Source organism: Xanthomonas sp. PPL134 (assembly GCF_040595915.1).
In the GTDB taxonomy this organism is placed as follows: domain Bacteria; phylum Pseudomonadota; class Gammaproteobacteria; order Xanthomonadales; family Xanthomonadaceae; genus Xanthomonas_A; species Xanthomonas_A indica.
Map to the genome: position 1 here is coordinate 172,886 of NZ_JAMDLL010000004.1, position 114,314 is coordinate 287,199.

98 protein-coding genes, 1 other RNA gene and 1 pseudogene (2 of these 100 running past the window's edge) are annotated in these 114,314 nt (G+C 69.9%); 65 read left to right on the forward strand and 35 right to left on the reverse strand.

The window, feature by feature from the left end; genetic code table 11:
• The 14 genes from M3U25_RS10630 to M3U25_RS10695 form a co-directional block, all read left to right on the forward strand.
• Nucleotides 1-137 carry the final stretch of a rod shape-determining protein gene (locus M3U25_RS10630; RefSeq protein ID WP_010343692.1) on the forward strand. The gene continues 910 nt to the left of window position 1, outside the view, so only the last 137 of its 1,047 coding nucleotides appear in the window; its start codon lies beyond the left edge, outside the window; it ends in the stop codon at nt 135-137.
• 170 nt (nt 138-307) lie between these two features.
• Nucleotides 308-1,414 (forward strand): rod shape-determining protein MreC, encoded by a 1,107-nt coding sequence (gene mreC, locus M3U25_RS10635; protein ID WP_355498953.1) that lies wholly within the window; start codon nt 308-310, stop codon nt 1,412-1,414.
• A complete protein-coding gene (gene mreD, locus M3U25_RS10640) occupies nt 1,411-1,896 on the forward strand; it encodes a rod shape-determining protein MreD (RefSeq protein WP_010343694.1) in 486 nt (161 codons plus the stop codon). The genes mreC and mreD overlap by 4 nt, the downstream gene beginning before the upstream one ends.
• A gap of 1 nt (nt 1,897) precedes the next feature.
• A complete protein-coding gene (mrdA, locus tag M3U25_RS10645; RefSeq protein WP_355498949.1) occupies nt 1,898-3,958 on the forward strand; it encodes a penicillin-binding protein 2 in 2,061 nt (686 codons plus the stop codon).
• Entirely contained in the window at nt 3,955-5,061 is a 1,107-nt protein-coding gene (gene rodA / locus M3U25_RS10650; RefSeq protein WP_160945449.1) for a rod shape-determining protein RodA, read from the forward strand. Before mrdA ends, rodA begins: the two co-directional genes overlap by 4 nt.
• A gap of 325 nt (nt 5,062-5,386) precedes the next feature.
• The gene (locus M3U25_RS10655) at nt 5,387-6,727 is read left to right on the forward strand and encodes an AcvB/VirJ family lysyl-phosphatidylglycerol hydrolase (RefSeq protein WP_355498945.1); all 1,341 of its coding nucleotides are present in this window, start codon (nt 5,387-5,389) and stop codon (nt 6,725-6,727) included.
• Complete coding sequence (locus tag M3U25_RS10660; protein WP_355498942.1) at nt 6,724-8,154, forward strand: glycosyl hydrolase family 28 protein; 1,431 nt, start codon at nt 6,724-6,726, stop codon at nt 8,152-8,154. Before M3U25_RS10655 ends, M3U25_RS10660 begins: the two co-directional genes overlap by 4 nt.
• Nucleotides 8,155-8,429: 275 nt before the next feature.
• Entirely contained in the window at nt 8,430-9,569 is a 1,140-nt protein-coding gene (locus tag M3U25_RS10665) for an NAD(P) transhydrogenase subunit alpha (protein WP_355498939.1), read from the forward strand.
• Between the two features lie 3 nt (nt 9,570-9,572).
• Nucleotides 9,573-9,887 carry an NAD(P) transhydrogenase subunit alpha gene (locus tag M3U25_RS10670; protein WP_017909700.1) on the forward strand — a complete coding sequence of 105 codons (315 nt, stop codon included), beginning with the start codon at nt 9,573-9,575 and terminating at the stop codon, nt 9,885-9,887.
• A gap of 4 nt (nt 9,888-9,891) precedes the next feature.
• Nucleotides 9,892-11,298, forward strand: coding sequence for an NAD(P)(+) transhydrogenase (Re/Si-specific) subunit beta (locus M3U25_RS10675; RefSeq protein WP_355498936.1), 1,407 nt, complete (start codon nt 9,892-9,894; stop codon nt 11,296-11,298).
• A gap of 65 nt (nt 11,299-11,363) precedes the next feature.
• The gene (locus M3U25_RS10680) at nt 11,364-12,755 is read left to right on the forward strand and encodes an NAD-dependent succinate-semialdehyde dehydrogenase (RefSeq protein ID WP_242160875.1); all 1,392 of its coding nucleotides are present in this window, start codon (nt 11,364-11,366) and stop codon (nt 12,753-12,755) included.
• Between the two features lie 197 nt (nt 12,756-12,952).
• Nucleotides 12,953-14,086, forward strand: a complete 1,134-nt coding sequence (gene mltB, locus M3U25_RS10685; RefSeq protein WP_355498933.1) for a lytic murein transglycosylase B — start codon at nt 12,953-12,955, stop codon at nt 14,084-14,086.
• Nucleotides 14,083-15,552 carry a septal ring lytic transglycosylase RlpA family protein gene (locus tag M3U25_RS10690; RefSeq protein ID WP_355498930.1) on the forward strand — a complete coding sequence of 490 codons (1,470 nt, stop codon included), beginning with the start codon at nt 14,083-14,085 and terminating at the stop codon, nt 15,550-15,552. Before mltB ends, M3U25_RS10690 begins: the two co-directional genes overlap by 4 nt.
• A gap of 150 nt (nt 15,553-15,702) precedes the next feature.
• Nucleotides 15,703-16,914: a D-alanyl-D-alanine carboxypeptidase family protein gene (locus M3U25_RS10695; protein WP_048491032.1), complete on the forward strand. Its 1,212-nt coding sequence runs from the start codon at nt 15,703-15,705 to the stop codon at nt 16,912-16,914.
• A 220-nt stretch (nt 16,915-17,134) separates the two neighbouring features.
• On the opposite strand, the gene M3U25_RS10700 is transcribed toward M3U25_RS10695, so the two are convergent.
• Nucleotides 17,135-18,190: a lipid A deacylase LpxR family protein gene (locus tag M3U25_RS10700; RefSeq protein WP_355498927.1), complete on the reverse strand. Its 1,056-nt coding sequence runs from the start codon at nt 18,188-18,190 to the stop codon at nt 17,135-17,137.
• A 338-nt stretch (nt 18,191-18,528) separates the two neighbouring features.
• Here M3U25_RS10700 and M3U25_RS10705 point away from each other — a divergent pair, with 338 nt between their 5' ends.
• The 4 genes from M3U25_RS10705 (at nt 18,529) to M3U25_RS10720 (ending at nt 22,941) form a co-directional block, all read left to right on the forward strand.
• Nucleotides 18,529-18,807 carry a YbeD family protein gene (locus M3U25_RS10705; RefSeq protein WP_160945443.1) on the forward strand — a complete coding sequence of 93 codons (279 nt, stop codon included), beginning with the start codon at nt 18,529-18,531 and terminating at the stop codon, nt 18,805-18,807.
• A complete protein-coding gene (gene lipB, locus M3U25_RS10710) occupies nt 18,795-19,502 on the forward strand; it encodes a lipoyl(octanoyl) transferase LipB (protein WP_242160879.1) in 708 nt (235 codons plus the stop codon). The genes M3U25_RS10705 and lipB overlap by 13 nt, the downstream gene beginning before the upstream one ends.
• Nucleotides 19,503-19,524: 22 nt before the next feature.
• Nucleotides 19,525-20,535 (forward strand): lipoyl synthase, encoded by a 1,011-nt coding sequence (gene lipA, locus M3U25_RS10715; RefSeq protein WP_242081998.1) that lies wholly within the window; start codon nt 19,525-19,527, stop codon nt 20,533-20,535.
• A gap of 228 nt (nt 20,536-20,763) precedes the next feature.
• A complete protein-coding gene (locus M3U25_RS10720; RefSeq protein WP_355498922.1) occupies nt 20,764-22,941 on the forward strand; it encodes a carboxy terminal-processing peptidase in 2,178 nt (725 codons plus the stop codon).
• A gap of 340 nt (nt 22,942-23,281) precedes the next feature.
• Here the strand turns inward: M3U25_RS10720 and M3U25_RS10725 are convergent, their stop codons facing one another.
• Entirely contained in the window at nt 23,282-24,025 is a 744-nt protein-coding gene (locus M3U25_RS10725; protein WP_355498919.1) for a sulfite exporter TauE/SafE family protein, read from the reverse strand.
• Between the two features lie 86 nt (nt 24,026-24,111).
• Between M3U25_RS10725 and M3U25_RS10730 the strand changes: the two genes are divergently transcribed.
• Nucleotides 24,112-25,011: a LysR substrate-binding domain-containing protein gene (locus tag M3U25_RS10730; protein WP_355498916.1), complete on the forward strand. Its 900-nt coding sequence runs from the start codon at nt 24,112-24,114 to the stop codon at nt 25,009-25,011.
• Nucleotides 25,012-25,583: 572 nt separating this feature from the next.
• Here the strand turns inward: M3U25_RS10730 and M3U25_RS10735 are convergent.
• Nucleotides 25,584-26,465, reverse strand: a complete 882-nt coding sequence (locus M3U25_RS10735) for an endonuclease/exonuclease/phosphatase family protein (RefSeq protein ID WP_355498913.1) — start codon at nt 26,463-26,465, stop codon at nt 25,584-25,586.
• Nucleotides 26,466-26,551: 86 nt separating this feature from the next.
• Nucleotides 26,552-27,550 (reverse strand): glycosyl hydrolase 53 family protein, encoded by a 999-nt coding sequence (locus tag M3U25_RS10740; protein WP_355498910.1) that lies wholly within the window; start codon nt 27,548-27,550, stop codon nt 26,552-26,554.
• A 285-nt stretch (nt 27,551-27,835) separates the two neighbouring features.
• On the opposite strand from M3U25_RS10740, the gene M3U25_RS10745 reads away from it, so the two are divergent.
• From M3U25_RS10745 to M3U25_RS10770, 6 genes are all read left to right on the forward strand, one after another.
• Nucleotides 27,836-28,891 (forward strand): bifunctional nicotinamide-nucleotide adenylyltransferase/Nudix hydroxylase, encoded by a 1,056-nt coding sequence (locus M3U25_RS10745; protein ID WP_010343124.1) that lies wholly within the window; start codon nt 27,836-27,838, stop codon nt 28,889-28,891.
• Between the two features lie 60 nt (nt 28,892-28,951).
• Nucleotides 28,952-30,376 carry a nicotinate phosphoribosyltransferase gene (locus tag M3U25_RS10750; protein WP_355498906.1) on the forward strand — a complete coding sequence of 475 codons (1,425 nt, stop codon included), beginning with the start codon at nt 28,952-28,954 and terminating at the stop codon, nt 30,374-30,376.
• A gap of 9 nt (nt 30,377-30,385) precedes the next feature.
• On the forward strand, nt 30,386-31,492 hold the full coding sequence (locus M3U25_RS10755; protein ID WP_355498903.1) for a hypothetical protein: 1,107 nt from the start codon (nt 30,386-30,388) through the stop codon (nt 31,490-31,492).
• Nucleotides 31,485-32,534 carry a DNA methyltransferase gene (locus tag M3U25_RS10760; protein WP_355498900.1) on the forward strand — a complete coding sequence of 350 codons (1,050 nt, stop codon included), beginning with the start codon at nt 31,485-31,487 and terminating at the stop codon, nt 32,532-32,534. Before M3U25_RS10755 ends, M3U25_RS10760 begins: the two co-directional genes overlap by 8 nt.
• 124 nt (nt 32,535-32,658) lie before the next feature.
• Nucleotides 32,659-33,405 (forward strand): DUF2242 domain-containing protein, encoded by a 747-nt coding sequence (locus M3U25_RS10765; RefSeq protein ID WP_355498897.1) that lies wholly within the window; start codon nt 32,659-32,661, stop codon nt 33,403-33,405.
• Nucleotides 33,406-33,536: 131 nt separating this feature from the next.
• Complete coding sequence (locus M3U25_RS10770) at nt 33,537-33,905, forward strand: glycine zipper 2TM domain-containing protein (protein WP_160945432.1); 369 nt, start codon at nt 33,537-33,539, stop codon at nt 33,903-33,905.
• 142 nt (nt 33,906-34,047) lie between these two features.
• Here M3U25_RS10770 and M3U25_RS10775 read toward each other — a convergent pair whose 3' ends face one another.
• Nucleotides 34,048-34,938 (reverse strand): TIGR01777 family oxidoreductase, encoded by an 891-nt coding sequence (locus M3U25_RS10775; RefSeq protein WP_242082007.1) that lies wholly within the window; start codon nt 34,936-34,938, stop codon nt 34,048-34,050.
• A 184-nt stretch (nt 34,939-35,122) separates the two neighbouring features.
• Between M3U25_RS10775 and M3U25_RS10780 the strand changes: the two genes are divergently transcribed.
• Nucleotides 35,123-36,424, forward strand: a complete 1,302-nt coding sequence (locus M3U25_RS10780) for a hypothetical protein (RefSeq protein WP_355498893.1) — start codon at nt 35,123-35,125, stop codon at nt 36,422-36,424.
• 69 nt (nt 36,425-36,493) lie between these two features.
• Nucleotides 36,494-37,438 (forward strand): phosphogluconate dehydrogenase (NAD(+)-dependent, decarboxylating), encoded by a 945-nt coding sequence (gene gnd / locus M3U25_RS10785; RefSeq protein ID WP_355498890.1) that lies wholly within the window; start codon nt 36,494-36,496, stop codon nt 37,436-37,438.
• 10 nt (nt 37,439-37,448) lie between these two features.
• Here the strand turns inward: gnd and M3U25_RS10790 are convergent, their stop codons facing one another.
• Nucleotides 37,449-38,489, reverse strand: coding sequence for an oxidoreductase (locus M3U25_RS10790; protein ID WP_242160892.1), 1,041 nt, complete (start codon nt 38,487-38,489; stop codon nt 37,449-37,451).
• A gap of 144 nt (nt 38,490-38,633) precedes the next feature.
• On the opposite strand from M3U25_RS10790, the gene M3U25_RS10795 reads away from it, so the two are divergent.
• From M3U25_RS10795 to M3U25_RS10815, 5 genes are all read left to right on the forward strand, one after another.
• Nucleotides 38,634-39,050, forward strand: coding sequence for a BON domain-containing protein (locus M3U25_RS10795; protein WP_355498886.1), 417 nt, complete (start codon nt 38,634-38,636; stop codon nt 39,048-39,050).
• A 188-nt stretch (nt 39,051-39,238) separates the two neighbouring features.
• Nucleotides 39,239-39,583: a hypothetical protein gene (locus M3U25_RS10800; protein WP_242160894.1), complete on the forward strand. Its 345-nt coding sequence runs from the start codon at nt 39,239-39,241 to the stop codon at nt 39,581-39,583.
• Nucleotides 39,584-39,788: 205 nt separating this feature from the next.
• On the forward strand, nt 39,789-41,600 hold the full coding sequence (locus M3U25_RS10805) for an ATP-binding protein (protein WP_355498883.1): 1,812 nt from the start codon (nt 39,789-39,791) through the stop codon (nt 41,598-41,600).
• Nucleotides 41,597-42,037 carry a response regulator gene (locus tag M3U25_RS10810; protein WP_019797077.1) on the forward strand — a complete coding sequence of 147 codons (441 nt, stop codon included), beginning with the start codon at nt 41,597-41,599 and terminating at the stop codon, nt 42,035-42,037. Before M3U25_RS10805 ends, M3U25_RS10810 begins: the two co-directional genes overlap by 4 nt.
• A 6-nt stretch (nt 42,038-42,043) precedes the next feature.
• On the forward strand, nt 42,044-43,558 hold the full coding sequence (locus tag M3U25_RS10815; protein ID WP_355498879.1) for a response regulator: 1,515 nt from the start codon (nt 42,044-42,046) through the stop codon (nt 43,556-43,558).
• 328 nt (nt 43,559-43,886) lie between these two features.
• On the opposite strand, the gene M3U25_RS10820 is transcribed toward M3U25_RS10815, so the two are convergent.
• Nucleotides 43,887-44,726, reverse strand: a complete 840-nt coding sequence (locus tag M3U25_RS10820; RefSeq protein WP_242160898.1) for a 20S proteasome subunit A/B — start codon at nt 44,724-44,726, stop codon at nt 43,887-43,889.
• 96 nt (nt 44,727-44,822) lie between these two features.
• Between M3U25_RS10820 and folK the strand changes: the two genes are divergently transcribed.
• Nucleotides 44,823-45,347, forward strand: coding sequence for a 2-amino-4-hydroxy-6-hydroxymethyldihydropteridine diphosphokinase (folK, locus tag M3U25_RS10825; protein ID WP_355498876.1), 525 nt, complete (start codon nt 44,823-44,825; stop codon nt 45,345-45,347).
• Between the two features lie 117 nt (nt 45,348-45,464).
• On the opposite strand, the gene M3U25_RS10830 is transcribed toward folK, so the two are convergent.
• Nucleotides 45,465-46,199 carry a pteridine reductase gene (locus M3U25_RS10830; protein WP_355498873.1) on the reverse strand — a complete coding sequence of 245 codons (735 nt, stop codon included), beginning with the start codon at nt 46,197-46,199 and terminating at the stop codon, nt 45,465-45,467.
• 54 nt (nt 46,200-46,253) lie between these two features.
• On the opposite strand from M3U25_RS10830, the gene M3U25_RS10835 reads away from it, so the two are divergent.
• From M3U25_RS10835 to M3U25_RS10845, 3 genes and pseudogenes are all read left to right on the forward strand, one after another.
• Entirely contained in the window at nt 46,254-47,438 is a 1,185-nt protein-coding gene (locus M3U25_RS10835) for an SAM-dependent methyltransferase (protein WP_160945422.1), read from the forward strand.
• Nucleotides 47,426-47,839, forward strand: coding sequence for a VanZ family protein (locus M3U25_RS10840; RefSeq protein WP_355499258.1), 414 nt, complete (start codon nt 47,426-47,428; stop codon nt 47,837-47,839). Before M3U25_RS10835 ends, M3U25_RS10840 begins: the two co-directional genes overlap by 13 nt.
• A gap of 263 nt (nt 47,840-48,102) precedes the next feature.
• Nucleotides 48,103-48,708: pseudogene (locus tag M3U25_RS10845) on the forward strand (expansin EXLX1 family cellulose-binding protein); the annotation flags it as partial.
• A 103-nt stretch (nt 48,709-48,811) separates the two neighbouring features.
• On the opposite strand, the gene M3U25_RS10850 reads toward M3U25_RS10845, so the two are convergent.
• Nucleotides 48,812-51,445 (reverse strand): TonB-dependent receptor, encoded by a 2,634-nt coding sequence (locus M3U25_RS10850; protein WP_355498870.1) that lies wholly within the window; start codon nt 51,443-51,445, stop codon nt 48,812-48,814.
• Nucleotides 51,446-52,606: 1,161 nt separating this feature from the next.
• On the opposite strand from M3U25_RS10850, the gene M3U25_RS10855 reads away from it, so the two are divergent.
• The 11 genes from M3U25_RS10855 to M3U25_RS10905 all read left to right on the forward strand — a co-directional run bounded on the left by M3U25_RS10855 (nt 52,607) and on the right by M3U25_RS10905 (nt 70,115).
• Entirely contained in the window at nt 52,607-55,306 is a 2,700-nt protein-coding gene (locus tag M3U25_RS10855) for a TonB-dependent receptor (RefSeq protein ID WP_355498868.1), read from the forward strand.
• An 85-nt stretch (nt 55,307-55,391) separates the two neighbouring features.
• Nucleotides 55,392-58,274 (forward strand): beta-galactosidase GalA, encoded by a 2,883-nt coding sequence (gene galA / locus M3U25_RS10860; protein ID WP_355498866.1) that lies wholly within the window; start codon nt 55,392-55,394, stop codon nt 58,272-58,274.
• A 151-nt stretch (nt 58,275-58,425) separates the two neighbouring features.
• A complete protein-coding gene (locus M3U25_RS10865; RefSeq protein ID WP_355499255.1) occupies nt 58,426-60,636 on the forward strand; it encodes an alpha-N-acetylglucosaminidase in 2,211 nt (736 codons plus the stop codon).
• A complete protein-coding gene (locus M3U25_RS10870) occupies nt 60,633-61,787 on the forward strand; it encodes a heparan-alpha-glucosaminide N-acetyltransferase domain-containing protein (RefSeq protein WP_355498864.1) in 1,155 nt (384 codons plus the stop codon). Before M3U25_RS10865 ends, M3U25_RS10870 begins: the two co-directional genes overlap by 4 nt.
• A gap of 71 nt (nt 61,788-61,858) precedes the next feature.
• On the forward strand, nt 61,859-62,614 hold the full coding sequence (locus M3U25_RS10875; protein WP_019796176.1) for a GntR family transcriptional regulator: 756 nt from the start codon (nt 61,859-61,861) through the stop codon (nt 62,612-62,614).
• Nucleotides 62,615-62,651: 37 nt separating this feature from the next.
• A complete protein-coding gene (locus M3U25_RS10880) occupies nt 62,652-63,917 on the forward strand; it encodes a sugar MFS transporter (protein WP_355498860.1) in 1,266 nt (421 codons plus the stop codon).
• Between the two features lie 39 nt (nt 63,918-63,956).
• Nucleotides 63,957-65,024 carry a LacI family DNA-binding transcriptional regulator gene (locus M3U25_RS10885; protein WP_010343153.1) on the forward strand — a complete coding sequence of 356 codons (1,068 nt, stop codon included), beginning with the start codon at nt 63,957-63,959 and terminating at the stop codon, nt 65,022-65,024.
• 8 nt (nt 65,025-65,032) lie between these two features.
• Nucleotides 65,033-66,061 (forward strand): SIS domain-containing protein, encoded by a 1,029-nt coding sequence (locus M3U25_RS10890; RefSeq protein WP_355499252.1) that lies wholly within the window; start codon nt 65,033-65,035, stop codon nt 66,059-66,061.
• On the forward strand, nt 66,061-67,206 hold the full coding sequence (nagA, locus tag M3U25_RS10895) for an N-acetylglucosamine-6-phosphate deacetylase (RefSeq protein ID WP_355498856.1): 1,146 nt from the start codon (nt 66,061-66,063) through the stop codon (nt 67,204-67,206). Before M3U25_RS10890 ends, nagA begins: the two co-directional genes overlap by 1 nt.
• 42 nt (nt 67,207-67,248) lie before the next feature.
• On the forward strand, nt 67,249-67,788 hold the full coding sequence (locus M3U25_RS10900; RefSeq protein WP_355498853.1) for a hypothetical protein: 540 nt from the start codon (nt 67,249-67,251) through the stop codon (nt 67,786-67,788).
• Between the two features lie 290 nt (nt 67,789-68,078).
• Complete coding sequence (locus M3U25_RS10905) at nt 68,079-70,115, forward strand: hypothetical protein (RefSeq protein ID WP_355498850.1); 2,037 nt, start codon at nt 68,079-68,081, stop codon at nt 70,113-70,115.
• Between the two features lie 297 nt (nt 70,116-70,412).
• On the opposite strand, the gene M3U25_RS10910 is transcribed toward M3U25_RS10905, so the two are convergent.
• Nucleotides 70,413-71,657, reverse strand: a complete 1,245-nt coding sequence (locus tag M3U25_RS10910) for a multifunctional CCA addition/repair protein (protein WP_355498847.1) — start codon at nt 71,655-71,657, stop codon at nt 70,413-70,415.
• A gap of 137 nt (nt 71,658-71,794) precedes the next feature.
• Nucleotides 71,795-73,762 (reverse strand): transglycosylase SLT domain-containing protein, encoded by a 1,968-nt coding sequence (locus M3U25_RS10915; protein WP_355498844.1) that lies wholly within the window; start codon nt 73,760-73,762, stop codon nt 71,795-71,797.
• 692 nt (nt 73,763-74,454) lie between these two features.
• Between M3U25_RS10915 and M3U25_RS10920 the strand changes: the two genes are divergently transcribed.
• Nucleotides 74,455-77,343, forward strand: coding sequence for a TonB-dependent receptor (locus tag M3U25_RS10920; RefSeq protein WP_355498841.1), 2,889 nt, complete (start codon nt 74,455-74,457; stop codon nt 77,341-77,343).
• Between the two features lie 126 nt (nt 77,344-77,469).
• On the opposite strand, the gene M3U25_RS10925 is transcribed toward M3U25_RS10920, so the two are convergent.
• From M3U25_RS10925 to M3U25_RS10940, 4 genes are all read right to left on the reverse strand, one after another.
• Nucleotides 77,470-78,237 carry an endonuclease/exonuclease/phosphatase family protein gene (locus tag M3U25_RS10925; protein WP_152237554.1) on the reverse strand — a complete coding sequence of 256 codons (768 nt, stop codon included), beginning with the start codon at nt 78,235-78,237 and terminating at the stop codon, nt 77,470-77,472.
• A 25-nt stretch (nt 78,238-78,262) separates the two neighbouring features.
• On the reverse strand, nt 78,263-79,114 hold the full coding sequence (locus M3U25_RS10930) for a thiol:disulfide interchange protein DsbA/DsbL (RefSeq protein WP_355498837.1): 852 nt from the start codon (nt 79,112-79,114) through the stop codon (nt 78,263-78,265).
• Nucleotides 79,115-79,219: 105 nt separating this feature from the next.
• The gene (locus tag M3U25_RS10935) at nt 79,220-79,861 is read right to left on the reverse strand and encodes a thiol:disulfide interchange protein DsbA/DsbL (RefSeq protein ID WP_355498834.1); all 642 of its coding nucleotides are present in this window, start codon (nt 79,859-79,861) and stop codon (nt 79,220-79,222) included.
• 85 nt (nt 79,862-79,946) lie between these two features.
• Nucleotides 79,947-80,768 carry a c-type cytochrome gene (locus tag M3U25_RS10940; RefSeq protein WP_242160918.1) on the reverse strand — a complete coding sequence of 274 codons (822 nt, stop codon included), beginning with the start codon at nt 80,766-80,768 and terminating at the stop codon, nt 79,947-79,949.
• A gap of 129 nt (nt 80,769-80,897) precedes the next feature.
• Here M3U25_RS10940 and yihA point away from each other — a divergent pair, with 129 nt between their 5' ends.
• Complete coding sequence (gene yihA, locus M3U25_RS10945; protein ID WP_242160919.1) at nt 80,898-81,518, forward strand: ribosome biogenesis GTP-binding protein YihA/YsxC; 621 nt, start codon at nt 80,898-80,900, stop codon at nt 81,516-81,518.
• A 417-nt stretch (nt 81,519-81,935) separates the two neighbouring features.
• Here yihA and M3U25_RS10950 read toward each other — a convergent pair whose 3' ends face one another.
• The 5 genes from M3U25_RS10950 to M3U25_RS10970 all read right to left on the reverse strand — a co-directional run bounded on the left by M3U25_RS10950 (nt 81,936) and on the right by M3U25_RS10970 (nt 85,536).
• Nucleotides 81,936-82,928 (reverse strand): MBL fold metallo-hydrolase, encoded by a 993-nt coding sequence (locus M3U25_RS10950; protein WP_355498829.1) that lies wholly within the window; start codon nt 82,926-82,928, stop codon nt 81,936-81,938.
• A gap of 106 nt (nt 82,929-83,034) precedes the next feature.
• Nucleotides 83,035-83,865: a helix-turn-helix domain-containing protein gene (locus M3U25_RS10955; RefSeq protein WP_355498826.1), complete on the reverse strand. Its 831-nt coding sequence runs from the start codon at nt 83,863-83,865 to the stop codon at nt 83,035-83,037.
• Between the two features lie 273 nt (nt 83,866-84,138).
• Nucleotides 84,139-84,211: non-coding RNA, sX9 sRNA (locus M3U25_RS10960), on the reverse strand.
• Between the two features lie 61 nt (nt 84,212-84,272).
• Nucleotides 84,273-84,695: a VOC family protein gene (locus tag M3U25_RS10965; protein ID WP_242160922.1), complete on the reverse strand. Its 423-nt coding sequence runs from the start codon at nt 84,693-84,695 to the stop codon at nt 84,273-84,275.
• A 145-nt stretch (nt 84,696-84,840) separates the two neighbouring features.
• Complete coding sequence (locus M3U25_RS10970; protein WP_355498823.1) at nt 84,841-85,536, reverse strand: VIT family protein; 696 nt, start codon at nt 85,534-85,536, stop codon at nt 84,841-84,843.
• A 223-nt stretch (nt 85,537-85,759) separates the two neighbouring features.
• Here M3U25_RS10970 and M3U25_RS10975 point away from each other — a divergent pair, with 223 nt between their 5' ends.
• The 6 genes from M3U25_RS10975 to M3U25_RS11000 all read left to right on the forward strand — a co-directional run bounded on the left by M3U25_RS10975 (nt 85,760) and on the right by M3U25_RS11000 (nt 90,113).
• A complete protein-coding gene (locus tag M3U25_RS10975) occupies nt 85,760-87,124 on the forward strand; it encodes a glutamate--cysteine ligase (RefSeq protein ID WP_355498820.1) in 1,365 nt (454 codons plus the stop codon).
• Between the two features lie 34 nt (nt 87,125-87,158).
• Nucleotides 87,159-87,548 carry a hypothetical protein gene (locus tag M3U25_RS10980; RefSeq protein ID WP_355498818.1) on the forward strand — a complete coding sequence of 130 codons (390 nt, stop codon included), beginning with the start codon at nt 87,159-87,161 and terminating at the stop codon, nt 87,546-87,548.
• A 348-nt stretch (nt 87,549-87,896) separates the two neighbouring features.
• On the forward strand, nt 87,897-88,433 hold the full coding sequence (locus M3U25_RS10985; protein WP_355588593.1) for a DUF2199 domain-containing protein: 537 nt from the start codon (nt 87,897-87,899) through the stop codon (nt 88,431-88,433).
• A 45-nt stretch (nt 88,434-88,478) separates the two neighbouring features.
• Entirely contained in the window at nt 88,479-88,718 is a 240-nt protein-coding gene (locus tag M3U25_RS10990; RefSeq protein ID WP_355498815.1) for a hypothetical protein, read from the forward strand.
• A 116-nt stretch (nt 88,719-88,834) separates the two neighbouring features.
• Entirely contained in the window at nt 88,835-89,416 is a 582-nt protein-coding gene (locus M3U25_RS10995) for a hypothetical protein (protein ID WP_355498812.1), read from the forward strand.
• 313 nt (nt 89,417-89,729) lie between these two features.
• On the forward strand, nt 89,730-90,113 hold the full coding sequence (locus tag M3U25_RS11000; RefSeq protein ID WP_242160927.1) for a YbjQ family protein: 384 nt from the start codon (nt 89,730-89,732) through the stop codon (nt 90,111-90,113).
• Between the two features lie 89 nt (nt 90,114-90,202).
• On the opposite strand, the gene M3U25_RS11005 is transcribed toward M3U25_RS11000, so the two are convergent.
• The 3 genes from M3U25_RS11005 to M3U25_RS11015 form a co-directional block, all read right to left on the reverse strand.
• On the reverse strand, nt 90,203-91,123 hold the full coding sequence (locus M3U25_RS11005) for a type II CAAX endopeptidase family protein (RefSeq protein ID WP_355498808.1): 921 nt from the start codon (nt 91,121-91,123) through the stop codon (nt 90,203-90,205).
• Nucleotides 91,124-91,290: 167 nt separating this feature from the next.
• On the reverse strand, nt 91,291-92,802 hold the full coding sequence (locus M3U25_RS11010) for an ATP-binding protein (protein WP_355498805.1): 1,512 nt from the start codon (nt 92,800-92,802) through the stop codon (nt 91,291-91,293).
• Nucleotides 92,799-93,515, reverse strand: coding sequence for a response regulator transcription factor (locus M3U25_RS11015; protein WP_026143454.1), 717 nt, complete (start codon nt 93,513-93,515; stop codon nt 92,799-92,801). Before M3U25_RS11015 ends, M3U25_RS11010 begins: the two co-directional genes overlap by 4 nt.
• Before the next feature lie 319 nt (nt 93,516-93,834).
• On the opposite strand from M3U25_RS11015, the gene M3U25_RS11020 reads away from it, so the two are divergent.
• The 5 genes from M3U25_RS11020 to M3U25_RS11040 all read left to right on the forward strand — a co-directional run bounded on the left by M3U25_RS11020 (nt 93,835) and on the right by M3U25_RS11040 (nt 97,306).
• Nucleotides 93,835-94,110 (forward strand): metal/formaldehyde-sensitive transcriptional repressor, encoded by a 276-nt coding sequence (locus M3U25_RS11020; RefSeq protein WP_048490915.1) that lies wholly within the window; start codon nt 93,835-93,837, stop codon nt 94,108-94,110.
• Between the two features lie 40 nt (nt 94,111-94,150).
• The gene (locus tag M3U25_RS11025) at nt 94,151-95,260 is read left to right on the forward strand and encodes an S-(hydroxymethyl)glutathione dehydrogenase/class III alcohol dehydrogenase (protein ID WP_048490914.1); all 1,110 of its coding nucleotides are present in this window, start codon (nt 94,151-94,153) and stop codon (nt 95,258-95,260) included.
• Nucleotides 95,261-95,331: 71 nt separating this feature from the next.
• Nucleotides 95,332-95,904 carry an S-(hydroxymethyl)glutathione synthase gene (gene gfa, locus M3U25_RS11030; RefSeq protein ID WP_355498800.1) on the forward strand — a complete coding sequence of 191 codons (573 nt, stop codon included), beginning with the start codon at nt 95,332-95,334 and terminating at the stop codon, nt 95,902-95,904.
• Nucleotides 95,905-95,994: 90 nt separating this feature from the next.
• Nucleotides 95,995-96,825, forward strand: a complete 831-nt coding sequence (fghA, locus tag M3U25_RS11035; protein WP_242160930.1) for an S-formylglutathione hydrolase — start codon at nt 95,995-95,997, stop codon at nt 96,823-96,825.
• A 352-nt stretch (nt 96,826-97,177) separates the two neighbouring features.
• The gene (locus tag M3U25_RS11040; RefSeq protein WP_355498796.1) at nt 97,178-97,306 is read left to right on the forward strand and encodes a hypothetical protein; all 129 of its coding nucleotides are present in this window, start codon (nt 97,178-97,180) and stop codon (nt 97,304-97,306) included.
• Between the two features lie 226 nt (nt 97,307-97,532).
• On the opposite strand, the gene M3U25_RS11045 is transcribed toward M3U25_RS11040, so the two are convergent.
• Nucleotides 97,533-98,945, reverse strand: coding sequence for a PLP-dependent aminotransferase family protein (locus M3U25_RS11045; protein ID WP_355498793.1), 1,413 nt, complete (start codon nt 98,943-98,945; stop codon nt 97,533-97,535).
• A 107-nt stretch (nt 98,946-99,052) separates the two neighbouring features.
• Between M3U25_RS11045 and M3U25_RS11050 the strand changes: the two genes are divergently transcribed.
• Nucleotides 99,053-99,844, forward strand: coding sequence for a PhzF family phenazine biosynthesis protein (locus tag M3U25_RS11050; RefSeq protein ID WP_355498790.1), 792 nt, complete (start codon nt 99,053-99,055; stop codon nt 99,842-99,844).
• Nucleotides 99,841-100,752 carry a DMT family transporter gene (locus M3U25_RS11055; protein WP_355498787.1) on the forward strand — a complete coding sequence of 304 codons (912 nt, stop codon included), beginning with the start codon at nt 99,841-99,843 and terminating at the stop codon, nt 100,750-100,752. The genes M3U25_RS11050 and M3U25_RS11055 overlap by 4 nt, the downstream gene beginning before the upstream one ends.
• A gap of 61 nt (nt 100,753-100,813) precedes the next feature.
• Here M3U25_RS11055 and M3U25_RS11060 read toward each other — a convergent pair whose 3' ends face one another.
• The 3 genes from M3U25_RS11060 to M3U25_RS11070 all read right to left on the reverse strand — a co-directional run bounded on the left by M3U25_RS11060 (nt 100,814) and on the right by M3U25_RS11070 (nt 102,853).
• Nucleotides 100,814-101,152, reverse strand: coding sequence for a hypothetical protein (locus tag M3U25_RS11060; protein ID WP_242160934.1), 339 nt, complete (start codon nt 101,150-101,152; stop codon nt 100,814-100,816).
• An 82-nt stretch (nt 101,153-101,234) separates the two neighbouring features.
• The gene (locus M3U25_RS11065; protein ID WP_355498782.1) at nt 101,235-102,176 is read right to left on the reverse strand and encodes a DegV family protein; all 942 of its coding nucleotides are present in this window, start codon (nt 102,174-102,176) and stop codon (nt 101,235-101,237) included.
• A gap of 47 nt (nt 102,177-102,223) precedes the next feature.
• Nucleotides 102,224-102,853, reverse strand: a complete 630-nt coding sequence (locus M3U25_RS11070; protein ID WP_242160936.1) for a DsbA family protein — start codon at nt 102,851-102,853, stop codon at nt 102,224-102,226.
• A 315-nt stretch (nt 102,854-103,168) separates the two neighbouring features.
• Here M3U25_RS11070 and M3U25_RS11075 point away from each other — a divergent pair, with 315 nt between their 5' ends.
• Complete coding sequence (locus M3U25_RS11075; RefSeq protein ID WP_242160937.1) at nt 103,169-104,002, forward strand: cellulase; 834 nt, start codon at nt 103,169-103,171, stop codon at nt 104,000-104,002.
• 209 nt (nt 104,003-104,211) lie between these two features.
• Here the strand turns inward: M3U25_RS11075 and M3U25_RS11080 are convergent, their stop codons facing one another.
• The 3 genes from M3U25_RS11080 to M3U25_RS11090 all read right to left on the reverse strand — a co-directional run bounded on the left by M3U25_RS11080 (nt 104,212) and on the right by M3U25_RS11090 (nt 108,680).
• The gene (locus M3U25_RS11080; protein WP_355498777.1) at nt 104,212-105,816 is read right to left on the reverse strand and encodes a rhamnogalacturonan lyase B N-terminal domain-containing protein; all 1,605 of its coding nucleotides are present in this window, start codon (nt 105,814-105,816) and stop codon (nt 104,212-104,214) included.
• 177 nt (nt 105,817-105,993) lie between these two features.
• Nucleotides 105,994-107,283: an amidohydrolase family protein gene (locus M3U25_RS11085; protein WP_355498774.1), complete on the reverse strand. Its 1,290-nt coding sequence runs from the start codon at nt 107,281-107,283 to the stop codon at nt 105,994-105,996.
• Nucleotides 107,280-108,680, reverse strand: a complete 1,401-nt coding sequence (locus M3U25_RS11090) for an amidohydrolase (protein ID WP_242160940.1) — start codon at nt 108,678-108,680, stop codon at nt 107,280-107,282. Before M3U25_RS11090 ends, M3U25_RS11085 begins: the two co-directional genes overlap by 4 nt.
• Nucleotides 108,681-108,843: 163 nt before the next feature.
• Here M3U25_RS11090 and M3U25_RS11095 point away from each other — a divergent pair, with 163 nt between their 5' ends.
• Nucleotides 108,844-109,389 (forward strand): DUF924 family protein, encoded by a 546-nt coding sequence (locus M3U25_RS11095; RefSeq protein ID WP_242160941.1) that lies wholly within the window; start codon nt 108,844-108,846, stop codon nt 109,387-109,389.
• 491 nt (nt 109,390-109,880) lie between these two features.
• Here the strand turns inward: M3U25_RS11095 and grxD are convergent, their stop codons facing one another.
• Entirely contained in the window at nt 109,881-110,807 is a 927-nt protein-coding gene (grxD, locus tag M3U25_RS11100; RefSeq protein WP_355498770.1) for a Grx4 family monothiol glutaredoxin, read from the reverse strand.
• Nucleotides 110,808-110,849: 42 nt separating this feature from the next.
• Between grxD and M3U25_RS11105 the strand changes: the two genes are divergently transcribed.
• Nucleotides 110,850-111,641, forward strand: coding sequence for a polysaccharide deacetylase family protein (locus M3U25_RS11105; protein WP_355498767.1), 792 nt, complete (start codon nt 110,850-110,852; stop codon nt 111,639-111,641).
• Between the two features lie 76 nt (nt 111,642-111,717).
• Here M3U25_RS11105 and M3U25_RS11110 read toward each other — a convergent pair whose 3' ends face one another.
• The 4 genes from M3U25_RS11110 to M3U25_RS11125 all read right to left on the reverse strand — a co-directional run.
• Nucleotides 111,718-112,056 (reverse strand): hypothetical protein, encoded by a 339-nt coding sequence (locus M3U25_RS11110; RefSeq protein ID WP_355498765.1) that lies wholly within the window; start codon nt 112,054-112,056, stop codon nt 111,718-111,720.
• A 67-nt stretch (nt 112,057-112,123) separates the two neighbouring features.
• Complete coding sequence (locus M3U25_RS11115) at nt 112,124-112,795, reverse strand: methyltransferase domain-containing protein (RefSeq protein ID WP_017910897.1); 672 nt, start codon at nt 112,793-112,795, stop codon at nt 112,124-112,126.
• A gap of 57 nt (nt 112,796-112,852) precedes the next feature.
• Nucleotides 112,853-113,494, reverse strand: a complete 642-nt coding sequence (locus M3U25_RS11120; protein WP_242160945.1) for an SGNH/GDSL hydrolase family protein — start codon at nt 113,492-113,494, stop codon at nt 112,853-112,855.
• Nucleotides 113,495-113,589: 95 nt separating this feature from the next.
• A protein-coding gene (locus M3U25_RS11125) for a pyridoxal phosphate-dependent aminotransferase (protein ID WP_209246148.1) crosses the window boundary here: on the reverse strand, nt 113,590-114,314 show its 3' portion. It continues 553 nt past the right edge of the window; only the last 725 of its 1,278 coding nucleotides appear in the window; its start codon lies off the right edge, out of view; its stop codon occupies nt 113,590-113,592.

Sequence of the window (114,314 nt, forward strand, 5' to 3'; positions counted from 1 at the left end):
TGGACCGGCTGATCTCCGAGGAAACCGGCCTGCACGTGCAGGTCGCCGACGATCCGCTGACCTGCGTGGCCCGCGGCGGCGGCCGTGCGCTGGAGCTGGTGGACATGCACGGCAACGAGTTCTTCGCACCGGAGTAAATGTGAGGCCGGGAATGGGCAGTGGGGAATGGGGAATAGAATGGCCCCTCCGACGCTGCCCTGACGGCGCCGTCTCCACTCGCCTGCCTGCGCCCCGGCCTGATCGCGCCGGGAGCGCGCCATTGCGTTCCGATTCCCCACTCCCGATTCCCCATTCCCGGCTTTAGCCCGTGCCTCCTTACGCCGGTCCTCCCGTCACCGCCCGCCCCGGCGAATCCGCCAGCACGCCGCGCCTGCTGGTCTACCTGGCGCTGGCGCTGGTGCTGATCGTGCTCGACGCGCAGGCCGACTGGCTGGCCCGCCTGCGCAGCCAGGCCACGGTGCTGGTGCAGCCGATCTGGGCGCTGGCCGGCCTGCCCGGGCGGTTGGGCACCCAGGTGCAGGAGAACGCGGCCAGCCACGCGCAACTGGTCAAGGAAAACCGCGCGTTGCGCAACGAACTGCTGATCGCCAAGGCGCGCCTGACCCGGCTGCAGACCGCGGCGCTGGACAATGCGCAGCTGCGCGAACTGCTGGGCGTGGCCGAGCGCCGCGGCCTGGACGTGCAACTGGCGCCGATCCTGGACATCGACCTGGACCCGACCCGGCAGCGGCTGGTGCTCGATGCCGGCAGCCGCGACGGTGTGCACGTCGGCCAGGCGGTGATCGACGCCGGCGGCCTGATGGGCCAGGTGATCGCGGTGACCCCGCTGCATTCCACCGTGCTGCTGCTGACCGATCCCGACCACGCGGTGCCGGTGACGGTGGCGCGCAACGGCGTGCGCCTGATCGTCTACGGCCGCGGCGGCAGCCTGGAACTGCGCGACATCCCGCTCAGCGCCGGGGTCGAGGTGGGCGACGAGATCGTCACCTCCGGCCTGGGCGGCCGCTTCCCGGCCGGCTTCCCGGTCGGCACCATCTCCGCCCTGCGCCCGGACGACACCCACGCCTTCCTGGTCGGCGAACTGAAGCCGGCGGCGAAGCTGGACCGGGGGCGGGATGTGTTGTTGCTGAAGAGCCGGGAATGGGGAATCGGGAATCGGGAATTGTCGAAGCCGGCGTCTGCGGCAGCGGAAGGAGCCTCGCCCGTGGCTGGAGCAGCACACAGCGGTGACGCCAAGCCAGCGCAGGGCGTGACCCAAGCCTCCGCAACCGGAACTGCCGCCTCGACATCGCCAAATGTGCACCCGTCCGGCATCGCGACCACCCCGCCGCCGACCAAGCCGGCACGCGCGGCATCCGATTCCCGACTCCCCATTCCCGATTCCCGCCCGGCTCCAAAGGAGACGGGCCAATGAGCCGCCTGCGCAGCAAAGGCTGGGTGCTCCCGGTCAGCGTGATCGTGGCGCTGTTGCTGGGCTTGATGCCGTTGCCGCTGGTGGTGCAGCCGCTGCGGCCGTACTGGCTGGCGCTGGTGGTGGCGTACTGGGTGATCGAGACGCCGGACAAGGTCGGGCTGGGCTTCGCCTTCGCGGTCGGGGTGCTGGCCGATCTGCTGTACGGCGGGGTGCTGGGCGAGCAGGCGCTGCGGCTGGTGATCCTGAGCTTCATCCTGCAGCGCTTCCGCGCGCGCATCCGCTTCTTTCCGATGTCGCAGCAGGCGCTGGCGATCGGCGGCCTGCTGGTCAACGACCGCATCGTCGCCGCGGCGGTGCACCTGGCGGTCGGCGAGCCGACGCTGCCGTGGAACTACTGGTGGGCGCCGCTGCTGGGCATGGCGCTGTGGCCGCCGCTGTTCGTGCTGCTGGACGCGCTGCGGCTGGGCCGGCGGAGCAAGTAGCATGGCCCTGCACCCGCGCCGCGCGCAGAAGAACCCGCACGCCGAGGCCGAGCAGTTCCGGCGCCGCGCGGCGCTGGGCTTTCTCGGCGTGCTGGTGGCGTTGCTCGGCCTGGGCGGCTGGTACTTCAAGCTGCAGGTGCTGGACCACGACGTCTACGCCACCCGCTCCGACGCCAACCGCATCAAGCCGCGGCCGGTGGTGCCCGGGCGCGGCATGATCTACGACCGCAACGGCCGCCTGCTGGCCGAGAACGTCCCCGCGTTCCGGCTCGACGTGACCCCGGACAAGGTCGCCGACATGGACGCGCTGCTGGCCGAGCTGGGCAAGGTCATCGCGCTGTCGCCGGAAGACATCGAGCGTTTCCAGGCCGCGCGCAAGGCCAGCCGCAGCTTCCGCCCGATCACCCTGAAGCTGCGCGTCAGCGAGGAGGAGCGGGCGCGCTTCGCGGTGGACCGCTGGCGCTTCCCGGGCGTGGAGCTGGAGCCCTACCTGACCCGGCACTACCCCTACGGCGACCTGTTCGCGCACGTCATCGGCTATGTCGGCCGCATCGACGAGAAGGATCTGGAGGCGCTGGGCGAGGGCAACGCCGCGCTCACCCACATCGGCAAGTCCGGGCTGGAGCGCTATTACGAGGAGGAGCTGCGCGGCAAGGTCGGCTACGAGCAGGTCGAGACCAACGTGCAGGGCCGCGCGATCCGCACCGTCGGCCGGGTACCGGCGCAGTCCGGCGCCGACCTGCGCCTGTCCATCGACGCCGACCTGCAGCGCGCCATGGTCGCCGCGTTCGGCGACTACCAGGGCTCGGCCATCGCCATCGATCCGCGCACCGGCGAGATCCTGGCCATGGTCAGCCTGCCGTCCTACGACCCCAACCTGTTCGTCAACGGCATCTCCCATGCCGATTTCCAGGCGCTCAACAGCGACCCGTCGCGGCCGCAGTTCAACCGCCTGGTGCTGGGCGGCGTGGCGCCTGGCTCCACCATCAAGCCGTTCATGGGCCTGGCCGGCCTGGACAGCGGCACCCGCCGTCCGGAGGACAAGATCCTCTCCACCGGCATGTTCTACCTGCCCGGGGTCAGCCGCGGCTGGGGCGACTCGCACCGCGGCGGCCATGGCTGGACCGACCTGCGCAAGTCCATCGCGCAATCGGTGAACACCTACTACTACAAGCTGGCCATCGACATGGGCATCACCAAGGTCGACCAGTACATGACCCGCTACGGCTTCGGCGTGCCCACCGGCATCGACCTGGTCGGCGAGACCGGCGGCATCGTGCCGTCGCCGGCGTACAAGGCCAAGAGCCGCAAGGAGGCCTGGTACCCCGGCGACACGGTCAACATCGCCATCGGCCAGGGCGACTGGAAGGTGACGCCGCTGCAACTGGTGCGCGGGGTCGCCGGCATCGCCGATGGGCAGTTGCGCACGCCGCACCTGGTGATGGCCACGCGCCAGGCCTTCGACCAGCCGTGGGCGCCGGTGCAGCCGGGCACGAGCAAGCCGATCAGCGACAACCCCAGCAATCTGCAGGCGGTGCGCGAAGGCATGATGGACACCATGCGCCCGGGCGGCAGCGGCTATTCCATCACCGTCGGCGCGCCGTACCAGATGGCGGGCAAGACCGGCACCGCGCAGGTGGTCAGCCGCAAGGGCATCGCCGCGGTCGATCCGCGCAGCCTGCCGATGCACCTGCGCCACCGCTCGCTGTTCGAGGGCTTCGCGCCCGCCGACAAGCCCACCATCGCCCTGGCGATCGCGGTGGAAGGCGGCGGCTACGGCGCCAGTACCGCCGCGCCGATCGCGCGCAAGATCTTCGACGCCTGGCTGCTCGGCCGGCTGCCGCCCGGGGTCGAGCCGCTGGACAGCCTGCGCGGCGCCACCGCGTTCGGCAGCCATCTGTACTACGCCGAGGATCCGGGTTCGCGCAGCGCAGCCGATGCGGCCGCACTGGCCGCCGGTGAGCGCCCGGTGCTGATCGGCCAGGCCGAGGTGGACGCCGCAGCGGTGCCGCTGCCGGCCGCGCCGCCGCCGATCCCCGACGAGATTCCGGACGAGCGATGAAGGATTTCCTGCGCTGGCTGGTCGAGATCGGCGGCCGCTTCACCCGTACCCTGGACTGGCCGCTGTGCCTGGCCCTGGGCGCGCTGATGGCAATGGGCCTGGCGGTGCTCAAGAGCGCCGGCGGCATGCACCTGGTGATGGCGCAGGGCGCGCGCTTCGCCATCGGTGCGGCGGCGATGTGGAGCCTGTCGCGGGTGTCGGCGCTGCGCCTGCGCGCCTGGACCCCGCTGATCTACGCGCTGTCGATGCTGCCGCTGCTGGCGGTGTTCGTGCTCGGCACCGGCAAGTACGGGCGGCAGTGGCTGGACCTGAAGGTGTTCTACCTGCAGCCGGCCGAGTTGCTGAAGATCAGCATGCCGATGATGGTGGCCTGGTACCTGCACCGCATGCCGCTGCCGCCGCGCATCCCCACGGTGCTGGTCAGCGCGGTCATCATCGGCATTCCCACCGCCTTGATCATGCTGCAGCCGGACTTCGGCACCGGCGTGCTGATCGCCGCCAGCGGCGGCTTCGTGCTGCTGCTGGCCGGTTTGCCGTGGTGGTGGGTGGGCATCGCCGTCGGCGGCGTCGCCGCGGCCGCGCCGGTGGCCTGGCTGTGGCTGCTGCGGCCCTACCAGAAGGACCGCATCATGATGTTCCTCAACCCGGAGAACGATGCGCTCGGCGCCGGCTGGAACATCATCCAGTCCAAGATCGCGATCGGCTCCGGCGGCCTGCACGGCAAGGGCTGGGGCCTGGGCTCGCAGTCGCACCTGAACTTCATTCCCGAGCAGACCACCGACTTCGCCTTCTCCGTGCTCAGCGAGGAGTTCGGCTGGATCGGCGTGGCCACGGTGCTGACCCTGTACCTGATTGTGATCGGGCGTTGCCTGTGGATCGCCTCGCAGGCGCGCGACACCTTCTCGCGGCTGCTGGCCGGCGCCACCGGCCTGGCCTTCTTCGTCTACGTGCTGGTCAACGGCGGCATGATCTCCGGGCTGCTGCCGGTGGTCGGCGTGCCGATGCCGCTGATGAGCTACGGCGGCACCTCGGCGGTGTCGCTGCTGGCCGGGCTGGGCCTGGTGATGGCGGTGAAGGCGCATCGTCCGGTGCACGGGTACTGAGCCAGCGGTACGGCGGCCGGCGCTCGCTGGCTTAACCGCGCCCGCGAGACAGGTTGCCGCATGATTGCGGCGCGTGTCGCGCTTGCGCACAATGCGCGCCGATGCCACGTGACGCGCGCCGCTCCCCCCGGCCCACACGCGTGCAGGAACTTCTGGGCAGGCAGGTGCGACCCCGCGCATCCATCCCAGCCCACATCGCCGAGGCACCCCACGCAGCGCATCCGCCGATCCGGGCCCTGGCCCGTCCGTCCGCGTCGTCCGCCGCTCCCTCGCCGTTCCCGTGGTTGTCCCGATGCTCGGCGCTGGCCGAGATGGATGCGTGTCGATGAAATTCCTGCGCGTGTTGCTGTTGACGAGCGTGGTGCTGGGCCTGAGCGGCTACGCGCTGCTGCGCTATTACTTTCCGCCGGGGGCGCTGCACGCCCGCGGCTACGGCCGCGCCACCCTGGTGCATCCGCAGGGCGCGCCGCAGGGCCTGGTGATCCTGCTGGCCAGCGGCAGCCCGGCGCAGCGGCAGGACGCTGCGCAGCGCATCGCCGCCAGCGGCGCGCTGGTGGCGGTGGTCGACGGCCAGCGCTATCTCAAGCACCTGCGCCGTGGCGGCCACGGGTGCGACAAGGCCTGGCACGATGCCGAGCAGTTGAGCCGGCGGCTGCAGCGGCAGTTGCACGGCGACAACTACTACCTGCCGGTGCTGGCCGGCACCGGGACTGCCGCCACGCTGGCCGAGCGCATCGTCGGGGCCGCGCCCACCGCGACCCTGGGCGGCGCCATCGGCGTGGCGCCCGCGCCGACCGAGGTCTGCGCCGGCACTGCCGCCGCCACCCCGGCGCAGGGCTTCGTCGACACCGTGGCGGCGCCGGCCGACGGCGGCGTGGATGCCGCGTTGGCGGCACGGGTCGCCGCGCACCTGCATGCGCGCGGCCGCGGCGGCGCGCTGGACGACCTGCCGCTGACCGAACTGCCGTCGACCATCCCGGGCGCGCCGCTGGCCATCGTGCTGTCCGGCGACGGCGGCTGGCGCGACATCGACAAGGGCATGGCCGAGGCCTTGCAGCGCCGCGGCATCGCCGTGGTCGGCTGGGACAGCCTGCGCTACTTCTGGCGGGCCAAGCCGCCGGCGCGGGCCAGCGCCGACCTGAGCCGGGTCATCGCCTATTACCAGCAGCGCTGGCGGCCGCAGAAGATCCTGCTGGTCGGCTATTCCTTCGGCGCCACCGCGCTGCCGTTCATGGTCAACCGGCTGCCGCCGGCGCAGCGCGAGCAGGTCGGCCTGGTCGCATTGCTGGGCCTGGAGCACAAGGCCGATTTCCAGATCCGCGTGCGCGGCTGGTTCAATCTCGGCGACGCCGACGACGCGCTGCCGGTGCTGCCGGAGCTGGCGCGCATCGCCCCGGCGCAATTGCTGTGCGTGTACGGCGACAAGGAAACCGATACGCTCTGCCCGCAACTGCGCGCGCGCGGCGCGGAGGTGGTGGTGTTGCACGGCGGTCACCATTTCGACCAACACCCGGCAGGGTTGGCGACGATCGTCGACGACCGTTGGCAGCAGCTGTCCGCCGGCGCGCAGCCCATCGCCGAATTGCGAACGCAGCCGCACCCCGCGCCGGCCGCGGCGGCGCCCTCGGCCACGCCGCAGCCAGCGCAGGGCGCACTCCGGCAATGACCTCACCCATGCGCGCGGCGCTGCTGCTCGGCGGCCTGCTCGCCACCGCTGCGTTCGGCAGTAGCGCGGCGACCGGCGATTCCCGCCGTGTCGTCGAACCGCAGCTGCCGTCGCTGTGCACCACGCTCGACGCTAGCTTGCAGGCGCAGCAACGCCGCTTCGCCGACGCGCAGGAACGCAACCCGCCGGACACCGCGCGCATCCAGGCCGCGCTCGACCGCTGCGCCGACGGCGCGCACGGCATGGTGCTGCTGCGCGCCGGCCGCGGCACGGCCTTCCTCAGCGGGCCGTTGACGATGCGCAGCAACACCACGCTGGCGATCGACAGCGGCGTGACCCTGTTCGCCTCGCGCCAGCCCGCCGACTACCAGGTGCCCGGCCGCAGCGCCTGCGGCCAGGCGGCGACGCGCAGCGGCAGCTGCCGCGCGCTGATCACCCTGCAGGGGCGTGCCCTGGGCGTGATGGGCGTGCGCGACGCCGCCGGCCACCAGGGCAGCATCGACGGCCGCGGCGACCTGCCGATGCTCGTCGGCAGCGACAGCTGGTGGCAGTTCGCGCGCAGCGCCAAGGCCGCCGGCCTGACCCAGAACGCCCCCGACCTGATCCGCGCCCAGGACGTCGCCGATCTGCAGCTCTACCACCTCAACCTGCTCGACGCGCCGTACTTCCACCTGTTCGTGCACGGCGGCGACGGGGTCACCGTGTGGGGCGTGCGGGTCAGGGCGCCAGCCAACAGCCCCAATACCGACGGCCTGGATCTGGACAGCGTGCGCAACGCGACCCTGGCCGACAACGACGTGATGGCCGGCGACGACGGCGTCGCGATCAAGACCAGCGCGGCGCGCTCGGCCGACATCACCGTGCGCGACTCGCGCTTCTACGGCACCCACGGCATCTCCATCGGCAGCGAGGTGATGTACGGCGTCGGCAACGTGCTGGTGGACGGCAACAGCGTGGTCGGCCACGACGCCGACGGCATCGTGGCCACCGACAACAACGGCCTGCGCATCAAGACCGGCCTGGCCAAGGGCGGTCCGGTGCGCGACGTGCTCTACCGCAACACCTGCCTGTTCGGCGTGGCCAGGCCGCTGGTGATCACGCCGCTGTACGGCCACGACCGCGGTGGCAGCCGCAGCGGCAGCGTGCCCAGCTTCACCGGCATCGTGGTCGATGGCCTGCGCGCGCAGGACACGCCGGCGGGCAAGGGCAGCACGGTGCAGGGCTACAGCGCCGCGACGCCGCTGGACCTGGTGCTGGCGCACGTGGCCGCCGACGTCACCGCCCTGCAGGCCAGCAACGCACGCATCGGCGTGGACCAGTCCGACCTGCACTTGAGCGAGGACAGCAGCGCGGCCTCGACCTATGCGACCACGCTCGCCGGGTCGGTCCCTGCCTGCAGCAGCGCGCCGGTGTTCCCGGCCCTGTAGCCCGCACGCGCAACGCCGGCGGCCATTCGGCGCGCGCCCGCGTGGCGGGAGCGGTTGGTGTCTGCGCCTTGCGGCTTTGATGGCGTGCGCCGCCACGCACTGCAATCGTTCGCACGTGATGCCAGCGTCCTGTCACACCGCAGCGTTCCGCCGCCTTGCTGCGCTCAGCGCGCGCGTTCTTTATGCGCGTGATGCGGCAGCGCGCTTGATCCGGATCAATGCCCGCGCGTCGGCCGGCGCGCACAGTGCACGCGTCCTCCAAGCGAGCCGCGATCATGGCGTTCACTGTTGCAGTCCTGAGGGAAGAACAGGCCGAGGAGCGCCGCGTGGCGATGGTGCCCGCGGTGCTGCCGAAGCTGGCCAGGCTGGGCGCACAGCTGCGCCTGCAGGCCGGTGCCGGCAGCGGTTCGCGATTGCCGGATGCTGCCTATGCCGGCGCCACCGTGCTCGACGATGCGCAAGAGGTGGTGGCCGGTGCGGACCTGCTGCTGGCCGTGCAGGCGCCATCGCTGCGCACGGTGGCGGCGATGCGCCCGGGCAGCATGCTGATCGCGATGCTGTACCCGGCCAAGCTGCCCGGCCTGCTGGAGCTGCTGTGCGAACGCCGCATCACCGCCTTCGCGATGGAGACCGTGCCGCGCATCAGCCGCGCGCAGGCGCTGGATGTGCTGTCCAGCCAGGCCGCGTTGGCCGGCTATTACGCGCCGCTGCTCGGCGCCGTGCATCTGCCGCGCATCCTGCCGATGATGACCACCGCGGTCGGTTCGCTGCGCGCCGCGCGCGTGCTGGTGATGGGCCTGGGCGTGGCCGGCCTGCAGGCGCTGGCCACCGCGCACCGGCTTGGCGCGATCACCGAAGGCTACGACGTGCGTCCGGAGACCCGCGAGCAGGCGCAGTCGGTCGGCGCGCGCTTCGTCGACACCGGCATCGACGCGCGCGGCGAGGGCGGCTATGCGCGCGAACTCAGCGCCGAGGAGCGGGCCAAGGCCGCATCGGTGCTGACCCAGCACATCCAGCAGGCCGATCTGATCATCACCACCGCCAATGTGCCCGGGCGCACCGCGCCGATCCTGATCGACCGCGAGCAGATCGCCGGCATGAAGCCCGGCGCGGTGATCGTGGATCTCGCCGCCGACAGCGGCGGCAACTGCGAAGGCAGCGTGCCGGGGCAGACCGTGGACGTCGGACCGGTCACCCTCGTCGCCCCCCGCAACGTGCCTTCGGCGTTGGCCCAGCACGCCAGCGAGCTGTACGCCAAGAACCTGCTGGGGCTGCTCGACCTGCTGGTGCGCGACGGCGCACTGGCGCCGGACTTCGACGATGCGGTGGTCGCCGGCACCGCGCTCACCCATGACGGCCGCCTCTGCCACCCACCGGTGCCGGCCGCCGCGCCCGTTCCCACCAAGGAGTCCTGAGTCATGTCCCTCGATCTGTCGATGAGCTGGCTGATCGCGTTGTACGTGTTCATGCTGGCCGCGTTCACCGGCTACGAAGTGATCGGCAAGGTGCCGTCGATCCTGCACACGCCGCTGATGTCCGGTTCCAACTTCGTCCACGGCATCGTCGTGGTCGGTGCGATGCACGCGCTGTTCAATGCCGATACCGTCGCCGGCCAGGCGATCGGTTTCGTCGGCGTGTTGCTGGGCGCCGGCAATGCCGCCGGCGGCTACGTGGTCACCGACCGCATGCTGGCGATGTTCAAGCCCAGCGCCGCGCCGGCCGCGAAGGAGTAGCGCCATGCTCTCGCTCCTGGTGGAACTGAGCGGATTCGCCGCGGCCTTGTTGTTCATCCTCGGCCTCAAGCGCATGTCCTCGCCGGTGACCGCGCTGCGCGGCATCGTCCTGGCGGGGATCGGCATGCTGGTGGCGGTGGCCGCCGCCTTCGGCTATCTCGCCGACCTGCAGCCCGCGGCGCGTCCGCATGCGCTGACCAACCTGGCCCTGGCGCTGCTGGCGTTGCTGCTGGGCGGTGCCTGGGCCTGGCGCAGCGGCCGCCGTGTCGCGGTGACCGCGATGCCGCAGATGGTGGCGCTGTACAACGGCATGGGCGGCGGCGCAGCCGCGGCGGTGGCCGGGGTCGCGCTGACCGCGCGGCAGCCGCAGCAGGGGGGCCTGCATCTGGCGGTGACCGTGCTCGGCGCGCTGATCGGCGCGATCTCGCTGTCCGGGTCGGTGATCGCCTGGGCCAAGCTCGATGGCCGCATCAACACCGCGTGGCGGTTCAAGGGGCAGAGCGCGTTCAATGCTGCGGTGTTCCTGGCCGCGCTGGTGCTCGGCACACTGGTGGTCACCGGTACGGGCGGCGCCTGGGCGGCACCAGCGTTCTTCGTTGCCGCGCTGGGCTTCGGCGTGCTGATGACGCTGCCGATCGGCGGCGCCGACATGCCGGTGGTGATCTCGCTGTACAACGCCTTCACCGGCCTTGCGGTGGGCCTGGAAGGCTTCGCCCTGCAGAACCCGGCGCTGATGATCGCCGGTATGGTGGTCGGCTCGGCCGGCACCCTGCTGACCGTGCTGATGGCCAAGGCGATGAACCGCTCGCTGGGCAACGTGTTGTTCAGCAATTTCGGCGACGGCGCCGCGGTAGTGCAGGGCGACGTGCAGGGCCGCATGACCGCGGTCGAGCCGGGCGATGCGGCGACGTCGATGCGCTACGCCTCCAGCGTGATCATCGTGCCGGGTTACGGCCTGGCCGTGGCGCAGGCGCAAGGGCGGCTGTACGAACTGGTGAAGCTGCTGCAGGCCGCCGGCGTCGACGTGAAGTTCGCCATCCATCCGGTCGCCGGGCGCATGCCCGGGCACATGAACGTGCTGCTGGCCGAAGCCGGCGTGCCGTACGACCTGATCTACGACATGGAGGACATCAACGACAGCTTCGCCAGCACCGACGTGGCGCTGGTGATCGGCGCCAACGACGTGGTCAACCCGGCGGCGCGCACCGACAAGGCCTCGCCGATCTACGGCATGCCGATCCTCAACGCCGACCAGGCGCATCAGGTCTACGTGATCAAGCGCGGCCAGGGCAAGGGCTACGCCGGCGTGGAGAACCTGCTGTTCTACGGCGACAACTGCGACATGGTCTACGGCGACGCCGCCGCGGTGCTCAACCGCATGGTGCAGGCGGTGAAGGAACTGGCCGCCTGACCCAGCCGCTTCCCGCGCCGGCGCGAGGCGTCCGGCGCTTTCCGACCTTCCACGAGGACACCACCATGACCTATGCCACCCGCAATCCCTATACCGGCGAATTGCTCGCCACCTTCCCGGAGGCCACCGATGCGCAGGTGCTGGCCGCGATCGATGCCGCCGACGCCGCGTTCCAGCAATGGAAGCAGGCCCCGTTCGCCGAACGCGCCAGGGTGATGCATGTCGCGGCGCGGCTGCTGCGCGCCAACACCCGCGAGTACGCATGCCTGCTGACCCTGGAAATGGGCAAGCTGATCGGCGAGGCCGAAGCCGAGGTGCGGCTGTCGGCGGACATCTTCGAGTACTACGCGGTCAACGCCGAGCGCTTGCTGGCGCCGGAGCATCTGCCGGTGGCCGATCCGGCCGAGGGCAGGGCGATGGTGGTGCACGAGCCGCTGGGCGTGCTGCTGGCGATCGAACCGTGGAATTTCCCGTACTACCAGATCGCGCGCATCATCGCCCCGCAACTGTCGGCCGGCAACACCGTGTTGCTCAAGCACGCCTCCAACGTGCCGCAGTGCGCGGCCAAGTTCGAGGCGCTGATGGCCGAAGCCGGGTTGCCGGCCGGGGCCTTCGCCAATCTCTACGCCACCCGCGGCCAGGTGGAGACCATCCTCAACGATCCGCGCGTGCACGGCGTGGCGCTCACGGGGTCGGAAGGTGCCGGCGCCATCGTCGCGGCCCAGGCGGCCAAGGCGCTGAAGAAGTCGACCATGGAACTGGGCGGTGCCGACGCCTTCGTGGTGCTGGACGATGCGCCGCTGGAGAAGACGGTGAAGTGGGCGGTGTTCGGCCGCCACTGGAACGGCGGCCAGGTCTGCGTGTCGTCCAAGCGCATGATCGTGGTGCAAGAGGTGTACGCGGAATTCCTGCGCCGCTACACCGACGGCGTGGCGGCGCTGAAGGCCGGCGATCCGATGGATCCGGCCACCACCCTGGCGCCACTGTCGTCGCAAGGCGCTGCCGACGAGCTGAAGCGGCAGATCGCCGAGGCGGTCAGGCATGGCGCCACCGCGACCGAGGTCGGGCCGCCGGTGCCGGTGCATGGCGCGTTCGTGCAGCCAACCCTCCTCACCGACGTCGCCCCGGACAACCCAGCCTACCACCAGGAGTTCTTCGGCCCGGTGTCGATGCTGTTCCGCGCCCGGGACGAGGACGACGCGGTACGCATCGCCAACGATTCGCCGTTCGGCCTGGGCGGCTCGGTGTTCACCGGCGACGAGGCGCGCGGCGTGGCGGTGGCTAGGCGCATCTCCACCGGCATGGTGTTCGTCAACCATCCGACCATGGTCAAGGCCGACCTGCCGTTCGGCGGCGTGCGCCGTTCCGGCTACGGGCGCGAACTGATCGGGCTGGGCATCAAGGAATTCGTCAATCACAAGCTGATCGACGTGGTCGACATCGACGCGCCGTTCTGAGTGGGTCGCTACGCGTGGGCCAGGCCGTCGGGGGCAACCCCGGCGGCTTTTTTGTGCCGTCGCCACGCCGGAGGCCGGGGTGCGCACCCGGTGCATGCCGTCAGGTCATGCTGCAGGCGCACTTGACCTGCGGCAAAGTTCTTTTGTTTCATGGCGTTATTGGTAGAAATTCATCTTAAATCTGGTAGTCTGCCGGCATGATCCGACGCTCGCTGATTTGCCTGCTCACGCTTGGCCTGGTCGCATGCGCGACCCAGCCCAAGGCGCCGCCTTCGCCGCCGCAGGCCAGTGCGCCGCCGCCGGCGCCACGCCCGGCACCGCCGGTCGAAGCCGCACCCGAAGCGGTGCAGGCGCCGCCGGTGGACCTGACCCCGGTGCCGTTCGAGGTCGCCCGCGCCAACTTCGTCCGCGACACCGCGGCCAAGTACTGCATCGATCCGGCGCAGATCGAGGCGACCCTGGCGCAGGCGCAGTTCAAGGATGCGATCGTCGCGGCGATGTCGCGCCCGGCCGAGCGGGTCAAGCCGTGGAGCGAGTACCGGCCGATGTTCATCAGCCAGGCGCGCATCGACGGCGGCCGCGCGTTCCTGGCCACGCACCGCGACGAACTGCAGCGGGTGCAGGCGCGCACCGGCGTGCCGGCCGAGACCATCGTCGCGATCATCGGCGTGGAGACCAGCTACGGCAAGAACGCCGGTTCCTACCGCGTGCTGGACGCGCTGTACACGCTGGCGTTCCGCTATCCGCGCAGCGGCGATCCGGCCAAGCTCGAGCGCGAGGTGCGCCGCGAGCTGTTCTTCCGCGATGAGCTGGGCCAGCTGTTCGCGCTGGCGCGCGAGGAGAACCTGGACATCACCACGCTGATCGGCAGCTATGCCGGCGCGATGGGCCTGGGCCAGTTCATGCCCTCCAGCTACCGCCAGTTCGCGGTGGACGGCGATGGCGACGGCAAGCGCAACCTGTTCACCGACTACGACGACGCGTTCTCGTCCATCGCCAACTACTTCGTCAAGAAGGGCGGCTGGGTGCGCGACGGGCTGGTCGCGGTGCCGGCCACGCTGCGGCCCGGTGCCGAGGAATTCAATCCGACCGACTGGACGCCGACTTACACCCTGGCCGACCTGGCCGCGCGCGGCTACACGCCGAACGTGCCGGTGCCGGCTGGCGCCACCGCCACCCCGATCGCGCTCGACGGCAGCGCCGGCAAGCAGTACTGGCTGGGCTTCCAGAACTACTACGCGATCACCCGCTACAACAATTCCAAGATGTACGCGATGGCCGTGTACCAACTGTCCCAGGCCATCGCCGGCAAGGAGTTACCACCGGCATGAACCCGAACGCGCTGCTCCGGATCGCTCCCGTCGTCGCTGTGCTGGCGCTGGCCGCCTGCAGCAGTGCCCCGAAGAAGACCGCCGGCGGCGCCGGGCCAGGCATCCGGGTCGAGGGCAAGGGCCCGGCGCACGTCGCCACCGGCTGCCCCTCGACCTCGCCCTACGCGCCGGCCAAGGAAGACCCGTCCAAGCGCGGCAACTACACCGCCGGCGGCCTGTACGCGCCCGGCGTGCGCGACACCACCCCGGACTACGTGCCCAACGTTGCCTGCATCCCCGAGCCGCTGGTCACCGACGAGCCGCGGTCGGCGATCGGCAACCGCTCCCCGTACATGGTGCTGGGCCGCGAGTACGTGGTCATCGACGATCCGCACAGCTACGTCGAGCGCGGCACCGCCTCGTACTACGGCAGCAAGTTCCATGGCCGGCTGACCTCCAACCGCGAGGTCTACGACATGTACGCGTTCACCGCCGCGCACAAGACTCTGCCGTTGCCCAGCTTCGCCCTGGTCACCAACCTGGACAACGGCGAATCGGTGGTGGTGCGGGTCAACGACCGCGGCCCGTTCCACGACGACCGGCTGATCGACCTGAGCTACGCGGCCGCGGTCAAGCTCGGCATCACCGGCAAGGGCACCGGCCGCGTGGAAGTGCGCGGACTGACCCCGGCCGACAACGGCGACCTGCTGGCGCGGCGCCGCACCGGCCGTGCGCCGGCGACGCTGCTGGCCAGCGCGCGCAGCGATACCGTCACGCGCGATCCCGCCGCGGTGCGGCGCGCGGCGCAGATGGACGATTTGGTGAAGACCCTGCCGGCGAAGTCGGCCGGCGCCACGGTGGCCGCTGCCACGACCGCGCCGGCGCGCGCCGTCCCGGCCGCGGTCGCCGCGCCCACCGCGGCGGCGGCCACGGCCGCGGCGCTGCCGGAAGGCGAGCGTTGGCGCTATCGCGTCCAGGACGCGCCGGGCCGGGTCGGCGATGCCGACCGCTTCGACGCCTGGATGAAGTCGCGCGGCGTGCGCGTGGCCACCGGCAAGCCGGGCACGCCCGCCCCCAGCGTGGCCGCGGCGAACACCCCGGTGCGCGGCTCCCGCGGCGCCGCGACCGCCACGCCCACTGCCGCGCCTGCGGCCGTCGTGGCCGCGCCGAGCGTTGCGGTGGCGACGCCGGCAACGCCGCCCAGGACGGTTGCCACTGTCGCACCGCGTCCCGAGGCCGACAGCGCGCGCGGGCCGCTCGGCATCCTGCTGCAGGTGGCCAGCTTCGCCAGCCGCGAGAACGCCAACCGCGCGCTGTCGCAGCTGGCCTCGGCCGGCATCGTCGGCGCCAGCGTCAGCGATATCGTCTCCGGTGGCCGGACCCTGTGGCGGCTGCGGGTGGCCGCCGAGGACCATGGCCGCGCCACGGAACTGGCCGCGCGCATCGCCGGCCTGGGCTTCGGCCGGCCGCAGATCGTCAAGGATTGAGGCGTCGCGGCCGCGGCTGCGGGCGTGCGGCCATGCCGATGGCTTAACGCCGGGTCGTGGCGGCAGCGCGTGTGCGTCTGCCCGGGCGCCGGCTCGGCCTACAATGTCGCGTTTTCCATCGGCCTTCGGGCCCGCCAGGAGTCGTTTTAGATGAAATTCCGCTTCGCCGTCGCTGCCGTGGCCACGTTCGCCGTCGGCCTGGTTTCCGCGCAGACGCCCGGTCCGGTTCCCGCGCCGCCGGCCGCCGCTGCCGCCGCTCCGGCCACCGTGGCGATCCCGCCCGCGCCGAAGCCGGCCGTCTCCAAGTCCTGGGTGCTGATGGATTACGCCACCGGCCAGGTGCTGGCCGGCGAGAACGAACACGAACGCGTGGCCCCGGCCAGCATCACCAAGGTGATGACCTCGTACGTGATCGCGGCCGAACTGAAGCTGGGCAAGATCACCCGCGACGACCAGGTCATGCTCAGCGAGCGCGCCTGGCGTGAGGGCGGCGCCGGCACCGACGGCAGCTACAGCGGCTTCCCGGTCAACAAGACCGCGCGCCTGGAAGACATGGAAAAGGGCATGGCGATCCAGTCCGGCAACGACGCGGCGATCGCGCTGGCCGAACATACCGCCGGCAGCGAGGAAGCCTTCGCGTCGCTGATGAACGAGTACGCGAAGAAGATCGGCATGACCGGTTCGCACTTCGTCAACGCCCACGGCCTGTCGGCCGAAGGCCACTACACCACCGCCTACGATCTGGCGCTGCTGGGCCGGGCGATGGTGCGCGACTACCCGGAAACCTACGCGTACAACAAGATCAAGGAATTCCGCGTCGGCGACATCACCCAGCCGAACCGCAACCTGCTGCTGTGGCGCGACCCCAGCGTGGACGGCATCAAGACCGGCCACACCTCCGAAGCCGGCTACTGCCTGCTCAGCTCGGCCAAGCGCGGCGACCAGCGCCTGATCGCGGTGGTGATGGGCGACAGCTCCGAGAAGCAGCGCGCCGAGGACAGCCTGGCGCTGCTGAACTGGGGCTTCCGCTTCTTCGAGACCCACAGCCTGTACGAGCCGGGCAAGCAGGTCGCGCAGCAGCGCGTGTGGAAGGGCACCGAGAAGCAGGTGCTGCTGGGCGTGGCGCAGCCGCTGCTGGTCAGCGTGCCGCGCGGCCGCTACAACGAACTGAAGCCTTCGATCGAAGTGCCCAAGACCCTGGAGGCCCCGATCAAGCAGGGCCAGGCGATCGGCATGGTCAAGGTGACCCTGGACGGCAAGGTGGTGGCGCAGGCCCCGCTGGTGGCGCTGAAGGCGGTCGACGAGGCCGGCTTCTTCAAGCGTCTGTGGGACAGCTTCTGGATGTGGTGGGAATCGGAGTAAGTCTCTCGCGAAAAAAGCCGGCTGACGCCGGCTTTTTTCTTGGGGATTGGGGATTCGGGATTGGTGGCAACAGCGCGTGCGTGCCGCCTCTCGCTCTTCGTAGGAGCGGCTTCAGCCGCGACGCCTTACCGATAAAGCGTCGCGGCTGAAGCCGCTCCTACGGCACTGCGCGCTCGCGAAGACCTTCGAATCCCTAATCCCGACTCCCAAATCCCGGCGGCTAAAGCCGCCTGCTCACCGTAAAACTCCCAAACACCGGCGTCTGCCGCTGCAGGTCGAACTCGCGGGTGCGCCAGTAGCGGGCGAGCGCGAACTTCCATTTGCCGCGCATCACCGCCAGGCCGATGCCGGCGTCGCCGACGAAGGGGCGCTTCTTCACGCTGTGGCTGTCGCGGAAGGTGTTGCCGTCCAGGGTGATGTCGCGCAGCACCCAGCGGCCGTCGCTGGTCACGAACAGGTGCGCCGACCAGCCGCTGCCGACGCTGCTGGCCGGCGGAGCGACGTTTTCGCCGGCAGGGCGCAGCGGCGAACTGCCGAAATCGTCGGGCAGCTTCCAACCCAGGCGCAATTCCATGCCGGCATTGGCGTGGGTATCCAGCGTGCCGAGCGCGCCGCCCCAGTGGCTGATCGCGTCCCAGCCCCAGCCGTCGCGGCTGCCGTCGCCGGACCAGCGGCGCAGGCGTTCGTGCAGCACGCGGAATACCGGTTCGTCGTGCAACTGGTTGTCCCAGCCCTGGAACTTGGCGTCGCCCAGTAACTCATGCACCGCATCCTGCACCTGCTTGCCCTGCGCCGACGGGCCGATCAGGCCCAGGGTGAGTTGCGTGGTGCGCAGGCGCTCGTCGTTGCGCGCGTTGTAGCCGATGTTCATCAGCAACAGGCCGGCGTAGGGACGGTCGTTCTCGATCAGGTCGCGGCGGGTCTTGTCGGTGGGGGTGAACAGCGCCTGGCCGATCGCGAAGGTCATGTTGCGCTGGGTGAAGTCGCTGTTCGGCTGCAACCATGTCAGCGCGCGGTTCACCGTCCGCGCCAGCCGGGGCAGGCAGGGGTCGTCGGTGTAGTCGCGCAGATTCGGCGAGACCAGGATCAGGCCGAACCCGTTGGTATAGCCCTGGTCCTGGCCGGCGCCGCCGAACAGGTCGTTGTCGACGCGGAAGTTCACCGTGGGCGCGGTCGCTTCCAGGGTGTCGCGTGGGCATTGCGTGGTGGCGGCCGCGGGCGCGGCGATGAGGGCGAGGGCAACAGCCAGCGGAAGGAGCGGGCGCGATGACGACATGAATGCGTCTCTGTTCGGAAGAGGGAGGATGGCGCCGCCCGCCGGCCGCCGGTGGCGGGGGGTGAACAGCAGGGACCATGAACGCAGCCCGTGCGACAAGGATAGGTGTATGCGCGTCGGCGGACAAATTCGTCCGCTTGGGTTTGTCCGTCCCATTTGCCCGCTTGCCGTGTGAAGGCGGCAGTGGGACGTGGGGAGCAAGAAGCCAATGCCCCTGCGCGCAGGGCGCGACAGCGCCTGGCCCGCCGGCGCGCCTCGGACGCGCCGGCGCCAAGGGCTGCTTCGCTGCCCACCGGCGCGGCCTTGGGTTTGCCCGGCGCCGGCCCGATAATGCGGGCATGGACATCACTTCCGACAACCCCGATCACGGTTTCCAGTTCCCCGGCGTGTTCGAACTCAGCGCCATGGGCACCGCCAACACCGGCCTGGAGGCCGAACTGCCGCGCCTGCTCGTCGCCGCCGGCGTGGAGGTGATGGAAGAGCGCATCAGCTGGAAGCATTCGTCCAACGGCAAGTACGTGTCGGTCCGCATCGCCTTCCGCGCGGTCGACCGCGCCCAGTACGACGCCGCGCACCAGGCGCTGCGCGAACACCCGGAAGTGAAGTGGACGCTGTAGCCGAGGACGCGCCACTGGCGCCGGCACCGACGCTGCCGCCGTGCCGGGTGCGCCAGCTCGGCCGCCAGCCCTACGAGCCGGTGTGGCGGGCGATGCAGCGCTTCACCGACGCGCGCGACGAGGCCACGCCCGACGAACTGTGGGTGGTCGAACACGACCCGGTGTTCACCCTCGGCCAGGCCGGCAAGCCGGAACACGTGCTGGCGCCCGGCGACATTCCGGTGCTGCAGGTCGATCGCGGCGGCCAGGTCACCTACCACGGCCCCGGCCAGTTGGTGGTGTACCCGCTGCTGGACCTGCGCCGGCTGCACATCGGCGTGCGCGACTACGTGTGCCGGATCGAGCAGGCGATCATCGACACCCTCGACGAATGGAACATCCTCGGCCAGCGCCGCGACGGCGCGCCGGGCGTCTATGTCGGCGGTGCCAAGGTCGCCGCGCTCGGCATCCGCGTGCGCCGCGGATGCACCTTCCACGGCCTGTCGTTCAACGTGGCGATGGACCTGGAGCCGTTCCACCGGATCAATCCCTGCGGCTACCAGGGCCTGCAGGTGACCGCGGTGCTAGACTTGGGCGGTCCCTCCGGCATGCAGGCGGTCACTCCGGTCCTGCTGGCCCAACTGGCGCGCCAGTTCGGGCTGACCCTGCAGCCGCTCGACGCCTTGCCCGACCTCTCGCTCACGCACGCGGCCTGACCGCCTGCCCGCCGACCACGCCATGACCCAGCCCAGCGCACGCTCCATTCCCTTGCAGGTCCTTTCCGGCGACAGCGCGTCCGCGCCGCTGCAGACCGGCGTCAAGCAGTTGGGCGGCGACAAGATCGCGCGCTCGCCGGTGCAGTTCGCCGACGCGCCGGTGCTGCGCAAACCGTCGTGGATCCGCGTACGCATTCCTTCCGGCAATGCGGTGCAGAACCTCAAGGCCAAGCTGCGCGAGAACCGCCTGGTCACCGTCTGCGAAGAGGCCAGCTGCCCGAACATCCACGAGTGCTTCGGCCACGGCACCGCCACCTTCATGATCCTGGGCGAGGTCTGCACCCGGCGCTGCTCGTTCTGCGATGTCGCCCACGGCCGGCCCAAGCCGCCGGATGCCGGCGAGCCGGCCAGCCTGGCGCAGACCGTGGCCGACATGGGCCTGAAATACGTGGTGGTGACCAGCGTCGACCGCGACGACCTGCGCGACGGCGGCGCCCAGCATTTCGCCGACTGCATCGGCGCGATCCGCGTGGCCGCGCCGACCACCCGCATCGAGATCCTGACCCCGGACTTCCGCGGCAAGGGTCGCATGGACCGCGCGCTGGAAATCCTGGCGACCAACCCGCCGGATGTGTTCAACCACAACATCGAGACGGTGCCGGACCTGTATCCCAACGTGCGTCCGGGCGCCGACTACCAGTGGTCGCTGACCCTGCTGAAGAAGTTCAAGGCGCAGCACCCGGCCATCGCCACCAAGTCCGGCATCATGCTCGGCCTCGGCGAGACGCTGGAGCAAGTGCAGGCGACCCTGCGCGACCTGCGCGCGCACGACGTGGACATGGTCACCATCGGCCAGTACCTGCAGCCGACCGCCCATCACCATCCGGTGATGCGCTACTGGACCCCGGACGAGTACAAGGCGCTGGAGGAATACGGCAACGCGCTGGGCTTCAGCCACGTCGCCTCCGGCCCGATGGTGCGGTCCTCCTACCACGCCGATCGCCAGGCGGCCGGCGCTGGCGTCGCTGCCTGAGCCGCATCCGCGCGATCTTGCGCCGCGCGTCCTGTCGCGCCGGCGCTGCGCGTTCGTCGCCGCAGCACCGCCGTCGGCACGGCTCGCACCGGCAGCGTTCACACTTCTGCGCAGGCCGGCCGCTAGTCTGCTTCATGAACAGGTGACACGGCCTGCAACTTGCGTCACTGTCGTGTTGTCTCACGCGATGTGCTGCCCCCCTGACGGCCTGGTGCCGAGAGTCCCCAGATGAAATTCAAAGCTTCCGCCTTCCTGCTGGCGTTTGCGCTGACCGCACCGCTGGCGCTGTTCGCCCGGACCGATGCGCCCGCACTGCCGGCCGCTGCCACCGCCGACCAGGCCACCACCGCCAAGCTGGTGTACGGCCTGCTGTCCGACAGCCGCTACGCCTACCGGCCGCGCGCCCTCGACGAGGCGACCTCCAAGGAGGTCTTCAAGAAGTACCTGGAGACCCTCGACGGCAGCAAGCAGTTCTTCACCCAGGCCGACGTCGACAAGTTCGCCAGCTTCCAGAACAACCTCGGCGCCAACATCGCCTCCGGCCAGCTGGAACCGGCGTTCCAGATCTTCGCCGTGTACCGGCAGCGGGTGGACGAGCGCATCGCTTACGCGCGCAAGCTGCTCAAGCAGGACTTCAACTTCGACGGTGACGAGAAGTTCGAGTACGACCGCAAGAACGCGCCGTGGGCGAAGGACGACCAGGAGCTGGATGCGCTGTGGCGCAAGTCGGTGATGAACGACTGGCTGCGGCTCAAGCTCGCCGGCAAGAAGCCGGAAGACATCCGCAAGACCCTGGACAAGCGCTACGCCAACCTCGACGACTCGGTGAAGGAACTGAAGAGCGAGGACGTGTTCCAGTTCTTCATGAACGCCTACACCAACACGGTCGATCCGCACACCGACTACTTCACCCCGCGTACCGCCGAGAACTTCAACCAGCAGATGTCGCTGTCGCTGGAAGGCATCGGTGCGCAGCTGCAGAAGCAGGACGACCTGGTGGTGATCCGCGAGGTGATCCCGGGCGGTCCGGCGGCGCTGGACGGCACGCTCAAGCCGGGCGACCGCATCGTCGGCGTCGGCCAGGGCAAGAGTGGCCCGGTCGAGGACGTGATCGGCTGGCGCATCGACGACGTCGTCGCCAAGATCCGCGGCGACAAGGACACCCAGGTGCGCCTGGAGTACATCCCGGCCGAGGCCGGCGTGGACGGCAAGCACCGCCAGGTGCTGCTGACCCGGCAGAAGGTGCGCCTGGCCGAACAGGCCGCCAAGGGCGAGACCATCGAATTGCCGGCGAAGGACGGCGAGCCGGCGCGGCGCATCGGCGTGATCAAGCTGCCGGCGTTCTACCAGGACTTCGAAGGCCGCCGCCGCAACGCCAAGGACTATGCCTCGGCGACTCGCGACGTGGCCAAGCTGCTGGCCGGGTTCAAGACCGACAAGGTCGACGGCGTGGTGCTGGACCTGCGTAACAACGGCGGCGGTTCGCTGGATGAGGCGATCGAACTGACCGGCCTGTTCATCGAGCAGGGCCCGGTGGTGCAGGTGCGCGAATCCGGCGGCCGCGTCACCGTCAACAGCGACCAGAACCCGGCCGTGGCCTGGGACGGCCCGATGGCGGTGCTGATCAACCGCGGCTCGGCCTCGGCGTCGGAGATCTTCGCCGGCGCCATCCAGGATTACGGCCGCGGCCTGATCATCGGCGAGACCAGCTTCGGCAAGGGCACGGTGCAGAACATCGTCGACCTGGACCGCTGGCCGGCCAACGAGACCGACCGCTTCGGCCAGGTCAAGCTGACCATCGCCCAGTTCTTCCGCGTCAGCGGTAGCAGCACCCAGCACAAGGGCGTGGTGCCGGACATCGCCTTCCCGGCCAGCGTCGATGCCACCGAGTTCGGCGAAAGCACCTACGACAACGCGCTGCCGTGGAGCCGCATCGCCGCGGTGCCGCACACCCAGTACGGCAATTTCGCGCCGCTGCTGCCCAAGCTGGAGGCGCTGCACACCACGCGCATCGCCAACGACAAGGAGTTCCAGTGGTGGGAAGAGGACGTGCGCCAGTTCCGCACCGAGGCGGCGAAGAAGTATGTGGTGCTCAACGAGGCCGAGCGCCGCGCCGAGCGTGAGAAGCAGGACGCGCAGCGCAAGCAGCGCCAGGAGATCCGCAAGCAGCTCGGCCTGCCGCTGGATCCGCTCGCCGACGACAGCAGCGATGACGGCCTGACCGGCAACGAGCGCGACATCGTCAAGGATGCCGCACGCGAGAAGCTGGTCGACAAGCGTCCGGACCCGCTGCTGCGCGAATCGGCGTCGATCCTGAGCGATGCGGTCAACCTGCTGGAGAAGGACCGTCCGCTGTCGGTGCAGGTGCTGCCGCAGTCCACCGGCCCGGGGCGCTGGGCCGACTGAGTCCGCACGCCACCGTCGCGCGAACACGAACGCGCCATCGCTCAGCGGTGGCGCGTTTTTTGTTGCAGGTTCGGGTTGCAGATCCCGATCTGCGCCATCGTCGTGCGCTGACCGATCGTTCAAGCACGGTGTCGGTGTCGGTGTCGGTGCGTGCGGAGGAACCGGCGGGCTGCGCGGCTCGGCAGGCCACGGCTTGGTGATCGGCACGCATCGCGGATGCGGCGTTTGGTCCGCCGCGTTTTGCCGTGTTGTGTCGTAGGAGCGGCTTCAGCCGCGACAGGGCTTCTCGGGGATGCCGGGTCGTCCTACGGCTGAGCGGTGCTGCGGCGAAATCGCATCTTCAGCCCAGCGCCTGCCACAGCTGATGCACGCCCAGCCCCAGCAGGGTCAGGAAGAACACACGGCGGAACGCGCTGGCGGAAATGCGCTCGCGCAGCCGAGCGCCCAGCCACATGCCGGTCGCGGTGGGCAGTAGCGCCAGCAACGAGGGGCCCAGTGCCTGCGTGGGGAAGGCGCCGTGCGCGATCAGCGCCGCGGCCAGCGCCAGGGTCGCCGCAGCGAAGCAACTGCCCAGGGCGCCCATCAGCGTCTCCCGCGGCAGGTGCAATGCCACGAGGTAGGGCAGTACCGGCAACACGAACACGCCGGTGGCGCCGGTCAGCAGACCGGTCGCCAGGCCCACCGGCGGGGCTGCCCAGCGCGCCTGCGAGGGCGACAGGCGCCCCTGCCACTGGACCAGGCCGAGCACGGCGTACAGCGCCAGCAACGCGCCCAGCCCGGCGCGCGCCAGCCGCGGGTCGGCGCCAGCGAGGATGCCGGCGCTGCACCAGGTGCCGGCGACGATGCACGCCAGCAGCGGCCACAGCCGCCGCAGCAGCGCGCCCGTGCCCGCGCCCCATGCCTGTTGCAGGTTGGTCAGCAGCGACGGCAGCGCCAGCAGTGCCGCGGCCTCGGTCGGCGTCAGCCACAGCCCGAGCAGGCCCATCGCCACCGTCGGCAGGCCCATGCCGGCCACACCCTTGACGCCGCCGGCGAGCAGGAAGACCAGGGCGATCGGCAGCAGGTGCGGTGCGAGGGTGTCCATGGGGCCCAGCATCGGCGCGCCGCGGCGGCCGGACAATGCGCGAATGCTTCAGGCAGACTTCGGCAACGACGAAGGCGGGAGTGCCGATGCATCTGGATTTCACCGATCTGCGCCTGTTCCTGGCGGTGGCCGAGGCCGGCAGCATCACCGCCGGTGCCGACCGCGCGGCGCTGTCGCTGGCCGCCGCCAGTGCGCGCATCCGCGCGCTGGAGACGCAGCTCGGGGTTGCGTTGTTCGAGCGCGGCCCGCGTGGCGTCGGCCTCACCGCGGCCGGCACCGCGTTGCTGCGGCACGCGCGGCAATTGCTGGGCCAGGCCGAGGCGATGCGCAGCGAACTGGGCGAGTACGCCGGCGGCCACCCGACCAGCGTGCGCCTGCTGGCCAATACCGCGGCGTTGTCGGAATGGTTGCCGGAGGTGCTGGCCGCGTTCCTGGTGGCGCATCCGCGCATCGATCTGGCGCTGCGCGAGCAGGGCAGCGTCGCCGCGGCCGATGCGCTGCGCGAGCAACGCGCCGATCTGGCGGTGATCGCCGACCATGCCGATCTGCAGGGCCTGCACGCGCACCCGTTCCGGCAGGACCGGTTGGTGCTGGTGGCCGCGGCCACGCACCCGCTGGCGCAGGCGCCGCAACTACGGTTCTCGGAGCTGTGGCAGGCGCAGTTCCTCGGGCTCGCCGAGGACAGTGCCCTGCAGCAACACCTGCGCACGCAGGCGGCGCGCGCCGGCGGGCAGTTGCGCCTCCGCGCGCAGGTGCACGGCATCGAACCGTTGTGCCGGATGTTGGCGCGCGGTGCCGGCGTGGCGATCCTGCCGCAGGCGGCGCTGGAGCGGGTCAGCGTGCGCGCGCACCTGGTCGCGGTGCCGCTGCAGGAGCCGTGGGCGCTGCGCCAGTTGTCGATCGTGTGGCGGCCGACACCGGCGCCATCGCCGCCGGTGCAGCAGGTGTTGGACTGGCTTTGTGCGCATGCCGCGCCGGCGGCTTGAGGATCCGTCGGCTGGCGCACGACGGACGCCTCTGACGATGCGCTTGCGTACTGGTGCAGCGAGGCATGTCAACCGGCAGGCGCGGTCCTTGTTACGCTGTTCGGGATCGCTTGCGACGGCTGTTTCCCGGGCGGCGCGTGTCGCGGCTGACGCCGCTCCTGCGGCCGCACGGCCCTCTGTCAGCGCAGCTGCTTGCTGTGGGAGGGACTTTGGTCCCGACTGCTGATGGAGCCGGATGCTTTCCGGTGCGAGATCGCGACTGAAGCACTGCGCAGATCACGCGCTTCTGCTTTGGCTGTGCCGGAGGTGTTGCCCGTCTTGCAGCGCTCGATGTGGCCTTGGCCAGCCCGCCACGCCAAGGCCTTTCACGTCATGCGTCGCGGCTGAAGCCGCTCCTGCGAGGAGCGGCACTTCGTTAGCGCACTGTCTGCCTCGCCAGGCGTGAGGTCGCCTGGTAGGAGCGGCTTCAGCCGCGACAGGCTTTACCGCTGGCGCCTCGTCGCGGCTGATACCGAACAGATGGAATCGCTCCCGCACATCGGCCTGCGGTCCATGCCGCAGGCCCACGCGCGTCAGTTCGGCCAGGCGAACGTGGCGATCACCGGGAAGTGGTCCGACGGCCAATGACCCTGCGGCCGCGCGTCGAGCGTGGCGTAGTGGGTGGCCTCCAGGCCGCGCGAGAAGATCCAGTCGATGCGCCGGTCCGGGTGGCCGGTGAAATCGTGGAAGGTCGCCTCCGGGCCCTGCGGCTGCGCTACCTGCGTGCGCGCGTCGGCCAGGCTGGCGGTGAGGGTGCGGTAGGTCGGCGAGTCCGGCACCGTGTTGAAGTCGCCGGTCAGCACCACCGGCACGTTCGCCGGCAGCGCCTTCAGCCGCGACACGATCAGCGCCGCGCCCTTGGCGCGCGCCGCTTCGTCCTCGTCGCGATAGGGCAGGTGGGTATCGAACAGGTAGAAGCGGCGGCCATCGCCGATGCGCTCGAACAGCCCCCAGTTGACCATGCGCGGCAGCGGATGGCCCCAGCTGATGCTGCCCATCACCTCCGGCGTGTCCGACAGCCAGAAGTGTCCCGACTCCACCAGCTTCAGTTTTTGGCTGTCGTAGAACACGCCCATGCGTTCGCCGTCGTCCTTGCCGTCGCGGCTGGGGCCGAACCAGCGGTACTCGGGCAATTGCGCGGCCAGGTAGTCGGCCTGGCGCTTGACCAGTTCCTGGGTGCCGAACACGTCTGGATGCTGCGTGCGGATCAGCGCGGCCATCGCACTGCGGCGCACGTCCCAGCGCTTGTCGCCGTCGGTGTCGACCGGCACGCGCACGTTGAAGCTCATGACCTTGAGCGGGGCCGGCGCGGCGGGCGGCGCCGGCTTATGTGCCTGCGCCGGCGCGATGCACACGCCCAGCACCAGCAGCAGAGGGAGCGCAAGCTTGCGCGCGGACGACAGCGACAGCGACATGGCAGATCTCGACAGGAGCGGAACGCGCGATGGTGGCACGGCGGTGGTGTCGGTGACCACCGCGCGGCGCGCCTGTCGAGCGGCGATCAGTTGAACGCCGACAGTGCCTGGGTCAGCTGCCCGTTGTTGTTGACCGCACCCATCGTGTAGCCCTGCCAGCCCGGGTAGGCGTCGGGTTCCCAATAGAACACGCCCAGGCCGCGGCTGCCGAGCGCGCGCGTCCTGGTGAGCAGATCGGCCAGCATCGCGCGGGTGGTGGCGGCCTGCTGCCAGTCCATGCCGACCTCGCTGACGATCACGTCCGAGCCGTAGCGCGCCACCATGTCCTGCATGTTGCTGGCGATCTGGGTGTTGGCGCTCTGCCAGGCATTGGGGGACGGGTAGTGCGACATGCCGACCACGTCCCACTTGCCGCCGGCCGACTTGAGGCCATCGAAGAACCAGCGGAAGGTCGCGTTGTCGTAGCCGTTGGCCAGGTGCACGACCACCTTGGCGTTGGGGTAGACCGACTTGCTGGCGTTGTAGCCGCTGTTGATGAACTGCGCGAGGTTGCCGAAGTTGGGCGTCTTGCCGTCCGGCCACAGCATGCCGCTGTTGATCTCGTTGCCCACCTGCACCCAGCTCACGTCGATGCCGTTGGACTTGAGGTAGGACAGGATGCCGTTGGTGTGCGAATACACGTCCTTCACCAGGGTGGCGAAGTCGTGGTTGCTCCAGGCCGCCGGCTTGGTCTGCTTGCCGGGGTCGGCCCAACTGTCGCTGTAGTGGAAGTCGATCATGATGCGCATGCCCTGCGCCTTGGCGCGCTTGGCCATGTTCAGCGTGTCGGCGCCGTCGTTCCAGCCGCCCTGCGGATTGACCCACACGCGCAACCGGATCGCGTTGACCCCGGTGCCCTTGAGCAGCGAGAAGAAATCGGTGGTGGCACCGGAGGCGTTGCGGAACACGCGCCCGCTGCTCTCCTGCTGGTCGATCCAACTGACATCGGCGCCCTTGGCGAAGGTCTGCGCCATGGCCGGCGCACACAGACAGGCGAGCAACAACACCAGCAGCCAGGCGGACACGCGCTTGCTCGATCGGTTCATGCGATTCTCGCAGTGATGGGAGGAGGGAAGGAGGGGCGTCGCGCGGCCCCGAACGGCGGCCGGCAGGACGCGCCGGGCGGTCCCCTTGGCCGCGGCGCGCACGAGGCTAGCGCGATCGCCTTGGCGACGCGCGCTGCACTGCAGCGTCGCCGGCGCGGCGTCCACGCGCGCTGTCTGGATGGCCGATGAATCTGCGCGGTGCGTCACTTGACGCGATGCGGCATCGGCGTAGCATTTCGCCCACGCCAAGGGACAGACCCGCGGCGATCCACCCAACCGTGAGGGATGCTCATGGAGTTCGACTATCTGGTGTTCATCGGGCGCTTCGAGCCCTTCCACAACGGCCACGCCGCCGTTGCCCGCCACGCCCTGGCGCGTGGCCAGAAACTCATCTTCCTGATCGGCTCGGCCGAGACGCCTCGTACCATCCGCAATCCGTGGACCGTTGCCGAGCGCAGCGTGATGATCCAGGCGGCGCTCGAGGGTGCGGGCGAACGCCTGATCCTGCGACCGCTGCGCGACCACCTGTACAACGAAAGCCAATGGATCGCCGCGGTGCAGTCCACGGTGGCCGAGGCGGTGCGCAGCGACGGCGGCAGCGCCGAGGCGCGGATCGGCCTGATCGGCATGGACAAGGACGCCAGCAGCTATTACCTGCGCGAATTCCCGCAGTGGCCGCTGGTCGACGTGCAGCACACCGAAACGCTGTCGGCGACCGAGTTGCGCCGTTACCTGTTCGAGGCCGGCAGCATCGATTTCCACGGCGCGCTGCTGATGCTGCGCGGCAACGTGCCGGCGCCCGTATTCGACATGCTCGAGGCGTTCCGCAAGAACTCGCCGTCGTATGCCGAACTGCTCGCCGAATACCAGTTCATCGAGCAGTACCGCGCGGCCTGGAAGGAGGCGCCGTATCCGCCGACCTTCGTCACCGCCGACGCGGTGGTGGTGCATTCCGGACACGTGCTGCTGGTGCGCCGCCGCGCGGCGCCGGGCAAGGGCCTGTGGGCGCTGCCGGGCGGCTTCGTCGGCCAGCACGAGAGCATCCTCGACGCCTGCCTGCGCGAGCTGCGCGAGGAGACCCGGCTGAAGATCCCGGTGCCGGTGCTCAAGGGTTCGCTGAAGAACCGCCACGTGTTCGACCACCCCGAGCGCAGCCTGCGCGGGCGCACCATCACTCATGCCTTCCACTTCGAGTTCGTGTTCGGCGAACTGCCCGAGGTGCGCGGCGGCGACGACGCCGACAAGGCGCGCTGGGTGCCGGTCAGCGAAGTGCTGGGCATGGGCCCGAAACTGTTCGAAGACCACCTGCACCTGCTCGAATTCTTCCTGGGCCGCGGTTGACGCGGCCTCCCGGCTGGCGGACAGACCGCCGGCTTTCCCCGACGCGAAGGAGCTTCCGTCATGCAATGCCTGAACAACCTGCTGCTCAACACCGATAGCTACAAGGCCAGCCACTGGCTGCAGTACCCGCCTGGCACCGACGCCACGTTCTTCTATGTGGAATCGCGCGGCGGCGTCTACGACCGCACCGTGTTCTTCGGCCTGCAGTCGATCCTCAAGGAGGCGCTGGGCCGCCCCGTCACCCATGCCGACATCGACGAGGCGCGCGATCTGTTCGCCGCGCACGGCGAGCCGTTCAACGAGGCCGGCTGGCGCGACATCGTCGACCGCCTCGGCGGCCAGTTGCCGATCCGTATCCGCGCCGTGCCCGAGGGCAGCGTGGTGCCGACCCACAACGCGCTGATGACCATCGAGTCCACCGACGCGCAGGCCTACTGGGTGCCGTCGTATCTGGAGACGCTGCTGCTGCGCATCTGGTACCCGGTGACGGTGGCCACGGTGAGCTGGCATGCCAAGCAGACCCTGCGCCAGTTCCTGGAGCGCACCAGCGACGATCCGGATGGGCAGTTGCCGTTCAAGCTGCACGACTTCGGCGCGCGCGGCGTGTCCAGCCTGGAATCGGCCGCGATCGGCGGCGCGGCGCACCTGGTCAACTTCCTCGGCACCGACACCGTGTCCGGGCTGTTGCTGGCGCGCGCGCACTACCACGAGCCGATGGCCGGCTATTCCATCCCCGCCGCCGAGCACAGCACCATCACCAGCTGGGGCCGCGAACGCGAGGTCGACGCCTATCGGAATATGCTCAAGCAGTTCGGCAAGCCCGGCGGCGTGGTCGCGGTGGTGTCGGACAGCTACGACATCTTCCATGCGATCCGCGAGCACTGGGGCACCACGCTGCGCGAGGAGGTGATCGCCTCCGGCGCCACCGTGGTGATCCGCCCCGACTCCGGCGATCCGGTGGCGGTGGTGCACCAGTGCCTGGAACTGCTCGACGAGGCCTTCGGCCACAGCGTCAACGGCAAGGGCTACAAGGTGCTCAACCACGTGCGGGTGATCCAGGGCGACGGAGTCAACCCGACCAGCATCCGCGCGATCCTGGAGCGCATCACCAGCGCCGGCTACGCCACCGACAACCTGGCCTTCGGCATGGGCGGCGCCTTGCTGCAGCGGCTCGACCGCGACACCCAGAAGTTCGCGTTGAAGTGCTCGGCCGCGCGCGTCGAAGGCCGCTGGATCGATGTCTACAAGGATCCGGTCACCGACAAGGGCAAGCTCAGCAAGCGCGGCCGCATGCGCCTGCTGCGGCACCGCGAGTACGGCAGCTATCGCACCGAGCCGGTGCCGCCAGACGCGGTGTCGGCCGAAGCGGTCGCCGGCCCGGCCGGCTACGACGATGCGATGGTCACCGTGTGGGAGAACGGCCGCCTGCTGCACGACTGGACCTTCGCCGAGGTACGCGAGCGCGCGAACGCCGCGCGCCTGTAGGAGGCGGCCATGCACGCCTCCCTGCCGAGTGCGCCGCCGTTGAGCGGCGGCTCGCCGCTGTTTGCCGCGCTGCGCGCCAGCACACCGCATCTGGAATGGCGGGTGCCGGCCGCGGCGGATGCGTCGCGCTGGCGCCAGCAGCGCATCGGCGCGCGCGACTACCGCGTCGCGCAGCCAGTGACCTTCACTCCCTACGCATCGGTGCGGCCGTGTTCGGCGCGCTGCCGTTTCTGCTCGGAAACCCTGCGGCCGCAGAGCGGCGGCACCGCCGCGGCCAGCCTGCGGCCGCCGCCGCACTACTTCGCGCAACTGCGCCAGGCGCTGGCGCAACTGCACGGGTTGCCGCTGTCGCATTCGCTGTCGGGGCTGGAGATGACCGACGACGAAGCCTGGTTCCTGGAACTGCTGCAGACCCTGGGCGCGGCCGAGCGCGACGGCCTGCTGGTCGAACAGCGGGTGCTGTACAGCAACGGCGCCGGTTTTGCCCGCGGCCACGGCGATGCGCTGTTGCAGGCCTTGCAGCGCTTCGACCTGTCGTGGATCGAACTGTCGCGGCATCATCCGCAGCAGGCGCGCAACGACGCGATCATGCGTTTCCGCCCTGGCGAGGCGATCGCCGATGCGGGCGTCTTCGTCGCCACCGCCCAGCGCATCGCCGAAGCGCTGCCGCTGCGCCTGGTGTGCATCCTGCAGCACGGCGGCATCGCCGACGCCGACGGCGTCGCCGCCTACCTGGACTGGGCGCGCGCCTGCGGGGCGCGCACGGTGATCTTCCGCGAGTTCTCCCGACTCGGCGACGGCTATCGCGACGGCGGCACCGCGCGCTATCTGGCGCAGGCGCGGGTCGCGGTCGAGCAGGTGCTCGGCGCCTGCATGGCGGCGCCGTGGTGGCGCGCGCTGCAGCCGCTGCAGATCACCGAGGGCTACTACTTCTGGAATGTGCGCCTGGCCAGCGCCGACGGCATGGAGGTGGTGTTCGAGACCTCCGACTACGGCGCGATGCACGCGTGCCACGACAGCGGCGACATCTACAAGCTGGTGTTCTTCGCCGATGGGCGGCTGTGCGCCGGCTGGCAGCCGGACCGCGATCTGCTGTGGCGGGCGCCGCATGGATAGCCGCAGCTGGTGGACGCCGTCGCCGGATCCGCCGCAACATCGGCTACCGGAGGATCTGCGCCAGCGCGATCCGCTGGGCGCACGCGACTGCGGCTGGGTCGGGCAGATGCGTCCGTTCGTGCGCCACTTCAGCGCGCGCGGCGCACGCGTGCTGGATCCGTTCTGCGGCTTCGGCAGCACCTTGCTCGCCGCCGAGCTGGAAGGTCGCCACGGCATCGGCCTGGAGATCGACCCGGCGCGCGCGCGGCTGGCGCGCGAACGGCTGCAGCGGCTCGGCCTGCAGGCCGAGGTGCTGGACGGCGGCTTGCCCCAGTGCATGCCGGCCGCGCCGGTGGACCTGTGCCTGACCAACGTGCCGTACTTCGGCTGCGCCTGGCCGGCCGCGGCGGCACCCGGCCAGCTCTACGCCAGCGCCGACTACGCCGCCTACCTGCATGGCCTGCGTGCAGTGTTCCATGGCGTGCGCCGTGTCCTGCGCGAAGACGGCTTCTGCATCGCGATGGTGGAGAACGTGCAGCTCGGCGACGCCACCGTGCCGCAGGCCTGGGACCTGGCCCGGATCCTCGGCAGCCTGTTCGCGCCCTGTCCTGAGCGCGTGCTGTGCTACCCGCGCGAGACGGCGCAGCCGCTGGCGCCCGGCGACACCCGCAACGACCGCAGCCACGAGTACGCGCTGATCTTCCAGCACCGGCGCCAGCCCATCGACCTGCCCGGCACGGCGCAGTTGCTGGCGGCCCTGCGTGCCGACGGCTTCGCCTTTGCGCTGTACGGCAGCTATCCGCACTGGCTGGGCGATCCGGCGGCGGCACCGCGCCCGCCCGGCGACGTCGACCTGCTGCTGCCGCGCGACCTGGACGGGCTGCTGCGGCTGCTCGAATGGCTGCGCGCGCGTGGCTTCCTGCTGAGCCTGTGGGGCGAGCCGCTGGCGGCGCCGCCGACCCTGGAACTGCTCGATGCCCATCATTACCTGCGCGCCGAACGCCGCGCCCACGACGGCGGCCTGCTGCGCGTGGACCTGGCGCTGGAACCCGCCGCCGCCTGAGTCGGCGCGGCCCACGCCGCGCACCTCGCTAACCGCGGGATGAGCGGCCGCGCCGGCGTCAAGGCCGCGCCGACGCGCTTGCGGCTATTCTTTGCCGCGGTTCCCTCTCTCCGGTCAACGGCCTATGTCCGCTCCCTCCAAGGTTCTCGCCATTCCCGCGCTCGCGCTGATCGCGATCGGCCTGAGCGGCTGCTTCGCCCGCAAGCAGGACGGCCTGGTGAAAGAGACCTTCAATTCCGACAACACCTATTCGCGCAACTACCCGGTGCAGCCGGCGCAGGCCTGCGAATCGGCGCGCCGCGCCCTGCTGAGCCAGGGCTATGTGGTCTCCAAGGCCACCGCCGATGCGGTGGAAGGCACCAAGAACTTCCAGCCCAGCGACGAGTTGCACGAGCAGCTCGAGTTGCGGGTGTCCTGCGTGGCGCATGGGCAGGACGAATCCTGGGTGTTCGTCAGTGCGTTGCAGGACCGCTATGCGCTGAAGAAGAGCCCGACCTCGGCCAGCGTCGGCGTCGGCGTGCTCGGTTCGGTCTCGCTGCCGATCGGCAGCAGCGACGACTCGATGGTGCGCGTGGCCAGCAGCACGGTGCAGGACGGCGACTTCTACAAGCGCTTCTTCCAGTTGATGAGCGAATACCTGCCCAAGAACAAGCCGGCACCGGAGCCGCCTACGCATCCGCCCGCAGCGGCGGCCGTGACCGCGCCGGCACCGACGCCGGCAGCGCCCGCACCTGCGCCGGCAGCGCCGCTGATGCCGACTCCGATGCCCACGGCGACGCCTGTGCCACCGCCGGCACCCGCGGCCACCACCGCGACGCAGCCGCCTGCGACGACGGCGCCGCAGAGCGGCGAACCCGGCGGCGCCGACTGATTCAGGCGTCGCTGCGGAAGCTGAATCCGCGCGATTTCGCTTCACGAACCATTCGCGAAGTCGGTGAGAAGGTGGCGCCCGTCGAGAGCGCGGTGCTTGTGCATCGGCTCCGCCACCCAGGAGCAATCAGCATGAACACTCTCAAGTCCGCCTTGTGTCTTTCCGTGCTCGCCATCGCCACGGCCGCCGCGCCGCTGGCCGAGGCGCAGCGCCACTACGGCCCCGAGGACAATGGCCGCCGCTTCAGCGACGGCACCCGCGTGCACTGCAAGAAGGTCGCGGTGCGCAAGAACAGCACCGACCCCGACCGCCTCGGCGGCACGCTGGCCGGTGCGGCGATCGGCGGCCTGCTCGGCAACCAGATCGGCAAGGGCGATGGCCGCAAGCTGGCCACGGTCGGCGGCGCGGTCGCCGGCGGCGCCACCGGCCGCTACATCCAGGGCCAGCGCCAGCAGGCCAACGGCAACCGCGTGGTCGAGACCGTCTGCAAGCGCTATTGAGTCGCACCAACGCATCGCGTCGACCGGCGCCTGACGCCGGCGCGGCGACCTGATGCAGCACGCCCCGGCGGAGGCCTCCGCCGGGGCGTTTTCGTTTCGGTACTGATTGCGGCGCTGGGCGACGCGGCGCCTCCGCAGTGGCTCAGTCGGCGAGCACGGCGCGCAGCGCTGCGTCCAGTTGCGGGTAGCGGAACACATAGCCCTCGCGCTGTGCGCGCGTCGGCAGCACGCGCTGGCTGCCCAGCAACAGGTCGGCCATCTCGCCGAATGCCAGGCGCAATGCCGCCGCCGGCATCGGCAGCAGTGCCGGACGATGCAGGGTGGCGGCGAGTTGCTGCGCGAACGCGGCATTGGTCACCGGCGCCGGCGCGGTGGCGTCGTAGGCGCCTTCGCCGCCGTGCTGCAGCAGCCACAACAGCAGCCCGACCTGGTCGTCACGGTGGATCCAGCTCATCCACTGACGGCCATCGCCCATGCGCCCGCCCATCCCGAACCGGAACGGCAACAGCATCCGCGCCAGTGCGCCGCCGTCGCGGCCCAGCACCACGCCGGTGCGGACCAGGCTGGTGCGCACGCCCAGGTCCTGCGCGCGCAGTGCCTCGGCTTCCCAGTCGCGGCACAGTTGTGCGGAAAAGTCGTCGCCGGGCGTGCTGGTTTCGTCCAACACCTCGTCGCCGCGATCGCCGTAGTAGCCGATCGCCGAGCCGGAGATCAGGCAGCCCGGGCGCCGCGCGGCGTCGAGCCCGCTCATCCAGTCGATCAGAGCGCGGGTGGTGCCGATGCGCGAGGTGCGGAAGCGGCGCTTGCGGGTGGCGCTCCAGCGTCCTTCGCCCAGCGGTTCGCCGGCGAGGTTGACTACCGCATCGGCCGGTCCGGCGCGCTGCAGGTCGTCCAGCGTCTGCACCGCCGGCAACAGGCGCGCTGCGCGCGCCGGGTCGCGGGTGAGCACGCTGACCTTGTACCCGGCGTCGAGCAGGGCAGCGCACAGCGCGCGGCCGATGAATCCGGTGCCTCCGGTAACGAGCACGTGCATGCAGGGGGATCGCTTGCGCCAAGAGAGCCGCAGTGTAGGTGCGCCGGGCATGGCGGAAGAGTGAACGCCGCGCGGGCGGTGCGGGGCCGGATGACTTCGCGACGCCTGCACGGGCGATGCGGCAGGCTGCACCGGCGCCGCCGCCGCTGCGGCCGACGGAGTTCCTGCCCGCGATGCCCGCTGCATGATTCGATCACTCAGGTTCGCTCGCGTTGCGCCTCGTCGCGGCCTCGGCCTGCTGTTGGCCGCGCTGCTGGCCAGTGCCGCGGCCAACGCCGCGCCGGCGCCGGCCGACCAGGCCAGCGCGACCTGCCTGGCCGCGTTGCTGGAGCGGCTGGGCTGGCGCATCGGCAGCACCGCCGCAGCCCAGCCGCAGATCGCGGCCGGCGCGCCGTGCGAGCGCGGTTCGCTGGCCGAGGCGCAGGCGCATGGCGATCTGCAGGTGGCCTTGCCGGCGGCCTGGAACGACGCGCAGCGGCGGCAGGCGCTGCGTGCCTTGCTGGACACGCCAGCGACGCAGTGCGGCTATTTCCTGCAACTGGGCGCGGCCACGACGCGCGCGGTCGCGCGGCTGCAGGACAATCCCGGCTATCGCTTCTCGGCGCTGCAACTGGGCTGGATCGGCTTCGGCCCGCGCGGCGCGCAGGCGCAGGGCTGGGAGCGCTTCCGCAGCTTCGGCCGCGGCTATCGGCCGGCAGGCGGCAATGCGCAGGCGATCGAGGCGTTCTACAGCGGCCATGTGCGTTCGGAATGCGGCGTCGGCCGGCAGATCGCGCAATTGGCCACGCAGCGCGAACTGTATGGCGATGCCGCGTTCGATCGTGCGTTCAGCGCCGACGAACTGTCGATCGGCACCTTCCTGACCCTGCACGACACCGACAGCGTCCTGCTCGGCGCGCACGCCGGCGACTTCTTCGCCGACGGCAAGGCGGCCAAGACCGCGCAACGCGGCCGTGCTGCCTTCCTCGGTGCGCCGGGCTACATCGTGCACGTGTTCGAGCGCCGCTACCTGGACGACATCAACAACCAGGCGGAGAACTTCGTGGTCGCCGCGGTCAGCGCCGAGGCCGCCGCCGCGCTGCGCACGCACGGTGGCTTCGCGTACTACGACGGCCAGAACCGGCGCATCTGGGAACTGGCGCGGACCCTGCGCGGCCCGGGGCGCGAACGCTTCGAGCGCCTGCTGTACGACCGCGATCCGGCGCTGCGCGCACGTCTGGATCCCGCGCAGCAGGCCGTGCTCGCGCAACTGGATGCTCTGCTCGACGATCCGTTCTACCGCGGCTTTCAGGTCTACGTGCATCCCAAGGGCGTCAAGCCGATCGGCTACCACGTGGTGCGGCTGCTGGACCGCAACCCGCGCACGCCGTTCGCGGTCGAACTGACCCTGCACAACCTGCACACCACGCTGTACCGGCGCTGGCGCGACCTGCAACTGCGCGATTGCGCGCAGGCGCCGGTGCCGGCCGCCGCCGCGGCGCCTTAGCTGCGCGTCACGTCGGCGCCGCCGCTTCGTGAGACCCTAACCCTCCTTTTTTCGAACCGGGAACGACGCATGGAACTGGGACTTGTAGGCTTGGGCCGGATGGGCGCCAACATGGCCGAGCGGCTGGTGCGCGGCGGGCATCGCGTGGTCGGCTTCGACCTGGGCGAGGCCGCGCGCAGCGCCGCGCAGCAGCGCGGGGTGGAAGCGGTCGACAGCATGGCCGCGCTGATCGCGGCGCTGCCGGCGCCGCGCGCGGTGTGGCTGATGGTGCCCGCCGGCAAGGTCGTCGACGACACCCTGGCGGCGTTGCTGCCGCTGCTGGGCAAGGGCGACGTGGTGATCGACGGCGGCAATTCCTACTACAAGGATTCGATGCGCCGCGCCGGCGAACTCGCCGCGCACGGCATCGCCTATGTCGACTGCGGCACCAGCGGCGGCGTGTGGGGGCTGCGCGAGGGCTACAGCCTGATGATCGGCGGCGACACCGCCGCGGTGCAGCGCCTGCACGACGTGTTCGCGACCCTGGCACCGGCGACCGATGCCGGCTGGGGCCATGTCGGCCCGAGCGGCGCCGGCCACTTCACCAAGATGGTCCACAACGGCATCGAGTACGGGATGATGCAGGCCTACGCCGAGGGCTTCGCGCTGATGGGGCGCAAGCAGGAGTTCGCGCTGGATCTGCACCAGGTCGCCGAGGTCTGGCGCCAGGGCAGCGTGGTGCGTTCGTGGCTGCTGGACCTGTGCGCGGACGCGCTGGGCGCTAATCCGACCCTGGCCGGGATCGCGCCTTACGTCCAGGACTCCGGCGAAGGCCGCTGGACCGTGGCCGAGGCGATCGACCTGGACGTGCCGGCGCCGGTGATCACCCTCTCGCTGCTGGAACGGCTGCGCTCGCGCGACGACGATTCGTTCGCCGACAAGCTGCTGGCGGCGATGCGCAACCAGTTCGGCGGCCATGCGATCAAGCACGAGGGCGGCGACGCGCCCGCGCCGGGCGGCACGCGTCCCGCCTGACCCGCGACGCTCAGTCCAGCGTCACGCTGCAACCGGAGGCGGCGCTGCGCACGCCCGCCTCCAGCAGCCGCATCACCGCCAGCGCCTGCGCCGCATCCACCGGCGCAGGCCCGCGCCCGCCCAGCGCCTCGCGAAAGGCCGCATAGCAGTCGCGGTAATCGCCGCGGTGTGCCGGCAGGGTCTGTACCGAATGCGTGCCGTCGGCGCCGACCAGACGCAGTTGGCCGGGCAGGGGATCCTCGCCCCACTCCGGCGCGCCCGGCGCCACGCCCGCGCGCAACTGCGCTTCCTGCGTATCCATGCCGTGCTTGAGATAGCTGCCGCCGCTGCCGTGGATCGCGAAGCGCAGCCCGTTCGCGGCGACCAGCGAGCCGGCATGCAGCACCACCCGCAGCCGCGGATAGCGCAGGACCGCGTGTACGTAGTCCACGGCCTGTGCGCCGGGGCGCTGCAGTGCCAGGTCGGCCTGCACCGCCTGCGGCGGTCCGAACAGTTGCAGCGCCTGGTCGAGCAGGTGCGGCCCGAGGTCGAACCACAGCCCGGAGCCGGGCAGGGCGTGCTCGCGCCAGCGGTCGCCCACCTGCGGGCGATGGCGGTCGAAGTGCGAATGGAACTCGGCGATCTCGCCCAGCGTGCCGGCTTCCAGCAACGCGCGTACACCGAGGAAGTCGCCGTCCCAGCGCCGGTTCTGGAACACGCTGACGATGCGGCCGGCCCGCTGCGCCTGCTCGAGCACCTGCTGCGCTTCGGCCACGTCCACGGTGAACGGCTTGTCCACCAGCACGTGCTTGCCCTGCGCCAGCGCGGCCAGCGCCAGCGGCGCGTGGGTCTGATTGGGCGTGGCGATCACCACGGCGTCGATCTGCGGATCGGCGAAGGCCTGCGCCGCATCCGCAACCACATGCGCCTGCGGCCAGGCCGCGTTCACGGCGTCGGCCTGGCGCGAGACCACGGTGTGCAGGCGCAGGCCGGGCGTGTGGGCGATCAGCGGTGCATGGAAGGTACGGCCGACATAGCCGAAGCCGAGCAGGGCGAGATTGAAGTCGGACATGGGCGCGGGCGAGAGCGACGGGAATCCAGTATCGCGCGGCCCATGTCGGCGGATTGCGCATTCACGCTGCGGCGATTCGGCGGTCACGCCGCCTGTACGACGGCGTGGTGGAGACTGCGCGCACCTTCAGCGGAGGAAGACACGATGAAAACGATCAATGCACGCACCCTGCTTGGCGCCACCCTGGTAGCCGGTTTTGCGTTCGGCGCGGGCCAGGCGTTCGCGGCCGGCCAGTCCACCGGCGCCAAGGACCACGGCACCATGGGCCAGCAGGACACCATGCAGCACGACACGACCGCCCACGACGCCGGCCGCCACGACTCCAAGGAGCCGGTCACCGACACCTGGATCACCACCAAGGTGAAGGCCGATCTGCTGGCCACCAAGAACGTGTCGGGTACCGAGATCAAGGTCGATACCGTCAACGGCACGGTCAAGCTGTCCGGCGCGGTCGCGACCAAGGCGGAGAAGGACAAGGCCGTGGCCGTCGCCAAGAAGATCGACGGGGTCAAGAAGGTGGATGCGACCGACCTGAAGATCAGCGCGGCTGCCAAGCAGTAAGTAGCGATCCGCGGCCGCGGGTGGGGATGCGACGAGGCGCCACGCCCGCGACACCGGCCACGGCGCACCCTGCGGGGTGCGTTTTTTTTGCGTGGACCTCGGGGAATTCGCGACGTGTATCGCATTTCGCGTCGCTTTGACACCGGTTCGGACATCATCCCTTCATGTTCGTCAACGGATCACGCGCGATGTTGGACACCCAACCCCATCCGGCCGCGGGGCATGCGGCCGCAGCCGCCGAGGCGCTGGGCGCCGCGCTGTCCAGCCATGCGGCGCAGCCTTCGCCGCTGCTGCCCGCGGTGCGCCGGCTCGAGGCCCAGCTGAGCATGCTGTTGACCACCTTCCACGACGACGCCGGTTTCTGGCCCGCCTTCTCCGCACTGATGCAGGAGCTGGATCAGGGGCTGAGCCAGTCCGAGCGCCGTCGCCTGCGCAGCCATGCCGATTTCCTGCTGGTCCGCGCGGGCATGCCGGCCTGGGCGCTGGTCGGCACCCAGGCCGGTTCGGCCGCCTCCGCGGCGCGCCAACCCTGAGCGCCGCGCGTGCGTGGCGCTCCTGCCGGCGGCCGAAGGTCGCCGGCGTCGGCGTCGGCGTGCGCGCGAGCTGGGATAGAGTCCATGTCGTCGGTGCGATCGGGGTGTCGCGCTTCCGCTGAATAATTCATCTGCTGCCGTGGAAGATGGGCGACAATGCGCGCCCGCGATGGCCGCAGCCGTTCCTTCTTCTTACGCACCCGCTATGCAGACCATCGCCAAACACGATGCTTGGGACCGCTGGCGCCTGCCGCTGCTGGCCCTGGCCGTTGTTCTGATCGTCATCCTGCCCTCGCTGCTGCTGCGGCAGATGAATGCCAGCACCTTGCACGCGGCCGACTGGGTCGGCCATAGCCAGGAGGTGACCGCCACCCTGAACGCGATGGAGGCGGACATGCGCGACATGGAGTCGGCGGCGATGGCGATGTCGCACGGCGTGCAGTCGCCGATCCTGGACGCGCGCTTGAAGGAGGCGCGCGCGTCGTTGCAGCCGACCATCGCCCATCTGGCCGAACTGACCCGCGACAACCCCGACCAGCAGGTCCGCGTCGGGCGCCTGCAGAGCACGCTGGAGCGGCGCGGGCTGATCGCCGAGCGGATCGCACAGACGCGCGATCCGGAGCGGGTCCGCGCCCTGATCCAGGACATGACCGCCGACAACCCGGTCCGCGGCCTGATCGCCGAACTGCAGCGGCGCGAGGACGAACTGCTGCGCGAGCGCACCGCCGACGCCGACCAGCGCCGCATGCTCGCCTCGATGATGAGCTGGACCTCGCTGCTGGTGCAGTTGCTGCTGCTGGGCCTGGTGATCTGGCTGCTGCAGCGGCAGATCGGCCGGCGCCTGGACGCCGAGCGCCACATGCTGCGCGCCAACAGCCGCGCCGCGGCGGTGCTGCAGACCGTGCGCGAGCCGATCGTGCTGCTCGACGGCACGCAACGGATGATGATGCACAACACCGCCTTCGCCGAACTGTACGGTATGGACCTGGCCGATCCGCCGAAGATGCTGGCCGACGTCGGCGATGGCGTCTGGCACGATCCCATCATCGTCCAGCGCCTGGCCGACGTGATGTTGCGCGGACGCGAATTGTGGGATTTCGAGCACGAACAACTCGGCGCCGATGGCGTACCAAGGACCATGTTGCTGAATGCGCGGCGCATGCCGCTGCCGGACAGCGAGGATGAAGTGGTGTTGATGACGGTCAGCGATATCACCCTGCAGAAAACCGCGCAACAGCGCATCCAGGAGCTGAACCGGCAACTGGAGGGCAAGATCGAGCAGGTGTCGGAAGTCAATCGCGAACTGGAGGCGTTCAGCTACTCGGTCTCGCACGACCTGCGCGCGCCGCTGCGCCACGTCGCCGGCTTCGCCGACAAGCTGGCCCGCCATCTGGGCGACGGCGCCGACGAGAAGAGCCGGCACTACCTGGAGGTGATCGGCACCTCGGCGCGGCGCATGGCCTCGCTGATCGACGACCTGCTGGTCTACTCGCGCCTGGGCCGCAGCGCGTTGCGCCTGCAGGCGGTGGACATGCAGTCGCTGGTGGCGGAGACACGCTCGGTGCTGGACGCCAACTACCAGTCCGACCAGGGCGGCAGCGGCCACCGCATCGAGTGGAGCATCGCGCCGTTGCCGATCCTGGTCGCCGACGAGAACATGATGCGGCAGCTGTGGCTGAACCTGCTCGGCAACGCGGTCAAGTACAGCGCCAAGCGCGAGGTCGCGCAGATCGAGGTCGGCTACCAGGTGCAGCCGGACGGCAGCCATCACTTCAGCGTGCGCGATAATGGCGCCGGCTTCGACATGACCTATGCGGCCAAGCTGTTCGGCGTGTTCCAACGCCTTCACAAGGCCAGCGAGTATTCCGGCACCGGCATCGGCCTGGCCAGCGTGCGCCGCGTGCTGACCCGCCATGGCGGCCAGATCTGGGCCGAATCCGCCCCCGACCAGGGCGCCACCTTCCATTTCGTTCTGCCCCCGGCGCCCGAAGCGTCCCCTACCGAGTTCATCGCATGACCGCCATCCGCACCATCCTGCTTGCCGAAGACAGCCCCGCCGATGCCGAAATGGCGGTGGATGCATTGCGCGACGCGCGTCTGGCCAATCCCATCGTGCACGTCGAGGACGGCGTGGAGGCGATGGACTACCTGCTGCGCCGTGGCGCCTACGCCGACCGCGAGGAAGGCCTGCCGGCGGTGCTGCTGCTGGATATCAAGATGCCGCGCATGGACGGCCTGGAAGTGCTCAAGCTGGTGCGCAGCGACGAGTCGCTCAAGCGCCTGCCGGTGGTGATCCTGTCGTCCTCGCGCGAGGAAAGCGACCTGGCCCGCAGCTGGGACCTGGGCGTCAACGCCTACGTGGTCAAGCCGGTGGACGTGGACCAGTTCTTCACCGCGGTGAAGACGCTGGGAACCTTCTGGGCGCTGATCAACCAGGCGCCGGACAAAGAGTAAGCGCGCATGCCCACCACCGGCCCCAGGCTTGGCCCCATCCGGATCCTCATGGTCGAGGATTCGCCGGAGGATGCCGAGCTACTGTCCGACCAGTTGCTGGACGCCGGCCTGGAGGCGACGTTCCGCCGCGTGGAAAGCGAACCGACGTTGCGCGAAGCGCTTGGCGAGTTCGCCCCGGACATCGTGCTGTCGGACCTGAGCATGCCCGGTTTCTCCGGGCACGAGGCGCTGCGGGTGGTACGCGAGGACGGCAACGCGGTGCCCTTCATCTTCGTCTCCGGCACCATCGGCGAGGAGACCGCGGTGGAGGCGCTGCGCGACGGCGCCAACGACTACATCATCAAGCACAACCCGACCCGCCTGCCGTCGGCGGTGGCGCGGGCGATCCGCGAGGCCCGCACCGAGCGCGAGCGGCAGCGGGTGGAGCGCGAGCTGATGCGCGCGCAGCGGCTGGAGAGCCTGGCCCTGCTCGCCGCCGGCCTCAGCCACGACCTGCGCAACATCCTGCAGCCGCTGCTGATCGTGCCGGAACTGATCGTCGGTCGCAGCAACGATCCGCAACTGCGCCATCTGGCCGACGTCATTGCCGAATGCGGCCGGCGCGGCCATGAGATGGCCGAGTCGATGCTGTCGTTCGTGCGCGGCTCGCGCACGCCCAGCGAGCGGGTACGCATCGCCGAGCTGCTCCAGGCGGTGCAGATGCTGCTCAAGAGCAGCCTGCCGGAGCGGGTGACGCTGAAGGTGAACGTGGCCGATCCGGCGCTGTCGATCGAGGCCAACTACACCGAGCTGCAGCAATGCCTGCTCAACCTCGGCCTTAACGCGATCCAGGCGATGCCCGACGGCGGCCAGCTGAGCTTCTCGGCGAGCCCGGCGATCGGCGCCGACGGCAGCGAGCAGGTGCGCATCCTGGTCCGCGACACCGGCATGGGCATGGACGCGGAAATCCAGGCACGGCTGTTCAGCCCCTTCTTCACCACCAAGCCGGACGGCACCGGCCTGGGCCTGATCTCCTGCAAGCGCATCGTCGAAAGCTACGGCGGCCGGATCGGCGTGGACAGCACGCCGGGCGAGGGCACCTGCTTCGAACTGCTGATGCCGCTGCGCACGCCGGCGCCGTCGACCGAGCCGGAGCTGTCGCTGCCGATGGGCAAGGGCCAGCGCGTGCTGCTGGTCGACGGCGAAGCCACGCGGCTGTCGCTGCTGGGCAATGCGCTGTCCAGCCAGGGCTACCGCCCGCAGCTGGCGTCCGACGGCGCCGCGGCGCTGCGCGACGTCGAGGAGCACGGCCTGCCGGACCTGGTGATCGTCGACAGCGACATCATCCTGCTGTCGGCGGTGCGCCTGCTGCTGGCGCTGCAGGACCTGGGCTACCAGGGCCCGGCGATCGTCCTTGAGGACACCGGCACCCACCTGGAACGCGACCACTTCCCCGCCGACATCGCCGTGCACGTCCTGCGCAAGCCGCTGGAAATGCAGCGCGTGTTCCGCGCCGTGGCGCATGCGCTTGAGAGCGGTTGAGGCGCTGGGAATGGGGATGGGGGAATCGGGAATGGGAAAGGCAACAGCAACAGCGAGCGGCTTTCGCTGAGAGGCTGGCAATAGGAGGGCGGCAGCAAAACGACTGCCGCCTCGGTGGTAGGCGTGCTCAAGCGCACGCTTCAGGAGTCGGGACTAGCGCCGCGATGCCCTATTCATCGCCGAGAGGCTGATAACCACGGTCGAAAAGGCAGCAGTGCTGCATTGCATCCTGCAATGACGCGAGCGCCGACACGTCCCGTACACCGAAACGGAGGCATCGCACTCCGCTTTTACGATTCCCCATTCCCGATTCCCCACTCCCGGCTTCTCACTGCTGCGCCGACTGGTCTTCCGGGTCGCGGCGGGCGGGGGCGCGGCGGGGGGGCAGGGGCGGCAGGACGTCGCGGGTTTCGTTGTCGGGGTCGGCGGCCAGGGCCGGTTCCCAGGGGAAACGCGGCAGGGTGCGCACGGCGTTCTCCAGCTTGCGCGACCAGGTGTCGTGGATCTCGGCGTATAGCGGGGTGTCGGCTTCCAGGCGCATGCGCTCGGTCACGCGCAGGTCGTTGCGGCGGATCAGCGCCAGGTCGATCGGCATGCCCACCGACAGGTTGGAGCGGATGGTCGAGTCCAGCGACACCAGCGCGGTGCGCGCGGCGTCTTCCAGTTGCATCTCCGAGCGGATGATGCGGTCCAGGATCGGCTTGCCGTACTTGGATTCGCCGATCTGCAGGTAGGGCGTCTCCGGCGAAGTGGCGATGGCGTTGCCGAGCGGGTAGATCATGTACAGCCCGGGCCGTTCGCCGGCGATCTGCCCGCCCAGGATCAGCGTCGACTGCACGTTGACGCCGCTGTGCTGGGATTGCTCGGAGAGCTTGATCTGGCTGGAGGCCAGCACCTCGCCGACGTACTCGGCGACCTCGAACAGGTGACGGAAGCTGCGCAGACTGCGCGGCGCCTCGGGATCGTCGGCGTCGCGCTGCAGGCGCGAGAGGGTCAGCTGCGTGGTCGCCAGGTTGCCGGCCGACATCAGTGCGAACACCGCCTGGCCCGGATACTCGAACACGTGCAGCTTGCGGTGCACGCGGACGTCGTCCAGCGAGGCGTTGGTGCGGGTGTCAGCGGCGAAGACCAGGCCTTCGTCCACTTCGATGCCGACGCAATATGTCATGGCGCTGCCGAAAAACCAGGTACGTTCCGATTCTATGCGGGGGGCTCGGGCTTGGCTACCGTTGACGCTCGCCGCCGCGGCATGCGCGAATAGCGCATGACCACCGTGCTTCTGAGCCTGGGCAGCAATCTGCGCCCGCATCACCACCTGGCCGCGGCGATCGCGGCGCTGCGCCGGCAGTTCGGCGCGATCGCCGTGTCGCCGACCTATCGCACCGCGGCGGTCGGTTTCGACGGGCCGGCGTTCCTGAACAACGCCGCGGCGCTGCAGACCGACTGGGAGCTGGCGCCGCTGGACGACTGGCTGCATGCGCTGGAGGACGCGCATGGCCGCGACCGCAGCGGCCCGCGTTTCAGCGACCGCACCCTGGACATCGACGTGGTGTTCTACGGCGACCGCATCGTCGAGGGACCCGGCAAGTTGCGCATCCCGCGCCCGGAACTGCGCCACGCCTTCGTCCTCAAGCCGCTGGCCGACATCGCCGCCGACTTCGTCGACCCGGTCAGCGGCCAATCCCTGGGTGCGCTATGGCAGGCGCATGCCGAGCATGGCAAGGCGTTCGAGGTGGTCGAGCTGGATGATGAAGCCGGGAATGGGGAGTCGGGATTAGGGAATCGGTAGAGCTGGGTGCCGGGCTGATCGTCGCGTTGTCATGACGCGGCCTGGCGTGGCTCTCAGCAATGGCTGGAAGAGGTCGCGCTTGCCGATTCCCCATTCCCCATTCCCCGTTCCCAGCCTTCAAGTCAGCCCGCGCCCGCCGTCCACTCGCACGGTCTGCCCGGTGACGAAACTGGCGTCGTCGAGCAGCCAGCGCACGGCCTCGGCGATTTCCTCGACCTGGCCGATGCGTGCCAGCGGGGTGCGTGCCAGCAGGGCCTGCTGCGCGGCCGCGTCCTTGCCCGCGTCGGGCCACAGGATCGCGCCGGGGGCGATGGCGTTGACCCGCACCTGCGGTGCCAGTTCCAGCGCCAGCGAGCGGGTCAGCATCGCCAGGGCCGCCTTGGCCGCGCTGTACAGCGGATGCGCGCGCAGCGGTTGTTCGGCGTGCAGGTCGGTGAGGTTGACGATCGCGCCGCCATGCTGGCGCAGTTGCGTGGCTGCGGCCTGCGCCAGGAACAGCGGCGCGCGCGCGTTGACCGCGAACAGGTCGTCCCACTGCGCCGGCGTCGCCTCGTGCAACGGCGTGGGATAGAAGTTGGAGGCGTTGTTGACCAGCGCGTCGAGCCGGCCGAAACGCGCCACGCACTGCGCCACCAGGTCCGGTAACTGCGCGGTGTCGCGCAGATCGGCCTGCAGGGTCAGCGTGCTGCCGGCGCGCATGGCCTCCAGTTCCTGCGCCAGCGCCTGCAGCTCGGCCTGCGAGGTATGCGCATGCAAGGCGACGGCGTAGCCGGCCGCGTGCAGGCGCCGGGCGATGCCGGCGCCGATGCGCCGCGCGCTGCCGGTGATCAGGGCGACTTTGGTCTGGGTCATGTACGGGTTCCGTGCTCGGCTATGCTGTGCATTGTCCACGCAATCCGGCGCCGCATGCCCACCGACCTTCCCTCGCCCGATGCCATCGCACTGGCCCACAGCGATCGCCTGGCCGCGCACATGCGCGCCGAGATCGCCGCCGCCGGCGGGGCGATTCCGTTCTCGCGCTTCATGGAGCTGGCGCTGTACGCGCCAGGTCTCGGTTACTACAGCGCTGGCAGCAGCAAGTTCGGCGAGGAGGGCGATTTCGTCACCGCGCCGGAGCTGGGGCCGTTGTTTGCCGCGACCGTGTCCAATGCGCTGGCGCCGGTCTTGCAGCAACTCGGGCCGCAGGCGCGCATGCTGGAAGTGGGCGGCGGCAGCGGCGCCTTCGCCGAGGTCATGCTCAAGCGCCTGCTGGCGCTGGATGCGCTGCCCGAGCGCTATGCGATCCTGGAGCCCAGCGCCGATCTGCGCGAACGCCAGCGCGAGCGCCTGGCGCGCGCGCTGATCCCGCCGGTGTTCGACCTGGTGGAGTGGCTGGACCGGCCGTTCGACGACGACTGGAACGGCGTGCTGTTCGCCAACGAGGTGATCGACGCTCTGCCGACGCCGCGCTTCGCGCTGCGCGACGGCGAGGTGTTCGAGGAGACCGTGACCCTGGACGGCGAGGGCCGCTTCCGCCGCGGCGAACAGCCGGCCGATCCGCTGCTGGCGGCGGCGGTGCGGCACATCGAGCGCTATCTGCAGGCGCCGTTCGCCGATGGCTACCGCTCCGAGCTGCTGCCGCAGTTGCCGTACTGGATCCAGGCGGTGGCCGGCGGCCTGCGCAGCGGCGCGATGCTGTTCGTGGACTACGGCTATCCGCGCCGCGAGTTCTATCTGCCCGAGCGCGACGACGGCACCTTGCGCGCGTTCTACCGGCATCGCACGCATGCCGATCCCTACCGCTGGCCGGGCCTGCAGGACCTGACCGCGTCGGTGGACTTCACTGCGCTGGCCGAGGCCGGCACCGGCGCCGGCTTCGACTTGGCCGGGTACTGCAATCAGGCCAGCTTCCTGCTCGGCAACGGCCTGGACGCGCTGCTGGCCGAGGCTGAGGCGCGCGGCGACGAGGCCGCGCGGCTGCGCCTGCGCCAGCAGGTGAAGCAGCTGACCCTGCCCAGCGAGATGGGCGAGCGCTTCCAGGTGATGGGTTTCGAGCGCGACGTCTCGCTGGCACCGGCGTTCCTGTCCGGCGACCTGACCTGGCGGCTGTGATGGCGGCAGTGCGCGCCTTCCGCTGGCCGTGGCTGTGGCTGGGGCTATGGTTGCTGGGCATCGTGGTGCTGATCTACGTGTGCATGATGCCGCACCCGCCGGAGTTGTCGGACCTGCCCGACAGCGACAAGGCCGAGCACTTCATCGCCTACCTGCTGCTGTCGGCTGCGGCGGTGCAGATCTATGCCGGGCCGCGCGCCTGGCGCTGGGCCGCGCTGGGCCTGCTGGCGCTGGGCGTGGGCATCGAGTTCGCGCAAGGGGCGTGGACCACCACGCGCGCGGCCGATCCGCTGGATGCATTGGCCGATGCCTTGGGCGTGGCGGCGGGCATGGCCACCGCGGCCACGCCGTGGCGCGACCTGCTGTGGCGGCTGGAGCGCGGCAACCTGCGCCGTCGCTGAGCGACGTGGTGGCGCGGTCTACGGCGTCGGCCAAGTCGTGGAATTCCCGGCCGCGCGCAAGGCGCGGCATGCGTACCGCGTCCTAGAGTGCCGGCGCCGGGCAGGCTGCCCGGTCGCCGCGCGGCGGCTCCGCGCGCCTGTGCAGGAGAACACGCATGCAAGCACGCCACTCCACCCGTGCCGCGCGCGGCGCCGGCCTGTTCGCCGCGCTGTGCCTGGCGATCGGCGCGGCACCGGCCAGCGCCGCCTGGAACGATGTCTGCAGCGGCACCGCCACCTACACCAGCTCCGGCTATTCCGGGGGCGCGTTGTTGCTGGATCCCATCGACCCGACCGCGACGATCACTGCGCTGAACCCGAAGCAGCTCAATTACGGCGGAATCCAGGCGGCGCTGGCCGGTGCCTACCTGCAGGTGCAGGGGCCACGCGGCACGGTCACCGTGTATGTCACCGATCTGTATCCGGATGGCGCCGACTGCGGGCTGGATCTGTCGCCCAATGCGTTCGCCGCGATCGGCGACACCAGTGCCGGACGCATCCCGATCCGCTGGCAGGTGGTGGCCGCGCCGGTCGCCGGCAACGTGGTGTACCGGATCAAGGAGGGCAGCTCGCAGTACTGGGCGGCGATCCAGGTGCGCAACCACCGCTATCCGGTGGTGAAGTTCGAATACAAGAAGAACGGCGACTGGGTCAGCCTGCCCAAGACCGCGTACAACCATTTCGTCGGCGAGCAGATGGGCGCGCAACTGCTGGAGATCCGCCTCACCGACATTCGCGGCCAGGTGGTCACCGATACCCTCGGCGCGCTGCCCAGCCAGGGCGACAAGGGCGTGTACCTCGCCGACGGGCACGTGCAGTTCCCGCGCTGACGGACGTTCTTGCATGCGCCGGCGATCGCACGCCGGCGCTGCTTGCACGTGCGCGCGCGCGCCTGCGCCGCGGCATTGCCGCAGCGCAGGCGTGGCGATGCGCTCAGAACTTGAAGTGCAGCGTCGCCATGTAGCGGCGGCCGTTGTGGTAACGCCCAGCCGGGTGGTCCTTGTCGCCCAGGTACTGCAGGTACTCCTCGTCCAGCAGGTTCTGCGCGTCCAGTTGCAGCGACCATTGCGCGTTGATCGCGTAGCCCACGCTGGCGCCCAGGTCGGTGTAGTCGTCGACGCTGGCGGGCGCGGCGCCGGCGACGTAGCCGCCGGCCAGATAGCTGTCGCGCCAGTTCAGGCTGATCCGCGCGTTCCACGGCCCCTTCTCGTAGTACGGACTGAAGGCGACGCTGTTGCGCGACTGGTAGGGCAGCGGGTTGCCGCTGTTGTTCTCGCCGCTGGCGTAGGTGTAGTTGGCGGACAGGCCGAAGCCGCTCTCGCCGAACGGCTGCTGGTAGGCCAGGGTGAAGCCCTTGACCTTGCCGTCGCCGGCGTTGCGCGGGCGCTGGATGCTGTAGTCGCAGTAGCCGTCGGCGGTGCAGCCGTTGCTGCCGAGCATCTGCGCCCAGGTCTGCGGCGAGGTGTCGCGGATCGCGTTGTACTGGCGCTCGATGGTGGCCGAGGTGTCGATGTAGTTGTCGATCTTCTTGTAGAAGATCGACCAGGCCACCACCGCCTGCGGCGCGAAGTAGTACTCGGCCGAGAGGTTGAAGTTCCACGATTCGTACGGCGAGAGCTCGGCATTGCCGCCGCTGCCGGTGAGCGTGGTGTCGTTGAGGAAGGTGTTGTTGACCATCTGGTTGTACGGCGCCCAGGCGATCACCTTGCCGGCGCCGAAACGGAACACCCAGTCGTTGTCGGTGTCGTAGGCCAGGTTCAGCGACGGCAGCAGGAAGTGCTCGGTCTGCGTGCGCGTCTGCCACTTGCTGTCCAGGTCCTGCAGGGTCGGCGTGCCGCTGTAGACGAAGCCGCTGCCCTCGGTCTTGGAACGCACGTAGCGCAGGCCGAGGTTGCCGCGCAGGCCGGCGTTGGAGAAGTTCAGCTGCACGTAGGCGGCGTTGTTGGTCTGCTGCAGCGCCCAGGTATTGTTGAGGTAGCTGGACGGGTCCGGGGTGGCGTAGTCGACCGGACTGTTGCGGATCCAGTCGATCACGTTGCCGCGCCCGGCCTGCACGTGCTGGCCCTGGTCGGGGTAGAACCCGCGGATGTCGGTCAGGCCGATGGTGCCGATGTCGGCCAGCGTGCCGGGGGTGACGCCACCGTACACGTTGAGCGCGAAGTCCTCGTCGTGCTTGCCCTGGCGCACGCCGGCCAGCAGCTGGTTGAACACGCCGTCGAACTGCAGGTCCAGATCGAGCTGGCCGTAGCGGTCCTTGCTCTGGGTGGAGAACACGCCGTTGTTGCCGATCCAGCCGCCGGCCGAGCCCCAGTTGGCCGGATTGCGCGCGGCCGCCGGATCGTCGAAGCGGATGCCGCGGTCCAGATCCCAGCGGAAGCCGCCGTTGTAGAACGGCTCGAGGAAGTACTGCGCCAGGTGATCGTTGTCGGACTTGCTCTGGCCGACCTGGCCGCGCAGGGTCCAGCGTTCGCCGCGGTAGGCACCGCGCAGGTCCAGGCCCTTGGTGGTCACCTGCGACTGGCGCACGTTGTTGTCGTAGATCACTGTGCCGCCACCCGCACTGGCGTTGGCGCTGGAGTGGCCGCTGTTGACCACGCCGTTGCGCACGTCGCCCAGCGCGTCGACCGCGGCGACGGTGCCCGGGTTCCAGGTCAGGAAGCTGTACATCGACTGGTTGTAGTTGTCGAAGTCTTCCTTGATGTACAGGCCGCTGAGGTTAAACTCCAGCGCGTCGCTGGGCTTGAGCTGCAGGTTGAGCACCGCGCTGTCGCGCTTGCGGTCCTGCTGGAACCAGGCGGCGTTGATCGAGTTGGGCACGTCCGCATCGGCGGGCACGCCGGTGGCGTTGGCGAAGGTGCCGGCCTTGGCGTAGCCGAACACTTCCAGGCCCTGGCGATCGACGCGTTCCTCGTAGTGCTGCGCGGAGACCGCAATGCCGAAGGTCTCCTGCGGATTCTTCCAGCTGTACAGCAGCGACGCGTTCGGCTTGCCCTCGCTGGCCTGCTGGCTGTAGCTGTAGCCGACCGAGCCGGCGATCTCGTTGGCCTTCAGGTCCAGCGGCTGGCGGCTGTGCATCAGCACGGTGCCGCCGAGGCTGCCTTCGGTCAGCCGCGCCTCGGTGGATTTGACGATCTCCGCGCGGCCCAGGATCTGCGGCGACAGCAGGGTGTAGTCGAAGCCGCGGTTGGGCTGCTCGCCATACAGCCAGATCGCCTGCGCCACCGGGTGCCCGTCCAGGAACGACAGATTGAGGCTGGGATCGGTGCCGTCGATGCTGACCCGCTCACCCTGGCCGAAACGGCGGTCGATGGTGACGCCGGGGATCTGCGCGAACGCCTCGGCGACGTTGGTGCTGGGAAACTTGCCGATGTCCTCGGCGGTGATCGCCTCGGACACGGTGACGTTGTTGCGCTTGGTGTCCAGCGACTTCTCCAGGCTGGCGCGGATGCCGACCACCTGGACCGCGTCCAGGTCGGTGGCGGCGGAATCGGCCTGCTGCGCCTGCGCGGCGAAGGCGAGGACGCTGGCGGCGATGGCCGCCGACAGGGCGGAATGGCGGTATTGCATGATGTCTCTCCCTCATCATTCAATGGATCAACGCGATTGCGCGGACGTCGGGCCGCGTGTCGGGGTTGCCTGTTGCCTTACTGCCTGGGGTGCGGATGCGGGCTGGAGTGCCGGGTGATGCGGAACGTGGAGGCCGTCCTGCGCTGCACGGGACGACGGGTGCTGACGGTGGTGTCGAGCGCACGCGCATGCCCGACTGGCCTCGACGCGTGCGGGGCGATCTCGCGTGATTCGGGAAGAGGCGCCGGCGAGGCTGCCCATTGCGGGTGATAGGACCACGCCCCGATGGCGGGACGCCGCGGAAACGGTGGCAGGGCACCGGGCGCGGCGTGCGCCGGCGACCTCGCGCTGGGCAGGGCGCGACGCCGTCCTTCGGAGTGCCACGACGTGCCGCGTGCGACACGCGATGCGTGCGAACGGATCATTGCGATCACATGCCTCCCTTGGCCCGCTTTCGCGCCGCACATGCGCGGCTACACCCCCGTGTGCGCCGATTCTTACGAGGCTATGACAACGATGTCAAGCCTTGGCAAGAAAATTTGTCTGGTTGTGGTTTTGCCGCTCAATCTCGGCACTGGATCCCGGAAAGGACGTTGTGGTGGAATGGGAATGTAGATTTATCAATCAGTTGCATCAGAGGCTGGAACAGTCCGTGGCCGTGCGTAAATGAGAATGCAGTGCGGTTATGCCGCGGCGCACAAATTGGTCTCGTTGTCACAATTGGTGCGGCATAGGTATCGTGACAACGATGCGTGGAAAACGCCGCGCCGGAAATATTTTGTCGGCGCATACAATTGATAAATAAGCGATTTATCGGAATTTGCGCGCAAGACCAGGGGTCATTGTGCGATTTCGTGCGGCACGGCGTTGACACAATCTTTCTAAGACCATAAGAATCGAAGCGCCTGGAATTGGTCCTTGCCAATTCGGGCCAGATTCGTCCAGCCGCACCATGCAGTCGCCCGTTCCGGGGAAGGGACGGGGACGCGCCTCCCGCAAGACCGGGCGCAGGAAACAGTCAGACGCTCCATTGGCTCCGTGTCCGCACGGACGGCATCGCCCTGCGCGTCGCGTGGGGCGCGATGGAGGGTGCTGCCTGCCGATCGCCGCCCTGGATGTCAGCCGTCGTCGTGCCGATCCGCCATCAACCAGGATAGCCCAATGCCACATGTCGCCCGCTCCCGTTCGCATTGTTGTCCCCTGTCCGCCCTCGCCAGCGCCATCGTGCTCGGCCTGCTCAGCGCCGCTGCGCAGGCGCAGGAAGCGCCCGCATCCGACGCGGTCTCCCAGCTCGATACGGTGACCGTCACCAGTTCCTACCAGAAGAGCCTGATCACCGCGCTGGACAACAAGCGCACCGACGCACGCATGACCGACGGCATCTCCTCGGAAGACATCGGCAAGTTCCCGGCCGAGAACATCGCCGAGGCGATCCAGCGCATTCCCGGCGTGCAGATCTCCACCATCAACGGGCGCGGGTCGACCATCAGCATCCGCGGCCTGGGCCCGCAGTATTCGGCCACCACCATCAACGGCCAGACCATCAAGAGCGCCGATTTCACCGACGGTTTCCGCTACGACATCATCCAGCCGGAAGTGGCTGCGGCGATCCAGGTGATCAAGTCGCCGTCGGCGGACATGGATGCCGGCGGGCTCTCGGGCACGGTCAACATCGAGACCACCAAACCGCTGGACTACAAGGCGCGCAAGCTGATCTTCTCGGCCAAGGAGCAGTACGCCGAATTCGCCGGCGGCGCACCGACGCCGAAGGGCGTGCTGACCTACATCGACCAGTTCCATCTCGCCGACGGCGGCGAACTGGGTGTGTTCGTCAACGCCGGCTACCAGAAGCTCAAGGACCGTGCCGACTACCTGTGGATCGACCGCTGGTACACCCAGGCCACCGACGACGGCACCCTGTACATCCCGCGCCGTCCGCGCTATCGCTCGATCGAGCGCGAGACCGACCGCAAGATGCTCACCGCCGGGCTGCAGTGGAAACCCAACGACCGGCTGGAGATGAATCTGACCGCGCTGTATTCGCAGGACAAGACCGACAACGACATGAACCAGTTGGTCTACTCCTTCGATCGCAATTACCTGAGCGTGCTGCAGACCGACGGCCTGACCGCGACCAAGGTGTCGGCCTCCAACTACTGGCTGGAGAACAACCGCCAGCTCGAGCGCCACGACCTGAGCTCGCAACTGCTGACCTGGGACGCGCGCTGGAAGGGCGACGCGTGGACATTCAGCGGCGTGGCCAACTACACCGAGGGCAAGACCGACGAGGACGAGCGTGCGGCGATCCTCGGCCGCAAGCCGACCGCGACGCTGTTCGACATGTCCAACCCCGGCGCGATCTCGCTGACCACGGACGCCGACGCCACCGACGCCAGCGCCTGGAACAAGGCCAACCTGGTGCGCGACGAATACCCCAACGGCGCGATCAACGCGCTGCGCAACAAGGAATGGTCGCTGCAGTTCGATGCGGAGCGTTACGTCGGCAACGGCTTCCTCGACGCGATCAAGGTCGGCACCAAGTTCCGCCGCGAGACCTTCGACCGCAACGTCTGGCGCCGCGACTTCCTGTACCTGATCAACTCCGGCGCGGTGTCCGGCTACGACATGTTCCCGGAGCTGTCGGCGGCCAGTTCCAACGTCAGCAATTTCCTCGACGGCAACCTGGCCTCGCAGAGCGACTGGGTGGCGCCGGACGTGTACGCCTACGCCCGTGCCCTGGCCGCCTCCGGCATCACCGTGCCGGTGCTGTTCGCGCCGCAGGCCAGCTACCACATCCGCAACGACATCTTCTCCGCCTACGCGTTGGCGAAGATCGATACCGACCTCGGCAGCATGCGCCTGCGCGGCAACGTCGGCGTGCGCTACGAGAACACCAAGCGCACCACCGACACCTACCTGACCACCGCCTCGCAGTACAGCGAGGACGCCAACGAGGTGGTCGGCACCGAGCGCGCGCCGTACGACTACCACAACTGGCTGCCCAGCCTGAACCTGGTGCTGGACATGCGCGAGGACCTGCTGCTGCGCTTTGCCGCCGGCAAGGTGCTGGTGCGGCCGATCCTGGACAGCAACACCGCCATCGCCACCACCATCTCCTCCGGCAGCAACACCGGCGGCACCACGACCTACGACGTGGCGCTGGGCCAGACCGATCTGAAGGCGCTGACCGCCGACCAGGCCGACCTCAGCCTGGAGTGGTACTACGGGCAGGGCGGCGGGCTGACCCTGGCCGGCTTCTGGAAGAACGTCAAGAACGGCACCTTCAACAGCATCGTCTGCCCGGCCACGTTCAACGGCACGGCGCTGTCCACCAATGGCGCCGGCGACTGCGTGGACGGTGGCGGCAACATCTACGAGATCACCGCCACCCGCAACGATCCCAGCAAGGTCAAGATCAAGGGCTACGAACTGGGCTGGACGCAATCCTTCGATGCATGGCTGCCGATCCAGGGCTTCGGCCTGACCGCCAACTTCACCCGGGTGATCCCGCAGCGCGACACCGACTTCAAGATCCGCAACCTGTCGGAGAAGACCTGGAACGCCACCGGCTACTGGGAGAACGCGATGTTCTCCGCGCGCGTGTCGCTGAACCACCGCAGCGAGTACGAGCAGGACAGCAGCGACAGCTTCTTCGCCCGCGAAGGTCACACGATGAAGGCGCGCACCCAAGTCGACGCGGTGCTCGGCTACCAGGCCACCGACACGCTCAGCTTCCAGCTCGGCGCGCTCAACCTGACCAACAAGAAGGAAGAGGCGTACAAGGACATCAGCAGCCGTTGGCAGATGACCGGGGTCACCGGCCGCAGCTTCTACGTGTCGATGCAGTGGGACATCCTGTGAGGGCGGCGCACGCGCCTGCGGGCTAGCGCGACCCTGGCCCGGCGCCGCGGTGGCGCCGGGCGGTCGTTCCGATGAGGACAAGCGCATGCAACGAAGAACCTTCCTGGCCGGCAGCGCCGGCGCCGGCCTGCTGCTGGCGCTGCCACGCGGCAGCCGCGCCGGCCCGGCGGCATCCACCGGCCTCGCCGGCGCCGGTACCGCCGCGCTGGCGGCCGTGCCGGGGGTGACCCTGGCGGCCGATCCCGGCCTGTTCTGCCTGGACGAGGGCTGGCGTTTCCACGAGGGCGACATCCCGTTTCCGCCGATCACCGGGCAGGACGCGAGCTACGACAACGCCAAGGCCGGCAAGGCCTGGGGCGCGGCCGCCGGCGATTTCGACGACAGCCAATGGCGGCAACTGCGGCTGCCGCACGATTTCGCGATCGAGCAGCCGATCGAGGCCAGTGCCAACGTGGCGCAGGGCTATCGCCGCCGCGGCATCGCCTGGTACCGGCGCAGCCTGCGGCTGGACGAGGCGCAGCGCGGCAAGGCGCTGGAACTGCGCCTGGACGGCATCGCCAGCCGCGCCACGGTGTGGGTCAACGGCCTGCTGATGGCGCGCAGCTGGAGCGGCTACGACGGCATCGCCATCGACATGACCGCGATCGCGCGCTACGGCCAGGATCTGAACACGATCGCGGTGCGCGTGGACGCCGAGGCGATGGACGGCTGGTGGTACGAAGGTGCCGGGCTCTACCGGCATACCTGGCTGGCGGTGCGCGACGCGCTGCATATCGTCGGCGACGGCGTGCATGCGGTGCCACGTGCCGGGGCCGACGATCGCTGGACGCTGCCGGTGACGGTTACCGTCGCCAACGTCGGTGAGCACGCCGATGCGGCACTGCTGGAGGCGACCCTGTACGACGCCCGAGGCACGGTGGTGGCGCAAGGCAGCAGTGCGCTGCAGGCCGGCGCGCTGGCGCAAGTGGAGGCCCAGGTCGTGTTGCAGGTCCGTCAGCCGCAGCGCTGGGACGTGGCCGCGCCACACCTGTACCGGCTCGCGACGGTGCTGCGCAGCGCAGGCCGCGAGCGCGACCGCCGCGAGTGCGCGATCGGCTTTCGCACGCTGCGCTTCGATGCGCAGCAGGGCTTCTTCCTCAACGAGCGGCCGCTCAAGATCAAGGGCGCCTGCCTGCACCAGGACCATGCCGGGGTCGGTGTGGCGGTGCCGGACAGCCTGCTGGACTTCCGCATCCGCCGGCTCAAGGCGCTGGGCTGCAACGCGATCCGCCTGCACCACGCGGTGGCCGCCGAACTGCTCGACGTGTGCGATCGCCTGGGCATGCTGGTGATGGCCGAGAACCGCGTGTTCAATCCAGCACCCGACTACGCCGCGCAACTGCGCTGGCTGGTGCGCCGCGACCGCAACCGCGCCTGCGTGTTCCTGTGGTCGGTGTTCAACGAGGAGCCGATGCAGGGCACCGTCGCCGGTTACGAAATGGTGCGCCGTGCCGTGGCGCTGGTGCGCACACTCGACGACAGCCGCCCGGTGACCGCGGCGATGAACGACGGCATGCTGACCCAGCGCAACGCGTCCCATGCGGTGGACGTGGTCGGCTTCAACTACCGCCAGTTCAACTACGACCGGGTGCATGCGGCGATGCCGCACACACCGCTGCTGTCCAGCGAGGACACCAGCGCGTTCCAGACCCGCGGCGCCTGGTTCACCGACATGGAGGCGCACGTCATCGCCGAGGACGATTCGGTCGCTGCGCCCTGGGGCGACACGCATCGCACGTCCTGGAAATTGATCGACGAGCGGCCCTACCTGGCCGGCGGCTTCGTCTGGACCGGCTTCGACTATCGCGGCGAGCCGACGCCGTTCGAATGGCCATCGGTGTCCTCGTTCTTCGGCATCATGGACCTGTGCGGCTTCCCCAAGGGCGCCTACTGGCTGCGCCAGGCGCAGTGGATCGACGAGGCGCCGGTGCTGCAGCTGCTGCCGCACTGGAACTGGCCGGGCCGAGAGGGCACGCCGATCAAGGTGATGGCGTTCTGCAACGCGCAGCAGGTGGAGCTGTGGCTCAACGGCCGCTCGCAGGGGCGGCAGGCGGTGGACCGGATCGCGATGAACACCTGGCAGGTCGTGTACGCGCCCGGCGTGCTGGAAGCGGTGGCGTATCGCGACGGGCGCGAAGTCGCGCGGCAGCGGGTGCAGACGGTCGGCGCGCCGGTCGCGCTGCGGCTGACCCCGGACCGCCCGCGCATGCGCGGCGATGGCCGCGATGCGCAACCGATCACCCTGGAGGCGGTGGATGCGCAGGGCCGCCATGTGCCGTTCGCCGATGCGCAGATCGCGCTGCAGGTCGAAGGCGGACGCCTGCTCGGCGTCGGCAATGGCGACCCGAACCGGCATGCGCCCGACAACGTGCCGCAGGTGCAGTTGTTCAACGGCCTGGCGCAGGCCATTGTCGAGGCCGGCAGCGATCGCCGCCAGCTGCGCATCGTGGCACGCACGCCTGGCCTGCGTGCGGCGCAGGCAAGTATCACGCTGGACGCGGCGGCGCCGCCGTTGTCGTTGCCGCCGGCTGCCGCGGCGATGGTGGTGGGCGGCTGGCGGCACACGCTGCCGTTCGCCACCCCGCCCGACCCGGCGCTGCCGCGCGCGCCCAACGACAACAACAGTTGGAGCTTTTGCCAGCCGGGCAACCTGGAGACGCGCGCCGAGCGCGACGGCTATGTGCTGTACCGGACCGCGTTCACGCCCTGGGCCGGGATCCAGCAGCGTGGTGGCCGGCTGCGGCTCGGCCGCGCGACCGGCGCGGTGCAGGTGTATCTGGACTGGCAGCGGGTGGCCGACGTCGCGGCGGGGCAGCCGGTATCCCTGCGGCTGCCGCCGGCGTCCGGCGAACGGGTGCTGGCCGTGGTGATGCAGGTGACGGCCGGAACGCCTTTCGGCTTCGACGATGTCGCGACAGTGGAGTATTGAGCCAATGAAGCATGCTTTCCGCCAGATCTTCCCGCATGGCCATGCCGGGCTGCGCCGCCTCCGGGCGGCGTCGGTGCGTGCGCATGTGGTGCTGTTGCTGCTGGCCTGTGCGCTGCTGGCGCCGGTCGCTGTCGCCGCGCCCGCGCAGGACATGCAGGGCGGCACCGCACGCGAGGTGCTGCTGCGCACGCTCGGCCCGCGCGCGGCCGAGCTGCAGCTGCAACGGCAACCGCGCGGCCGCGGCAACGACTGGTACCAGGTGACCGCCGAGGCCGGCACGCTGCGCGTGTCCGGGTCCTCGGACGTGGCGCTGGCGCACGGTGCGTACAGCTATCTGCAGTCGATCGGCGCGGCGTCGGTGAGCTGGGAAGGCAGCCGCGTGGCGTTGCCGGCGGCGTATGCCGACGTCCACGGCCCACGGATGGCCACGCCGTTCGCGCACCGCGCCTATCTCAACGTCTGCACCTACGGCTACACCACGCCGTGGTGGGACTGGGCGCGCTGGGAGCGCGAGATCGACTGGATGGCGCTGCACGGTATCGACATGCCGCTGGCGATGGAAGGCCAGGAGTACGTGTGGCAGGCGCTGTGGCGCGAGTTCGGCGTCGCCGATGCCGACCTGGCGCAGTACTTCTCCGGCCCGGCGTTCGCGCCATGGCAGCGCATGGGCAACATCGAAGGCTACGATGCGCCGCTGCCGCAGCAGTGGATCGAGGACAAGCACGCGCTGCAGCTGCGCATCCTGCAGCGCATGCGCGCACTCGGCATGAAGCCGGTGCTGCCGGCCTTCGCCGGCTATGTGCCGAAGGCATTCGCGCAGGCGCATCCGCAGGCGCGCATCTACCGCATGCGCGCCTGGGAGGGCTTCCACGAGACCTACTGGCTGGATCCGGCCGATCCGCTGTTCGCGCAGATCGCGCAGCGCTTCATCCAGCTCTACGACCGCACCTACGGCAAGGGCACCTACTACCTGGCCGATGCGTTCAACGAGATGCTGCCGCCGATCGCCGCCGACGGCAGCGACGCGCGCCTGGCCAGCTACGGCGACAGCACCGCCAACACCGCCAAGACCAAGCCGCCCGAGGTGCCGCCGACGCAGCGCGACAAGCGCCTGGCCGAGTACGGCCGCGCGCTGTACGCCTCGATCCACCGCGCCAACCCGGATGCGGTGTGGGTGATGCAGGGCTGGCTGTTCGGCGCCGACCGCCACTTCTGGACGCCGCAGGCGATCGCTGCATTCCTGCGCGAGGCGCCCAACGACAAATTGCTGGTGCTGGATATCGGCAACGACCGCTACCCCGGCACCTGGAAGCTGTCCGATGCGTTCGACGGCAAGCAGTGGATCTATGGCTACGTGCACAACTACGGCGGCAGCAATCCGGTGTACGGCGACCTGGCGTTCTACCGCGAGGACCTGCGCACGCTGCTCGCCGACAAGGACAAGCAGCAACTGGTCGGCTTCGGCGCCTTCCCGGAAGGGCTGCACACCACCTCGGTGGTCTACGAGTACATGTACGCACTGGCCTGGGGCGCACAGCAGCGCCCGCTGCAGGACTGGCTCGACGACTACACCCGCGCCCGCTACGGGCACACCTCGCCGGCCTTGCGCGCGGCCTGGGACAACCTGCAGGCCTCGGTGCTGTCGACCCGCTACTGGACGCCGCGCTGGTGGCGCAGCCGCGCCGGCGCCTACCTATTGTTCAAGCGGCCAACGCTGGACATCGGCGAGTTCGAGGGCGCGCCCGGCGATCCGCCGCGGCTGCGCCGCGCCCTGCAGCAGTTGCTGACGCTGGCGCCGGAGTACGCCGACGCGCCGTTGTACCGCTACGACCTGGTCGACTTCGCCCGCCACTACGCCACCGGTCGCGTGGACCTGCAGTTGCAGCAGGCCGTGGCCGCGTACCGGCGTGGCGACGTTGCGGCCGGCGATGCGGCGGTCGCGCGCGTGCGAGACGCGGTGATGCAACTCGACCGTCTGGTCGGCGGCCAGCAGGACACCTTGTCGAGCTGGCTCGACGCGGCGGCCGGTTACGCCAAGACCCCGCAGGACGCCGCCTACTACCGGCGCGACGCCAAGGCGCAGGTCAGCGTGTGGGGCGGCGAGGGCAATCTCGGCGATTACGCCTCCAAGGCCTGGCAGGGCATGTACGCCGACTACTACCTGCCGCGCTGGACCTTGGCGCTGCAGATGCTGCGCGAGGCAGCGGTCGCCGGCGGCAACGTGGACGAGGCGCAACTGCAGCAACGGCTGCGCGCCTGGGAGCGGGACTGGGTGGCGCGCGACACGGCCTACGTGCGGCAGGCGCCGGCCGATCCGGTCGCCGCGGTGCGCACGCTGCTGCACCAGGTGGATGCGCCATGAGCGCCGCGTCCGTCCGCCTTCCCGCCGCGGCGCCGCCGCGCGAACGCTTCCTGTCGCTGGACGTGTTCCGTGGCCTGACCATCTTCCTGATGATCCTGGTCAACACGCCGGGCGCCGGGGCCGATGCGTTCGCGCAGCTGCGGCACACGCCGTGGTTCGGCTTCACCGCCGCCGACCTGGTGTTCCCGTCGTTCCTGTTCGCCGTCGGCAATGCGATGAGCTTCGCGCTGGACCGCGGCCAGCCGCTCGGCGCCTTCCTGCGCCGGGTCGGCAAGCGCAGCGCGCTGATCTTCCTGCTCGGCTTCCTGATGTACTGGTTTCCGTTCGTGCACCAGGGCGCCGACGGCCACTGGAGCGTCACCGCGATCGACCAGACCCGGGTGCCGGGCGTGCTGCAGCGCATCGCGCTGTGCTACGCGCTGGCCGCGCTGCTGTGCCGCTGGCTGTCGCCGCGCGGCCTGCTGGGCATGTGCGTGGCGCTGCTGCTCGGCTACTGGGGCGCGTTGTACCTGTGGGGCCAGCCGGGCGCGGAGCTGAGCAAGCTCGGCAATGCTGGCACGCGGCTGGACCTGTGGCTGCTGGACCCGGCGCAGCTGTACCGCAAGGACGGCGGGTTCGATCCGGAAGGTCTGCTCGGCACGCTGCCGGCCACGGTCAATGTCATTGCCGGCTACCTGACCGGGCTGTACGTGCGCCACGCCGGCAAGCAGGCGCGCACGGTGCGCTGGCTGTGGCTGGCCGGTGTGGCGCTGGTCCTGCTGGCGCTGGCCTGGCAGCCCTGGTTCCCGCTGGCAAAGAAGCTGTGGACCGGCTCGTTCGTGCTGCTGACCGTGGGCCTGGACCTGCTGTTGCTGGGCGCGTTGCTGTGGGCGATCGAGGTACGCGGCTGGCAGGCCGGCAGCGGCTTCTTCACCGTGCTCGGGCGCAATCCGCTGGCGATCTACCTGTTCTCCGAACTGTTCGTGGTCTGCCTGCGGCTGGTCCCGGCCGGCGCCAGCGGCATGGACCTGTACCAGTGGCTGGGCGTGGAGGTGTTCCAGCGGCTGCTGCCCGGCCCCTGGGGCAGCCTGGCCTGTGCGCTGGCCTACACCCTGCTGTGCTGGGCGGTGGGCTGGTGGATGGATCGGCGGAGGCTGTACCTGCGACTGTGACCCGGCGTGCACGGACCGCGAATTGGTACTATATTGGACATAACGAATTCATGCGGACTGGAGAGCGCGCCATGACCAAGCCCAAGCCGCAGGCCGATCCGCGTCTGCATGCGCTGGCTGTGGACCCGGACGCGCCGACGCCGCTGTACCTGCAACTGGCCAGCAAGCTGGTGGAGGCGATCAAGGGCGGGCAGTGGAAGCCGGGCGAGGCGCTGCCGGCCGAACGGCAACTGTGCGAATACCTGCAGGTGTCGCGGGTGACCCTGCGCCAGGCCGTGGATGCGCTGGTCGAGCAGGGCCTGGTGTCGCGCCGCCAGGGTGCCGGCACCTTCGTCACCTCGCACATCCAGCACCAGCTCAGCGGCCTGGCCAGCTTCAGCGAGACCCTGCGCATGAAGGGGCTGGAGCCGGGCACGCGCTGGCTGGAGCGGCGCACGCGCCCGGCGCACGGCGAGGAGATCCTGCGCCTGGGCCTGTCGCCGGATACCGTGGTCGCGGCGCTGACCCGCCTGCGCAGCGCCGACGGCCGGGTGATGGCCTACGAGAAGGCGGTGCTGCCGCAGCACGTGGTGCCCGATCCGCACGCCATCGCCGATTCGCTCTACACCTACCTGGACGAGCGCGGCACCCCGGTGGTGCGGGCGCTGCAGTACTTCCGCGCCATCAACCTGCCGGCGCGGCTGGCCGGCCACCTGGGCATGAAGGAAGGCGAGGCGATCCTGCACGTGGTGCGGGTCGGCTATACCCGCGACGGCAGCGCGATCGAGCTGACCGACACCTATTGCCACAACGACTACTACGACTTCGTCGCCGAACTGCGACGCTGATCGCCGACCCCTGCGCCCACCCGGAGCACGCCCGCCCATGACCACCGCACGGCCCGCCAGTCCCTACGCCTCCATCGCCATCGTCGGCCTGTTGTTCTTCATCATGGGCTTCTTTACCTGGATTAACGGGCCGTTGATCCTGTTCGCCAAGGTCGCTTTCAACGTCAGCGACACGTTCGCGTTCCTCATCCCGAGCGCGTTCTACATTTCCTACTTCTGCCTGGCATTGCCTTCTTCGTTCATCCTGAAGCTGACCGGCATGAAAAAGGGCCTGGCGCTGAGCCTGCTGATCATGGCGATCGGCGCCGCCATCTTCGGCCAGTTCACCAATGCCCGGTCGTATGTGGGGGCGGTGAGCGGCATCTTCATCATCGGCGGCGGCCTGGCCTTGCTGCAGACTGCGGTCAATCCGTACATCAGCATCCTCGGACCGATCGATGGCGCCGCGCGCCGTATCGCGCTCATGGGCATCTGCAACAAGGTGGCCGGAGCGCTGGCCACGTATGGACTGGCGAAGGTGGTCCTGCACGGGATGGAGGATTTTTCGACCCGGATCGAACAGGTGCTGCCGGCGCAGAAGGAACTGCTGTTGCAGGAGTTCGCCGGTCGCATCCACGGCCCCTACATGGCGATCGCCGGCGTGCTTGCCGTGCTTTCCGTCGCCATCCTGTTTTCGCCGTTGCCCGAGATCAGCGCCGAGAAGGCGAACGCGTCGGCCTCCGACGAGCGCAGCCGCGACAGCATCTTCGCGTTTCCGCACGTGTGGCTTGGCGCGTTGTGCATCTTCGTGTACGTCGGCGCCGAGGTGATGGCGGGCGATGCGATCGGCATCTACGGCAACAGCCTCGGCCTCTCGCTCGACTACGCGAAGTATTTCACCATCGGCACGCTGGCCTGCATGCTGGCAGGCTACCTGGTCGGCCTGGTGCTGATCCCGAAGTACATCTCCCAGGAAAAGTACCTGTCCATTTCGGCAGGCCTCGGCATCGTGTTCTCGCTGTGCGCGATGTTGACCGGCGGCTATGTCTCGGTCGCGTTCGTCGCCGCGCTCGGATTCGCCAACGCCATCATGTGGCCGGCCATTTTCCCGTTGGCCATCAAGGGGCTGGGAAAGTTCACGGAGAAGGGCGCGGCGTTGTTGATCATGGGCATCGTGGGCGGCGCGGCGGTTCCGCAGCTGTTCGCCCATCTGAAGGAGTTCTTCGATTTCCAGGTGGTCTTCGCCGGCTTGATGATCGCGTGCTACCTGTACATCTTGTTCTTCGCACTGCGCGGTCACCGCGTGGGCCAGGGCGCGCGGTGAGCTGACGCGCTTTTTCTCCAACTCGGCAAACTCATTCCAATGCGCAGACCCACCATCAAAGACGTCGCCGAACGGGCGCGGGTGTCGCTGAAGACCGTCTCGCGGGTCATCAACAACGAACCCTCGGTGATGCAGGCCACGCGCTCGCGCGTGCTGCACGCCATCGCCGAACTCGACTACGAGCCGGATCCGTCGGCGCGCAACCTGCGCAGCGGCACGCCGTTCGTGATCGGGCTGGTGTACGACAACCCCAATCCGTACCACATCATCGGCGTGCAGAACGGCGTACTCGCTGCCTGCCGCGAGACCGGCTTCGGCCTGCAGATCCATCCCTGCGATTCCACCGCGCCGATGCTCGCCGAGGAACTGGCCGAATGGACCCAGCGCTCGCGCCTGGCCGGGCTGGTGCTGACCGCGCCGATGTCCGAGCGCGCCGACCTGGTCGCGGCGCTGGCCGCGCGCGGCATCAAGACCGTGCGCATCATCGCCGCCACCGAGGATCCGCAGGACGGCCCGTGCGTCTATGTCGACGACCGCGATGCCGCCTACGAGATCACCGAGCATCTGATCCAGCTCGGCCACCAGCGCATCGGCTTCCTGTGGGGCGGCACCTCGCACCGGTCCAGCGGCGAGCGCTATGCCGGCTACGAGGCGGCGCTGAAGGACTACGGCATCACCCTGGACAAGCACCTGGTGATCCCCGGCGACTACACCTTCGACGATGGCTTCCGTGGCGCGCGGCGGCTGCTGGCGCTGCGCGAACCGCCGACGGCGATCTTCGGCTCCAACGACGAGATCGCCGCCGGCGTGCTGGCCGCGGCCAAGTCGGCGGGCATGAACGTGCCCTACGACCTGTCCATCGCCGGCTTCGAGGACAGCCCGTTCTCGCGCCAGTCGTGGCCGCCGCTGACCACCGCCAAGCAGGCCACCGAGGACATCGCCCGCCACGCCGCACGGCTGCTGATCAGCCAGCTGCGCAGCGATGCCTACGAAGACCATCCGGCGCCGGTGCACAACCAGGGCTTCGTGCCGCAACTGGTGGTGCGCGGCTCGACCGCCCCCATGCAGCCGCATTCCCGCCGCTCCTCCTCCCCCGACCCCACATGACCCTGCCCATGGCGCTGCCCTCCGAAACCGACACCCTGATGTTCCGCGAAGCCGCGGAAGCCGCCGCGGTCATCGCCGCGCAGTTCGAACGCAACCACGCCACGGTGAGCGCGCTCGCCGCGTCGCTGCGTGCCGATCCGCCGCCGTTCGTGGTGACCTGCGCGCGCGGCAGTTCCGACCACGCCGCCACCTACGCCAAGTACCTGTTCGAGACCCAGCTCGGCGTGGTCACCGCCTCGGCCTCGCCGTCGGTGGGCTCGGTGTACGAGGCGCCGCTGCAACTGCGCGGGGCGCTGTACCTGGTGATCTCGCAATCGGGCAAGAGCCCGGACCTGCTGCGCAACGCGCAGGCCGCCAAGGACGCCGGCGCGCGCGTGGTGGCGCTGGTCAACGTCGAAGACTCGCCGCTGGCGCAACTGGCCGACACGGTGATCCCGCTCGGCGCCGGCCCGGAGAAGAGCGTGGCCGCGACCAAGAGCTACCTGGCGTCGCTGGCGGCGATCTTGCAGCTCGGCGCGCACTGGAAGAACGCTCCGGCGCTGCTGGGCGCGCTGCAGGAACTGCCGCAGGCCCTGCGCGCGGCCTGGCAGGCCGATTGGCGTTCGCTGACCGATGGCCTGGTCGAGGCGCACAACCTGTTCGTGCTCGACCGCGGCCTGGGCCTGGCGGCGGCGCAGGAAGCGGCACTGAAGTTCAAGGAAACCTGCGGCCTGCACGCCGAGGCCTACAGCTCGGCGGAAGTGAAGCACGGGCCGATGGCGCTGGTCGGCCCGGGCTTCCCGGTGCTGGCGTTCGACCAGCCGGACGAAGCGGGCGAGGGTACCCGGCGCCTGGCCGAGGAATTCCGCGGCCGCGGCGCGCAGGTGTGGCTGGCCAGCGCCGGCGGCGACCTGCCGCTGGTCGCTGCCCCGCACCCGGCCTGCGCGCCGCTGCTGGCGATCCAGAGCTTCTACCGCGCGATCAACGCCCTGGCGCTGCGTCGCGGCTACAACCCGGACCTGCCGCCCCACCTGAACAAAGTGACGGAGACCGTCTGATGACCACGGTGGCGCTGCGCAATGCCCGCGTGCTCGGCGAGGACGGTTTCCTCGATGGCGTCAGCGTGCTGTTGGAGGGCGAGCGCATCCTCGCCCTGCTCGACGACGCCGACCCGCGCGTGGCGGCAGCGCCGGTGCAGCACGACCTGGGCGGCGGCAGCCTGCTGCCGGGCTTCATCGACCTGCAGGTCAACGGCGGCGGCGGCGTGCTGTTCAACAACCGCACCGACGTCGAGGCGCTGCGCCGCATCGGCCAGGGCCATCGCCGCTACGGCACCACCGGCTACCTGCCGACGCTGATCAGCGACGACGTGGAGGTGATGCGCGCGGCGATCGCCGCGACACGCCAGGCCATCGCCGAGGGCGTGCCGGGCGTGCTCGGCATCCACCTGGAAGGCCCGTACCTGGCTCCGGCGCGCAAGGGGACCCACAACGCCGACAAGTTCCGCGTGCCCGACGCCGAGGAACTGGCGATGGCGACCTCGCTGGACAACGGCGTCACCCTGATCACCCTGGCGCCGGAACGTGTGCCGGCGGCCAGCATCCGCACCCTGGCCGCGGCCGGCGCGCGCGTGTTCGCCGGCCACACCGCTGCCAGCTACGAGGAGACCCGCGTCGGGCTGGACGCCGGCATCTGCGGCTTCACCCATCTGTACAACGCCATGACCCCGCTGCAGGGACGCGATCCCGGCGTGGTCGGCGCCGCGCTGGAAGACCGCAACGCCTGGTGCGGGGTGATCGTCGACGGCGTGCACGTGCATCCGGCCAGCCTGCGCGTGGCGCTGGCGGCCAAGCCGCGCGGCACCGTATTCCTGGTGACCGATGCGATGCCGATGGTCGGCGCCGACAGCCCCGCGTTCGATCTGTACGGCGAAACCATCACTGCCATCGACGGCGTGGTGCGCAACGCCGCCGGCGCCCTGGCCGGCTCGGCGCTGGACATGGCCAGCGCGGTGCGCAACAGCGTGCAGTGGCTGGGCGTACCGCTGGAAGAGGCCGCACGCATGGCCTCGCTGTACCCGGCGCAGTGCGTGGGCCTGGACCACCGCTACGGCCACATCGCACCCGGTTACCAGGCCGACCTGGTGCTGCTGGACGATGCGTTGCAGGTCCGGCATACCTGGATCGCCGGCGCGATGGAGTAAGCGGCTGCCGGCACCGCCTGTCGGTGCGCGTAGGGAAACATCGTGCCGCCGGCCGTGGATAGTTGCGGTAGCCTGGCGCCGGAGCATCGGCGATGCCGCGCCCTCGCCGCGCGGGCGCAGGCAGGCGCCAGCTCCGCTCCACCTCACAAGGAACGTTCGGTGATCTACGCGATTCAATCCTATGCCGCCGTGGGCGGATTCCGTTTCGGCTGCAGCCAGGCCCAGATCGCCAAGGCGCACGGTGCGCCGTTCACCACGGTGATCGACAACATCCAGAAGATCGTGACCGAGACACGCGAAGGCTGCGAACTGGTCTACGAACGCAAGGCGCTGTGCTACGTGACGCTCAACCGGCACGTGATCCCAATGGTCGAGGGAATCGCCATCTATGCCCCGGGCGCACTGTCGCAGTTGATGGCGCACGATCCCGATCATGCGATCGGGCCGCGCTACGCGCTGTTTCGCCGCCTCGGCATCTGCGTCGGCGGCCTCGGCGTCAAGCGCATTCCCGAAGGCAGGCTGGTCAGTGCCTTCGCCGAGGACAAGCGCGACTTCTTCGAATTCTTCGTCGCCGAGGACTGAGGCGCGCTAGTGCGACGAGTGGGCAGCGCGTGGATCTGCGCATCCACGTCACTCATTTGCCAGCGTAGTTGGTCTGAGAGGAAATGCCGACAACGCCGTTGCCAGCCGCTGCGCCATCCTGCTGTGCATGTCCGTTGAGCAAAAGATTAAAAGTCTTCTGGCTCCCGGCACGCGGTGTTGTCACCCGCATGCATTAGGATCGCGGGTGATCGCCACAGGGGGAGATCGTCATGCGCATCGTACGGAAGGTGCCGCGTTCTTGCGGCAGCGGTGAAGGGTGGTTCGACGGAATGTCGCGCGTCGTCGTGGCTTGGCGCAAGCAATGGGATGGCGGCGGCGATGCGCCGCGTCGCACGGCCGAGCAGCCGCAGGTGCAGATGTCGAAGCTGCCCGGCGCGGGCAGCATGCGCGCCGGGGCCGTCCTGCTGTTATGGGCCACGGCCTGGCCGACCTGGGCCGCGACGCCACCGGCGGCGTGTCGGCGGCCGGCGTTGCCGGTGGCGTGCGCCGGTCCGACCGCGGTCGGGCGCTTCATCGCCCGCAACGGCGGGCCCTGGCAGTCCTACGGGTTCGCCACGCCGCTCGATGTACCCGCGGGGCAAACCCTGGCCATCGCGATCTGCGGACAGGCCAACCAGGCCGTGCAGGATGCGCAGTGGCATGCGCAGCCGTCGTTGTTGCCGACGCTGGTGCACAGTGTCGGTGCGGACGCCACGCTGGCGATCCTGGTGCAGGACAGCGCCAACGTGGCGCTGGCCGGGCGATTGATCCTGGGCGAGGACACGCTTGCGGCCGACGGCAGCTTGCATGCGCCGGCGGGGCAGGTGCAGGCCGCGCTGATCGGCACGTTGGTCGACGGCCCCATCGCGCACGGTGCGCGTCTCGATGTGCGCCTGCGCGACTCGGCCAACGTCAGCCTGCAGACCGCGCAGAGCCACCTGCACCTGGGCGGCGGCAGCCTCAGCGAACGGCTCATCGCGCCACGCGATGCAGCGGTCGCGGCGGCCGACGGCGCCTGTCTCGCGGTCGCCGTGGAGCGCAGCGACCGGGTGCGCGGTGATCGTGGCCTGCTGACGATCGGCGGCGGCCGCTTGCAGGGTGCGCTGATCGCCCATCCGTTGCGCGGCAGCCATGTCGCCGTGCAGGCGGACGACGTGGCCACTGTGGCGGCGGACGAGGTCCGCCTGTTCGCCGGCCAGTTGCTGGATGAGGTGGTGCACGCCGGGCCGTGGCTGGGCGGCCAGATCGCGATCGGACTCGCCAACGTGGCCAATGTCGATGCGCGCGCACTGGACATCCAGGACGCGGTGCTGGTCGACGAACTGGTCGACGCCGGGCACGTGCAGGACGCGGCGATCGACCTGCGCCTGACCGATGCCGGCAACGCCAGCGTCGAGGGCGCGCTGCGCATCGGCGATGGCGGGCTGATCGACGAGCCGTTGGACGCTGCCGACCTGCTCGCGTCCGATGTCACGGTGACGCTGCTGCGCAGCGGCAATGCGGTCGCTGCCGAAGCGCGGATCGTGGACGGCGAACTGATCGACGAAGCGATCGATGTGGGGGCGATACAGGATGCGGTGTTGGCGGTGCGCTTCGAGGATGCCGGCAACCTGCACGCCGTGGCCGCGCGGATCGAGGAGGGCGAGCTGATCGACGAGGCGATCGATGCCGGGTCCATCGACGGCGGCACGCTCGACGTCGCGTTCGCGGACAGCGGCAACGTCACCGGCGACGCGCTGGCCGTCGTCCATGGCGAACTGATCGACGAGGCGGTCGACCTGCAGGGCCCGCTCGCCCGCGCGCAGCTGCGCCTGGACATGGCCGATGCCGGCAACGCCCGGGTCCAGGCACTGGACATCGTCGAGGGCGAACTCGTCGACGAATTGCTGGACATGATCGATGCGCGCGACGCCAGCGCGGAACTGCGCGTGCGGCGCAGCGGCAATGCCGGAGGCGCGCTATCGGCGTCGGCCCAGCGCGTGTCGATCGTGGATGGCGAGTTGGTGGATGAGGTGATCGACGCGGCAGGCACGCTGGACGGATTCGCCGGCGTGGTCGATCTCGGCGATGTCGCCAACGCGCGCGCCGCCAGCATCGCGCTGCAGGGCGCGCAGATGCTCGACGGCGTGGTGGACGCGGCGGCGCTGCGCGTCAGCGAACTCGGCCTGCAACTGACCGATGTGGCCAACGCGCGCTATCGGGACGCCTTGGACATGCAGGACAACAGCACGCTGCTGGGGGCGATCGCCGACGTGGACAGCCGCGATGCCGCATCGCAGATCGCCACGGTGGTCGTGGCCAGCGGGGAGGCGATCCAGGTGCCGTAGCGCGCGCCTGGCGAGCAGTGCGGCGGTCACCGCCGCCGCGTCGTTCGTCCAGGTGCGTCGTGACGGATGATGCCTACCCTTGCCATGATCAAGCGGGCACGTCATGGCCCCGTAGGAGCGGCTTCAGCCGCGACAGGCCTTCCCGATCATGCCGGTCGCGGCTGAAGCCGCTCCTACATGTGGGGCCATTAACTCGTACTGGATGTTCGCTTCCGTTGCGATGGCCATCCCCCCGGAAACCTGTCGAGGCTGATTCCACTCCTGCGGCGTGCCTGAGCAAGCGCGGCGTGGCAGCGATCAGGGCGTGTCGGCCTGCAGCTCCCGCCGCGCCGTGGCGATCGCCGCGATCCGCGCCTTGGCCAGCGCCTCGCCGATCTGCGGGCCGCTCAGCCCCTGTGCGGCCAGATCGCGCGCGTTCACCGCCAGTGCCGCCGCATGCAGGCGCTGCAGCGCCAGGCCCTGCGGATAATCGGCGTCCTCGCTGCCGAGGCGGCCGCGCTTGTCGGCCTCGCACACCGTCGCCAGCTGCGCGATGCGCTCGGGCTTGCGGAAACCGTCGCAGCGTTGCAGCAGTTCGTGCACGGTGCGGTCGCGCAACTCGGCCAGGCGATGCACGTTCAGATGCTCGCGGCAGGCGATCTCGGCCAATTGCCGGTGTTCCTGCGGCAGCTTCAGGCGTTCGCACAGCGCGCGCAGCGGTGCCAGGCCGCGTTGTTCGTGCATCAGGTGACGCGGCCATTCCTCCGGCGGCGTCAGCGCCTTGCCCAGGTCGTGGGTCAGCGCGGCGAAGCCGATCAGCGCGTCGCCCGGCGCCAGCCGCGCGGCCATGTCGCTGACCAGTTCCTGGTGGCGGCCGGTGTCGATCTCCGGGTGGTACTCGGCGCGCTGCGGCACGCCGTACAGGGCATCCAGTTCGGGCAGGACCCAGCGCAGCGCCTCGGCCTCGCGCAGCGTGCGCAGGAACGCCGATGGCTGCGCGGACGCCAGGCTGCGGCGCAGCTCCTGCCACACGCGCTCGGGCACCAGCGTCTCCAGTTCGCCGCCGGCGGCCATCGCGCGCATCAGCGCCATGGTCTCGTCGGCGACGCGGAACCCCAGCGGCGCCAGCCGCGCCATGAACCGTGCCGCGCGCAGCACGCGCAGCGGATCCTCGGCGAAGGCCGGGCCGACATGGCGCAGCACCCGCTGTTCGAGATCGCGCACGCCGCCATAGGGATCGACCAGGCGCCCGTCGGCCTCGTCGCGGGCGATGGCGTTGATGGTGAAGTCGCGCCGCTGCAGGTCCTCCTCCAGCGTCACCGACGGATCGGCCTGCACCACGAAGCCGTGATAGCCGCGGCCCGCTTTGCGCTCGGTGCGCGCCAAGGCGTATTCCTCGCCGCTGCGCGGATGCAGGAACACTGGGAAATCGCGCCCGACCTGCTTGTAGCCCAGGTCCAGCATCTGCTGCGGCGTGGCGCCGACCACCACCCAGTCACGATCGCCCGGCGGCTGCCCGAGCAGGGCATCGCGGACGGCGCCGCCGACGAGGTAGGTGTTCATTGCAAGCCGGGAATGGGGAGTCGGGAATCGGGAATGGTAAAAGCAAAAGCAGCTCGGCCAGGTCTGATGTCGTTCTGACCTGCGACCACCGGATGCAGGGTGGTCGCACGCGATGCGCCGTTGCGATTCCCCATTCCCTACTCCCCATTCCCGGCGGCCGCACCAGCGGCCGCGCACACGAACTTCTTCCGCGGCGCGTCCAGCTTGCCGAGCATGCGTTCGGTGACCGGCAGGGCGTCGCCGTTGAGGCGCCAGTCGTAGATCACGCTGAAGGCGAGGATGCGCGCCACGTACTCGCGCGTCTCCTTGTAGCTGACCGTCTCGATCCAGAAGTCGGGGTCGTGGCCCGGGCGCTGGGTCTGCCAGCGCGAGGCCGGGCCGGGGCCGGCGTTGTAGGCGGCGATGGTCAGGTAGGGCAGGCCGTAGGTGTTGAGCAACTGGCGCAGGTAGGCGGTGCCGATGGCGATGTTGGTGTCCGGGTCGTACAGGCTCGCTGCGCCGCCGTAGCCGGCCAGGCTGAGGGTGCGGGCGACGCTGGCGCCGGTGGCCGGGACCACCTGCATCAGGCCCATCGCATTGGCCGGCGAGCGCGCATTGGGATTGAACACGCTCTCGGCGCGGATCTCGGCGGCCACCCAGGCCGGGTCGATCGCGTTCCTGCCGGCTTCGCGGCGGATGGTCTCGGCGTGGTGCAGCGGGAAGCGCAGCGTGTACAGGCGCTGCTCTTCCGGACGCTTGCCCAGCCCGAACACCGCGCGGTCGAACCAGCCGTTGGCGCTGGCCACTTCCACCGCCAGGCGTCGCTGGGTGTCGTCGAAGCGGCTCAGCGCATCGTTCCACTCGGCCACCGCCCAGCCGGCGCGGTCGATCTTGAACAGCTCCAGCGCGCGGATCAGCGCCGGGTCGCGCGCCACCGCCGCCTGCGCCTGCGCGCTGTCGTTCGGTTCCCACGGGCACAGCGCATACGGCTGCTTGAGCCGGTCGGCGGCCAGGAAGCCGTGGAAGGTGGCGGAGCTGGCCGCCGCGCGATACAGGCGCTGCGCCTCGCTCGGATTGCCGGTCTTCTCCGCCAGGCGCGCTTCGAAGTACTGCCAGCGCGAATCGTTGCGCTGCGCCGGCGGCATCTTGCGGATCGCGGCCAGCGCCGCCGGCCAGTCGCCGCGCGCCATCGCCTCGCGCGCGCGCCACTCGTGCAGGCGTTCGTCGTAGGCGGACTCGGGCACGGCATTGAGCCGGCGCGCCGAATCGGGGCCGTACGAGGCCACCGTCCACAGCGCGATCTGGTACAGCACCGCGCCGCGCTGCGCCTCGCTGAACTGCAGCGCCTGGGCGAACTGCGGCAGTTGCCGCTCGGCGGCATCCGGGTCGGCCTTGGCCAGCTTTTCCAGCCCGTCCACCGCCACCTTGCGGCTGCGCTCGGTCCTGGGCCAGCTCAGTGCACGCAGATGCACCGCGTCCAGGAACGCGGCGTAGTCGTTGGCCAGCGCCAGGTCGGCGGCGGGCAGGCCGCGCGCGGCGGCGCGCATCACCGCCGGTTGCTGTGCGTCGGCGGCCGCTTCCACGCGCGCCCAGCGCAGCGCATCGGTCATGCCGCCGCGCGCCTGCAGCACCGCGAACACCGGATCGCAGGCGTCGGGCAGCGACTTGCCGGCGTTGCGCCACAGCGCCTGCGCCTCGTCCACCCACTGTGCGTCGGCGCGGCCGGTGGCCTGGCGCGCATTGAGCTGGGCGCAGCGCAGGCCGAGGTTCTCGGTGGGTTTCCAGTTCGCCAGCAGCGCCGGCCAGTCCTCGCGCCGCGCCAGCGCCGGCAGCCATAGCGCGCGGAAGCTCTCGGCCACCGGCTGCCCGGCGTAGCGCTTGAGGAAGTCCTGCGCCTGCGCATCGGACACCTTGTCGATGGTGCGGCGCAGGTTGGCGTACTCCAGCCAGCCGTACAGCGGATGCTGCTTGAACGCGGCGGCGCGGACCGGATCGAACCGGCCCTGCTCGGCATCGTCGATCGCCGAGCGGATCGCCGGGCGCTGGGCGTCCAGGGACTGGGCGAGGGCGGAAGCGGGGCCGCACAACGCGGCGGCGAACAGCAGAAGAGACGTGCGCAGGATCATGCGCGGGACTATACCGAAGGCCGATGAATCGCCGTGCCACGGGCGATGGTGGGCGCTGTCGTTGCGTTCGCTGTCGCGGCTGCGACGCCGTCGTGTCGTGTCGTCCGGGCGCGCCGGCGATTGCGCTGGATGCCGCGATGCCAACGTGCTGACGGACGCAGCGACGTCGTGTCAGTGCAATGCCCTGCAGCGGTTGCAGCTTGGCACCGCTCGCCGGGCCGGTGTCCGGTGCCTGCAGGGGCGGATGAGAGAGCGGGCGAGCCTCTTGTCGCAGATCGGCGCGGGCGCTTCGCTTCCGTACCCTCACCCCAACCCCTCTCCCGGGGGGAGAGGGGGCTCGGCTTCTCCCTTTTCCCATCGGGACCATGGCCCCCTTTTCGGGGGAAGGTGCCCCGCAGGGGCGGATGAGGGTGCGGGCGAAGCCCCTTATCGTCCGATCGTCGCGGGCGCTTCGCACGCCGGACCCTCACCCCAACCCCGTTACCGATGGGAGAGGGGCGTTGGCATTGCATCGCTGTTGGAGGACGTCTCTCGAGCCTGTGTCTACCAGATCGACCAGTCGCATCGATCGCCCACGCTTTGCCTGCCGGGCGCTTGCAGCCCGTTTACGATTTGTTTACAACGAATTCCACGCCGTCGCGGTGCAGGGGGTCGCAGCGGCCGACCCACATCCTTTCTGGAGAGAGAGACGGATGAACTTCCTGCACCGCCATCCTTTGGTCTTCGCGGTATCCCTGGCCCTGCTCGGTGGCGTCCCCGCCATCGCCGGCGCCCAGCAACAGAGCACCCCGGCCGCCCCCGGCGGCGCCACCACCCTGGACAGCGTGCAGGTCACCGGCACCCGCATCCGCCGCGCCGAAGTGGAGGGCCAGGTGCCGGTGCAGACCTTGACCCGCGCCGACATCGAACGCACCGGCCTGACCTCCATCGGCGATGTGCTGCAGGAGCTCACCGCCTCCGGCTCGGCCTTGAACGCCAAGTTCAACTCCTCCGGCAATTTCGGTTTTCCGCCGGACGGCAGCGGTGTCGGCGCCGGCTCGGCCCAGGTCGATCTGCGCCATCTTGGCGCCAAGCGCGTGCTGGTGCTGGTCGACGGCATGCGCTGGGTCAATGAATCCTCCGCCTCGGGCGTGGGCGCGGCCACCGACCTCAATACCATCCCGCTGGCCATCGTCGAACGCGTCGAGGTGCTGGAAGACGGCGCTTCCTCGCTGTACGGCTCGGACGCCATCGCCGGCGTGGTCAACATCATCACCCGGCGCAGTTTCGACGGCGGCCAGGTCACGCTGAACTACGGCGAGTACGACAAGGGCGACGGCGCCAGCAAGGGCGTGGACCTGGCCTGGGGGCACAGTACCGAGCGCACCAGCCTGTTCCTCGGCGCCAGCTATACCAAGCAGGACCCGATCTACGCACGCGACCGTGCGCAGTCGCTGTATCCGATTCCCGGCACCGGCCTGACCTTCGGCAGCTCGGCCACGCCGGACGGGCGCTTCATCTTCGTCGACCCCAACACCGGCGCCGAGCAGAACCTGACCCCCAACAGCGGCGTGGGCACGCCACGCTACGACGGCGCCGGCGGCTGTACCCGCAGCGACGACTACCACTGCTTCACCACCGCCGACCGCTACAACTTCGCCGCCTCCAACCTGCTGCTGACGCCGTCCGAGCGCAAGGGCGTGTTCGGCCAGTTCCGCTTCTTCTTCAACGACGACGTGCAGTGGTACCTAAAACTGCTCGGCAACCGCCGCGAATCGACCAACCAGGCCGCGCCGGAGCCGATCTTCCTCGGCCCCGACGCCGGCACCGGCAATCCGCTGGCCGACAACATCGTCATTTCCGCGGCCAACCCGTACAACCCGTTCGGCTTCGCGCTGGATTCGGGCAGCAACCTGATCATGATCGGGCGCCGCCCGGTGGAAGGCGGCGCGCGCGTGTTCGAGCAGCGCGTGGATACCCAGTACGTCGGCACCGGCTTCATCGGCAGCTTCGAGGGTGCCGACCGCACCTGGTTCTGGGACGTCAACGGCGCCTACAGCAAGAACAAGGCCGAGCAGACCAACTACGGCAGCTACAACATCTACAACATCAACCTGGCGCTGGGCGATCCGGCGGCGTGCGCGGCGGTGGCCGGCTGCGTGCCGCTGAACATCTTCGGCGGCGCCGGCAGCATCACCCCGGACATGCTGCGCTGGATCCAGCCGGTGGTGCACGACCGCAGCCAGAACGAACTGACCCAGTTCACCGCCAACCTCAGCAGCGACCTGTTCCGGCTGCCGGCCGGCGCGGTGTCCTTCGCCACCGGCGTGGAGTACCGCAAGTACGAGGGCTTCTACCGCCCCGATCCGCTGACCGTCATCGGCCACTACAACGGCGTGCCATCGCTGCCGACGCAGGGCAGCTACGACGTCAAGGAGGCCTACCTCGAACTGAGCGTGCCGATCTTCGCCGACTCGCCGCTGGGCGACAAGCTGGACCTGAGCCTGGCCGGGCGCTATTCCGACTACTCCACCTTCGGCGGCAAGTTCACCCCGAAGTACGGCCTGCGCTGGCAGGTGGCGCCGGACTTCGTGCTGCGTGCCAGCTATGCCGAAGGCTTCCGCGCGCCCAGCATCGGCGAACTGTATGGCTCGGCCGCGCGCGCCGACCTGACCCTGTCCGACCCGTGCTCGATCGGCCTGGGCGGCACCGCGCCGCGCGGCAGCGCCAGCAACTGCGCCGCGCTCGGCGTGCCGCCCGGCTACCAGCAGGCCAACTCGCAGATCTCGGTGACCACCGGCGGCAACCGCGCGCTGGAGCCGGAAAAGGCGCGCAGCTTCAGCGCCGGCTTCGTCTGGAGCCCGTGGTTCGCCAGCAATGTGCCGTGGTCGGACCGCTTCGACGTGGAGGTGACCTTCTACCGCCACGACATCGATGGCGCGATCCAGGCGATCAACGCGCAGACCCAGCTCGACCTGTGCGTGGACACGCTGTCGCCGACGTACTGCGACGGCATCACCCGCGCGTCCACCGGCGGCATCAACGGCTTCAACAACCGGCTCACCAACCTCGGCTCGATCAAGACCGACGGATGGGACGTGGACCTGTTCTGGACTACGCCGGAGACCGCCGCGGGCCGCCTGAAGGTCGGCTGGCAGAACACCTTCGTCACCCGCTACGTCGCCACCGGCGCGGCCGGCCAGGTGCAGCCGCAGCGCCCGGGCGTGGAAGTGGTGGACAGCTCCATTCCCGAGTGGACCAGCAACCTGAGCCTGGACTGGTCGCTTGGCCGCTGGAATGCGTCGTGGACGCTGCGGCACATCTCCGAGCTGACCGAACAGTGCGGCGATGCGGTCGCGTTCCCGGTGTGCAGCGACCCGGTCGCCGGCACCAACACGCTGGATGCGATCACCTACCACGACCTGCAGGTGGGCTACCGCTTCGACTGGCTCAAGGGCCTGACCCTCAGCGGCGGCGTCAACAACGTCTTCGACAAGGACCCGCCGATCTGCCTGTCGTGCTCGCTCAACGGCTACGACGCCTCCACCTACGGCATCCCGGGCGGACGTTACCTGTACGTGCGTGCGGATCTGAAGTTCTAGTCGCGGCCTGCGCGATGGCACCTGGCGGGAGCGCGCGTGCTCTCGCAGGGTGTTGCCGATGTGATGGGACGAGAGTTCCCGCGGCTAAAGCCGCGCCTACGTGGTGCAAGAACTGACCGGGCTGCCTCAGCGCAACAAGTGCTGCGGCACCTCGATCTCGGTCGCCACGGCGAGGTGGTCGGAGAACGCGGCGGGCACCGCACGCTGCGCGTTGCAGCGCAGGCCGTCGCTGACCAGGATGTGGTCGATGGCGCGCTGCGGGCGCCAGCTGGGGAAGGTCGGCACCACGCAGCCCGGCGGTTGCAGCCGGGTGCGCTGGTAGAGGAACTGCATTTCCGGGCGGTCGGCGACGCAGTTGAAGTCGCCCATCAGCACCACGTTGGGGTGATCGGACAGCAGCTCGGCGATGAAGGCCAGTTGCGCTGCGCGCGAGTTGGCGCCCAGCGACAGGTGCGCCACCGCCACCGCCAGGCCTTCGGCGCCGTTGCCGAACTTGGCCAGCAGCACGCCACGCCCGCCGAGCCGGCCGGGCAGGGCATGGTCCTGCACTTCCACCGGCTCCAGCCGGCTGAGCAGGCCGTTGGCGCTGGAGGCCACCCCGCCCACGCGGCGGTTCGGCTGGTGGCTCCAGTAGTTGAAGCCGGCGCGCTCGGCCAGGTAGTGGGTCTGGTTGGTGAAGCCCGAGCGCAGGCTGCCGGGGTCGGCTTCCTGCAGGCCGACGATGTCGTGGTCGCTGGCCAGCTGCGCGATCGCGTCCAGGCTGCTGCGCTTGCGCCCGGCCGGCAGCGCATGCGACCAGCTGCGGGTCACGTAGTCGCTGTAGCGGCGCGTGCTGGAACCGGCCTGGATGTTGGCGGTGAGCACGCGCAGGGTGCGGGTGGCGGGAGCGGTCACGGCGGGGCGGGCCGGGGCGGACGGCTTACTTGGCCATCGCCGCGCGTTCGCGCGCGATCAGGTGATCGGCGATGCGCAGCATGTCGTCGTAGCTCTTGCCCTTGACCAGGTACTTGCCGTTGATGATCAGCGACGGCGTGCCGCTGATGCCGCTGCGGGTGGCGAACTGCTTGGCGCGGTTGGTCTTGGTGGCCACCGCGAAGCTGCCCATGGTGTCGGCGAACTGCTTCGGGTCCACGCCGTACTTGGCATAGAAGTTGGCGATGTCCTGCACCGAGTCGCGGCCGCGCTCGCCCTTCAGGGTCTGGTCGACGTGGATGGCCTTGTACAGCGCATCGTGGGTCTTCTCCTGCACGCCCAGTGCCTCGGCGGCGTAGAACGCGCGGGCGTAGTCGTCCCAGGTGCCGCCGAACATCGCCGGCACATAGACGAAGCGCACGTCGGAGGGCAGGCCGGCCTTCCACGGGCCGATCAGCGGCTGGAAGCGCGCGCAGGCCGGGCAGACGTAGCCGAAGATCTCGGCCACCTCGATCTTGCCGTTGGTCGGCTGGAACGGCTGGCCGCCCGCGATGTCGACGTAGTCGGTGCCGGCGACCGGCTCCGGGCCGTTCGGGGTCTTGGCGGCGACCGGCTTGGCCGCGGCGGTGCTGTCGCCTTCGGCGGCGGCGGGCTGCGCGGCGGCATCGCCGGTGGTGGCCGCGGGAGCGGCCGGGGTCTCGGCGGGCGCGGCGGCGGCATCGCTGCCGGCGGCAGGCGCGGCCGGGGCCGCGGTGGTGCCGGAGGCGGGGGCGACGGTGTCGGCAGTGCCGTCCTGGGCCTTGCATGCCACCAGGATCGGCAGCAGGGCCATCAGGGTCAGGGCGAAGCGGGTCTTCATCGGCGACATCTCCAGCAGGATGGGGGAAAAACGCCGGACGCGCCGCAAGCGCGGTCCGGCCACCCCGTCATGATGCCATGGCGTGGATGAAGCGCCGTGCGCCGATTACTTGCCTGCGCGCTCGCGGGCGATCAGCGCGTCGGCGATGCGCAGCATGTCCTCGAAGTTCTTGCCCTTGACCAGGTACTTGCCGTTGACGATCAGCGCCGGGGTGCCGGCGATGTCGGCGCGCACGGCGAAATCGCGCGCGGCCTTCACCTGCGCGGCGACCTGCGGACTCTGGTAGGCGGCGATGAAGGCCTGCGGCTTGACCCCGAAGCCGGCGTAGAACGTGGCCAGTTCCTCCGGCGCCACGTTCTGCACCGGCACGCTGCGCTTGTCGTGGATGGCCTCGAACATGGGGCGGTGGCTGCGGCTCTGCACGCCCAGTTGCTGCGCGGCATAGAAGGCGGCGGCGAAGTTGTCCCAGTAGCCGCCGAACGCCGCCGGCACCAGGGTCAGGCGCACGTCCTTGGCCTGCTTGCCGGCCCATTCCTCCAGCAGCGGCTCGAAGTGCGCGCAGTGCGGGCAGGTGTAGCCGAACACTTCCACCACCTCGATCTTGCCGGCCAGCGGCGCGAACGGCTTGGGGTCGGCGATCAGCGTGTAGTCCTCGCCTTCCACCGCGGTGGCGGACTTGGGTTGCGCGCAGGCGCTCAACGGCAGCAGGGCGAGCAGGCACAACAGCAGGCGGGGCAGACGGTTCATGCGATCTCCAATGGCAAAAACGAACGCCGGTCGTCGGGACCGGCGCGAAGGGGAAACGGGCCGGCGCCGCTGCGGCGGCGCACGGTCAGGATTGTTGCGCGGGGGCCGGCTGCGGTGGCGTTGTCGCCGCCGGCGTCACCTGCGCGGCGGCCGCGTCGTCGGCGCGGTCGTGCAGGCCCTGCAGGTAGCTGCCCAGCGCCTTGATCTCCTGGTCGGTCAGCGGCTTGGCCACCTGCGCCATGATCTTGAACATCGTCGGGTCGCGCTCCTGGGTGGTGCCGGCCTGGTATTCCTGCAGGCGCCGCGCCACGTAGTCGGCATGCTGGCCGCCCAGGTGCGGGTAGGCCGGGCCGGGGTTGCCGGCGCCGGCCGGGCCGTGGCAGGCCATGCACGCGGGGATGCCGCGGCTCGCATCGCCGCCGCGATACAGCTGCTGGCCGACCTCGTAGAACTTCATGCCCGCATACGGCCCGTCGGCGATCACCGCGTCGTCGGCGATGCCGGCACCGGCCTTCTGTGTGGCGAAGTAGGCGCCGATGTCGCGCATGTCCTGCGCGCTCAACGGCTGCACGAACGGCACCATCGCCGCGACCGCGCCGCTGGTGCGTTCGCCGTGCGCGATCAGCGCCATCTGCCGCGCGCTGTAGCGCTCCATCTGGCCGGCGATGCGCGGATACATGGCGATGGCGGGATTGCCGTCCGGGCCATGGCAGGCGGCGCAGGCCGCGGCCTTGGCCTGGCCGGCCTTGGGATCGCCCCAGGCGGCCTTGCCGACGTCGCCCTCCAGCGGCGTGGTGCGCACCGGGGCGTTGTCGGGAATGGGAACCACCGAGGTCTGCGCGAACGCGACCGCGGCGGCGACGGAAACCGCTAGACCGGCAAAGGCAAGAACGCGAGCGTGGCGCATTGCTGAAGCTCCGTATGACCCGACCCTGCGGCTGCCGGGCCGGCGACCGCACTCGCGCGATTATCGGCATGCCGCGGCCTGGCGGTCAACGAAGCCCGCCCGGGGCCGCGGACGTGCGATCCTAGGCGGATGTCGCTGATCCTCGAACGTGCCCACTATCTGCTTTCCGCCCACAACGCCCGCCAGTTGCCGGACGACGGCGGCTGGGAAGTGGCATTCGCCGGCCGCTCCAACGCGGGCAAGTCCAGCGCGCTGAACGCGCTGACCCGGCAGAACGCCCTGGCCCGCGTCTCCAAGACGCCGGGCCGCACCCAGCAACTGGTGTTCTTCGAGGTCCAGCCGGAACGCTGCCTGGTGGACCTGCCCGGCTACGGCTACGCCAAGGTGCCGCTGGAACTGCAGGCGCACTGGCAGAAGTTCATCGACACGTACTTCCGTACCCGCGAGGCGCTGCGCGGGTTGGTGGTGGTGATGGACATCCGCCATCCGCTCAAGGACTACGACCGGCAGATGCTCGGCTACGCGGTGCAGCGCGGCCTGCCGGCGCATGCGTTGCTGACCAAGGCCGACAAGCTCGGCCGCGGCCAGCAGGCACAGGCGCTGCAGCAGGTGCGCAAGGAACTGTCCAGCGCGTTCGGCGACACGGTCAGCGTCCAGGCCTTCTCCGGCGAAACCCGCCAAGGCGTGGACGAAGCGCGCGGCATCGTCGGCCGCTGGCTGGGGCTGGAGACGGAGCCGCCCGCCGCGTAGTCAGTGCGGTGGCGCTGGGCGCAGCCTCGCGCGCCCGAACTCCGCGAGACGCTTCGCGCCGGACCCTCACCCCAACCCCTCTCCCGGGGGGAGAGGGGCTAGCGCTTTCCCTTCTCCCACCGGGAGAAGGTGCCCCGAAGGGGCGGATGAGGGTACGGGCGAAGCCTCGTGCACCCGAACTCCGCGAGACGCTTCGCGCCGGACTCTCACCCCAACCCCTCTCCCGGGGGAGAGGGGCTAGCGCTTTCCCTTCTCCCACCGGGAGAAGGTGCCCCGAAGGGGCGGATGAGGGTACGGGCGGAGCCTCGTGCATCCGAACTCCGCGAGACGCTTCGCGCCGGACCCTCACCCCCAACCCCTCTCCCGGAGGGAGAGGGGCTAGTACTAACTCCTTCTCCCGCAGGGAGAAGGCCATCCTCAACGCGCGGCCGGCAACGGCGAGAACTCGGTCGGCACCCAGGCGAACGCCTCGCCCTCGCGGCGGACGTGACCCAGCCCCGGGAACGGCAGGTGCGCGCCGGCCACCCACCAGCCGTGGTCCGCCGCCTGCGCCAGCATGCGCTTGCGCGCGGCGATCGCCGCGTCGCGGTTGCTGTCGGCCTCGTACGAGGCTTGCGGCTGCGCGAACTGCACCGCGTGGTAGTGCACCAGGTCGCCCCACACCAGCAGCTGTTGCCCGGCGCCGCCCTCGAAGCGATACGACACGTGCCCGGGCGTGTGCCCGTGGGTGTCCAGCGCGACCGCGCCGCCGGGTAGCGCATCGCCGGGACGGAAGCGGCGCAGCCGCTGCGTGGCCTGGTACGGCGCCACCGCCGCACGTGCAAGCGGGAAGGCGAAGCGCAGCATCTGCGGCGCGCCGGCCTCGCTGGCCGGGTCCAGCCAGTACGCGGCGTCGGCGGCGCTCAGCCACACCGTCGCCTTGGGGTAGGCGGGCTGGCCTTGTGCGTCCAGCAGGCCGCACAGGTGATCGGGATGGGCGTGGGTGAGCAGCACGTCGTCGACCTGCTCGGGCGCATAGCCGGCCGCGCGCAGGTTGGCCAGCACCTGGCCGAGCCCGGGGCCGAAGCAGGTGGCGGTGCCGGTGTCGACCAGGGTCAGGTGCGTGCCGTCCTGGATCAGGTAGGCATTGACCGCGGTCTGCAAGCCCTTGTCGTTCTCCGGCACGTAGCGGTGGTCGAGCAGGCGCGCGATCGCCGCCGGCGGAATGTTCGCCAATTGCGCGCGCGGCAGCGCGACGGTGCCGTCGAACAGGGCGGTGACGCGCAAGCGGCCGATCGCCTGGCGATAGACGCCGGGTACCTGCGTCGCGGTAGCGTCCGCCGCGGCGGCACGGGCGGGGGATGGCAGTGTCAGCGCCGTGCTGGCGATCAGGGCCAGCGCGCACAGCGCACGCAAGGGAAACACGGACATGGGGACTTCCTGGCAGAGCGGCAGGCGCCGCGGTACCGGCATGCTGCGCCTGCGTCGCTGCGCGATTCGCTCATTCCGCTGCGCGCGGCGCTCAAGCCGTCGCCGCTCAATTGCCGATGCTGGCCGGATCCAGGCCGTAGCGTTGCTGGAAGCGTTGGCTGAAGCTGCGTACCGAGCGGTAGCCGGCGTGCGCGGCGACCGTCTTCAGCGGCCAGCGCGTGGTGTACAGCAGCTGCATCGCATGCGCCAGGCGCGCATCGGCGAGCAGTTCGCGCAACGAGGTGCGTTCGCCGGCCAGGTGCCGGCGCAGGGTCGCGCCGCTGAGGCCCAGGCTGTCCTCGATGTCGCGCGAACGCCAGGCGCGTTGCGGCTGTGCGGTGATCAGGTCGCGCACCTGCGCGGCCACGCTCGGCGCCGGCGGCAGCAGCAGGCCGCCATGGCCACGCCGGCAGAGCGCCACCACCAGCGTCGCCAGTGCCAGCCGCGCCTCGGTGTAATGGCCGTCCTGCAGCGCCTGCCGCCATTGCAGCAGGGTGCTGCCGAACGCCTCGGCGCGCAGGCGTGCCAGTTCCGCGCCGGCAGCGGGCAGCGGCTCGTTCCACAGCATGCGTGCGGCGCTCAGCGCCTCCTCGCACAGCGGTACCAGCACGCTCAGGTACAGGCCGCTGTGCGGATCCGGGATGTTGACCACATCGATGCGGCAGCGCCGCGTCACCAGGAACAGGTCGCCCTGCACGAACTCCAGGGTCTGCGTGGCGGTGCGCACCTGCTTGCGGCCCTGCAGCAGGATCGCCAGCTGCGGCTGCGGAATCTCCACCGACCGCGCCCCGTGTTCGCGGCGCGCGGTGATGCAGGCGTAGCCGTCGGCCTGCGAGCAATCGGCCAGGCTGGCCAGGCGCGCCAGCAGCAAGGCGTCGGGGGAAGTCGTGTCGGCCATGGCCGTCATGCTAGCGCAGCGCGGCGCGCGTGCTCAGAGCAAAGCGCCGGGCCGCTGCGTCGCAGCCGGCAGGACCACCATGGCCACCACGGCTGCGCTGGTGCCGGCCTCGCAAACTGCCGGTCTCGGCGCGCCACAGGCCGCTTCCCCGCGGGTTGGCCGACCGCACCGCGGACAGGCGAGGCATAGCGCCTCAACGTGCATCACCCACTGTAGCCAGCGGCGATCGAAAGACCCCGAGCGCCCACATCAAGCCGGATGAGACTTCAGAGGGGCTGACAAAACGGCGCGAGCAGTCGCCAGGCGGGCGCGGACGGGCACAGGACTGCGATGTACAGCGCTACATGCGGATTTCGAGCGCTGCACGCGCCGGCCTGGCGGCTGCGCAGTCGTTTTGTTGGCCACTCCTACCTGGGAGGTTGCATGAGCTCGATGGTGATCCCGTCGGGTCCGCTGACGTAGGCAACGACGGTTCCCGCGCGTGGCCCGGCCTCGATCGGCCGCGGAGACCCTTTCAAGTGCCATCCCTGCGCCTGGATCCTGGCGACCGCCATGTCGATCTCCGGCACGGTGACGGCAAGATGGGCCGCGCCTATCGCGCCAGCGCTTGCGGGTGTCTTGCCCAACGTGCGGGCCGTCGAGTATTCCAGCAGTTCGATGGGAAAGCCGGCAGGCGAGACCACCAGCGCCATGCGGCAACGCGGATCGTCAACGCCCGTCACCTCGCGCAGGAAATCGCCGCCCATCTCGCCTGTGCGGACAAGTTCGAAGCCCATGGCCGCAGTCCAGAACGCGATCGCCTCATCCAGCGATGAAACGGAAAATCCCATGTGATCGATGACGAAGGTGCCAGTGTTGATTTCCAGTCCTCCAGGTCAGGTTCCGTTTTGAGCGATGGTCGTGCGCTTGCCTTGCATTTCGGGGAAACGGGTGTCGGCCATGCCGGTGATGTTACCCAGTACGGTGCGCGTCCGCTCAGACGTGCACGCCGAAGACATGGCCGATCGTGCCGCTGGCGAGCATCGCCGCAGCGCCCCAGAACACCACGCGCGCCGCGCCGCGCAGGCCCGAGGCGCCACCGGCGCGGGCGGCCAGCGCGCCGGTCAGCGACAGGCCGAGCAAGGTCGCCGCGCCGGTCACCCACAGTTGCCGGCCGTCCGGCGCCAGCCACGCGGCCACGATCGGCAGCGCCGCGCCGCTGCAGAACGCGGCCGCCGAGGCGGCTGCCGCCTGCAGCGGGCGCGCGCGCAGGCTCTCGGTGATGCCGAGTTCGTCGCGCGCGTGTGCGCCCAGGGCATCGTGCACGGTCAACTGCTCGGCGACCTGGCGGGCCAGGCCGGGATCGAGTCCGCGCTGGCGATAGATCGCGGTGAGTTCGTCCAGCTCGCTCTGCGGATCCTCGTGCAGTTCGCGCCGCTCCAGCGCCAGGTCGGCGCGCTCGGTGTCGGCCTGCGATTGCACCGATACGTATTCGCCGGCGGCCATCGACATCGCACCGGCGACCAGGCCGGCGATGCCGCTGGTCAGCACCGTGGCCGCCGACGCACCGCTGCTGGCGACGCCGACCACCAGGCCGGCCACGGACAGGATGCCGTCGTTGGCACCGAGCACGGCCGCGCGCAGCCAGCCGGCGCGGTCGGTGCGATGGCGTTCGGTGTGGGTCGGGCGCATGCGTTGCCTGCTGCGGGCGGTGAGAGAATCCGCAGCCTACCGAAGCCGGCGCCACGAGCGCTTGCTGCGTCTCACTCTCGACGCCGCCAGCTGCCGCGGCCATGGAATGCTGCAGTGCCGCCGGTAGCGATATGGGCCTCACCCCCGGCGCGTTATAGTGCGGGGCCTTGCGGTGCTGGCGGCCGGCCCCCACATCGCTTCACCCGTTGCGCGAGTCCTGCCCTTGTCGAGCCCCAGCCACGTTGCCGAGACGCCGATCACCGACCGCGCCGAACTGGTCCAGGTGCTCGCCTCCGGAGAAAAACCCGAAGCGCAGTGGCGCATCGGCACCGAGCACGAGAAGTTCGGCTTCCGGCTCGACGACCTGCGGCCGCCGACCTTCGACGGCGAGCGCGGTATCGAGGCCTTGTTGCTCGGCCTGACCCGTTTCGGCTGGGAGCCGGTGCGCGAAGCCGGGCACACCATCGCCCTGCTGCGCGATGGCGCCTCGGTGACGCTGGAGCCGGCCGGCCAGCTGGAACTGTCCGGCGCGCCGCTGCCAACCATCCACGACACCTGCGTGGAAGTGGGCGGCCACCTCAACGAGGTCAAGCAGGTCGCCGACGAACTGGGCCTGGGCTTTCTCGGCATGGGCTTCCAGCCGAAATGGCGCCGCGACGAGATGCCGTGGATGCCCAAGGGCCGCTACAAGATCATGCAGGCGTACATGCCCAAGGTCGGCGCGCTCGGCCTGGACATGATGACCCGCACCTGCACGGTGCAGGTCAATCTGGACTACGCCAGCGAAGCGGACATGATCAGGAAGTTCCGCGTGTCGCTGGCGCTGCAGCCGATCGCCACCGCGCTGTTCGCCGATTCGCCGTTCGCCGAGGGCAAGCCCAACGGCTACCTCAGCTACCGCTCGCACATCTGGACCGACACCGACGCCGACCGCACCGGCATGCTCGACTTCGTGTTCGAGGACGGCTTCGGTTACGAGCGCTACGTCGACTACCTGCTAGACGTGCCGATGTACTTCTCCTACCGTAACGGCACCTACGTGGATGCCAGCGGGCAGAGCTTCCGCGACTTCCTGCAGGGCAAGCTGCCGGCCTTGCCGGGTGCGTTGCCGACCCTGCGCGACTGGTCCGACCACATGACCACCGCGTTCCCGGAAGTGCGCTTGAAGAAGTACCTGGAAATGCGCGGCGCCGACGCTGGCCCGTGGGGACGGCTGTGTGCGCTGTCGGCGTTCTGGGTGGGCCTGCTGTACGACGATGCCGCACTGGATGCGGCCTGGGACCTGGTCAAGGATTTCAGCCTGGTCGAACGCCACGCGCTGCGCGACGGGGTGCCGAAGCTGGCGCTGAAGCTGCCGTTCCGCAACGGCACCGTGCAGGACCTGGCCGCCGAAGCGGTGAAGATCGCCCTGAGCGGCCTGCGCCGCCGCGCGCGGTTGAACCGCGACGGCCAGGACGAGTCGCGTTTCCTGGAACCGCTGGTGGAGATCCTGCACGCCGGCGAGACCGCGGCCGAGCGCAAGCTGGCGCTGTACCACGGCGCGTGGCAAGGCGACATCGACCACGTGTTCCGCGAATTCGCGTACTGAGCGTCGCGCCGCACGCCGGTACGCCAGCACGACGATGACCGCGATCGAGGGCATGGCGGGCCTGTTCCAGGACGAGCCGCCCACATGGGGCGGCCGTGGCGATCCGTATCTCTGGGAGGAAATGGCGTCGACCCTGGTCGGCGTGCCGCTGCCGGCGACGTCTGCACAGTGCGAGGCGCTGCTCGCCGGCACCTTCGCGCGCCTGGTCGGCACGGCGCTGGACGACGCCTCTGTCGAGTCGGTCTTCGTGCCGCGCCTCAGCCACGGCGGCATGTCCTCGGGGTACGTCAGCCTGGTGTTCTGGCGGGCGACCGCCATGCCGCTGTTGCGGGCGCGCCGTGCGGCGGCCCTGGCGCAGCGACGTGCGGGCGCCGCAGCGCTGCAGACGCTGCCATGGTGGCGTCGGCTATTCCGCTCGCGCTAGACGCCCTGTCACAGCCCATTCGCGCGTTGGGTGCGTCCCAGCCCGGGCGGCCGCGTGCCGATGGACTGCTGCTGTACGCCGCCACCGACCTGGCCGAACGCAATACCTTCGAGGTCGCGCGCTCTACTTGCCGGCCATGTGCTGATCGGCGACGACAGCGGCGGCCAGGCCGTGCTGGTCGCGCCGGCGCATCCGGTGGTGTACGACGTAATGTGGTTTCCGGCAGTCATTGCGTCGTGTCCGGTGCGCCGCCGCCAAGAGCCGGAGCGAAATGCGTTCCAATGCATCCATCCATCGCCGATACTGGACGCTGCAATCTTGTGGATGGTCCTGGGGGGAGGGGCTGGCATGACAGAACATGACTTTGTATGCGCCAATTGCGGGCAAGCGCACCCGGGGCTGCCTACGGACTGGGCTTTCGGATTGCCGGACGAGGTGTTTGCGCTGCCCTACCTGGACAGGTATCGCCGTGCGCGCTTCAACACCGACCTGTGTACCCTGGACGATCGGCGATTCTTCGTTCGAGGCGTGCTGAAAATCCCGTTTACGTATCGGGACGACGCATTCGCCTGGGGAGTCTGGGCTGAAGTGTCCAAGGAGGATCATGACTTCTATGTGGATCACTTCAATGACGCGCAGGTGCAAGGTCGGCGATTCTCTGGGGTGCTCGCCAACGCCATTACCGGGTTGAGCAACGCCGTAGGTCTGCCATTTTCGGTCGAACTGCAGGATCCCAGGAGCCGTCCCGAGTTTGCATTTCCGTCCTGTGCGGAGCATGCGCTTGCTGTGGACCAGCGCACTGGCATCGATGAGGCGCAGCACCACCGGATGCTGGAGTTGTGCGGGCATTTCAAGGACTCTCAACGTATGGACGTTACTCAGTAGGCTTCTCCTGAAGAGGTCGAGCCAATTGGGAAAGGCGCAGGGCGTTTGGTCTCTCGTAATCCGGAAGATGCCACGATCACGTCTTGGCACTTCTACAAGAATGCCGCAGGCTTCTTCGGCTTCGTGTCGCTTTTCGTCTATTGCGGCATTCTGCTCGCGCTTGGACCAGCTCCAGGCGCGGTGTTGTTCATCGCATTGGGAATGCTTGCCACCTTCTTGATATCGGTGCGATCGGGCAAACGGCTTCTGCTGCTCCGGCGCATGCGGATGGCGCAACGTCGATAGTTCCTTGCATCGGCTGGCCTGGTTGCGGCCTCGTGCCTTCCATTGGCGCGCCTGAATGGTGATGACGGCGGCCACGGGGCAGGCGACAATGCCATACTCGTCTTTGGGGAGACGTCGTGCACCAAGCACCACCGCGGTCCAGTTTTGTCACCATCCTGGCCTGGATCTTCATCGCACTCTCCGGTTTCGGAACGGTGGTCGGCGTCATGCAGGTCTTCGTTCTGTTCGTCGTGTTCGATCACGTGCAGTTCGCCGATCTGATAAGGAGGCTTCCGCCAGAGATGCCGCCCACGACGGCCTTCATTTTTTCCAACTTCCGGTGGTTGTTTCTTGGAACTGTGCTGTTTTCGGTGTGGACCCTGGCGAGTTCGATCGGGCTTCTGCGGCGGCTGAACTGGGCGCGGTGGTGCTTCATCGGTGCCATGGTGCTGGTGATCGCATGGAATCTGGGCGGCGCAGTCGTGCAGGTGCAGATGATCGGGTTCATGCAGAAACAGCTCGCGCTTGCGCAGATGCACGGCGCGCCGGATATGCAGCCGATGATGTGGGCCATGGCGGCGATCGGCGTGGTGTTTGCTGCGGTCTTCGTCGCCCTGCATGGCTGGATCATCGCGCGCTTGCTTTCACGACCTGTCGCTGCTGAGTTTCGGCGTTCATTGCCGACGGTGGGCGGCAGCGGCGCGCCACCGAGGCGTTGATCTGCAGTTTCGTGCTTTGCAGTAAACGGTGCTTCAGGCAGGGGAAGGGGGACTCCATGGTGCGTGGTCGCCAGCGGCCTGCTGCTGGGCGGCTGGCTGTGCGTGCACGTTGTGCGGCGCGCGCGGGCTGCGCCGGTGGCGGCGCGTGGCGGTCGTTCTGGCCGGCGTCGTGGCGATGCTGCTGCGATGGAGCGGCTGCCTGGTTTTGGCGATTGCGTGGCTCTTCATGCGGTGCTAACACTGCCAGCCTCGGCGTATGCGCGCCGGGGCCGCGGTCCGCGGCGTCACGGACCAGCATCACCAGGGGACACCGATGACCGATCCATACAATTCCTCGCCGCCGCGCGCGGTGGCGGCTTCGCCGCTCACCGATGCGATGGTGACCACCGCGCTGGAGCTTCCCGGTTACCGCATCGTGCGCAACCTGGGCATCGTGCGCGGCATCACCGTGCGCTCGCGCTCCATCGTCGGCAATTTCCTGGGTGGGCTGCAGACCATCTTCGGCGGCAATATCACCATCTACACCCAACTGTGCGAGCAGGCGCGCCTGGAGACCTACCGGGACATGCTGCAGCACGCGCGGCAGATGGGCGGCAACGCCATCGTCGCGGTGCGCTACGACGCCACCGAGCTGATGGCCGGGCTGACCGAGGTGCTGTGTTACGGCACGGCGGTGGTCGTCGAGCCGAATAGGTAGGCGAAATTCAGCCTGTCGGGCGCCGGCGCACTGCTGATCAAACTTGGCTAGCACCGCTTGGTGCGTCAACGCGCATGCGGCCTGAGCCATCAGGCCGTATGCGCGTCCGGGGTAGTGAGCGAATTGCGCGGTGGCATCCGCCGATTCGGCGTTGTCGCAACCAGAAGCAGAAACCCTGCCAGGACCGCGACGAAGGCGAACACGCTGCCTTCCGGGCCCACTGCGCCCCCTGTGATCCAGTGTGCGTCGCCCGGGGTGAAGGTGAGAACATGCCCATCGACGTAGTAGCCGCTGCCGGACGCGCCAAAAATCGGGGCGCTCGCCCAGTTCCACCCCGTGTGATATCCAACCGACCACCAGAACGAGCCGGTGCGATACACCGCATAGGCCAGTAACACGCCCTGACAGAGAAGGCGGGTGAGCCATATTCCGGTTGCGCCAGGGTTGTCCAAATGCAGTGCGGCGAACATCAGGCCGGACGCGATGAGCGCTCCGCGCCAGCCAGCGAAGCGTTCGGCCACGACGAGGACTGCGACCCGCACCAGCAACTCTTCTCCAAGCGCTGCAAGCCCTTCGAAGGCGAGCCAGCCGCTTGCATTGCGCACGGTATCGGTGAAGGGCTGAGGTGACACCGACACACTGGCGTTTCCGGTGGCGATGATCGCCAGAATTGCACCGCTCATGACCGCCATGCCGATCGCCAGTCCCGATACGGCCATTTTCAGCATATGCGGGCCGAGTAGCGGAAATCCTCTGAACTTTCGGTTGAGCGTTTTATATACGAGGACCACGAGGAAAAAGTCCAGAATCAATCGCACTGCTCCGACCACCCCGAACGGGAGAAGGTGGATGGTATTTCCGGAGACGATGGTCAGATTCAGTGATGTTGCGATGAATCCATAGATGGCGCTTGCTAGCGGATTTATGAAGAAATATGCGGCAATGATCAGCGCGACGCCGGCAATGCTTCTCGCCTGATGGGCTGGCTCAGCGCCTGTTAGGTTCTTCATGGTTCTCTTGCCTTTTCTTCTCTACTGCGTCGTGCCAGTTGGACATCGATCGCGGGCTGCACGTCTTCGTGCCACTCGTCCAGATCGTAGATCAGGGGGGGGGCGAGCGGTGGTTCGTGAATCACTTCGGACTGTAGCGGAAGGGCGGGGCCGTGGCGGCGCCCGGCTCAGCCGCCCATCGCCTGGCACGGCAGCCGCACGCTGACCCGCAGGCCGCCCTCGGGGCGGTTGTCCAGGGCGATCTGGCCGCCGTGCGCCAGCACGATGCTGTGCGCCACCGACAGGCCCAGGCCGATGCCGCCGGTGTCGCGGTTGCGCGAGTTCTCGCCGCGGAAGAACGGCAGGAACAGCTTCTCCCGCTGCGCGGGATCGATGCCGGGGCCGTCGTCGTCGATCCACAGTAGGCACTCGCCGGCGTCGTGACGCAGCTGCAGGCGCGCGCGCTTGCCGTACTTCAATGCGTTCTCCACCAGGTTCATCACCATGCGCCGCAGCGACAGCGAATCGCCGTCGAGGGTGATGGCGTCGCCGAGCAGCAGGACCACGTCGGCGCCGGTGTCGCTGGCGTCGTCGACCACGCTCTCCACCAGCAGGCGGAAATCCAGCGGCGAGCGGGTGCCGCGGCGGCTGTCGTTGTGGATGAAGTCCAGCGCCGCGGAGATCATCGCCTTCATCTCGTCGATGTCGGCCATGGTCTTCTCGCGCAGCGGCGCCTGCAGGTTTTCCAGGCGGAACGCCAGCCGCGCCAGCGGCGTGCGCAGATCGTGGGCGATGGCCGCGACCATGTGCGTGCGCTCGTTGATCAGCCGGTTCAGGCGCGCCTGCATGGCGTTGAACGAGTCGGCCGCCTGCACGATCTCGCTGGGGCCGCTGCGCCGCAGCGGCTGCGCGTCGGGGTTGCGCCCGAGCTGGTCGGCCGCCTCGGCGAAGCGCCGGATCGGCGCCGACAGCGCCCGCGAGAACCACCAGGCCAGCGGCAGCATCGCCAGCATGCCGACCAGGAACAGCATCACCACCTGGGTCTTGAATGCGTTGGAGAAGCGGCGCGGCGGCGACATCACGCTGCGCCAGTGTCCATCGGGCTGGCGCAGCGCCGCGGTGAAGCCGTCCAGCAGCGGCACCGCCGGGGCGAAGCCGCGTTCGCGCCAGCCCACTGCGCGCATGGTCGCGCCAAACGCCTCGGTGTGCGGTGCCTCGCCCGGTGCCGGTGGCGGCTCCAGCGGCGGTGGTTGCTGCGCGTCGGGCGGAGGCGCCAGGTCGTCGGGTGCGGGGATGGCGTCGTCGGCAGCGAACGCATGCGGCGGCGGCGGCGGGCGCTCGCCCAGGCGCAGACGCAGGCGTTCCAGGCGGCCGTCGCTGTTGCGGTAGAAGCGCACCTGGTCCGGCGCCACCTCCAGCCAGTGCGCCATCACCCGTTCGGCATTGCGGTCGCGCACCTGGTCGCGCGCCGGCAGCGGCGCATGCGCCGTGTCCTGCACCTTGAGGGTCTGGGTGCCGGCCGGCATGCGCGTGCTGAGCAGGGCGATCACTTCCGGCGGGTGCACCGGCATCTCGTAGACCGGGGTGCGCAGCACCAGGGCGATGCCGATCAGCTGCGCGGTGAGCAGCGCCACCACCAGCAGCAGGAAGGCGCGGGCGAAGATCGGCACGCCGCGACGGGCGCGCGTGGACCCGCTCACAGGCGGGCGACGCTCGGCAGCAGCATGTAGCCTTCGTTGCGCACGGTGCGGATCAGTTCGGTCTGCACGCGTTCGTTGATCTTGCGGCGCAGGCGGCTGATCTGGCTGTCGATGGCGCGGTCGTAGACCTCGGTGTCGCGGCCGCGCGCGTAGTCGAGCAACTGGTCGCGGCTGAGCACGCGCTGCGGGTGTTCGACGAAGGTGCGCAGCAGCGCGAACTCGCCATCGGAGAGATTGATGAAGATGCCGGTGGGGTCGCGCAGGTCGCGGCGGATCACGTCCAGCCGCCAGCCGGCGAACTCGTAGACGTTGCCGCGCGCTTCCGGAGGCAGTGTCGCCGCCTGGCTGCGCCGCAGCAGGGCGCGCACCCGCGCCAGCAGTTCGCGCGGATTGCAGGGCTTGGCCAGGTAGTCGTCGGCGCCCACCTCCAGGCCAATGATGCGGTCGGTGTCGCTGCCCAGCGCGCTGAGCATGATCACCGCCGGCGCGCCGCGCTCGCTGGCGAGCTGGCGGGCGGCGCTGAGGCCGTCCTCGCCGGGCATCATCACGTCCAGGATCACCAGGTCCGGCTGGCGCTCGGCCATCCGCAGGCGCATCTCCGCCACGGTTTCGGCGGTGTCCACCTGATAGCCGTGGTCGCTCAGGAACTCGCTGATGAGTCGGCGCAGATCCGGATCGTCGTCGACGACCAGAATGAAGGATTTCATGTCCACGATCTTGAAGGGCGGCCACACGGGAGTCGCCCAGTCTAGACGTGGCCGCGGCTGCCTGGAACTGGGGGCGGGCAGGGACGTGGCCGCCGGAGCCGGGGCCCGCGCTTGACCGCATGGCCATCATAGGCAGCGCCGGCGGCGCGAACATGGCCGGTTCGTGTCTTGTGCCGACACGCATTGCCATGCGCCGGCACTAGCGCTGTCGCGGCCTCCGGCGGCGGCTGGGGCCGATCTGGCGGGCGTCGGCACGGGGCGGGCATTTCCTTTTTTTCGGTCACGCGGATACTATCCCCCAGTATAGTTCCCGGGTTCTTATCGCATGCCACACACCCCGCACGAGAAGAAACGCGTCCTGGCCCGCATCCGCCGCCTGCGCGGCCAGACCGAAGCACTGGAGCGCGCGCTGGAAGGCGGCGCCGAGTGCGCGGCGGTGCTGCAGCAGATCGCCGCCATCCGCGGTGCGGTCAATGGCCTCATGTCCGAGGTGATGGAAGCCCACGTCCGCGAAGAATTCGGCCAGCCGGCCAGCTCCGACGCGCAGCGCGCCGCGCGCGTGCGCGAGATGGGCATGCTGGTCCGCTCCTATCTCAAGTGATCCACACCCCACACCCAGTTCCTCAGCCAGGAGAAAGCGCATGAAATCCCGAGCCGCCGTTGCCTTCGAAGCCGGCCAGCCACTGCAGATCGTGGAGATCGATGTCGAGCCGCCGCGCCAGGGCGAGGTGCTGGTGCGCATCACCCACACCGGCGTGTGTCACACCGACGCGTTCACGCTGTCCGGCGACGACCCGGAAGGCATCTTCCCGGCGGTGCTCGGCCACGAGGGCGGCGGCATCGTCGAGGCGGTGGGCGAGGGTGTGACCAGCGTCAAGGTCGGCGACCACGTGATCCCGCTGTACACGGCCGAGTGTCGCAAGTGCAAGTTCTGCCTGTCCGGCAAGACCAACCTGTGCCAGGCGGTGCGCGCCACCCAGGGCAAGGGCCTGATGCCCGACGGCACCACCCGCTTCTCCTACAACGGCCAGCCGATCTATCACTACATGGGCTGCAGCACCTTCAGCGAGTACACGGTGGTGCCGGAAATCTCGCTGGCGGTGGTCAATCCCGAGGCGCCGCTGGAGAAGGTGTGCCTGCTCGGCTGCGGCGTCACCACCGGCATCGGCGCGGTGCACAACACGGCCAAGGTGAAGGAAGGCGACAGCGTTGCGGTGTTCGGCCTCGGCGGCATCGGCCTGGCGGTGATCCAGGGTGCGGTGCAGGCCAAGGCCGGGCGCATCCTGGCCATCGATACCAATCCGGGCAAGTTCGAGCTGGCGCGCAGCATGGGTGCCACCGACTGCATCAACCCCAAGGATTACTCCAAGCCGATCCAGGAGGTCATCGTCGAGTTGACCGACGGCGGCGTGGACTTCAGTTTCGAATGCATCGGCAACGTGCACGTGATGCGTTCGGCGCTGGAGTGCTGCCACAAGGGCTGGGGCGAGAGCGTCATCATCGGCGTGGCCGGCGCCGGCCAGGAAATCAGCACGCGTCCGTTCCAGCTGGTCACCGGCCGCGTCTGGCGCGGCAGCGCCTTCGGCGGGGTCAAGGGCCGCACCCAGCTGCCGGGCATGGTGGAACAGGCGATGCACGGCGAGATCGACCTCGATCCGTTCATCACCCACACCCTGCCGCTGGACGAAATCAACGAAGCCTTCCACCTGATGCACGAAGGCAAGTCGATCCGCACCGTCATCCACTTCTGACCCGAAGGTCAGTCCGGCGCGCGGCCGTTCCCGCGCAGTGCAGCGACGCAACGAACCCGGGAGGGGGCAAGATGAGTACTGTGACGATTCATCCGTCGGTGGATGCCGGCGTGCGTGCCGGCGCGGAGCAGTTCCAGGGCGGCACCCTGGAATGCCACTGCGCCAGCGACAAGGTGGTGGTGGAAGTGGCGGCGCAGACCGCACACAACCATGCCTGCGGCTGTACCAAGTGCTGGAAGCCGAAGGGCGCGACCTTCTCGGTGGTGGCGGTGGTGGCGCGCGACAAGGTCAAGGTGACCGCGCACGAGGAGAAACTGAAGGTGGTGGACGAGAGCGCGACCATCCGCCGTCACGCCTGCACCGGCTGCGGCGTGCACATGTACGGCCGCATCGAGAACACCGAGCATCCGTTTTACGGCCTGGATTTCGTGCATACGGAACTGTCGCCGCAGCAGGGGTGGTCGGCGCCGGGCTTCGCCGCGTTCGTGTCCTCGATCATCGAGAGCGGCACGCGGCCGGAGGCGATGGACGGGGTGCGCAACCGCCTGCGCGAACTGAAGCTGGAACCGTACGACTGCCTGTCGCCGCCGCTGATGGACGCGATCTCCGCCCACGTGGCGCGCAAGAACGGCGTGCTGCACTGAAGCCCGCTGCCGCGCGCGTCGCCGTTCGACGCGTCGCGGCATCCCGCCTGCGGCCGGTCGCGGCCGCAGGCCCACATTTCGGAACTGTCCATGGAACGTATCGAACACCACGCCTGCTGCGGCGGCTGGCAGGACGTCTATCGCCACGACTCGGCCGTGCTCGGCTGCCCCATGCAGGTGGCCGTGTATCTGCCGCCGCAGGCCGAGCACGCCAAACTGCCGGTGCTGTACTGGCTCAGCGGCCTCACCTGCACCGAGCAGAACTTCATCACCAAGGCCGGCGCGCAGCGCTATGCGGCCGAGCATGGGGTGATCCTGGTCGCCCCCGACACCAGCCCGCGCGGCGAGCAGGTCGCCGACGCCGAGGGGTACGACCTGGGCAAGGGCGCCGGCTTCTACGTCAACGCCACCCAGGCGCCGTGGGCCGCGCACTACCGCATGTACGACTACGTGGTGCAGGAACTGCCGGCGCTGATCGAGGCGCAGTTCCCGCACAACGGCCGCCGCGCCATCAGCGGGCACTCGATGGGCGGCCACGGCGCGCTGGTGATCGCGCTGAAGAATCCCGGCCGTTACCGCAGCGTGTCGGCGTTCTCGCCGATCGTCGCGCCGAGCCAGGTGCCGTGGGGCGAGAAGGCCTTCACCGCCTACCTGGGCGAGGACCGCGCGCAATGGCAGGCGTACGACGCCAGCGTGCTGATCGGCGGCGCCAGCGAACGCCTGCCGTTGCTGATCGACCAGGGCGGCGGCGACGAATTCCTGGACAAGCAGTTGCGCCCGCAGCTGCTGCAGGCGGCCGCCGAGGCCGCCGGCTATCCGCTGACCCTGCGCGTGCAGCCCGGCTACGACCACAGCTACTACTTCATCGGCAGTTTCATCGGCGAGCACATCGCCTTCCACGCGCGCGCGTTGCAGGACTGAGCGCGATGCGCTGGCGGTCGCGCACGACGCGACCGCCGGGCAGGATACTGCGGGCTTGGCGGCGGTGCCGGTGCACCCCGTGCCCTCCGGGCTGTCGCCGCTGCCGTGCCGTGCCGTGCGGTGCGGTGCGGTGGCGGGTGGCCGAAGGCGAGCGGCGCAGATGTGGGCTCGCCGGCCTGCACATGACAGCGCGGTGACCGCCACGGCGGCGGCGTGGCCGGTCTCGTAAACAAACGTGGGGGCAGCACCACCCGGCATGCGGTTGTGCGATCGCGTTCGCGCCTGCTGAGACGGGCGCTGGCTAGATTCCGCAGGGTTCGCCATCGCCACATCCCTGGACCGGAGCCGCGCCATGTTTTGCCGTCGCACCCTGCTGCTTCCCTGGCAGCGCTGGCGCAGCCCGCTCAGCGCCGTGGCGATGCTCGCCTGCACCTTGTTCGGCGCCTGCGTGGCGCTGGCGATCGGTGCGGCCACGCCATAGCGCAAGCCGCCGCTGGCTGCCGTCGGTCTGTCCACGCGCGCTGTCGGGCGCCGCCACTGCGGTGGCGGTGCGCCGCGGCCATCGTTGTGGCTGGCGACACTCGTGTGGATGCAGGTGTAGGGCCCCGCTTGGCGGGCGCGCAGGACGCGGTGCGGTCACCAGCCAGGCACACGCTGGCAGCGCGCGTGTCGCCTCGGCACTGCGGCGCGGCGCCGGACGTCCCTTTTCAGCGCGGCAGCCGCGCGGCCAACGTGCCGAGCCGGCGCATGGCCTGCTCCAGGGCGGGCGTCCACGGCTGGCCGCAGCTCAGCCGCAGGTGGTCGGCGTAGTCGCCGCGGCTGGAGAACAGATGCCCGGGCGAGGTGCCGATGCCCTCGGCGAGGGCGGCCTCGAACAAGGCCTGGCCACTGCCGGCGTCGGCCAGTTGCAGCCAGAGCGACAGGCCGCCGGCCGGGTCGCCGATGCGGGTGCCGGCCGGCCAGTGCCGCAGCACCGCCTCGCGCAGGCGCTGGCCGTTGTCGGCTAGGGTGCGGCGCAACTTGCGCAAATGGCGTTCCAGGTCGTGCCGCTCCAGGTAATCGGCCAGGGCCAGTTGCGGCAGGCTGGCGCCGCCGATGGTGGAGAAGTACTTGGCGCGCACCAGCGCGTCGGTCCAGGCGCCGCCGAGCAGCCAGCCCACGCGCAGGCCCGGCGCCAGCACCTTGGAGAAGGCGCCGCAGGTGATCACGTTGCCGTGGGTGTCGAAATGGCGCAGCGGCCGCGGGCGCTGTCCCGACCAGTCGAGTTCGCCATAGATGTCGTCCTCGATCACCACCGTGCCGTGGCGCGCACAACTGTCCAGCAGCGCGCGCTTGGCCGCGTCCGGGGTGAGGCTGCCGAGCGGATTGTTGAAGTTCGGCACCAGCACCGCGGCGCGCGCCGGGGTGCGCTGCAGCAGTGCGTCCAGGCGTGCGGCGTCGATGCCCTGGCCCGGCCGGTTCGGGACTTCCAGCACCTTCAGCCGCAGCGCCGCCACCGCCTGCAGGATGCCGTGGTAGGTCGGGGTCTCGACCAGCACCACGTCGCCGGGCGCGGTGAGGGTGCGCAGCGCCAGGCTGATCGCTTCCATCGCGCCGGCGGTCACCACCACCTCGTCGGCGGCCACGGCGGTGGCGCAGTGCGCGTAGCGTTGCGCGATTTGCCGGCGCAGCGCGGCATGGCCCTGCGGCGGCGCGTAGTCGAGCGCGGCGCTGCGCTGGCGGCGCAGTTGCCGCGCCAGTGCGCTGGCCAGGTGCACGCCGGGCAGCAGCGCCGCGGCCGGCGTGGCGGTGTGCAGCGGCACCAGGTCCGAGCGCGCGAGCATGTCCAGCACGCCCTGCAGCGCCGGATTGGCGACCGCGCCAGGCGCGCGCCGCCGGGTGCTGGCGCTTGCGCCGGTCGGTTGCGGTGTGGCCGCGGCGCGCACGAAGTAGCCCGAGCGCGGCCGCGCCTGCACTCGGCCTTCGCGTTCCAGTTGCAGGCAGGCCTGCACCGCGGTGGCGGCGCTGATGCCGTGGCCGGCGGCCAGTTGCCGGATCGACGGCAGGCGCTCGCCGGCGCGCAGCGTGCCCTGCGCGATCTGGTCGCGCAGCTGGCTGGCGAGGGCTTCGTACAGGCGCATGCGCCGACCTCATCTGTATCGGTCGATTTGCAGCGTATCTGACTCTGTGCTGGTCGCCCAGCCCGGCGCACACTGGCCGTGTCCTTTCCGATCCCGCGAGGCCGCGCGTGCAGCTGCCGTTGTTCATCGTCGATGCGTTCACCAGCGTGCGGTTCCGCGGCAACCCGGCCGCGGTGGTGCCGCTGCAGGCGTGGTTGCCGGATGCGCTGATGCAGGCCATCGCCAGCGAGAACAATCTGTCGGAGACCGCGTTCTTCGTGCGCGAGGCCGATGGCGCGTTCGCGATCCGCTGGTTCTCGCCGCTGCGCGAAGTGGCGTTCTGCGGCCATGCCACCCTGGCCAGCGCCTTCGTCGTCGCCACCCAGGGCCTGGCGCCGCTGCCGTTGCGGTTCCGCGCCGCGGGCGTCGGCGAACTGGCGGTGGACCGCGAGGCCGACGGACGCTTCGTCCTGCGCTTCCCGAACCAGGCGCCGACCGCGTTGGCGGCGGTGCCGCAAGCCCTTGCACAGGCGCTGTCGATCGCGCCGCAGGCGGCGTACCGCAACCCCCAGGCCTACATCGCCGTGTACGCGGACGAAGCCCAGGTGCGCGCGCTGGTGCCGGACCTGGGGCGGATGCTGACGCTGGCGCCGCGCGATGTCGCGGTCACCGCGCCTGGCCGCGAGCACGATTTCGTCTCGCGCTATTTCTGGCCGGCCAACGGCGGTGCCGAGGATCCGGTCACCGGCTCGATCCACGCCGCGCTGGCACCGCTGTGGGCGCAGCGGCTGGGCAAGCGCGACCTGCGCGCGTGGCAGGCCTCGGTGCGCGGCGGCGAACTGGAGTGCCGGGTACTGCCGGACCACGTGCAGGTGCGCGGCGCGGCGGTGCAGTACCTGCACGGGAGCATCGCGCTATGAGCGCGGCACCTGCGATATCGGCGAGTGCATCCCGGCGCGCGCTGTGGCAGTTGCTGCTGGCCGAGGTGCTGATCGGCTCGGTCGGCGTGTTCGTGCACGAGAGCGGCCAGGACCCGGTGACCGCGGTGTTCTACCGCTGCTTGTTCGGCGCGCTGTTCCTGACCGTGTGCGGCCTGCTTGGCGGTCAGTTGCGCGGGCTGTGGCGCGAGCGCGCGCTGCTGCGCGACGCCGCGCTCAGCGGCGTGCTGCTGGTGCTCAACTGGGTGGCGCTGTTCGCCGGCATGGCGCGCTCGTCGATCGGCGTGGCGACCATGGTCTACCACGTGTTCCCGTTCGTCATGCTGATCCTGGCGGCGTTGCTGCAGGGCGAGCGCAGCCGCCGTGCCGACCTGGGCTGGACGCTGCTGGCCTTCGTCGGCGTGGCCTGCTCGGCCGATCCGCTGCGGCTGTGGTCCAGCGCCGACCGTGGCTACCTGGGCGGCATCGCGCTGACCTTGCTGGGCGCGCTGCTGTGCGGGGCATCACTGCTGATGTCGCGGCGGATCAGTCGCGAGCGGCCACTGGCGGTGGTGACGGTGCAGTGCTGGGTCGGGGCGGCGATGCTGGCCGGCTTCTCCAGCAGTGCCGCGTTGCACCCCGGCCGCCACTGGTTCTGGCTGGTCGGCCTGGGGGTGATTCACAGCGGCGTGGTGTACGTGCTGTTCTACAGCGCCTACCGGCACCTGCATGTGGCAGCGATCGCGGTGGTCGCCTTCGTCTATCCGCTGGTGACGCTGCTGCTGGACTACCTGCTGTACGGCCACCGGCTGGTGCCGGTGCAATGGCTGGGCCTGGCGCTGATCGTGCTGGGCACGCTGGCGGTCAATCTGCGCTGGTCCTGGCCGCGCCGGGCGGTCGCCGCGTCCTAGCGCGGGCGCGGCAATACGGCCATGCGGCGGCCACCGCAGTGCGGTGGCCGTGCCGCCGGGCTCAGCGCACGTCGCGCAGTTCCCAGCCGCTGCCGGCGAGCAGGCGCAGGCGCTGCTTGAGGATGTCGCCGGGGACGCTGGTGGTGGCGGCCAGGTCGATGCGCAGATCGTCCTGGCGGCCGGTCACCCGTGCTGCCGGATCGGTCACGCCCAGGGCCGGATCGACCTCGTCCGGCTCCGGCTGCAGCGCGCGCCAGCGCTCGAACCAGGCCGGATCGCTCAGGGCGGCCTGCAGTTGTTCGGCGAAGGCGTCGGCGCCGTGCGCGGTGAAGCTCAGCGACGGATTACTGCCGCGGGCACGGGCGGGATCGGGCAGGCTGATCGAGTAGGTGACGGCCATGGGCATCTCTTGTGGGCGGTACGAAGCGGCGCAGCCTAGCAGAGCCGGCGGCGTGTCGTCGTCGACGCGGCCAACGGGCGGATCAGCCGAAGCGCAGCGCCTCGCCGGCAAAGCCCAGCACCAGCGCGCCCTTGCCGACGTTGACCATGCCGGTCAGGCTCATCACGCTTTCCAGCAGGTCCACGCCCTGGCGCTCGCAGGCCTCGCGCAACGCCGCATAGCCGGGCAGGGCGTGCAGGTCCGCCAGTTCGCCGCCATAGCTCAGGCACAGCGTGGGCGTCATCAGCCCGCTGGCCACGCGCTTGGCGGCCAGACCGAACAGCGTCTGCACGGCGTGGTCGAAGCCCTTGAGCTTGGCCACCGGCGCGGTCTCGCCGCGATGGCAGTGCAGCACCGGCTTGATGTCCAGGGCCGAGCCGAGCGCGGCGCTGAGCAGGCCGACGCTGCGGTCGCCCTTGCTGCGCGCGCGGCTGCGCAGGTAGTACAGGTCGCGCGCGATCATGTAGCCATGGGTGTGCTCGGCCAGCGTTTCCAGCCGCTCGCGCATCGCCTGCACGCTGGCGCCATCGGTACGCAACCGCACCGCCTCGACGGCGACCACCGCCTGTGCGGCGAATAGGTTCTGGGTGTCGATCACCCGCAGCGCGAACGGCGAGGCATGACCGGCGGCCTGGCGGATCGGCTTGTAGTCGTTGAGGATGGCGAAGCCGGCCTGCTGCGCGTGATCGTGGATCGGGCTGCGGGTCTTGGCGATGGTCAGGCAGAACACGTGGTCGTAGTCGATGACCAGCCTGCCCAAGAACAGTTCGCGGATCTGCGCCACGCTGTACGGCACGGTCTCGGCCTCGGCGCCGTGCGCGCTGACCTGCGCGTGCAGGAACTCCAGCGTCGCCGCCTCGTCGCGGCGATCGGCGAGCACCGTGCCGCCGAGGCGCACGCTGATCGGCAACACCACCAGGTCGTGCGCTGCGATGTAGTCCTGCGGCAGATCGCAGGCGGAATCTACGACGATGCCGATGCGCATCCGCTGGATCTCCGGGATTGGGAAATGTCGAGGGACATGGCGGCCACTCAGGCGCCCCGCTGCACGGCGGCCGGTAGCGTCGCCAGGCGCGCCATCTCGCCGCGCTGCAGCAGCTGCGGGTCGGCCAGCACCGCCCGCATCAGCGCGTGTGCGTCGTTGCCCCACAGCAGGGTGTCGTCGATCTGCAGCGTCGGCACGCCGAATACGCCGGCCGCCAGCGCCTGCTCGGTGTTGGCGCGCAGTTGCGCCTTGACCCGGGCTTCGGCGGTGGCCGCGGCCACGTCGGCGATGCCCAGCGCCTGGCCGACCGGCGCCAGCGCCGCGGCGTCGTCGCCGGCGTGGCCGTCGCGCCACAGCCAGTCGAAGATCGCATCGATGGCCTGCGGCGTGGTGCCCGCAGCGACGCACAGGCGCAGCGCCGTCAGCGGGTTGAACGGATGCGCCGGCGGGAAGCGCAGCGGCACGCCCTGTTGCTGCGCCTGCCACTGCACGAAGCGGTAGGTGAACTCGCGCTTGTGCGGCACCTCGGCCGGCCCGCGCGCCTGCAACTGCGCCAGCACCGCACCGAACACGATCGGCACCGGCTGGATCCGGGCGAATTCCGGAAGCGTTTTCACCTGCTGCCAGTGCAGATAGGAAAACGGCGAGATGAAATCGAAGTACCAGCGCAATCGCATCGTGCTTCTCCGCAATGACCTCTCAGCTTATCGCGGCGCCGCGCGCGCGGCGACTGCACGCCTGCATGCTGCAGTGCGGGAGGCCGGTGCCGTGTGGGCGCGCGCAGACAGCGCGGCGTAGACGATGCGCGGGCGAGAATCTCGCCGGCACGAGATACCTGTGAAGCGCCCCACGCCCGCGCCCTGGATCGCGGTAGCGCTATTGCGTTGGCGCATGGCGTGCGCGGGTCTTGTCATAGCTCGCGGCGCGCACGCCTTGCTAGCGTCCGTCGCGGCAGCACTGTCGCTGCCCCTGCACGCTCAGGAGAGACCGCCATGCACGCTTCCGCTCCCGTTTCCGGCGCCGCTTCGCCGCGCTTTCCCGTCACGCTCGCACGGTCGCTGCGCGGCCGCACACGGACCGTGCGCGCGCTGCTCGCCGCGGCCCTGCTCGCCGTCGCGCCGATGGCGCTGGCCGGTCCCTACCAGGTGTACGGCAACCAGTACGCCTGGGTGAACAACTTCAACGATCCCAACAACGTCATCCAGGGCACCTTCCACAGCGGCAGCACGCCGAGCATGACCGTGACCTTCAATTTCCCCAACGCCAGCCTGTACGGCTATCCGGCGATCCTGCGCGGCTCGCACTACGGCTTCAATCCCACTTCCGACCGCACCTTCCCGCGGCAGGTCTCGGCGCTGCGGTCATTGCCGGCGACCTTCGCGTACTCGTCCGGTGGCAGCAACCTGGGCGGCGATTTCGCCTACGACCTGTTCTTCCGTTGGGACAGCACGGTCTCCTCCAGCGCGATCCCGCAGACCGAAGTGATGATCTGGGGCGGCCACAACTCGTATCCGATCGGCACGCTCACCGCCAGCAACGTCATCAGCGCCGGCGGCTACACCTTCGATCTGTGGGAAGGCATGAACAGCGCCGCCGGCTACTACGTCTACACCTTCATTCCGCACAACACCGCCGGCCAGCCGACCCTGCCGAGCAACGGCAATCTCAACATCGACATCAAGCCGTTCCTGACCTGGCTGCACAATCACCGCGCGCAGGACGGACGCTTCAGCAATGCGATGTACCTGCACGTGGTCGAGGCCGGCTTCGAGGTGGTGCGCGGCAACGGCTGGGCCTGGATCCAGGCCAACATCGGCGCCAACTGAAGCCGCCGTAGGGCGCCGCCGGGCGCAGGGCGGCGGCGCCTTGCATCGCGCCGCGTTATGTCAGGCGGCGCGGGCGCTCGGCAGGAACGCGTCGGCGTCGCCAGGCGGCACGCCGTGGCGCACGCCCTCGGCATGTTGCCGGCGCGTCCCAGCAGCGGTGCCAGCGTGCGCAGGCAAGCGGCGTCTCTCCAGCGCCTCGCGGTGCCGCCTCACGGCGCGAGCAGTTGCACGCTGTCGAAGATCAGGCCGGGACCGAGGAAGCCGTTGTCCGGCGTGCCCGACGCGACCTCGATGTCCAGCGTGTTGAGGCCGGCCTGCAGGGCGCTGGCGGGAATGTCGAACAGATACGCCGTGTTGTTGCCGCGATAGGTGCCGCGGGTGATGCCGCGGCTGTCCGGCTGCTCCGGGCGTGGCGGCACCGGCCCGTTCCAGCGCGTGTTCACCCGCAGCTGCGGACGGCCGCCGGCCTGGGTGAGGGTGACGAACAGCCGCAGGCGATAGGCGTGGACCTGGTCGCGGCCGAGCACGAAGGCGATGCGGGTGGGCGTGTTGACGCCGCGCCATTGCGCTGCCGGGAACGCGTCGAGCGGGTCGCGGCCCACGCGATACGTGAGCGGCCCCCACGGCGCCATGCGCCGGTCGGAAGGATGCGCGCTCGCCAGCAGCGCGGCGTTGCGGAAGCCGGCCGGCGTGCCATCGGGATCGCCGATCTGCCAGATCACCTGGCCCGGCAGCGGAACCGCATGCAGCGCGGCCTGTGCGGTGGCCGCGGCCGCGATCTGCAGCGTGGCGTGGGCCACCTCCAGCTCGTTCTGGTACAGCGCGATGCGGTACGCGCCGGGGCGGATGCCGGCGATGCGGAAGCGGCCATCGGTGTCGGCCTTGGCCCAGTACTGCGCCTGCGCGTTGCGCAGGGCCACCACCGCCGGCTGCCCCACGGCGATGCCGGAGACCTGGCCGGCCACCGCGCCGCGCTCCGCTGCGCCCAGGAAGCCTTGCAGCCCCAGCGACGCGTCGACGAAGCGCAGGTCCGGCGGCACCTGCGCCGCCGCGCCGCCCTGGCTGAACTGCAGCACGTACACGCCATGCAGGCCGCCGCGGTACGGTTCGGTCTGGGTGTGGTTGGAGAACATGTAGTTGTACAGCTCGTGGGTGCGCGCGGTCCGTTGCGTGGCGATGTCCTTGAAGAACGGCCCGCCGGCGCTGTGTTCGCGATCGCCCATCCACATCCGCACGGCCACGCCGGGACCGCTGACGCCATGCACGGTGTCGTCGATCGCGCGCCGCGCCGAGTAGAACTTGGAGCTGGTGCGGCCGTCGGGCAGCAGGAACACGTCCTTGCCTTCGATCGCGGTGCCGACGTTGGAATCCGGTTCGCGCTCGGCGTTAGGCAGCTTGGCCGCGTCGAGCCGGGCGATGAAGCGCAGTTCGCCGACCGGCAGCAGGGTCGGTGCGTAGGTGGCCAGATAGATCGCGTCGCGTCCCTTGCGCGCCATGTAGTACTGCACCAGGTCGCCGGCGCTGGCCGAGACGACGATGGTGTCACCGACGGTGCGTGCGGCGACGCTGGCGCTGCCCAGGCCCGAGGCGATCTGCGAGTGCTTGGCTTCCGGGCTCTCCAGTTCGATGCCGCGGTAGCGCATGGAGACCACGTCGCCGGTGCGCGCGTCCACGCTGAACTGCAGTTCGGCGCCGCTGTCGACGACGAAGCGTTCGCCGACCCGGGCGACGCCGAAGCGGCTGGCCCCGGCCCATGCGGGCGCTGCACTGGTCAGCGCGAACAGGCACAGCAGCAGGCGAGGCAGGCGGGGCATGGCGGTGCGCGCAAGGGCAAGCAGGCGCACAGCCTACTGCGCGCCGGTGTGCTGCCGGCTGTCGCCGACGCGCGCCGGTCGGGTGGCGCTCAGCCGCGCGCGGTTGAGCGCGCGGCGAAGTGCTGTCGCCGGGCAACGGCAGCGTCTGCACGCTGCCGTCTCCGCGTCCCCGGTGGGCTAGTGGGTGTAGGCCTTCGGCAGCGCGCCGCTGTGCTGCATGTAGCGGTCGCGCAGTTCCGTCTGCCGTGAGCGCATCGGGATGGCACGGCCGCCCAGCCAGACCTGCTCGGCGTAATGCGCCACGTCCAGCGGGTCGCCTTCCCACAGCACCAGGTCGGCGAGCTTGCCCGGGGCGATGCTGCCCAGGCGGTCGCCCACGCCAAACGCCTCGGCCGGAACCCGGGTCAGGCCAGCCAGGGCGGCGTCCCACGGCAACCCGTGGGCGACCGCGTTGCCGGCCAGTTGCCGCTGCTTGCGCGCGTTGTGCGCGCCGTCGCCGCCCTGGGTGAAGCTCACCGCCACGCCGGCGGCATTGAGGCGTGCGGCGTTCTCCAGGGTGGCGCCGATCTGGTCGAAGCTGGCCGGCAGGTCGTCCAGCGCGTTGACGAACACCGGCACCTGCGCCTTCGCCAGTTCCGGCGCCAGCTTCCAGGCCTCGTCGCCGCCGGCGATGGCGATGCGCACCTTCTCGCGCTGTGCCCAACGCAGCAACTGGCGGATGTCGGCCGCGCGGTTCACCGTCACCACGATGCGGCCCTGGCCGGCGAGGTAGCGCGCCAGCACCGCGCGGCCGGCCGGGGTCAGCAGCGCGTGCGGCGAGTCGGCGGGCATGCGTCCGCGCGCCTCGGCCACCAGCTGGTCGAGCAGCATCCATTGCGCCGCGCGCGACTTGCCGCTCAGTTCCAGCGCATCGCTGCCCAGGTGCAGGTACAGCGCGCGCGGGCCGATCGGGTCGGCGCCGCCGTCCAGGCGCATCACCGCACCCTGGCCGGCAACGAAGGCGCCGCCGGTGTTGGCGCCGAGTGCGGTGAAGCCGATGCCCTCCACGCGCGCGACCGGGATCAGCACCGACGCGGGGTTGTAGGCCAGGGTCACGTCGAACTCCGGACGCATCGGCTGGTCGTGCGGCAGGGTCAGCGTGCTGTCGACGGTGGAGGCCTCGCCGGAGACCTCCTCGATGCCGATCTCGGTGATGCCGCCGAACAGCGCCGGGGTCAGCGGCCGGCCCTTGGCCTCGACCACGGCGACGCCGGCCGGCGCGCTCAGGCCGGGGCCGACCGCGCGGATCACCCCGCCCTGGACCAGTACGTCGGCATTGGCCAGGGTGCCGCGGGCGCTGGCGGTGTGCACGGTGGCGCCGCGGATCAGCACGTCCTGGGCGACGCCGGGCGCGCTGCCGAGCAGCAGGCTGGCGGCCAGGATCAGGCGCTGCGCCAGGCGGTGGGACGAGGATAGGGCGCGGTTCATGGGGCAGCCTCCTGGCCAAGCATGAAATCGGAGGTCGGTTGCAGGCGGCGATCGGCGCGGTCGTAGACCTGCGCTCCGTCGATGTAGACCTTGTCGGCCAGGGCGTAGGAGCTGAAGGGATTGCCGTTCCACAGCACCACGTCGGCCATCTTGCCCGGCTCCAGCGAACCGGTCTGCTTGTCGATGCCCAGCGCCTTGGCCGGATTGCTGGTCAGCCAGCGGATCGCGCGCTCGGGCGGGATGTCCATGCCGGCGCGGCGGCCGGCGGCCATCGCCTTGGCCGCTTCCTGGTTGAGCCGCTGGATGCCTTCCTCCGAGTCCGAGTGCACGATCGCGCAGCCGTTGGCCGGGCGATCGACCAGGGCGATGTTCTCCTGGATGCCGTCGAAGGCCTCCATCTTGAAGCCCCACCAGTCCGCCCACAGCGCGCCGCAGACGTTCTCCTGGGCCAGGCGGTCGGCGATCTTGTAGGCCTCCACGCCATGATGGAAGGCGGCGATCTTGAAGCCGAACTCCTTGGCCAGGTCGAGCATGGTGGTCATTTCGTCGGCGCGGTAGCAGTGGATGTGCACGCGGATGTCGCCGTTGATGGCGCCGGCCAGGGTGTCCAGCTTCAGGTCGCGCTTGCCGCCGCTGTCGCCGCTGCTGTCGTTGTCGCCGTTGCCGCGGCTCCACCAGTGGCGCTTGGGCGGGCTCTTCTGCTTGGGCGCGTTCTTGCGCAGGTATTCGCTGGCGTCGATGAAGGCGGCGCGGTAGCCGGCGACGTTGCCCATGCGCGTGGACGGGCCGCCCTTCTCGCCGTAGACCCGCTTGGGGTTCTCGCCGCAGGCCATCTTCAGGCCCCACGGCGCGCCGGGGAACTTCATCGCCTGGTAGGTGGTGGCCGGCACGTTCTTCAACGTGACGCCGCGGCCGCCGACCAGGTTGGCCGAGCCGGGCAGCACCTGCAGCGCGGTGACGCCGCCGGCCAGCGCGGTGCCGAAGCCGGGATCCTGCGGCCAGATCGAATGCTCGGCCCACACGTTCGGGGTCACCGGCGCGGTCGCCTCGTTGCCGTCGCTGTGCGCACTGACCCCCGGGCTGGGGTAGACGCCCAGGTGCGAGTGCACATCGATGATGCCGGGCGTGACCCACTTGCCGTGGCCGTCGATGCGGGTGGCGTTGGCCGGCGCGGCCAACGCGCGGCCGACCGCCTGCACGCGGCCGTCCTGCAGCAGCACGTCGGCATCGTCCAGGCGCTCGCCGGTGCCGGTGAGCACGGTGGCGTGTTCGATCAGCACCGGCACCGAGGGCAGCGCGCGGTAGGTGCTGGGATAGGGATCGTCGACAAAACGCGAGGCGGCAGCGGCCGGGCCGCACAACGCCACGCCCAGGCAGGCGAGCAACAGATGACGCATCGGATTTTCCCCGGAAGATGGACGCGGCCCTTGCGGCCGTGCCCGCACGCTAGCCCGAGCCGGCGCGCTTGCCAAGTGCGGGTGCGGCATGGGCATGGTGCGATGCACCGGATCGCGACGCGAAACCTGGTATGCAGACCGATTCCCGCTCATGGACACTGCGATGACCGACACCCCCGCGCGCACCGTCGTGGACTTCTGGCGCAGCGCCGGCCGCGAACGCTGGTTCGCCGCCAACGATTCCTTCGACGCCAACGTCCGCCAGCACCTGCTGGACGCGCACCATGCCGCCGCGCGCGGCGAACGCGGCGACTGGCTGGCCGATGCCGAGGGCGCGCTGGCGCTGCTGCTGTTGCTCGACCAGGTGCCGCGCAACGTGTTCCGCGGCAGCGCCCACGCCTTCGCCACCGACGGCCTGGCCGGCCGCTACGCCGATCAGGCGCTGGCGGCTGGCTTCGACCAGCAGGCCGATGCCGAGCTGCGGATGTTCTTCTACCTGCCCTACACGCATGCCGAGGACGCCGCGCGGCAGCGCCAGGCAGTGGAGCTGTTCAGCGCGCTCGGCGATGCCGAGTCGCTGCAGTGGGCGGTGGTGCACGAGGACGTGATCCAGCGCTTCGGCCGCTTCCCGCACCGCAATGCGGCGCTGGGGCGTACGACGACGCCGGAGGAGCAGGCGTTCCTGGATGCGGGTGGGTTTGCTGGTTGAGAGATGTCTGATGGAGAGAAGCTTGGTCGAGAGGGGGGGGCTACACGTTCAGCGCCTCATGTGCCTCGCGCTCCTTGTCGAACATCGGTGGAGACGTATCGCGGCGGCAATGCTTCGGCGTCCGCGTCCAGCGCGCCTGCAGACAGCGGGCATGGTGTGGGAGCGAGTTCAATTGCGACGAGCGGAGCCACGGGCGCGTCGCATCTCTTGCAGTCGGGACTGAAGTCCCTCCCACAAGGGACTGCCGGTCTTTGCCGCTGCCGGCAGCACTTGCACAAGACACCAAGCCGTCGCGCTCACGGTAGGAGCGGCTTCAGCCGCGACCGAGCCATTCCTGGAATGCCCGGTCGCGGCTGAAGCCGCTCCTACGGGACATTCGTGTTGTGGGCGATATCGCGACGCAGGCTGCGGCGCACGGGCACAAAAAAGGGCGATCTCGCGATCGCCCTTTCGACGCGTCCGCGCGGGGCGCGAACGACGTGGTCCCCGACTCAGTACTTCGGCACGCTGCCGTCGACCTGGTCGGTCCAGGCGTCGATGCCGCCGACCACGTTGTGCACCTTGGTGAAGCCCAGCGAACGGAAGTGCTCCGCCGCCTGCGCGCTGCGGCCGCCGCGGTGGCACAGGAAGGCCAGGGCGGTGTCCTTGGGCAGCGCTTCCAGTTGCGCGCGCTGCTCGCCGTCGAGGGTGCGGAACGGCAGGTTGACCGACGCCACCGCGCGCTCCTCCGGCGGACGCACGTCCACCAGGATCACGCTGCCGGCGCGCACCTGGTCGTCGGCGTCGCGCGGGCTGAGGTCCTGCACCGGCTTGGGCGCGTTGGGATTGTCGATGGCCAGGCCACGGCCGCGCATGTCGTCCACCCAGTCGATGGTGATGCCGTCGGCGCGGCGCGCGCTGCCCAGATCGAACTGCACGCGCAGGCCATTGGACTCGGCGGCGATGGCGTTGGGATCGGTCGGCGCCAGCTGGAAGTTCGGCTGGAACTGCGCGTCGATCGCCAGCGCCAGGCTCGCACCCGGGGCGTCGGCCAGCGCGCCGCGCAGCATCTCGGCGGCGGCATCGGTGATGGTGATCGACGGCGGGGTACGGTCCGGCGCCGGCACGCCGAGCAGCTCGCTCAGTTCGCCGCTGCCGGCCATCTGCAGGATGATGTCGCTGCCGCCGATCAGCTCGCCGTCCACGTACAGCTGCGGGATGGTCGGCCAGTCGCCGTAGACCTTGATGCCCTCGCGGATGTCCTGGTCGGCCAGCACGTTGACGTGGGCGAAGTCGACGCCGAGCTCGTTCAGCGCGCCCACCGCCTTGGCGGAGAACCCGCACTGCGGCATGCCCGGCTGGCCTTTCATGAACAGCACGACGCGGTTGGAGCTGAGCAGCGTTTCGATACGGGAGCGCAGGGCGGGGTCGAGGGACATGGCAGCAGTCGTCGCAGAGTCGGACCGGTCATTCTACGCCGCATGGCATCATGGGGCATGACAGTTCCGGAAACGCTGCATCGCATCCCGCGCCACCCGTACCGCTGGCTGCCCTGGGCATTGGCCTCGCAGGCGCTGGTGGCGGCGCTGTGGTGGGCCTACGGGTGGCGGGTCGGGCTGCCGGCGCTGCTGCTGTCGCACGCGGCGCTGGTGCTGCCGGTGTTCCTGCCGCGGGCGCGGCTGTACGCGCCGGTGCTGGACCGCCTGCCCGGCAACGCGCCGCGGGTGTGGCTGACCATCGACGACGGCCCCTCCGACGACACCGCGGCCATCCTGGACCTGCTCGACCGCCACCAGGCCAGGGCCACCTTCTTCCTGGTCGGCGCCCGCGCCGCCGCGCGCCCGCAACTGGTGGGCGAGATCCTGCGCCGCGGCCACGGCATCGGCAACCACAGCCAGCACCATCCGCAGGCCTGGTTCTGGGCGCTGGGGCCGCGACGCATGGCGCAGGAAATCGGCCAGGCGCAGCAGACGCTGGCCGCGATCGCCGGTACCGCGCCGCGCTGGTACCGCTCGGTGGTGGGCATGACCAATCCCTTCGTCGCCGCACCGTTGCGCCGGCATGGCCTGACCCGGGTGGCCTGGAGCGCGCGCGGCTTCGACGGGGTGCGTTGCGACCCCACGGTCACCGTCGCGCGCATCGCCCGCGACCTGCGCCCCGGCGCCATCGTGCTGCTGCACGAGGGGGCGGCGCACGGGCACAACCCCGCGATCGTGGAAGGCGTGTTGCAGGTCTTGCAGGCACGCGGGCTGCAGGCGGTGTTGCCGGATTGAGTTGGACTGCGTCGTGGTGCCGCGGCATCGCGACCCGCGGCATGCCCCCGTGCCGATCGCTTCGCCGCCGCGGGGATCAGCCTGGCCGGGCCATGCCGTAGGCGAGCAGCGCCGCCATCGCGCCGAGGGTGAGCAGGGCGCACAACAGACCGAGGATGCCGTAGCGCTTGTTGCGGCCAGGCTGCAGGCAGTTGCCGATGCCCAGTGCGATGGCGCAGACCTGCGCGATGGCGGTGAACAAGGCTAGCAGGCCGAGCAGCAGCGACATCGGTGCGTGCGGGCCAGCGGCGAACGTCGGGATGACGAAGAAGGTGCTGAGCACCAGTGCCGCGAGCAGCACCAACGCGCTGAGCAGGCTGGTCGCCAGGGACGCGATGCCCAGGCCGGAGCGTGGGCGTGGCGTGGGTGCGGTCATGCGGTGCAATCCGGGTGTGAACCGGCGCAGCCGCTGCGGCCGCTGCCGGCGCGGTGCAGCGCCAGCCTCAACGCGGCTCCGCCACGATCAGCCAGTTGTTGAACGGCGTGTTGCCGTACAGCGGCGCGAAGCTGGCGCGCAGGCCGGCGGCGTCGAGCTGGGCCTGCAGGCTGTCGCGGGTGGGGTAGGCCTTGGGCAGCTCCTGCATCCAGCCGGCCAGGTGCGCCAGCACGTCGGTGATGCGGCTGGTGCGGCCGCGACCGCTGGCATCGCCCAGGCCGCTGCGGATCACCAGCTTGGCGCCGGGGGTGAGCATCCGCGCCACGCTGCGGATCAGGTTGGACTGCATGTCGCGGTCCAGGTACTGCAGTACGTCCAGGATCGCGACGCTGCCGTGGTGCTCGGGCCAGGACTGGCCCAGGTCGACCACCGCGAAATGCGTGTCCTGCAGCCCGTTGCGCGCAGCGATGGCGCCGGCGCGGCGGATCTTGGCCGCATCGATGTCCACGCCGTGGTAGCGCTGGCGCTGGCCGTCGGCGCGCAGCGCGTGCGCCAGCAGGCCCAGCCCGCAGCCCAGGTCCAGCACCGGCGCGTCGGTGCCGCGCAGCGCGGCGAGCACGCCGGGATACAGCGGATCGGTGCGCAGCTTGGTGCGCGTGTAGTAGTAGTCGTAGCGATTGCCCAGCGGATGCGTGGGCAGGAAGGCGCGGGCGATGGCCAGGGCCTGCGGGCGGGTCATCGGCTGGGTGGTGCTGGCGTCGCGCAATGTCGGTCCTTGGCAGCGGGCGTACGCCAGCTAGGCTAACGCATCGCGGGCCGCCGGCAACAGCAGCGCGGTCCAGCGCGCATACATCGCTGCCGACGGATGCAGCCCGTCGGCAGCCAGCATCGCCGCGTCGCCGCCGCCATCGCGGCTGCAGGCAGTGATATCGACGAAGCGCACCGCGCGCGCGGCGCAGCAGGCCTGCGCCGCGGCGTTGAAGGCGTCGATCTGCACGGCGATGCGCGCCGGATCGTGCGCGGGCGGCTGTGCGAAGGCGGTCACGCCCCAGTCCGGGATCGACACCGCCAGCACCCGCTGCGGCCGCGTGTCGGCGAAGCCGATCGCGCGCTGCAGCAGCGCGTCGAACTGCGCGCGGTAATTCTCCAGCGGATAGCCGCGGTACTGGTTGTTGACGCCGATCAGCAGCGTCACCAGGTCGAAGGGACCCTGCGGGGCTGCCGCATCGATGCCGGCGTCCAGTTCGTCGGTGGTCCAGCCGGTGGTGGCGACGATCTGCGGATCGTCCAGCGCGATGCCGTCGCGGCGCAGCGCCGCGGCCAGTTGCATCGGCCAGCGTCCGTCGGCGTCCACGCCTTCGCCGATCGTGTAGGAATCGCCCAGCGCCAGATAGCGCAGCGGTGTGTGCTCAGGCGTGGCGAAACGGCCTTTGCTCATCTACGCAGAACCCGCAGCGGCCATGTCACCGGGAGACGCGATCCAGCAACGGCGCACGCTTAGCCATTCCCGATTCCCGATTCTCCAGTCCCCACTCACCGCCCCACAGCCGCCCGCGGCTTCAATGGCACCACCTTGGTGGCGTCCTCGGCGCGGCGCGCCAGCACGCGGTCGATGCGCGCGAACACCTCGCGCATCGTCGCCGCTTCCGGCAGCAGGGTGACGCGGAAATGGTGCCGGTAGGGCACGTTGAAGCTGGAGCCGGGCACCACCAGCACGCCTTCCTGTTCCATCAGTTCCAGGGCGAAGGCGTGATCGTCGAAGCCGCGCGCGGCGGCGCCGACCACGGCCGGGAACGCGTACAGCGCGCCGGCCGGCTGCACCAGCGACAGGTGTTCGCTGGCCGCGCAGGCCTCGATCACCGCGCGGCGGGTCTCGTACAGGCGGCCGCCGGGGGCGCACAACGGCGAGATCGTGTCCGGGCCGTTGACCGCGGCATCGATGGCGAACTGGCCGGGCACGTTGGCGCACAGGCGCAGTGCGCCGAGCAGGTCCATGGCGTTGCGGAAATCGCCGACGCGCTCGCTATCGCCGGACAGCAGCGCCCAGCCCACGCGCCAGCCGCAGGCGCGGTGCACCTTGCTCAGGCCGCCGAAGCTTATGCACGGATGCGCGCCGGCCAGCGGCGCCACCGACACGAATTCCGCGGCGTCGTACAGCACCTGGTCGTAGATCTCGTCGACCATCAGCAGCAGGTTGTGCTTGACCGCGATGGCGACGATCTTCTCCAGCAGTGCGCGCGAGTAGCTGGCGCCGCTGG

Coding starts and splice junctions, on each gene's coding strand:
- gfa (WP_355498800.1), top strand. CDS start 95,332: ATGAGTACTGTGACGATTCATCCGTCGGTGGATGCCGGCGTGCGTGCC.
- M3U25_RS10915 (WP_355498844.1), bottom strand. CDS start 73,762: ATGATCCTGCGCACGTCTCTTCTGCTGTTCGCCGCCGCGTTGTGCGGC.
- M3U25_RS10700 (WP_355498927.1), bottom strand. CDS start 18,190: ATGTCGTCATCGCGCCCGCTCCTTCCGCTGGCTGTTGCCCTCGCCCTC.
- M3U25_RS10740 (WP_355498910.1), bottom strand. CDS start 27,550: ATGAACCGATCGAGCAAGCGCGTGTCCGCCTGGCTGCTGGTGTTGTTG.
- M3U25_RS10730 (WP_355498916.1), top strand. CDS start 24,112: ATGCATCTGGATTTCACCGATCTGCGCCTGTTCCTGGCGGTGGCCGAG.
- M3U25_RS10910 (WP_355498847.1), bottom strand. CDS start 71,657: ATGAACACCTACCTCGTCGGCGGCGCCGTCCGCGATGCCCTGCTCGGG.
- M3U25_RS10760 (WP_355498900.1), top strand. CDS start 31,485: ATGGATAGCCGCAGCTGGTGGACGCCGTCGCCGGATCCGCCGCAACAT.
- M3U25_RS10875 (WP_019796176.1), top strand. CDS start 61,859: ATGACCAAGCCCAAGCCGCAGGCCGATCCGCGTCTGCATGCGCTGGCT.
- M3U25_RS10885 (WP_010343153.1), top strand. CDS start 63,957: ATGCGCAGACCCACCATCAAAGACGTCGCCGAACGGGCGCGGGTGTCG.
- M3U25_RS11120 (WP_242160945.1), bottom strand. CDS start 113,494: ATGAGCAAAGGCCGTTTCGCCACGCCTGAGCACACACCGCTGCGCTAT.
- M3U25_RS11005 (WP_355498808.1), bottom strand. CDS start 91,123: ATGAAGAACCTAACAGGCGCTGAGCCAGCCCATCAGGCGAGAAGCATT.
- M3U25_RS10805 (WP_355498883.1), top strand. CDS start 39,789: ATGCAGACCATCGCCAAACACGATGCTTGGGACCGCTGGCGCCTGCCG.
- fghA (WP_242160930.1), top strand. CDS start 95,995: ATGGAACGTATCGAACACCACGCCTGCTGCGGCGGCTGGCAGGACGTC.
- M3U25_RS10810 (WP_019797077.1), top strand. CDS start 41,597: ATGACCGCCATCCGCACCATCCTGCTTGCCGAAGACAGCCCCGCCGAT.
- M3U25_RS11000 (WP_242160927.1), top strand. CDS start 89,730: ATGACCGATCCATACAATTCCTCGCCGCCGCGCGCGGTGGCGGCTTCG.
- M3U25_RS10830 (WP_355498873.1), bottom strand. CDS start 46,199: ATGACCCAGACCAAAGTCGCCCTGATCACCGGCAGCGCGCGGCGCATC.
- M3U25_RS10665 (WP_355498939.1), top strand. CDS start 8,430: ATGGCGTTCACTGTTGCAGTCCTGAGGGAAGAACAGGCCGAGGAGCGC.
- M3U25_RS10690 (WP_355498930.1), top strand. CDS start 14,083: ATGAACCCGAACGCGCTGCTCCGGATCGCTCCCGTCGTCGCTGTGCTG.
- M3U25_RS10705 (WP_160945443.1), top strand. CDS start 18,529: ATGGACATCACTTCCGACAACCCCGATCACGGTTTCCAGTTCCCCGGC.
- M3U25_RS10800 (WP_242160894.1), top strand. CDS start 39,239: ATGTTGGACACCCAACCCCATCCGGCCGCGGGGCATGCGGCCGCAGCC.
- mreD (WP_010343694.1), top strand. CDS start 1,411: ATGAGCCGCCTGCGCAGCAAAGGCTGGGTGCTCCCGGTCAGCGTGATC.
- M3U25_RS11065 (WP_355498782.1), bottom strand. CDS start 102,176: ATGCGCATCGGCATCGTCGTAGATTCCGCCTGCGATCTGCCGCAGGAC.
- M3U25_RS10920 (WP_355498841.1), top strand. CDS start 74,455: ATGAACTTCCTGCACCGCCATCCTTTGGTCTTCGCGGTATCCCTGGCC.
- M3U25_RS11115 (WP_017910897.1), bottom strand. CDS start 112,795: ATGACCCGCCCGCAGGCCCTGGCCATCGCCCGCGCCTTCCTGCCCACG.
- M3U25_RS10755 (WP_355498903.1), top strand. CDS start 30,386: ATGCACGCCTCCCTGCCGAGTGCGCCGCCGTTGAGCGGCGGCTCGCCG.
- M3U25_RS10980 (WP_355498818.1), top strand. CDS start 87,159: ATGACCGCGATCGAGGGCATGGCGGGCCTGTTCCAGGACGAGCCGCCC.
- M3U25_RS10765 (WP_355498897.1), top strand. CDS start 32,659: ATGTCCGCTCCCTCCAAGGTTCTCGCCATTCCCGCGCTCGCGCTGATC.
- gnd (WP_355498890.1), top strand. CDS start 36,494: ATGGAACTGGGACTTGTAGGCTTGGGCCGGATGGGCGCCAACATGGCC.
- M3U25_RS10770 (WP_160945432.1), top strand. CDS start 33,537: ATGAACACTCTCAAGTCCGCCTTGTGTCTTTCCGTGCTCGCCATCGCC.
- M3U25_RS10855 (WP_355498868.1), top strand. CDS start 52,607: ATGCCACATGTCGCCCGCTCCCGTTCGCATTGTTGTCCCCTGTCCGCC.
- M3U25_RS10775 (WP_242082007.1), bottom strand. CDS start 34,938: ATGCACGTGCTCGTTACCGGAGGCACCGGATTCATCGGCCGCGCGCTG.
- M3U25_RS11020 (WP_048490915.1), top strand. CDS start 93,835: ATGCCACACACCCCGCACGAGAAGAAACGCGTCCTGGCCCGCATCCGC.
- M3U25_RS10735 (WP_355498913.1), bottom strand. CDS start 26,465: ATGTCGCTGTCGCTGTCGTCCGCGCGCAAGCTTGCGCTCCCTCTGCTG.
- M3U25_RS11095 (WP_242160941.1), top strand. CDS start 108,844: ATGACCGACACCCCCGCGCGCACCGTCGTGGACTTCTGGCGCAGCGCC.
- M3U25_RS10750 (WP_355498906.1), top strand. CDS start 28,952: ATGCAATGCCTGAACAACCTGCTGCTCAACACCGATAGCTACAAGGCC.
- nagA (WP_355498856.1), top strand. CDS start 66,061: ATGACCACGGTGGCGCTGCGCAATGCCCGCGTGCTCGGCGAGGACGGT.
- M3U25_RS10655 (WP_355498945.1), top strand. CDS start 5,387: ATGAAATTCCTGCGCGTGTTGCTGTTGACGAGCGTGGTGCTGGGCCTG.
- M3U25_RS11075 (WP_242160937.1), top strand. CDS start 103,169: ATGCACGCTTCCGCTCCCGTTTCCGGCGCCGCTTCGCCGCGCTTTCCC.
- M3U25_RS11105 (WP_355498767.1), top strand. CDS start 110,850: ATGGCATCATGGGGCATGACAGTTCCGGAAACGCTGCATCGCATCCCG.
- M3U25_RS10720 (WP_355498922.1), top strand. CDS start 20,764: ATGAAATTCAAAGCTTCCGCCTTCCTGCTGGCGTTTGCGCTGACCGCA.
- folK (WP_355498876.1), top strand. CDS start 44,823: ATGACCACCGTGCTTCTGAGCCTGGGCAGCAATCTGCGCCCGCATCAC.
- M3U25_RS11025 (WP_048490914.1), top strand. CDS start 94,151: ATGAAATCCCGAGCCGCCGTTGCCTTCGAAGCCGGCCAGCCACTGCAG.
- galA (WP_355498866.1), top strand. CDS start 55,392: ATGCAACGAAGAACCTTCCTGGCCGGCAGCGCCGGCGCCGGCCTGCTG.
- M3U25_RS10660 (WP_355498942.1), top strand. CDS start 6,724: ATGACCTCACCCATGCGCGCGGCGCTGCTGCTCGGCGGCCTGCTCGCC.
- M3U25_RS10930 (WP_355498837.1), bottom strand. CDS start 79,114: ATGAAGACCCGCTTCGCCCTGACCCTGATGGCCCTGCTGCCGATCCTG.
- M3U25_RS10670 (WP_017909700.1), top strand. CDS start 9,573: ATGTCCCTCGATCTGTCGATGAGCTGGCTGATCGCGTTGTACGTGTTC.
- M3U25_RS10780 (WP_355498893.1), top strand. CDS start 35,123: ATGATTCGATCACTCAGGTTCGCTCGCGTTGCGCCTCGTCGCGGCCTC.
- M3U25_RS11090 (WP_242160940.1), bottom strand. CDS start 108,680: ATGCGTCATCTGTTGCTCGCCTGCCTGGGCGTGGCGTTGTGCGGCCCG.
- M3U25_RS11055 (WP_355498787.1), top strand. CDS start 99,841: ATGAGCGCGGCACCTGCGATATCGGCGAGTGCATCCCGGCGCGCGCTG.
- M3U25_RS10865 (WP_355499255.1), top strand. CDS start 58,426: ATGCAGGGCGGCACCGCACGCGAGGTGCTGCTGCGCACGCTCGGCCCG.
- M3U25_RS10815 (WP_355498879.1), top strand. CDS start 42,044: ATGCCCACCACCGGCCCCAGGCTTGGCCCCATCCGGATCCTCATGGTC.
- M3U25_RS10905 (WP_355498850.1), top strand. CDS start 68,079: ATGTCGCGCGTCGTCGTGGCTTGGCGCAAGCAATGGGATGGCGGCGGC.
- mltB (WP_355498933.1), top strand. CDS start 12,953: ATGATCCGACGCTCGCTGATTTGCCTGCTCACGCTTGGCCTGGTCGCA.
- mrdA (WP_355498949.1), top strand. CDS start 1,898: ATGGCCCTGCACCCGCGCCGCGCGCAGAAGAACCCGCACGCCGAGGCC.
- yihA (WP_242160919.1), top strand. CDS start 80,898: ATGTCGCTGATCCTCGAACGTGCCCACTATCTGCTTTCCGCCCACAAC.
- M3U25_RS10965 (WP_242160922.1), bottom strand. CDS start 84,695: ATGGGATTTTCCGTTTCATCGCTGGATGAGGCGATCGCGTTCTGGACT.
- M3U25_RS10795 (WP_355498886.1), top strand. CDS start 38,634: ATGAAAACGATCAATGCACGCACCCTGCTTGGCGCCACCCTGGTAGCC.
- M3U25_RS11085 (WP_355498774.1), bottom strand. CDS start 107,283: ATGAACCGCGCCCTATCCTCGTCCCACCGCCTGGCGCAGCGCCTGATC.
- M3U25_RS10940 (WP_242160918.1), bottom strand. CDS start 80,768: ATGCGCCACGCTCGCGTTCTTGCCTTTGCCGGTCTAGCGGTTTCCGTC.
- rodA (WP_160945449.1), top strand. CDS start 3,955: ATGAAGGATTTCCTGCGCTGGCTGGTCGAGATCGGCGGCCGCTTCACC.
- grxD (WP_355498770.1), bottom strand. CDS start 110,807: ATGTCCCTCGACCCCGCCCTGCGCTCCCGTATCGAAACGCTGCTCAGC.
- M3U25_RS10695 (WP_048491032.1), top strand. CDS start 15,703: ATGAAATTCCGCTTCGCCGTCGCTGCCGTGGCCACGTTCGCCGTCGGC.
- M3U25_RS10935 (WP_355498834.1), bottom strand. CDS start 79,861: ATGAACCGTCTGCCCCGCCTGCTGTTGTGCCTGCTCGCCCTGCTGCCG.
- M3U25_RS10870 (WP_355498864.1), top strand. CDS start 60,633: ATGAGCGCCGCGTCCGTCCGCCTTCCCGCCGCGGCGCCGCCGCGCGAA.
- M3U25_RS10725 (WP_355498919.1), bottom strand. CDS start 24,025: ATGGACACCCTCGCACCGCACCTGCTGCCGATCGCCCTGGTCTTCCTG.
- M3U25_RS11060 (WP_242160934.1), bottom strand. CDS start 101,152: ATGGCCGTCACCTACTCGATCAGCCTGCCCGATCCCGCCCGTGCCCGC.
- M3U25_RS10680 (WP_242160875.1), top strand. CDS start 11,364: ATGACCTATGCCACCCGCAATCCCTATACCGGCGAATTGCTCGCCACC.
- M3U25_RS10955 (WP_355498826.1), bottom strand. CDS start 83,865: ATGGCCGACACGACTTCCCCCGACGCCTTGCTGCTGGCGCGCCTGGCC.
- M3U25_RS11070 (WP_242160936.1), bottom strand. CDS start 102,853: ATGCGATTGCGCTGGTACTTCGATTTCATCTCGCCGTTTTCCTATCTG.
- M3U25_RS10675 (WP_355498936.1), top strand. CDS start 9,892: ATGCTCTCGCTCCTGGTGGAACTGAGCGGATTCGCCGCGGCCTTGTTG.
- M3U25_RS10835 (WP_160945422.1), top strand. CDS start 46,254: ATGCCCACCGACCTTCCCTCGCCCGATGCCATCGCACTGGCCCACAGC.
- M3U25_RS11045 (WP_355498793.1), bottom strand. CDS start 98,945: ATGCGCCTGTACGAAGCCCTCGCCAGCCAGCTGCGCGACCAGATCGCG.
- lipA (WP_242081998.1), top strand. CDS start 19,525: ATGACCCAGCCCAGCGCACGCTCCATTCCCTTGCAGGTCCTTTCCGGC.
- M3U25_RS10880 (WP_355498860.1), top strand. CDS start 62,652: ATGACCACCGCACGGCCCGCCAGTCCCTACGCCTCCATCGCCATCGTC.
- M3U25_RS10820 (WP_242160898.1), bottom strand. CDS start 44,726: ATGACATATTGCGTCGGCATCGAAGTGGACGAAGGCCTGGTCTTCGCC.
- M3U25_RS10970 (WP_355498823.1), bottom strand. CDS start 85,536: ATGCGCCCGACCCACACCGAACGCCATCGCACCGACCGCGCCGGCTGG.
- M3U25_RS11080 (WP_355498777.1), bottom strand. CDS start 105,816: ATGCCCCGCCTGCCTCGCCTGCTGCTGTGCCTGTTCGCGCTGACCAGT.
- M3U25_RS10745 (WP_010343124.1), top strand. CDS start 27,836: ATGCTCATGGAGTTCGACTATCTGGTGTTCATCGGGCGCTTCGAGCCC.
- M3U25_RS10985 (WP_355588593.1), top strand. CDS start 87,897: ATGACAGAACATGACTTTGTATGCGCCAATTGCGGGCAAGCGCACCCG.
- M3U25_RS10950 (WP_355498829.1), bottom strand. CDS start 82,928: ATGTCCGTGTTTCCCTTGCGTGCGCTGTGCGCGCTGGCCCTGATCGCC.
- M3U25_RS10850 (WP_355498870.1), bottom strand. CDS start 51,445: ATGCAATACCGCCATTCCGCCCTGTCGGCGGCCATCGCCGCCAGCGTC.
- M3U25_RS11110 (WP_355498765.1), bottom strand. CDS start 112,056: ATGACCGCACCCACGCCACGCCCACGCTCCGGCCTGGGCATCGCGTCC.
- M3U25_RS10890 (WP_355499252.1), top strand. CDS start 65,033: ATGGCGCTGCCCTCCGAAACCGACACCCTGATGTTCCGCGAAGCCGCG.
- M3U25_RS11040 (WP_355498796.1), top strand. CDS start 97,178: ATGTTTTGCCGTCGCACCCTGCTGCTTCCCTGGCAGCGCTGGCGCAGC.
- M3U25_RS10790 (WP_242160892.1), bottom strand. CDS start 38,489: ATGTCCGACTTCAATCTCGCCCTGCTCGGCTTCGGCTATGTCGGCCGT.